At 41.4% G+C, this 99,948-nt stretch carries 98 protein-coding genes, 1 pseudogene and 1 other annotated feature; of the genes and pseudogenes, 88 read left to right on the top strand and 11 right to left on the bottom strand.

Annotated elements, in window-relative coordinates; translation table 11 throughout:
* Both HMPREF8571_RS08575 and HMPREF8571_RS08570 read left to right on the top strand, forming a co-directional pair.
* Positions 1 to 514 (top strand): Cna B-type domain-containing protein (locus tag HMPREF8571_RS08575; RefSeq protein WP_141553722.1); only part of this gene is annotated, 514 nt, incomplete at its 5' end.
* A 204-nt stretch (positions 515 to 718) separates the two neighbouring features.
* Positions 719 to 1,459, top strand: a complete 741-nt coding sequence (locus HMPREF8571_RS08570) for a class I SAM-dependent methyltransferase (RefSeq protein ID WP_000573476.1) — start codon at positions 719 to 721, stop codon at positions 1,457 to 1,459.
* An 80-nt stretch (positions 1,460 to 1,539) separates the two neighbouring features.
* On the opposite strand, the gene HMPREF8571_RS08565 is transcribed toward HMPREF8571_RS08570, so the two are convergent.
* Positions 1,540 to 1,899: a DUF3397 domain-containing protein gene (locus HMPREF8571_RS08565; RefSeq protein WP_000525391.1), complete on the bottom strand. Its 360-nt coding sequence runs from the start codon at positions 1,897 to 1,899 to the stop codon at positions 1,540 to 1,542.
* A 91-nt stretch (positions 1,900 to 1,990) separates the two neighbouring features.
* Between HMPREF8571_RS08565 and HMPREF8571_RS08560 the strand changes: the two genes are divergently transcribed.
* Genes HMPREF8571_RS08560 through HMPREF8571_RS08540 form a run of 5 tightly spaced genes read left to right on the top strand, consistent with a single transcriptional unit; the run spans position 1,991 to position 6,697 of the window.
* Positions 1,991 to 2,947, top strand: coding sequence for a TIGR01212 family radical SAM protein (locus HMPREF8571_RS08560; RefSeq protein WP_025168460.1), 957 nt, complete (start codon positions 1,991 to 1,993; stop codon positions 2,945 to 2,947).
* On the top strand, positions 2,931 to 3,488 hold the full coding sequence (locus HMPREF8571_RS08555; protein ID WP_000828418.1) for a tRNA (mnm(5)s(2)U34)-methyltransferase: 558 nt from the start codon (positions 2,931 to 2,933) through the stop codon (positions 3,486 to 3,488). The genes HMPREF8571_RS08560 and HMPREF8571_RS08555 overlap by 17 nt, the downstream gene beginning before the upstream one ends.
* A complete protein-coding gene (locus HMPREF8571_RS08550) occupies positions 3,481 to 3,735 on the top strand; it encodes a hypothetical protein (protein WP_000361099.1) in 255 nt (84 codons plus the stop codon). Before HMPREF8571_RS08555 ends, HMPREF8571_RS08550 begins: the two co-directional genes overlap by 8 nt.
* Positions 3,736 to 3,746: 11 nt before the next feature.
* Positions 3,747 to 5,801: a cation:proton antiporter gene (locus tag HMPREF8571_RS08545; RefSeq protein ID WP_000421620.1), complete on the top strand. Its 2,055-nt coding sequence runs from the start codon at positions 3,747 to 3,749 to the stop codon at positions 5,799 to 5,801.
* Positions 5,802 to 5,836: 35 nt separating this feature from the next.
* Positions 5,837 to 6,697 carry a YihY/virulence factor BrkB family protein gene (locus HMPREF8571_RS08540; protein ID WP_000759520.1) on the top strand — a complete coding sequence of 287 codons (861 nt, stop codon included), beginning with the start codon at positions 5,837 to 5,839 and terminating at the stop codon, positions 6,695 to 6,697.
* 39 nt (positions 6,698 to 6,736) lie between these two features.
* Here HMPREF8571_RS08540 and queA read toward each other — a convergent pair whose 3' ends face one another.
* Complete coding sequence (gene queA / locus HMPREF8571_RS08535; RefSeq protein ID WP_001090129.1) at positions 6,737 to 7,765, bottom strand: tRNA preQ1(34) S-adenosylmethionine ribosyltransferase-isomerase QueA; 1,029 nt, start codon at positions 7,763 to 7,765, stop codon at positions 6,737 to 6,739.
* 149 nt (positions 7,766 to 7,914) lie between these two features.
* On the opposite strand from queA, the gene HMPREF8571_RS08530 reads away from it, so the two are divergent.
* The 25 genes and pseudogenes from HMPREF8571_RS08530 (at position 7,915) to HMPREF8571_RS08415 (ending at position 33,551) form a co-directional block, all read left to right on the top strand.
* Entirely contained in the window at positions 7,915 to 8,622 is a 708-nt protein-coding gene (locus tag HMPREF8571_RS08530) for a glucosamine-6-phosphate deaminase (protein ID WP_000864597.1), read from the top strand.
* A 216-nt stretch (positions 8,623 to 8,838) separates the two neighbouring features.
* The gene (locus HMPREF8571_RS08525) at positions 8,839 to 16,542 is read left to right on the top strand and encodes a GEVED domain-containing protein (protein WP_000513888.1); all 7,704 of its coding nucleotides are present in this window, start codon (positions 8,839 to 8,841) and stop codon (positions 16,540 to 16,542) included.
* Between the two features lie 214 nt (positions 16,543 to 16,756).
* Positions 16,757 to 17,008, top strand: a pseudogene (locus HMPREF8571_RS11510) (SAM-dependent methyltransferase); the annotation flags it as partial.
* Positions 17,009 to 17,021: 13 nt separating this feature from the next.
* A complete protein-coding gene (locus HMPREF8571_RS08520; RefSeq protein WP_000811170.1) occupies positions 17,022 to 17,645 on the top strand; it encodes a Type 1 glutamine amidotransferase-like domain-containing protein in 624 nt (207 codons plus the stop codon).
* 156 nt (positions 17,646 to 17,801) lie between these two features.
* Positions 17,802 to 17,978, top strand: a complete 177-nt coding sequence (gene rpsU, locus HMPREF8571_RS08515; RefSeq protein ID WP_000048054.1) for a 30S ribosomal protein S21 — start codon at positions 17,802 to 17,804, stop codon at positions 17,976 to 17,978.
* 130 nt (positions 17,979 to 18,108) lie between these two features.
* Positions 18,109 to 19,044, top strand: coding sequence for an HPr(Ser) kinase/phosphatase (gene hprK, locus HMPREF8571_RS08510; protein WP_000115193.1), 936 nt, complete (start codon positions 18,109 to 18,111; stop codon positions 19,042 to 19,044).
* A complete protein-coding gene (lgt, locus tag HMPREF8571_RS08505; RefSeq protein WP_000609721.1) occupies positions 19,037 to 19,825 on the top strand; it encodes a prolipoprotein diacylglyceryl transferase in 789 nt (262 codons plus the stop codon). The genes hprK and lgt overlap by 8 nt, the downstream gene beginning before the upstream one ends.
* Positions 19,826 to 20,209 (top strand): DUF948 domain-containing protein, encoded by a 384-nt coding sequence (locus tag HMPREF8571_RS08500; RefSeq protein WP_000895024.1) that lies wholly within the window; start codon positions 19,826 to 19,828, stop codon positions 20,207 to 20,209.
* A gap of 15 nt (positions 20,210 to 20,224) precedes the next feature.
* Entirely contained in the window at positions 20,225 to 20,623 is a 399-nt protein-coding gene (locus tag HMPREF8571_RS08495; RefSeq protein ID WP_000517363.1) for a YtxH domain-containing protein, read from the top strand.
* Between the two features lie 72 nt (positions 20,624 to 20,695).
* Positions 20,696 to 21,826, top strand: a complete 1,131-nt coding sequence (gene hemW / locus HMPREF8571_RS08490) for a radical SAM family heme chaperone HemW (protein ID WP_001170085.1) — start codon at positions 20,696 to 20,698, stop codon at positions 21,824 to 21,826.
* A 4-nt stretch (positions 21,827 to 21,830) separates the two neighbouring features.
* Positions 21,831 to 22,568: an acyl-[acyl-carrier-protein] thioesterase gene (locus tag HMPREF8571_RS08485; RefSeq protein WP_000524800.1), complete on the top strand. Its 738-nt coding sequence runs from the start codon at positions 21,831 to 21,833 to the stop codon at positions 22,566 to 22,568.
* 10 nt (positions 22,569 to 22,578) lie between these two features.
* A complete protein-coding gene (locus tag HMPREF8571_RS08480) occupies positions 22,579 to 23,352 on the top strand; it encodes a TIGR01457 family HAD-type hydrolase (protein WP_000323541.1) in 774 nt (257 codons plus the stop codon).
* The gene (locus HMPREF8571_RS08475; protein WP_001259363.1) at positions 23,342 to 23,959 is read left to right on the top strand and encodes a TIGR01906 family membrane protein; all 618 of its coding nucleotides are present in this window, start codon (positions 23,342 to 23,344) and stop codon (positions 23,957 to 23,959) included. Before HMPREF8571_RS08480 ends, HMPREF8571_RS08475 begins: the two co-directional genes overlap by 11 nt.
* Positions 23,960 to 24,179: 220 nt before the next feature.
* On the top strand, positions 24,180 to 24,581 hold the full coding sequence (locus HMPREF8571_RS08470) for a Spx/MgsR family RNA polymerase-binding regulatory protein (RefSeq protein ID WP_000631261.1): 402 nt from the start codon (positions 24,180 to 24,182) through the stop codon (positions 24,579 to 24,581).
* Positions 24,582 to 24,860, top strand: a complete 279-nt coding sequence (locus HMPREF8571_RS08465; protein ID WP_001041964.1) for a UPF0223 family protein — start codon at positions 24,582 to 24,584, stop codon at positions 24,858 to 24,860.
* Positions 24,850 to 25,623 carry an inositol monophosphatase family protein gene (locus HMPREF8571_RS08460; protein WP_000448246.1) on the top strand — a complete coding sequence of 258 codons (774 nt, stop codon included), beginning with the start codon at positions 24,850 to 24,852 and terminating at the stop codon, positions 25,621 to 25,623. The genes HMPREF8571_RS08465 and HMPREF8571_RS08460 overlap by 11 nt, the downstream gene beginning before the upstream one ends.
* A complete protein-coding gene (locus HMPREF8571_RS08455; protein WP_001160230.1) occupies positions 25,624 to 26,928 on the top strand; it encodes an RsmF rRNA methyltransferase first C-terminal domain-containing protein in 1,305 nt (434 codons plus the stop codon).
* Between the two features lie 212 nt (positions 26,929 to 27,140).
* Positions 27,141 to 28,019: a phosphate ABC transporter substrate-binding protein PstS gene (locus HMPREF8571_RS08450; RefSeq protein WP_000746356.1), complete on the top strand. Its 879-nt coding sequence runs from the start codon at positions 27,141 to 27,143 to the stop codon at positions 28,017 to 28,019.
* Entirely contained in the window at positions 28,019 to 28,936 is a 918-nt protein-coding gene (gene pstC, locus HMPREF8571_RS08445) for a phosphate ABC transporter permease subunit PstC (protein WP_001070944.1), read from the top strand. The genes HMPREF8571_RS08450 and pstC overlap by 1 nt, the downstream gene beginning before the upstream one ends.
* A complete protein-coding gene (gene pstA / locus HMPREF8571_RS08440; RefSeq protein ID WP_000543057.1) occupies positions 28,926 to 29,810 on the top strand; it encodes a phosphate ABC transporter permease PstA in 885 nt (294 codons plus the stop codon). Before pstC ends, pstA begins: the two co-directional genes overlap by 11 nt.
* Positions 29,811 to 29,820: 10 nt before the next feature.
* Positions 29,821 to 30,624 carry a phosphate ABC transporter ATP-binding protein PstB gene (gene pstB / locus HMPREF8571_RS08435; protein WP_000049851.1) on the top strand — a complete coding sequence of 268 codons (804 nt, stop codon included), beginning with the start codon at positions 29,821 to 29,823 and terminating at the stop codon, positions 30,622 to 30,624.
* 12 nt (positions 30,625 to 30,636) lie between these two features.
* Positions 30,637 to 31,395 carry a phosphate ABC transporter ATP-binding protein PstB gene (gene pstB, locus HMPREF8571_RS08430; protein ID WP_001287325.1) on the top strand — a complete coding sequence of 253 codons (759 nt, stop codon included), beginning with the start codon at positions 30,637 to 30,639 and terminating at the stop codon, positions 31,393 to 31,395.
* 11 nt (positions 31,396 to 31,406) lie between these two features.
* The gene (phoU, locus tag HMPREF8571_RS08425; protein ID WP_000946457.1) at positions 31,407 to 32,060 is read left to right on the top strand and encodes a phosphate signaling complex protein PhoU; all 654 of its coding nucleotides are present in this window, start codon (positions 31,407 to 31,409) and stop codon (positions 32,058 to 32,060) included.
* An 89-nt stretch (positions 32,061 to 32,149) separates the two neighbouring features.
* Positions 32,150 to 32,617 carry an NUDIX hydrolase gene (locus HMPREF8571_RS08420; RefSeq protein ID WP_000384566.1) on the top strand — a complete coding sequence of 156 codons (468 nt, stop codon included), beginning with the start codon at positions 32,150 to 32,152 and terminating at the stop codon, positions 32,615 to 32,617.
* 118 nt (positions 32,618 to 32,735) lie between these two features.
* Positions 32,736 to 33,551, top strand: coding sequence for an ABC transporter substrate-binding protein (locus HMPREF8571_RS08415; protein ID WP_004240278.1), 816 nt, complete (start codon positions 32,736 to 32,738; stop codon positions 33,549 to 33,551).
* A gap of 19 nt (positions 33,552 to 33,570) precedes the next feature.
* On the opposite strand, the gene HMPREF8571_RS08410 is transcribed toward HMPREF8571_RS08415, so the two are convergent.
* A complete protein-coding gene (locus HMPREF8571_RS08410; protein WP_000712265.1) occupies positions 33,571 to 34,842 on the bottom strand; it encodes a PLP-dependent aminotransferase family protein in 1,272 nt (423 codons plus the stop codon).
* A 145-nt stretch (positions 34,843 to 34,987) separates the two neighbouring features.
* Here HMPREF8571_RS08410 and budA point away from each other — a divergent pair, with 145 nt between their 5' ends.
* The 11 genes from budA to alaS all read left to right on the top strand — a co-directional run bounded on the left by budA (position 34,988) and on the right by alaS (position 47,017).
* The gene (budA, locus tag HMPREF8571_RS08405) at positions 34,988 to 35,719 is read left to right on the top strand and encodes an acetolactate decarboxylase (RefSeq protein WP_000375399.1); all 732 of its coding nucleotides are present in this window, start codon (positions 34,988 to 34,990) and stop codon (positions 35,717 to 35,719) included.
* A gap of 9 nt (positions 35,720 to 35,728) precedes the next feature.
* Positions 35,729 to 36,484 (top strand): YhfC family intramembrane metalloprotease, encoded by a 756-nt coding sequence (locus tag HMPREF8571_RS08400; RefSeq protein WP_000172437.1) that lies wholly within the window; start codon positions 35,729 to 35,731, stop codon positions 36,482 to 36,484.
* 110 nt (positions 36,485 to 36,594) lie between these two features.
* Positions 36,595 to 37,500, top strand: a complete 906-nt coding sequence (gene murB, locus HMPREF8571_RS08395) for a UDP-N-acetylmuramate dehydrogenase (protein WP_000177103.1) — start codon at positions 36,595 to 36,597, stop codon at positions 37,498 to 37,500.
* Positions 37,501 to 37,639: 139 nt separating this feature from the next.
* Entirely contained in the window at positions 37,640 to 38,797 is a 1,158-nt protein-coding gene (locus tag HMPREF8571_RS08390; protein ID WP_000742905.1) for an ABC transporter ATP-binding protein, read from the top strand.
* A complete protein-coding gene (locus HMPREF8571_RS08385; protein ID WP_000754115.1) occupies positions 38,778 to 39,584 on the top strand; it encodes an ABC transporter permease in 807 nt (268 codons plus the stop codon). Before HMPREF8571_RS08390 ends, HMPREF8571_RS08385 begins: the two co-directional genes overlap by 20 nt.
* Positions 39,581 to 40,354, top strand: coding sequence for an ABC transporter permease (locus tag HMPREF8571_RS08380; protein ID WP_000712716.1), 774 nt, complete (start codon positions 39,581 to 39,583; stop codon positions 40,352 to 40,354). Before HMPREF8571_RS08385 ends, HMPREF8571_RS08380 begins: the two co-directional genes overlap by 4 nt.
* Positions 40,351 to 41,421, top strand: coding sequence for an ABC transporter substrate-binding protein (locus HMPREF8571_RS08375; RefSeq protein WP_000737969.1), 1,071 nt, complete (start codon positions 40,351 to 40,353; stop codon positions 41,419 to 41,421). Before HMPREF8571_RS08380 ends, HMPREF8571_RS08375 begins: the two co-directional genes overlap by 4 nt.
* Positions 41,422 to 41,536: 115 nt before the next feature.
* Complete coding sequence (locus HMPREF8571_RS08370) at positions 41,537 to 42,409, top strand: GIY-YIG nuclease family protein (RefSeq protein WP_004240275.1); 873 nt, start codon at positions 41,537 to 41,539, stop codon at positions 42,407 to 42,409.
* 8 nt (positions 42,410 to 42,417) lie between these two features.
* Positions 42,418 to 43,620 carry a PASTA domain-containing protein gene (locus HMPREF8571_RS11570; RefSeq protein WP_004240272.1) on the top strand — a complete coding sequence of 401 codons (1,203 nt, stop codon included), beginning with the start codon at positions 42,418 to 42,420 and terminating at the stop codon, positions 43,618 to 43,620.
* 272 nt (positions 43,621 to 43,892) lie between these two features.
* A complete protein-coding gene (locus HMPREF8571_RS08360; protein ID WP_000847084.1) occupies positions 43,893 to 44,378 on the top strand; it encodes an LURP-one-related/scramblase family protein in 486 nt (161 codons plus the stop codon).
* 20 nt (positions 44,379 to 44,398) lie between these two features.
* Entirely contained in the window at positions 44,399 to 47,017 is a 2,619-nt protein-coding gene (alaS, locus tag HMPREF8571_RS08355; RefSeq protein WP_000811714.1) for an alanine--tRNA ligase, read from the top strand.
* 86 nt (positions 47,018 to 47,103) lie between these two features.
* Here alaS and HMPREF8571_RS08350 read toward each other — a convergent pair whose 3' ends face one another.
* Entirely contained in the window at positions 47,104 to 48,552 is a 1,449-nt protein-coding gene (locus tag HMPREF8571_RS08350; protein WP_001181089.1) for an alpha-amylase, read from the bottom strand.
* A 272-nt stretch (positions 48,553 to 48,824) separates the two neighbouring features.
* On the opposite strand from HMPREF8571_RS08350, the gene HMPREF8571_RS08345 reads away from it, so the two are divergent.
* The 16 genes from HMPREF8571_RS08345 (at position 48,825) to HMPREF8571_RS08270 (ending at position 66,726) form a co-directional block, all read left to right on the top strand.
* Positions 48,825 to 49,988 (top strand): class I SAM-dependent rRNA methyltransferase, encoded by a 1,164-nt coding sequence (locus HMPREF8571_RS08345; protein ID WP_001079991.1) that lies wholly within the window; start codon positions 48,825 to 48,827, stop codon positions 49,986 to 49,988.
* The gene (aroD, locus tag HMPREF8571_RS08340; protein ID WP_000767781.1) at positions 49,985 to 50,662 is read left to right on the top strand and encodes a type I 3-dehydroquinate dehydratase; all 678 of its coding nucleotides are present in this window, start codon (positions 49,985 to 49,987) and stop codon (positions 50,660 to 50,662) included. Before HMPREF8571_RS08345 ends, aroD begins: the two co-directional genes overlap by 4 nt.
* The gene (locus tag HMPREF8571_RS08335; RefSeq protein ID WP_000762499.1) at positions 50,652 to 51,506 is read left to right on the top strand and encodes a shikimate dehydrogenase; all 855 of its coding nucleotides are present in this window, start codon (positions 50,652 to 50,654) and stop codon (positions 51,504 to 51,506) included. The genes aroD and HMPREF8571_RS08335 overlap by 11 nt, the downstream gene beginning before the upstream one ends.
* Positions 51,507 to 51,524: 18 nt before the next feature.
* Positions 51,525 to 52,592: a 3-dehydroquinate synthase gene (aroB, locus tag HMPREF8571_RS08330; RefSeq protein WP_000702152.1), complete on the top strand. Its 1,068-nt coding sequence runs from the start codon at positions 51,525 to 51,527 to the stop codon at positions 52,590 to 52,592.
* Between the two features lie 9 nt (positions 52,593 to 52,601).
* A complete protein-coding gene (gene aroC / locus HMPREF8571_RS08325) occupies positions 52,602 to 53,768 on the top strand; it encodes a chorismate synthase (RefSeq protein ID WP_001269856.1) in 1,167 nt (388 codons plus the stop codon).
* A 9-nt stretch (positions 53,769 to 53,777) separates the two neighbouring features.
* Entirely contained in the window at positions 53,778 to 54,881 is a 1,104-nt protein-coding gene (locus HMPREF8571_RS08320; RefSeq protein WP_001140464.1) for a prephenate dehydrogenase, read from the top strand.
* 10 nt (positions 54,882 to 54,891) lie between these two features.
* Positions 54,892 to 55,230 carry a YlbF/YmcA family competence regulator gene (locus tag HMPREF8571_RS08315; RefSeq protein ID WP_000065973.1) on the top strand — a complete coding sequence of 113 codons (339 nt, stop codon included), beginning with the start codon at positions 54,892 to 54,894 and terminating at the stop codon, positions 55,228 to 55,230.
* Positions 55,231 to 55,319: 89 nt separating this feature from the next.
* Positions 55,320 to 56,603 (top strand): 3-phosphoshikimate 1-carboxyvinyltransferase, encoded by a 1,284-nt coding sequence (gene aroA / locus HMPREF8571_RS08310; RefSeq protein WP_000769889.1) that lies wholly within the window; start codon positions 55,320 to 55,322, stop codon positions 56,601 to 56,603.
* Complete coding sequence (locus HMPREF8571_RS08305; protein ID WP_001151348.1) at positions 56,596 to 57,072, top strand: shikimate kinase; 477 nt, start codon at positions 56,596 to 56,598, stop codon at positions 57,070 to 57,072. Before aroA ends, HMPREF8571_RS08305 begins: the two co-directional genes overlap by 8 nt.
* Entirely contained in the window at positions 57,069 to 57,917 is an 849-nt protein-coding gene (gene pheA / locus HMPREF8571_RS08300) for a prephenate dehydratase (protein ID WP_000686436.1), read from the top strand. The genes HMPREF8571_RS08305 and pheA overlap by 4 nt, the downstream gene beginning before the upstream one ends.
* Positions 57,914 to 59,209, top strand: a complete 1,296-nt coding sequence (locus HMPREF8571_RS08295) for an LCP family protein (protein WP_000064208.1) — start codon at positions 57,914 to 57,916, stop codon at positions 59,207 to 59,209. The genes pheA and HMPREF8571_RS08295 overlap by 4 nt, the downstream gene beginning before the upstream one ends.
* A 143-nt stretch (positions 59,210 to 59,352) precedes the next feature.
* On the top strand, positions 59,353 to 60,189 hold the full coding sequence (locus HMPREF8571_RS08290; RefSeq protein ID WP_001281447.1) for a LicD family protein: 837 nt from the start codon (positions 59,353 to 59,355) through the stop codon (positions 60,187 to 60,189).
* A complete protein-coding gene (locus tag HMPREF8571_RS08285) occupies positions 60,186 to 61,154 on the top strand; it encodes a glycosyltransferase family 2 protein (RefSeq protein WP_000971789.1) in 969 nt (322 codons plus the stop codon). The genes HMPREF8571_RS08290 and HMPREF8571_RS08285 overlap by 4 nt, the downstream gene beginning before the upstream one ends.
* An 8-nt stretch (positions 61,155 to 61,162) precedes the next feature.
* Positions 61,163 to 63,316: a LicD family protein gene (locus HMPREF8571_RS08280; protein WP_000622806.1), complete on the top strand. Its 2,154-nt coding sequence runs from the start codon at positions 61,163 to 61,165 to the stop codon at positions 63,314 to 63,316.
* A 3-nt stretch (positions 63,317 to 63,319) separates the two neighbouring features.
* Positions 63,320 to 64,030 carry a LicD family protein gene (locus HMPREF8571_RS08275; protein WP_000942448.1) on the top strand — a complete coding sequence of 237 codons (711 nt, stop codon included), beginning with the start codon at positions 63,320 to 63,322 and terminating at the stop codon, positions 64,028 to 64,030.
* Between the two features lie 188 nt (positions 64,031 to 64,218).
* Complete coding sequence (locus tag HMPREF8571_RS08270) at positions 64,219 to 66,726, top strand: MBL fold metallo-hydrolase (protein WP_000730138.1); 2,508 nt, start codon at positions 64,219 to 64,221, stop codon at positions 66,724 to 66,726.
* A gap of 49 nt (positions 66,727 to 66,775) precedes the next feature.
* Here HMPREF8571_RS08270 and HMPREF8571_RS08265 read toward each other — a convergent pair whose 3' ends face one another.
* The gene (locus tag HMPREF8571_RS08265; protein ID WP_000789697.1) at positions 66,776 to 68,254 is read right to left on the bottom strand and encodes an oligosaccharide flippase family protein; all 1,479 of its coding nucleotides are present in this window, start codon (positions 68,252 to 68,254) and stop codon (positions 66,776 to 66,778) included.
* A gap of 122 nt (positions 68,255 to 68,376) precedes the next feature.
* On the opposite strand from HMPREF8571_RS08265, the gene mecA reads away from it, so the two are divergent.
* The 11 genes from mecA to HMPREF8571_RS08210 all read left to right on the top strand — a co-directional run bounded on the left by mecA (position 68,377) and on the right by HMPREF8571_RS08210 (position 80,282).
* A complete protein-coding gene (gene mecA / locus HMPREF8571_RS08260) occupies positions 68,377 to 69,117 on the top strand; it encodes an adaptor protein MecA (protein ID WP_000782706.1) in 741 nt (246 codons plus the stop codon).
* 150 nt (positions 69,118 to 69,267) lie between these two features.
* Positions 69,268 to 70,554, top strand: a complete 1,287-nt coding sequence (locus HMPREF8571_RS08255) for a homoserine dehydrogenase (RefSeq protein ID WP_000216366.1) — start codon at positions 69,268 to 69,270, stop codon at positions 70,552 to 70,554.
* A gap of 1 nt (position 70,555) precedes the next feature.
* Positions 70,556 to 71,425 carry a homoserine kinase gene (gene thrB, locus HMPREF8571_RS08250; RefSeq protein ID WP_000692404.1) on the top strand — a complete coding sequence of 290 codons (870 nt, stop codon included), beginning with the start codon at positions 70,556 to 70,558 and terminating at the stop codon, positions 71,423 to 71,425.
* Between the two features lie 259 nt (positions 71,426 to 71,684).
* Positions 71,685 to 72,623, top strand: a complete 939-nt coding sequence (msrB, locus tag HMPREF8571_RS08245; protein WP_000818178.1) for a peptide-methionine (R)-S-oxide reductase MsrB — start codon at positions 71,685 to 71,687, stop codon at positions 72,621 to 72,623.
* A 62-nt stretch (positions 72,624 to 72,685) separates the two neighbouring features.
* A complete protein-coding gene (locus tag HMPREF8571_RS08240) occupies positions 72,686 to 74,410 on the top strand; it encodes an ABC transporter ATP-binding protein (RefSeq protein WP_000681678.1) in 1,725 nt (574 codons plus the stop codon).
* Position 74,411: 1 nt separating this feature from the next.
* Positions 74,412 to 76,160, top strand: coding sequence for an ABC transporter ATP-binding protein (locus HMPREF8571_RS08235; RefSeq protein ID WP_001254270.1), 1,749 nt, complete (start codon positions 74,412 to 74,414; stop codon positions 76,158 to 76,160).
* Between the two features lie 104 nt (positions 76,161 to 76,264).
* Positions 76,265 to 77,539, top strand: a complete 1,275-nt coding sequence (locus HMPREF8571_RS08230) for a TRZ/ATZ family protein (protein WP_000870426.1) — start codon at positions 76,265 to 76,267, stop codon at positions 77,537 to 77,539.
* A 61-nt stretch (positions 77,540 to 77,600) separates the two neighbouring features.
* Positions 77,601 to 77,736, top strand: a sequence feature (ribosomal protein L10 leader region).
* A 38-nt stretch (positions 77,737 to 77,774) separates the two neighbouring features.
* Positions 77,775 to 78,275: a 50S ribosomal protein L10 gene (gene rplJ / locus HMPREF8571_RS08225; protein ID WP_001287274.1), complete on the top strand. Its 501-nt coding sequence runs from the start codon at positions 77,775 to 77,777 to the stop codon at positions 78,273 to 78,275.
* A gap of 74 nt (positions 78,276 to 78,349) precedes the next feature.
* The gene (gene rplL, locus HMPREF8571_RS08220) at positions 78,350 to 78,715 is read left to right on the top strand and encodes a 50S ribosomal protein L7/L12 (protein ID WP_001196967.1); all 366 of its coding nucleotides are present in this window, start codon (positions 78,350 to 78,352) and stop codon (positions 78,713 to 78,715) included.
* 233 nt (positions 78,716 to 78,948) lie between these two features.
* Positions 78,949 to 79,851, top strand: coding sequence for a DUF2268 domain-containing protein (locus tag HMPREF8571_RS08215; RefSeq protein ID WP_001166697.1), 903 nt, complete (start codon positions 78,949 to 78,951; stop codon positions 79,849 to 79,851).
* A 62-nt stretch (positions 79,852 to 79,913) separates the two neighbouring features.
* Positions 79,914 to 80,282 (top strand): EXLDI protein, encoded by a 369-nt coding sequence (locus HMPREF8571_RS08210; protein WP_000559016.1) that lies wholly within the window; start codon positions 79,914 to 79,916, stop codon positions 80,280 to 80,282.
* A gap of 160 nt (positions 80,283 to 80,442) precedes the next feature.
* Here the strand turns inward: HMPREF8571_RS08210 and HMPREF8571_RS08205 are convergent, their stop codons facing one another.
* Both HMPREF8571_RS08205 and gdhA read right to left on the bottom strand, forming a co-directional pair.
* Positions 80,443 to 80,928 (bottom strand): GNAT family N-acetyltransferase, encoded by a 486-nt coding sequence (locus HMPREF8571_RS08205; protein ID WP_001053643.1) that lies wholly within the window; start codon positions 80,926 to 80,928, stop codon positions 80,443 to 80,445.
* 31 nt (positions 80,929 to 80,959) lie between these two features.
* Complete coding sequence (gene gdhA / locus HMPREF8571_RS08200) at positions 80,960 to 82,306, bottom strand: NADP-specific glutamate dehydrogenase (protein ID WP_000199522.1); 1,347 nt, start codon at positions 82,304 to 82,306, stop codon at positions 80,960 to 80,962.
* 206 nt (positions 82,307 to 82,512) lie between these two features.
* Between gdhA and HMPREF8571_RS08195 the strand changes: the two genes are divergently transcribed.
* The 7 genes from HMPREF8571_RS08195 to HMPREF8571_RS08165 all read left to right on the top strand — a co-directional run bounded on the left by HMPREF8571_RS08195 (position 82,513) and on the right by HMPREF8571_RS08165 (position 89,014).
* Positions 82,513 to 83,448, top strand: a complete 936-nt coding sequence (locus tag HMPREF8571_RS08195; protein ID WP_000255174.1) for a dihydroorotate oxidase — start codon at positions 82,513 to 82,515, stop codon at positions 83,446 to 83,448.
* Positions 83,449 to 83,481: 33 nt separating this feature from the next.
* Positions 83,482 to 84,519 (top strand): DNA polymerase III subunit delta, encoded by a 1,038-nt coding sequence (holA, locus tag HMPREF8571_RS08190; RefSeq protein ID WP_000879665.1) that lies wholly within the window; start codon positions 83,482 to 83,484, stop codon positions 84,517 to 84,519.
* Positions 84,520 to 84,588: 69 nt separating this feature from the next.
* The gene (gene sodA / locus HMPREF8571_RS08185; RefSeq protein ID WP_000974726.1) at positions 84,589 to 85,194 is read left to right on the top strand and encodes a superoxide dismutase SodA; all 606 of its coding nucleotides are present in this window, start codon (positions 84,589 to 84,591) and stop codon (positions 85,192 to 85,194) included.
* A gap of 155 nt (positions 85,195 to 85,349) precedes the next feature.
* A complete protein-coding gene (locus HMPREF8571_RS08180) occupies positions 85,350 to 85,880 on the top strand; it encodes a YutD family protein (protein WP_001224374.1) in 531 nt (176 codons plus the stop codon).
* 20 nt (positions 85,881 to 85,900) lie between these two features.
* A complete protein-coding gene (gene rlmN / locus HMPREF8571_RS08175) occupies positions 85,901 to 86,986 on the top strand; it encodes a 23S rRNA (adenine(2503)-C(2))-methyltransferase RlmN (protein ID WP_000804753.1) in 1,086 nt (361 codons plus the stop codon).
* Between the two features lies 1 nt (position 86,987).
* Positions 86,988 to 87,476: a VanZ family protein gene (locus tag HMPREF8571_RS08170; protein WP_004240246.1), complete on the top strand. Its 489-nt coding sequence runs from the start codon at positions 86,988 to 86,990 to the stop codon at positions 87,474 to 87,476.
* Positions 87,473 to 89,014 (top strand): ABC-F family ATP-binding cassette domain-containing protein, encoded by a 1,542-nt coding sequence (locus HMPREF8571_RS08165; protein WP_000025373.1) that lies wholly within the window; start codon positions 87,473 to 87,475, stop codon positions 89,012 to 89,014. The genes HMPREF8571_RS08170 and HMPREF8571_RS08165 overlap by 4 nt, the downstream gene beginning before the upstream one ends.
* Positions 89,015 to 89,060: 46 nt before the next feature.
* Here the strand turns inward: HMPREF8571_RS08165 and HMPREF8571_RS08160 are convergent, their stop codons facing one another.
* Complete coding sequence (locus HMPREF8571_RS08160) at positions 89,061 to 89,300, bottom strand: zinc-ribbon domain-containing protein (protein WP_000600217.1); 240 nt, start codon at positions 89,298 to 89,300, stop codon at positions 89,061 to 89,063.
* A 27-nt stretch (positions 89,301 to 89,327) separates the two neighbouring features.
* Entirely contained in the window at positions 89,328 to 90,134 is an 807-nt protein-coding gene (locus tag HMPREF8571_RS08155) for a peptidylprolyl isomerase (RefSeq protein ID WP_000731932.1), read from the bottom strand.
* 216 nt (positions 90,135 to 90,350) lie between these two features.
* Here HMPREF8571_RS08155 and rpsP point away from each other — a divergent pair, with 216 nt between their 5' ends.
* The 9 genes from rpsP to HMPREF8571_RS08110 all read left to right on the top strand — a co-directional run bounded on the left by rpsP (position 90,351) and on the right by HMPREF8571_RS08110 (position 95,577).
* Positions 90,351 to 90,623: a 30S ribosomal protein S16 gene (gene rpsP / locus HMPREF8571_RS08150; protein WP_000268760.1), complete on the top strand. Its 273-nt coding sequence runs from the start codon at positions 90,351 to 90,353 to the stop codon at positions 90,621 to 90,623.
* A 19-nt stretch (positions 90,624 to 90,642) separates the two neighbouring features.
* Entirely contained in the window at positions 90,643 to 90,882 is a 240-nt protein-coding gene (gene kphA, locus HMPREF8571_RS08145; protein ID WP_000379617.1) for an RNA-binding protein KphA, read from the top strand.
* 42 nt (positions 90,883 to 90,924) lie between these two features.
* Positions 90,925 to 91,266 (top strand): MazG nucleotide pyrophosphohydrolase domain-containing protein, encoded by a 342-nt coding sequence (locus HMPREF8571_RS08140; protein WP_000654130.1) that lies wholly within the window; start codon positions 90,925 to 90,927, stop codon positions 91,264 to 91,266.
* A 67-nt stretch (positions 91,267 to 91,333) separates the two neighbouring features.
* Positions 91,334 to 91,885 carry a putative immunity protein gene (locus tag HMPREF8571_RS08135; RefSeq protein WP_000801506.1) on the top strand — a complete coding sequence of 184 codons (552 nt, stop codon included), beginning with the start codon at positions 91,334 to 91,336 and terminating at the stop codon, positions 91,883 to 91,885.
* A 129-nt stretch (positions 91,886 to 92,014) separates the two neighbouring features.
* Positions 92,015 to 92,917, top strand: coding sequence for a DMT family transporter (locus HMPREF8571_RS08130; protein WP_001003369.1), 903 nt, complete (start codon positions 92,015 to 92,017; stop codon positions 92,915 to 92,917).
* A gap of 149 nt (positions 92,918 to 93,066) precedes the next feature.
* Positions 93,067 to 93,924 carry an alpha/beta fold hydrolase gene (locus HMPREF8571_RS08125; RefSeq protein ID WP_000803903.1) on the top strand — a complete coding sequence of 286 codons (858 nt, stop codon included), beginning with the start codon at positions 93,067 to 93,069 and terminating at the stop codon, positions 93,922 to 93,924.
* Between the two features lie 75 nt (positions 93,925 to 93,999).
* Complete coding sequence (gene rimM, locus HMPREF8571_RS08120; protein WP_001105903.1) at positions 94,000 to 94,518, top strand: ribosome maturation factor RimM; 519 nt, start codon at positions 94,000 to 94,002, stop codon at positions 94,516 to 94,518.
* Positions 94,508 to 95,227 carry a tRNA (guanosine(37)-N1)-methyltransferase TrmD gene (gene trmD / locus HMPREF8571_RS08115; protein WP_000686935.1) on the top strand — a complete coding sequence of 240 codons (720 nt, stop codon included), beginning with the start codon at positions 94,508 to 94,510 and terminating at the stop codon, positions 95,225 to 95,227. The genes rimM and trmD overlap by 11 nt, the downstream gene beginning before the upstream one ends.
* Positions 95,228 to 95,238: 11 nt before the next feature.
* Complete coding sequence (locus HMPREF8571_RS08110; protein WP_001196052.1) at positions 95,239 to 95,577, top strand: ATP cone domain-containing protein; 339 nt, start codon at positions 95,239 to 95,241, stop codon at positions 95,575 to 95,577.
* A 27-nt stretch (positions 95,578 to 95,604) separates the two neighbouring features.
* Here the strand turns inward: HMPREF8571_RS08110 and HMPREF8571_RS08105 are convergent, their stop codons facing one another.
* Positions 95,605 to 95,925, bottom strand: coding sequence for a hypothetical protein (locus HMPREF8571_RS08105; RefSeq protein ID WP_001250035.1), 321 nt, complete (start codon positions 95,923 to 95,925; stop codon positions 95,605 to 95,607).
* 103 nt (positions 95,926 to 96,028) lie between these two features.
* Here HMPREF8571_RS08105 and HMPREF8571_RS08100 point away from each other — a divergent pair, with 103 nt between their 5' ends.
* Positions 96,029 to 96,247 carry a YdbC family protein gene (locus tag HMPREF8571_RS08100; protein WP_000807420.1) on the top strand — a complete coding sequence of 73 codons (219 nt, stop codon included), beginning with the start codon at positions 96,029 to 96,031 and terminating at the stop codon, positions 96,245 to 96,247.
* A 31-nt stretch (positions 96,248 to 96,278) separates the two neighbouring features.
* Here HMPREF8571_RS08100 and HMPREF8571_RS08095 read toward each other — a convergent pair whose 3' ends face one another.
* Positions 96,279 to 96,836, bottom strand: a complete 558-nt coding sequence (locus HMPREF8571_RS08095; RefSeq protein ID WP_001107633.1) for a TetR/AcrR family transcriptional regulator — start codon at positions 96,834 to 96,836, stop codon at positions 96,279 to 96,281.
* A 586-nt stretch (positions 96,837 to 97,422) separates the two neighbouring features.
* Between HMPREF8571_RS08095 and HMPREF8571_RS08090 the strand changes: the two genes are divergently transcribed.
* The coding region (locus HMPREF8571_RS08090) for a Spy0128 family protein (protein ID WP_001237374.1) at positions 97,423 to 99,948 on the top strand (2,526 nt) is incomplete at its 3' end.

Here is a 99,948-nt window from a genome sequence, read left to right as displayed (position 1 = left end):
AGCTGTGAAAGAATATACCTCAACAGTTACTACGGACAAAGATGGTAAGTACACAGTTACCAATACACATGATCCAGAGAAGATTAATCTTAAAGGTCATAAGATCTGGAAAGGTGACGAAAAACATCAAAACGTTCGTCCAGCATCTATCACAGTGAAGCTACTTGCGAATGGTAAAGAAACCGATAAAGAAGCTACAGCTTCAGAAGCAACTGGTTGGACTTATGAGTTCACAGAACTTGATCGTTATAAAGACGGTCAAGAAATCAAGTACACTGTCAAAGAAGTTAGTGTTCCAAAAGGTTACACAGCTACTGAAACTGGTATGAACGTTACAAATACATACACTCCAGAAAAACCAACACCAGGCAAACCAAATGAACCAGGAAAACCTAAAAAAGGTGGGGAATTGCCTAATACAGGAAGCGAGTCTAACCAAGCGGCTCTAGTAGCTGGATTCGCCCTTCTTGGATTGGGAACAGGATTCTTGGCAAGACGCAAAAAAGAAGATTAAGTTTTTTAAACAGTATCTTTTACTAAATTTGCAACACGTTTTAAAAGTAGAAACAAGTGTCAATAGAAATTGGCACTTGTTTTTTGTAACTGACTCTGGTTCTACTACCGGATACAAGTGGATAGTTGCCACTTACTAAAATGCTATTGTTTTTGTGACGAAATCCTCTATAATAGGTGACAAATAGAAAAGGAGATGTTGCAAATGATTGAAACAAGATTACAAGATAAATTGAAGTCAGGTTTGGAGGTAGAAAATTTTCAAAAAGATGGCGATATCTATCTGTCTCTTAATCCAGACTATCTATCTGGAGATAATGCTAAATACATGACCATGTATAACCGTTTGGCTCGCTGGTATGATATGAGTGAAAAATGGATAGGACCGCTTCTCCACGGCAAGGCAATTGACAAGTTGAGAAGGGATCTGATGGAGGAAATAGAATGGAAAGATAATTTATCTGTTCTTTATGTCTCTATCGGTACTGGTCAAGACCTCCGTTATATTCCTGAGACAATTGATCTGAAAAGTTTAGACTTTGTAGGGGTGGATATTTCTATCAGTATGCTTAAAAAATGCCAGAAATCTTGCGCTAAAAAGACCAATCTGCAACTTTTCCATGCTTGCGCGGAGGATCTACCCTTTGCGGATAATAGTTTTGACATTGTCTACCATATTGGCGGAATCAATTTTTTCAATGATAAGGCTAAAGCTATGCAGGAAATGCTACGAGTGGCGAAGCCAGGGACTAAGATTTTAATTGCAGATGAGACGGCTGACTATGTGGATCAGCAATATAAGAAAAATCATTTTAGTAAGGAATATTTTAAAGATGCTACTGTTGATTTGAGTGAAATTGAGAATGCTGTTCCAAGCGAAGTTAAGGAAAAGGAATTGAAACTTCTATGGGATGGCAAATTCTACGCCTTAACATTTATGAAATAAGAAAAGTATCTTGGTAGAGCATAGAAAACAAGGTATGAAGATAAAAATATTCCCTCGGACAGCTGTCTGAGGGAATGTTTTTATGGGAGCATCATCAATTCGACAATCATAGCTATGTAGATAATCAGAGTAAGGAGAAAACCTGCTCTCCAGAAGAATTTGATAAATTTAGGGTAGTAAAAACTTCTTTTTTTGAGGAGAAAAAAGATAACTAAGAGGATTGCTAGGAGAGAAAGGGCAACACCAAGTCGCGGTAGAAAGTTGTGGATAAAGGCTTTAGCAGTGATCAGATAGTACTCAAATACCAAAAGTGGAAAAGCTAGATCCGCGAAATTAAATCCTATTTTCCTAAGTCCGAAAAGCTTGGTGACAATAAAGCAAACTACCAAGGTTAATATCAATAATAAAATAGATGCTATTTTCATTAAAATCATACCCATATTGTATCATAAAAAAACGCTAAAGGAAATGAGAAACAAGGGAATTTGTAGGAAAGTCAGGCTTTTGAGATTGTTAGTGATTTTTGTTATAATGAAAGTTATGAAATCTTATAATACCTTGAATGATTATTATCGAAAACTTTTTGGAGAAAAGACTTTCAAAGTTCCTATTGATGCGGGATTTGACTGTCCAAATCGGGATGGAACTGTAGCCCATGGTGGTTGTACTTTTTGTACGGTTTCAGGTTCTGGAGATGCCATCGTGGCACCGGATGCCCCTATCCGTGAGCAATTTTATAAGGAAATTGACTTTATGCACCGCAAGTGGCCAGATGTTAAAAAGTATCTAGTTTATTTCCAAAACTTTACCAACACCCATGAAAAGGTGGAAGTGATTCGGGAGCGATATGAGCAGGCTATCAAGGAGCCAGGTGTAGTAGGGATCAATATCGGAACACGGCCAGACTGTTTACCCGATGAAACCATCGAATATTTGGCTGAGTTGTCGGAGCGTATGCATGTGACGGTAGAATTGGGCCTGCAGACCACTTATGAAGCAACCTCTGACCTGATTAACCGTGCCCATTCTTATGAATTGTACGTGGAAACGGTCAAGCGCTTGAGGAAATATCCCAAGATTGAGATTGTTTCCCATTTGATCAACGGGCTGCCTGGGGAAACTCATGAGATGATGGTTGAAAATGTTCGTCGCTGTGTCACAGATAATGATATTCAAGGAATTAAACTGCACTTGCTTCACCTCATGACCAATACACGGATGCAGCGAGATTACCATGAGGGACGCTTGCAACTGATGAGTCAGGACGAGTATGTCAAGGTCATTTGTGACCAGTTGGAAATCATTCCCAAGCATATCGTCATCCATCGAATCACGGGAGATGCGCCTAGAGATATGCTGATTGGCCCTATGTGGAGCCTCAATAAATGGGAAGTGCTAAATGCTATTGAAACTGAGATGCGACGTCGTGGAAGTGTGCAAGGATGCAAGGCTGTAAAACAGGAGTTTAAAAATGAAAAGACCACTTGAGATGGCACATGATTTTTTGGCTGAAGTCGTGACAAAAGAGGATATCGTAGTGGATGCGACCATGGGTAATGGTCATGACACGCTTTTTTTAGCCAAGCTAGCCAAGCAAGTCTATGCCTTTGATATCCAGGAGCAGGCTTTGGAGAAGACGCAAGAGCGTTTGGACCAGGCTGGAATGATAAATGCCCAGTTAATCTTGCAAGGCCATGAGACACTGGACCAATTTGTGACAGAAGCTAAGGCAGGGATTTTTAATCTGGGTTATCTGCCTTCTGCTGACAAATCCGTCATCACACAACCTCAGACTACCATTGAAGCACTTGAAAAGCTGTGTCATTTGCTTGTCAAGGGGGGACGGATTGCTATCATGATCTACTATGGTCATGAGGGAGGAGATACTGAGAGGGATGTTGTATTGGAGTTTGTTAGCCAGTTGAACCAACAAGAGTATACAGCTGCCATTTATCGGACTCTCAACCAAGTTAATAATCCACCGTTTTTAGTTATGATTGAAAAATTAGAAAGGTATAGACATGGATAAACAATACCTTCGTGAGAAGCTTGAGGCAATGCGCCAAAATTTTGTTGAGTCAACGCAGCATGAGCGAGCGGTAGGAGTACTCGACGAAGAGCATATGAGTAAGAAAATGCTCAAAATAAAGAAAAAGTTAGTGGCTCTTGAAATGGAACGGTGCCAGAAAAAAATTGAGCACAAAGACTGTTCCAAGATTGATCAGAAAATCCAAGAGCAGAAGGAGATATTTGAATCTTGCTGTAAAAAAGACTAAGGAGGAATTGCGTGGAATTACTCATTTACCTGATTCTATTTTTATTTGTCTTAATTGTTTCCAGTACGACTAATAAACTCTTGCCTTTTTTGCCCCTCCCCCTAGTACAAATCCTTTTGGGAATTGGCATTGGTCTTTTTTTACCAAGTACTGACTTTCATCTCAATACCGAGCTGTTTTTGGCAGTTGTTATTGGTCCCCTACTCTTTCGTGAAGCTCAAGAAGCAGATATTACATCTGTTTTAAAACACTGGCGTATCATTGTTTATTTAATTTTTCCAGTGATTTTCATCTCTACCCTGAGTTTGGGATCATTGGCTCATTTCCTTTGGATGACACTTCCTTTAGCTGCCTGCGTGGCTGTTGGGGCAGCGCTTGGTCCGACGGATTTAGTTGCTTTTGCTTCTCTGTCTGAGCGTTTTAGTTTCCCAAAGCGGGTTTCCAATATCCTCAAAGGAGAAGGACTTTTAAATGATGCTTCTGGCTTGGTAGCCTTTCGAGTGGCTCTGGCTGCCTGGACAACAGGTGCTTTTTCTCTTAGCCAGGCTGGGACTTCTTTAGCCCTGTCTATCATAGGTGGTTTTACGGTCGGTTTTGTGACGGCAATGATCAATCGTTTCCTACATACATTTTTACTGAGTGTGCGAGCGACGGATATAGCGAGTGAACTTTTGCTTGAACTGAGTTTGCCTCTTATGACCTTTTTTATCGCCGAAGAAATTCATGTTTCAGGGATTATCGCAGTTGTAGTTGCAGGGATTTTGAAGGCCAGTCGTTTCAAGAAAATTACACTCCTCGAAGCCCAAGTGGATACTGTTACTGATACTGTTTGGCATACCGTGACCTTTATGCTCAATGGATCTGTCTTTGTCATCTTGGGAATGGAATTGGAAATGATAGTAGAACCTATCCTGACCAATCCCCTTTATAACCCCTTACTCTTATTGGTATCGGTTGTTTTACTGACATTCTTACTTTTTGCCATTCGCTTTGTCATGATTTATGGCTTCTATATTTGGAGAACTCGACGGCTCAAGAAAAATCTTCGTAATTACATGAAGGATATGCTCCTTTTGACCTTCTCTGGTGTAAAAGGAACGGTCTCTATTGCAACCATTCTTCTCATACCTAGTAATCTAGAGCAGGAGTATCCCCTCTTACTTTTCCTTGTAGCAGGTGTCACGCTGTTAAGCTTTCTAACAGGTCTTTTAGTGCTTCCCCACCTTTCCGAGGAGCAAGAAGAAACCAAGGATTACCTCATGCACATTGCAATTTTAAATGAGGTCACAGGAGAGTTAGAAAAAGAACTGGAAGGGCATAAGAACAAACTACCCCTTTATGCGGCTATTGATAATTATCACGGTCGAATTGAGAACCTAATCCTTAGTCAAGAAAATAAAAGCGCCCAAGAGGACTGGGAGGCTTTAAAACTCCTCATCTTGAGTATCGAAAGCGATGGTTTAGAGCAGGCTTACGAGGAAGGAAAAATCGGTGAGCGTGGCTATCAAGTTTACCAACGCTATTTGAAAAATATGGAACAGAGCATCAATCGCAAGGTGGCTTCCCGCCTAACATATTACTTCCTTGTATCCCTCCGTATCTTGCGTTTTGTCTTGCATGAATTGCTGACCTTTGGCCAGACCTTCCGTAGTTGGAATGACAAGGAGCAACGTCGCCTTCGAGCTATTGATTATGATCAAATATCCGAACTCTATCTGGAGAATACGGAGTTGATTATCGAAAGTTTGGAAAATCTAAAAGGAATCTACAAGAGTAGTCTGATTAGCTTTATGCAGGAGTCTCGCTTGCGTGAAACAGCTATAATCGGTAGTGGGGCCTTTGTCGAACGTGTTATTACTCGTATCAAACCAAACAATATCGATGAAATGCTAAGAGGTTACTACCTAGAACGTAAGTTAATCTTTGAATACGAAGAGAAGAAATTGATTACGACCAAGTATGCCAAGAAATTACGGCAAAATGTCAACAATCTTGAAAATTATTCTCTAAAAGAAGCCGCAAATACCCTACCCTATGATATGATGGAATTAGTCAGAAGAAATTAGTTTAGAAAATCAAAGTGTATTAGGAGGATCGCAACATGAAAAAGTGGTGGAAAGAGCTGATGGACAGGCCTTTATTGAAAGCTTTTTTGCATTATTATCAAGCATCTGATAGCGAGTTGACCAGTGTTGCGGTTGCCTACTATTGGTTGATTTCAATTTTTCCTTTGCTAATGATAATGGTCAATATTTTGCCTTATTTTCAGATTCCAGTCTCAAATTTCTTACTGACAATCAAGGAATTCTTGCCTGATACGGTGTATGATGTGGTTGCCAAGATTGTACGAGAAGTTCTGACTCAACCATCAACTGGTTTGCTGAGTTTTGCCGTTTTATCTGCCCTCTGGACCTTTTCGAAATCAATGGATTTCCTCCAAAAAGCTTTTAACAAAGCCTATGGGGTGACCAAGAGTCGAGGAATTATCTCCCATCAGTTGATGAGTCTACTTGTTAGTTTTGGCCTGCAGATTCTTTTTGCCTTGGCCTTGTTTTTGAGTATGTTTGGTCGTATGTTGCTCAACCTCCTCAAAACTTACTGGCAATCAGACAGTCCGCTATTTTCCTACCTGCAAGATTTTACAGGCCCTCTGGTCTATGCCTTGATCTTTGCCATTCTAGTCATGATTTATTACTTCCTTCCAAAAGTAAAAGCACCACGAATCCGCTATGTTTTACCAGGAAGTGTCTTTGTCTTGCTAACTCTTATCTTTTTATTGAATATCTTTTCTGTCTACGTCAATAGTTATGTCAATCATCTGGTTGATGTCCGATTTTTCAGTTCCATTATCGTGGTAGTCATGATGTTCTGGTTTATTCTCATTGCAAAGATTTTGATTATCGGAGCAGTTATCAATGCCAGTGTTCAGAGCTTGAAAGATCCAAAGTTTAGTATGGAATAATTAGAAAAATCCCTATTAGGTTTCCTAATAGGGATTTTCTTAATAGATAAACATGGCATCTCCAAAACTGAAGAAGCGGTAGTGTTCTTGGATGGCATGGTGGTAAGCATCTAGGACTAAGTCCCGACCAGCAAAGGCTGAAACTAGCATAACCAGAGTTGATTTTGGAAGGTGGAAGTTTGTTGAGAAGGCGTCTACAAACTTCCACTCGTAACCAGGTTTGATAAAGATATTGGTCCAGCCAGAATCTGCTTGGATTTGTCCGTCAAACTTAGAGCCGATGGTTTCCAGTGTTCGGATCGAAGTAGTTCCTACAGCGATGACACGGCCACCATTTTCCTTGACAGATCGAAGGGTGGCTGCTGCTTCCTCAGAAAGTTGGTAGAATTCGGAGTGCATTTCATGTTCGTCCAGATTGTCAACAGAGACAGGTCTAAAGGTTCCGAGTCCGACGTGAAGAGTGAGATAGACTAGATGAACACCTTTGGCTTGGATTTCTGCTAGCAGTTCTTTGGTGAAGTGCAATCCAGCAGTCGGTGCTGCAGCAGAGCCACTTTCTTTAGCGTAGACCGTTTGATAACGTTCACGGTCATCTAGTTTTTCGTGGATGTAGGGTGGTAGTGGCATTTCTCCCAGACTTTCCAAAACTTCTAGGAAAATCCCTTGGTATTCAAAGCGGACAATGCGGCCTCCGTGGGTCAATTCTTGCGTAACGACAGCGCTGAGGCGACCATCGCCAAAGTTGACACGAGTACCGACCTTGAGGCGTTTGGCAGGTTTAGCTAGGACTTCCCACTCATCACCAGCAGTATTTTTAAGAAGGAGAAGCTCCACGTGGCCACCTGTTTCTTCCTTTTGACCATAGAGGCGGGCTGGGAGAACACGGGTGTCGTTCATGACAAGGGCATCACCTGGTTCCAACATATCAATAATAGAGTGGAAGTGTTTATCCTGAAATTCTCCCGTCTCACGATTGACGATGAGGAGTTTAGAGGCATCACGTTTTTCAAGGGGCGTTTGAGCAATCAATTCCTCAGGTAAGTGGAAATCAAAATCAGCTGTATTCATTTTTTCATCATTCTTTCTAACTTCTAATCTTATCCATTATAACACGTTTCAAGTTTGGACGCTCTTTTTTTAGAAATTAAATCGTTTTCACTTGACAAAAATTGGTCTATACCATATAATAAATATAGATTAAAATGGAGGATGAAAAGATGAAAGTTATTAAAGTTGAAAACCAAATCGAAGGTGGAAAAGTTGCTTTTAAAATTTTGAAGGAAAAGTTAGCCAATGGCGCTCAAACATTGGGACTTGCGACAGGAAGTAGTCCACTTGAGTTTTACAAGGAAATCGTTGAGAGTGACCTTGATTTTTCAAATCTTACTAGTGTCAACCTTGATGAGTATGTGGGACTTGATGGGGACAATCCACAATCTTACCGTTACTTCATGCAAGAAAACTTGTTTAACCAAAAACCATTTAAAGAAAGTTTCTTGCCTCGTGGGGTTAAGGACAATGCAGAAGCAGAAGTAGAACGCTACAATCAAATTTTGGCTGACCATCCAGTTGATTTGCAAATCTTGGGAATTGGTCGCAATGGACATATCGGCTTTAACGAGCCAGGAACTCCATTTGATAGCCAAACACATCTAGTCGAACTTGACCAGTCTACCATCGAAGCTAATGCTCGCTTCTTTGACAAGATTGAAGACGTCCCAACCCAAGCCATTTCAATGGGAATTAAAAACATCTTGGATGCCAAGTCTATCCTTCTCTTTGCTTATGGTGAGTCAAAAGCAGAAGCCATTGCTGGAACAGTGTCAGGCCCAGTAACTGAAAGTCTACCAGCAAGTAGCCTACAAAACCACCCTGATGTGACTATTATCGCTGATGCAGAAGCGCTCAGCTTACTTGAAAAATAAATTCAGAACCACTTGCTCTTTGGAGTGAGTGGTTTTGTATTAATACTGAAAATATAAATCAAAAAATCACTGCAGTTTCATTATATTAATTTAAAATAGTTTTTAATTACTAATTTTTAAAGAAATAAAGTAAATTTTTGGGATTTTTCACTAGCGGACAAATAAAAATTACTGTATAATATCATAAGTTATGTAATTTTATTTAAGGAGATTGTAATGGGAAAAGATTTATTTAATTCGCACTTTCATAAGTTTTCTATTCGAAAGCTAAATGTAGGAGTTTGTTCTGTGCTCTTGTCTACCTTGGTTCTATTGGGAGTGACGTCTCAGGTTAGCGCTGATGAGACGAGTGTGACAAACTCTTTAAACGAGGTAGCTAAAACAAACCTTGATAAAACAACGGGCACTTCTATATCACCTACAGATTCTAAAACATCAGAAAAGTCTGAAACTCCATCTGTAGTAGAATCCTCTCAACCAACTAAAGAAACAGCAACTTCAAATTCTGGAACAGAGCCTGCTGATAAAAAGAACAATGACCAATCGGTTATCTCTGAAACATCACAGTCTCCTGTTGAGAAACCAGTTACTTCTCCAGAAGATAAATCTAGAGAGAGTGCTAAACCAGAAACTGCAGCTGCTCCAATAATTGCTGAACCTACTGAGACGTCTAGTGCTACTGAACAATCTACACGTTCTCGTAGAGTTCGTCGTGATACCCAGGCAACTACAGTTGCACCAGCTAGTTATGCAGGTGCGGACGATGCGACTCCTGTACCACGTACATCTAAACCAGAATTGTCTGAATCAGAGAAGAAAGAAAGTACACAATTAGCAAAACAAATTAACTGGATTGATTTCTCTGATACAGCAAGTTTGAAAAACTTAGATCCTCAGGGAGGGTTTAAGATTGGAACTACTTATACGAAGGAAATTTCGCCTGGCTATGTAGTGACACTTACCGTTACAGAGCTCAAACCATTTCAATCAACTGAAATCTATAAAAAACGGGTTGAAGGAACTTCATCTGCTGGAACTTATGATCCAAATGCAACAAACAATTATTTAAAAAATTGGAAAGATTATGGAAAAACTCCACCTCCTGTATCAGGTCAAGCGCAAGATAAATGGAGTACTATTGGTGGACAAGGTTTTGATACAAAAGGCCATAAAACACAAATTATCGTACCAGTTGATGGTGTAAACTGGGGGGTTAAATTTAAAATAGAAGCCACTTATCGTGGTAAAAAAGTAAAACCAGCAGTTGTTATGGCTGATGGAGAAGATGCTAACCCTGGTGAATATGGTATTTTTACCACTAACGGTGAAGGTTGGGAATACGTAGGAGAATGGATGAAAGGTCCTCGTGCAAAAGGTCCTTACACTGTTACGACTGAAGAACTTGTTAAGCAGGCTGACAAGACAACAAGAGGTGGTCTACTAATCCTAAAAGATAAGACTGTCGATTGGAATAAGTTTTTGAGTCCTGATACAGTTACAGGTGGTCTAGGTAGTCAAGTATTTGGACCAATAGTTTCAGCAAGTAAAGCAGTGCCAGTTGTAATGACCCGTGGGGCTTCTGAGGTAGGTTTTTATGTTGCGACCGCAGGGCAACAGGCACTTATGATGGGATTCTTGGTAGTTGATGGTGGTGATGCGCCAGAAAGTTACGGTGAAGCTCACCATACTATCTCTACACGCGATTCGATAACAAATGTTCAAATAAATCAACCTTACTTAGGTTCTACAGAAGCAGATATCGATGTGGATTCTAAAAATAACTGGACTTCTGATGATCGTGAGGATGTTTCAGATGAAGGTTCACAGCAATTGCTAACTGCTGATCAATATAGCAATACTAACGACCTCTTGGATTTAAACAAAGCTAAGAATGGCACTTATACTCTTAAGATTAAGGCTAATCCAAATGGTAATGCTAAAGCATATGTCAAGGCATGGGTGGACTTCAATAATAACGGGAAATTTGATGATAATGAAGGCAGTGTAGTTAAAGAAATAACTGCTAATGGAGATCACACTTTAACATTTAATGCAATTCCGAGTCTTAGTGGTGGGTTAGTTGACCAACTTGGAATGCGTGTGCGTATTGCGACTAATGCAGGTGATATTGAGAAGCCTACCGGGATGGCATTTAGTGGTGAAGTAGAGGACATGTTGGTTCGTCGTACTTATCCACCTCAAGGTGAAAAGAAAGAAACAACCGGTCTTCAAGGTGAAACACAAAATGCTACAGTTCACTTCACACCTAAAGGACCAGATCGTTCAGACTTTGTAACTAATGCTAGCATGAGTAGCCAAGCGCCACAGATTTTGGATAATCAAGGGAATGTATTGACTCCAACAAACGGCAATACTTATGTGCGTCCGGAAGGGACCTATGTAGTGACTACTAATGGTGATGATATCGATGTAGCGTTCACACCAAATGCAGACTTCACAGGAACTGCTGAAGGGATTAATATTCGTCGTACAGACTCGAACGGTTCATCAACTAACTGGCAATCAACTGATGCATCAAATCCAAATAAGAATGACATTCTGAACAATATGGATGGTCGATACATCCCTACTGTTCGAAAGATACCAACATATGAATCGACTGGTGTTCAAGGTCAAGAACAAAACAAAAATCTAATCTTTAATGATGGTGATTCTGCAAAAACGCCAGTGACTCCAGATGCTTCACGCCCTGCGACCTTTGTGAATGCTAACGGCCAACCTATTACTGGTAACTCAGTTCCTGCTACATCCAATGGTCAGTCAGTTGGAACTTATGAGTTAGACCCTAACACTGGTCAAGTCACTTTCAAACCTAACAAAAATTTTGTTGGTACCCCGGATCCAGTTACTGTTCAAGTAAATGATTCTAACGGTGTTCCTTACCGAGCACATTATAATCCAACAGTGACTAAAGTGACACCTACAGGGACTAACGCAACCAGCACAGGCCCTCAGGGTGTTCCACAAACAGGAACTCCAACCTTCCAAGGTGGCGATCCACTTGTTCCAATCGATGAAACAGTAGAGCCAACCTTCGCAGATGGCAGCAAAGAGAAGTCTATTCCAGGTCAAGGAACTTACACGATTGCCCCAGATGGCACAGTGACCTTCACTCCGGACAAACAGTTTGTCGGCAAGCCAGATCCAATAACGGTTAAACGTGTGGATAAGAACGGTACCCCAGTTACTGCGACTTACAGTCCAGAGTTTACGAAAGTAACACCAACTGGTACTGGTGATAAGACAGAGGGTCTGCAAGGTCAGGTTCAAGAAGGTAAAGTGACCTTCACTCCAGGCCATGACTCAGTTCCATTCCCAGCTGATTCGACTCCACTATTTGACAATGGTACAACTGTGAAAGAATTGCCAAATGTTGGTAAGTTCGAAGTGGACGCAGACGGAAAAGTGACCTTCACTCCTGATAAGCAGTTCAAGGGTGAAACACCAGAGCTTGAATTGACTCGTGTGGATGCCAATGGAACTCCTGTTACTGTCAAGTACCAAGCAGTAGTGAAAGAAGTTGTTCCTACAGGTACTAACGCAACCAGCACAGGCCCTCAGGGTGTTCCACAAACAGGAACTCCAAGCTTCCAAGGTGGCGATCCACTTGTTCCAATCGATGAAACAGTAGAGCCAACCTTCGCAGATGGCAGCAAGGAAAAAGTGATTCCAGGACAAGGAACCTACACGATTGCCCCAGATGGAACTGTGACCTTCATTCCAGACAAGCAGTTTGTCGGCAAACCAGATCCAGTAACAGTCAAACGTGTAGATAAGAATGGCACTCCGGTTATTGCTACTTACAGTCCAGAGTTTACTAAGGTGACTCCAACTGGAACAGGTGCAACCAGCACAGGCCCTCAGGGTGTTCCACAAACAGGAACTCCAACCTTCCAAGGTGGTGATCCACTGGTTCCAATCGATGAAACAGTCGAGCCAACCTTCGCAGATGGAAGCAAGGAAAAAGTGATTCCAGGACAAGGAACCTACACGATTGCCCCAGATGGAACTGTGACCTTCATTCCAGACAAGCAGTTTGTAGGTAGTCCAGTTCCAGTCACAGTGAAACGTGTAGATAAGAATGGCACCCCAGTCACTGCAACCTACAGTCCAGAGTTTACAAAAGTGACTCCAACTGGAATAGGTGCAACCAGCACAGGTCCTCAAGGTCTTCCGCAAACTGGTACTCCAAGCTTCCAAGGTGGTGATCCACTGGTTCCAATCGATGAAACAGTCGAGCCAACCTTCGCAGATGGCAGCAAAGAGAAGTCTATTTCAGGTCAAGGAACTTACACGATTGCACCAGATGGAACTGTAACCTTCACTCCAGACAAGCAGTTTGTAGGTAGTCCAGATCCAATCACAGTGAAACGTGTGGATAAGAACGGTACCCCAGTTACTGCGACTTACAGTCCAGAGTTTACGAAAGTAACACCAACTGGTACTGGTGATAAGACAGAGGGTCTGCAAGGTCAGGTTCAAGAAGGTAAAGTGACCTTCACTCCAGGCCATGACTCAGTTCCATTCCCAGCTGATTCGACTCCACTATTTGACAATGGTACAACTGTGAAAGAAGTGCCAAATGTTGGTAAGTTCGAAGTGGACGCAGACGGCAAGGTGTCCTTTACTCCAGACAAACAGTTCAAGGGTGAAACACCAGAGCTTGAATTGACTCGTGTGGATGCCAACGGAACTCCAGTTACCGTTAAGTACCAAGCGGTGGTGAAAGAAGTAGTTCCAACTTCAACGGACGCCACTTCAAATGGTATCCAAGGTCAACCGCAAAAAGGTACCCCAACCTTCACAGAAGGTAATCCATTGGTTCCAATTGATGATACGAAACCAATGACTTTCGAAGATGGACAGTCAACGAAAATCGTTTCAGGTGTAGGTGAATACAGCATCAATCCAGATGGCTCTATTACCTTTACGCCAGAAAAACAATATGTTGGTACACCAGATCCAGTCACAGTCAAACGTGTAGATAAGAATGGCACCCCAGTCACTGCGACCTATACCCCAACAGTGACTAAGGTAACACCAACCAGCACTAACGCAACCAGCACAGGCCCTCAGGGTGTTCCACAAACGGGCACTCCAACCTTCCAAGGTGGTAATCCACTGGTTCCAATCGATGAAACAGTTGAACCAGTCTTCGAAGATGGAAGTAAAGAGAAAACTATTCCAGGTCAAGGAACTTACACGATTGCACCAGACGGAACTGTAACCTTCACTCCAGATAAACAATTTGTTGGAAACCCAGATCCAGTCACAGTCAAACGTGTAGATAAGAATGGTACTCCAGTTACTGCAACCTACAGTCCAGAGTTTACGAAAGTAACACCAACTGGAACCGGTGCAACAAGCACAGGTCCTCAAGGACTTCCACAAACTGGTACTCCAACCTTCCAAGGTGGCGACCCATTGGTTCCAATCGATGAAACAGTCGAGCCAACCTTCGAAGATGGAAGCAAAGAGAAGTCTATTCCAGGCCAAGGGACTTACACGATTGCCCCAGATGGAACTGTGACCTTCATTCCAGACAAGCAGTTTGTAGGTAGTCCAGTTCCAGTCACAGTGAAACGTGTAGATAAGAATGGCACCCCAGTCACTGCAACCTACAGTCCAGAGTTTACGAAAGTAACACCGACTGGTACAGGTGATAAGACAGAAGGCCTTCAAGGTCAGGTCCAAGAAGGTAAAGTCAGCTTCACCCCAGGCCATGACTCAGTTTCATTCCCAGCTGATTCGACTCCACTATTTGACAATGGAACAGCTGTGAAAGAAGTGCCAAATGTTGGTAAGTTCGAAGTGGACGCAGACGGCAAAGTGACCTTCACCCCAGATAAGCAGTTCAAGGGTGAAACACCAGAGCTTGAATTGACTCGTGTGGATGCCAATGGAACTCCTGTTACTGTTAAGTACCAAGCAGTAGTGAAAGAAGTCACTCCTACAGGAACTAACGCAACCAGCTCAGGCCCTCAAGGTGTCCCACAAACAGGCACTCCAAGCTTCCAAGGTGGCGATCCACTTGTTCCAATCGATGAAACAGTAGAGCCAACATTCGAAGATGGAAGCAAAGAGAAATCTATTCCAGGTCAAGGAACTTACACGATTGCACCAGACGGAACTGTAACTTTCACTCCAGACAAACAGTTTGTAGGAAAAGCAGATCCAGTCACAGTCAAACGTGTAGATAAGAATGGCACCCCAGTCACTGCGACCTATACCCCAACAGTGACTAAGGTAACACCAACCAGCACTAACGCAACCAGCACAGGCCCTCAGGGTGTTCCACAAACAGGAACTCCAACCTTCCAAGGTGGCGATCCACTTGTTCCAATCGATGAAACAGTAGAGCCAACCTTCGCAGATGGCAGCAAGGAAAAAGTGATTCCAGGACAAGGAACCTACACGATTGCCCCAGATGGAACTGTGACCTTCATTCCAGACAAGCAGTTTGTCGGCAAACCAGATCCAGTAACAGTGAAACGTGTAGATAAGAATGGCACTCCGGTTACTGCTACTTACAGTCCAGAGTTTACTAAGGTGACTCCAACTGGAACAGGTGCAACCAGCACAGGCCCTCAGGGTGTTCCACAAACAGGAACTCCAACCTTCCAAGGTGGCGATCCACTTGTTCCAATCGATGAAACAGTAGAGCCAACCTTCGCAGATGGCAGCAAGGAAAAAGTGATTCCAGGACAAGGAACCTACACGATTGCCCCAGATGGAACTGTGACCTTCATTCCAGACAAGCAGTTTGTCGGCAAACCAGATCCAGTAACAGTCAAACGTGTGGATAAGAATGGTACCCCAGTTACTGCGACTTACAGCCCAGAGTTTACAAAAGTAACACCAACTGGTAAAGATACTTCTTCAGTTAACATTAAGGGTGTTCCACAAACAGGCACCCCAACCTTCCAAGGTGGAGATCCGCTTGTTCCAATCAATGAAACAGTCGAGCCAACCTTTGAAGATGAATCAACTGAAAAAGTGATTCCAGGTGAAGGAACTTATGTAATCTCACCAGACGGCACTGTCACCTTCACTCCAGAAGCTAATTTTGTAGGAAAAGGAACAGGCGTAACGATTGTCCGCAAGGATAAGAATGGTACTCCAGTTACAGCAAGCTATCGCCCAACAGTTGTAGATCCATCTACTGGTCATGACACGACTTCTACAGGAGCAAAAGGTCGACCACAAGTCGCAACACCAACGTTTGAAGGACATATCAATCCGACTGTACCACCAACCTTTGAGGATGGTAGCACGACTATGGTTGTTCCGGGTGAAGGAAGCTATACAATTGATAAAGATGGTAAGATTACCTTTACTCCAGAGGCAGACTTTGTTGGTACAGCTAAAGGATTGGTTGTGAAACGTTTGGATATGTATGGGAATGTAGTTACTGCTCACTACACACCAACTGTCCTTGGACAAACACAAGTGAGTGATGCGACATCAGAAGGTCTTAAAGGTCAAACTCAGACTGGTAAACCAAACTTTACAGGTGATGTCGATCTGACAGTTCCGCCAACCTTTGAAGATGGAACAACTGAAAAAGTCGTTCCAGGCGAAGGAACTTATGTAATCTCACCAGATGGCACCGTCACCTTTACTCCTGAGGCAGACTTTGTAGGACAAGCAAAAGGTGTGAAAGTGATCCGTAAAGATCGCAATGGAAATATCCTTTCAGGATTCTATACTCCAACAGTAGTAGAACTTCCTGTAGTTAAAAATCCAGAACAACAAGGTATTACAGAAGAAAGAACTACTAAAACTCTTCCAAATACGGGTTCTGAGGAGACATCTCACTTGACAGCTGGTCTATTGGCTGCTTTATCAGGTATGGGATTAATTTCTCTAGCTCAAAGAAAAAAATCTGAGGAAGAATAATTAGTGGCGAAAGTCATTTAGTAAGTTGTTTTAGATACTTGATTGAAATGATTACATTCATTACTATCTAAGAAGATGTCAGTCTAACAGAAAGAGAGAACCAATTGGTTCTCTCTTTTTGGTAATTAGTTTGAAAATTGTTCAGCCATTTTGCCTCAATTGTCCACTATTCTACTAAAGTGGTATAATAGAGTTATTTAGAGAAGGCTCGAAGTTTGATTTAATCACAGCTTTTCAAACTCACTTTTATTGGCAGGATCTAGAGGCTTCTTTTATGGAACTTTGATGAATACTCAAATCAGACGGGCTGCTCTTACTGGCTTGTGAATATAACAAGTTGTCTTACTTTTTACCAGAGGTCCAAAGCGAAGAAGCATTTAGACGATTCTTGTTATCAGTAGGCTTTAAGCTCGTAACTAGTCAAAGAAAGGGATCATGGCTCCTTTATAAAATTGTTAAACATTAATGGAGGTACAATCATGAAACAATTATTTTTATGTTCATACTTTGCTGGAGTCAAAAAGCTTTTTAGCGATTATGCAAAGGAAAAGAATCTAGAAGACAAGGTTTTATTTATTCCTACCGCTGGGAACAAAGAGGACTATACTGCCTATATCGATGAGGCTCAGCAAACATTCAGGGATTTAGGATTTGAGATAGAGGTTCTAGATATTGCTTCTTGTGATCTAGAAACTGCTCAGGCAAAGATTTTTCAAAGTAAGATCCTTTATATCTCAGGCGGGAATACCTTTTATTTATTACAAGAATTAAAGAAAAAACAACTCCTATCTCTTATCAAAGAACAAATAAGAGATGGGCTGATCTATGTGGGAGAATCAGCAGGGGCTATCATTACCGCCAAGGATATTGACTACAATAAGCTCATGGACGACAAGACGGTAGCGAAAGAGTTATCGGATACAACGGGATTGGATGAAGTGGATTTTTATATCCTTCCACATTATGGCGAGGAACCTTTTACTGATAGTAGCAAGAAGACCTTTGAAACCTATAAAAATCAGCTCGACTTAATGCGAATGAACAATTTACAAGCTGTTATTGTAAATGATAAAGAAATAAAAGTTGTTTCTGAACAGGATTAAAATAATTTTTTTCGCTATTATGACATCTATTCTAATACGTTGTCCCTTTTAAAAAGAAAAGGGAAGATAATATAAGTTTATGTCAGTTTTCCCTTGACAATTATTCATTTTGCGTGTAAAATGGAATAGATCTTGAACTTGAAGGGAGTGAAAAAAATGTCTAAAACAGTAGTACGTAAGAATGAATCTCTTGACGATGCACTTCGTCGTTTCAAACGTGCGGTTACTAAAGCTGGTACTCTTCAAGAAACACGCAAACGTGAATTCTATGAAAAACCTTCTGTAAAACGTAAACGTAAATCAGAAGCAGCTCGTAAACGTAAAAAATTCTAATTTGAAATGAAAGGCTAGACTTGTCTAGTCTTTTTATTTTCAAATAAATACTGTAAATCCTGCAAAAAAAGGAAACTTCCAACTACAATTTGATATAATAGTAAGGAGAACTCGATTGAAGGAGGAAATTATGTCGGTTTTAGTAAGAGAAGTAATTGAAAAGCTCAGACTAGATATTGTATACGGCGAAGGCGAATTGCTTGAAAAAGAAATCAACACGGCGGACATTACGAGACCTGGTCTTGAAATGACGGGCTATTTTGATTACTACACTCCAGAAAGGATCCAGCTTTTGGGGATGAAGGAGTGGTCCTATTTGGTTAGTATGCCTTCTCAAAACCGTTATCAAGTTTTGAAAAAAATGTTTCTGCCAGAAACACCAGCGGTCATCGTAGCTCGTGGTTTGGTAGTTCCAGAAGAAATGTTGAAGGCTGCTAGAGAATGTAAGATTGCGATTTTGACCAGTCGGACAGCAACCAGCCGTTTGTCTGGAGAGTTATCTAGTTATCTTGATTCCCGTTTAGCTAAACGTACCAGTGTACATGGTGTTTTGATGGATATCTATGGCATGGGAGTCTTGATCCAAGGGGATAGTGGTATCGGTAAGAGTGAGACAGGTCTAGAACTCGTGAAGCGTGGCCATCGTCTAGTAGCGGATGACCGTGTCGATATTTATTCTAAGGATGAGATGACTCTTTGGGGAGAACCAGCTGAAATTTTAAGGCATCTGCTTGAGATTCGTGGAGTTGGGATTATTGATGTTATGAGTCTCTATGGAGCAAGCGCTGTAAAAGATTCTTCACAAGTTCAACTAGCTGTCTATTTGGAAAATTACGATACCCATAAGACTTTTGACCGTCTAGGAAACAATGCCGAAGAATTAGAAGTTTCTGGTGTAGCTATTCCACGTATCCGCATCCCGGTAAAAACAGGACGCAATATCTCTGTTGTTATTGAGGCGGCAGCAATGAACTATCGTGCTAAGGAAATGGGCTTTGATGCGACACGTTTATTTGAAGAACGTTTGACAAATCTGATCGCTCAAAATGAGGTGAAACATGATTAATCCAGTTGCATTTGAAATCGGACCTTTTTCCATTCGTTGGTATGCCCTATGTATTGTGGCAGGCTTGGTCTTGGCAGTCTATCTTGCCATGAAAGAAGCTCCTAAAAAGAAGATTTTGTCAGATGACATTCTAGATTTTATCTTAATTGCTTTTCCTGTTGCAATTTTAGGTGCCAGACTTTACTATGTACTCTTCCGCTTAGATTACTATCTTCAAAATCCAGGTGATGTGATTGCCATCTGGAATGGTGGTTTGGCCATTTATGGTGGTTTGATAGCAGGAGCTATTGTACTTTATATCTTTGCGGATAGAAAACTAATCAATACTTGGGACTTTCTAGATATTGCGGCTCCGAGCGTTCTGATTGCCCAAAGTTTAGGCCGCTGGGGAAATTTCTTTAACCAAGAAGCCTACGGTGCGGCAGTAGATAGTCTGGATTATTTGCCAGGCTTCATTCGTGATCAGATGTACATTGACGGTAGCTACCGTCAGCCGACCTTCTTGTATGAGTCAGTTTGGAATCTGATTGGTTTTGCTTTGATTCTGATTTTTAGAAGAAAATTAAAGGGAATCAGACGTGGTCATATCACTGCTTTCTACTTGATTTGGTATGGTTTTGGTCGTATGATCATAGAAGGAATGCGAACAGATAGTCTTATGTTCTTTGGCCTGCGAGTTTCCCAATGGTTATCAGTTGTCCTCATTGGACTAGGTGTTTACATCATACTTTATCAAAATCGAAAGAAAGCCCCTTTCTATCATACTGAGGAGGAAAACTAAATGTTAGAAGTTGCTTATATTCTTGTTGCCATTGCGTTGATCGTTTGTTTAGTCTATTTGACTATTACCATTCAAAAAGCAGGTCGAATGATTGATGAGACGGAGAAAACCATCAAAACCTTGTCTTCAGATGTAGATGTTACCTTACATCATACCAATGAATTGTTGGTAAAAGTTAATGTCTTGGTTGACGATATCAATGTTAAGGTTGCGACGATTGATCCACTCTTTACGGCTGTAGCAGACTTGTCTGAGTCAGTATCTGATCTCAACCAACATGCACGTGTTTTAGGCAAAAAAGCTTCATCTGCTGGTTCAAAGACCATTAAAACGGGTGCAGGCTTGTCAGCTCTTCGTGTCGCAAGTAAATTTTTCAAAAAATAAATAAGGAGAAATCTCATGGGAAAACTATCCTCTATCCTTTTAGGAACCGTTTCAGGTGCAGCTCTGGCCTTGTTCTTAACCAGTGACAAGGGCAAGCAAATTTGCAGTCAAGCTCAAGATTTTCTAGATGATTTGAGAGAAGATCCAGAATATGCCAAAGAGCAAGTCTGTGAGAAATTGACAGAAGTGAAGGAACAAGCAACGGACTTTGTGCTGAAAACAAAGGAACAAGTAGAATCTGGTGAAATCACTTTTGACAGTGTCCTTGATCAAGCCAAAACATGTGCACGACAAGCGACAGAAGCGTCAAAGGAAACCTTTAACAATCTCAAGGAGCAGTGGCAAGATCAGTCAACAACTCCAGATATCGTAGAAGACGAAGAAGAGATTATTATTGATATTACAGAAGAATAAAACATCACCATCTCTGGTTCTGGAGATGGTGATTTTTATCTGGAAAGCAGTCTTTGTGGTATAATAAATACTATGCAGAAAAAACCAACGTCAGCCTATGTGCATATTCCCTTTTGTACACAGATTTGTTATTATTGTGACTTTTCAAAGGTGTTTATTAAGAATCAACCAGTAGATAGTTATCTGGAACATCTACTTGAAGAGTTTCGTTCTTATGATATCCAAAAATTGCGAACCCTCTACATTGGAGGTGGGACACCAACAGCCCTGTCAGCTCCGCAACTAGAAGTGCTCTTGGATGGCTTGACTAAAAACTTGGACTTGTCGGTCTTAGAAGAGTTGACCATTGAGGCCAACCCAGGAGATCTGGACGCGGATAAGATTGCGGTTTTGAAAAACTCGCCAGTCAATCGTGTCTCTCTAGGTGTGCAGACTTTTGATGACAAAATGCTGAAAAAGATTGGGCGCAGTCATTTGGAGAAGGATATTTATGAAAATATCGACCGTCTTAAATTGGCTGGTTTTGACAATATCTCCATTGACTTGATTTATGCTCTACCCGGTCAAACTATGGCTCAGGTCAAGGACAATGTCGCGAAGGCAATTTCGCTTGACATTCCTCATATGAGCCTTTATAGCTTGATTTTGGAAAACCATACGGTCTTTATGAACCGTATGCGACGTGGGAAACTGCCTCTGCCTAAGGAGGAGCTAGAAGCTGAAATGTTTGAATACATCATTACAGAGCTTGAGCGAGCTGGTTTTGAACATTATGAGATTTCAAATTTCTCTAAGCCTGGCTTTGAAAGTCGCCACAATCTCATGTACTGGGACAATGCCGAGTATTATGGTATCGGTGCGGGTGCTTCAGGTTATGTGAACGGGGTGCGTTATAAAAATCATGGTCCTATCCGCCACTATCTCAATGCGGTAGAGGCAGGAAATGCTCGGATTACAGAAGAACACCTGAGTCAAACGGAGCAGATGGAAGAAGAAATGTTCCTAGGTCTCCGGAAAAAATCCGGGGTTTCCATGGCGCGATTTGAGGAAAAATTTGGACGATCCTTTGATGGACTTTATGGCGAAATCATTAGAGAATTGGTTCAACAAGGTCTCATGCAGATTGACGGTGATCGTGTCCGAATGACAAAGAGAGGTCTCTTCTTGGGAGACACTGTAGCAGAACGATTTATTTTGGAGTAGAACGATGGGCTTAACTTATCAGATGAAAATGAAAATTCCTTTTGATATGGCGGACATGAACGGTCATATCAAACTTCCAGATGTGATTTTGCTGTCCCTGCAAGTATCAGGTATGCAATCGATTGAGCTGGGAGTCAGTGACAAGGACGTCTTGGAACGCTACAATCTGGTCTGGATTATCACAGATTATGAGATTGACGTGGCACGTTTGCCTCGCTTTGCTGAGGAGATTACGATTGAAACGGAAGCCTTGAGCTACAATCGTCTCTTTTGCTATCGTCGCTTCACTCTCTACGATGAAGCAGGTCAAGAAATGATTCACATGTTGGCAACCTTTGTTCTCATGGACCGCAATAGTCGGAAAGTTCATGGAGTCGAGCCTGAGATTGTTGCGCCTTATCAGTCTGAGTTTGATAAAAAACTGATCCGTGGGCCAAAGTATACAAATCTAGAAGATCCTATCAGTAAAGACTACCATGTTCGTTTTTACGATTTGGATATGAATGGTCATGTCAATAATAGTAAATACCTAGATTGGATTTTTGAGGTCATGGGGGCCGATTTTCTAACCAACTATATTCCAAAGAAAATCAATCTCAAGTATGTCAAAGAAGTGCGGCCAGGTGGCATGATTGCCTCAGCTTATGAACTCAAGGGACTAGAAAGCAAGCATCAGATTACCAGTGATGGTGAGATTAATGCCCAAGCTATGATTACTTGGCAAGAAATTGAAACGAATTAGAAAGGACGATATGGCTTATAAAGGTTATTTAATTGATTTAGACGGAACCATTTATAAGGGAAAAAACCGGATTCCCGCGGGTGAGGCTTTTGTGCATGAATTGCAAAAGCGAGAAATTCCTTATCTCTTTGTAACCAACAATACAACTCGTACTCCTGAGAGTGTTCAAGAGATGTTGACTCAGAATTTTAATATCAACACGCCTCTATCAACTGTCTACACGGCAACTTTGGCAACCATCGACTATATGAATGACTTGGGACTAGAAAAGACAGTCTATGTTATCGGAGAAGCAGGACTCAAGGATGCCATTCAGGCGGCCGGTTATGTCGAAGACAAGCAAAATCCTGCCTATGTGGTAGTTGGACTGGACTGGCAAGTCGACTATGAAAAATTTGCTACGGCGACCCTAGCTATCCAAAAGGGTGCCCACTTTATCGGAACCAATCCTGACCTCAATATCCCAACAGAGCGTGGTCTCTTGCCAGGTGCTGGTTCACTGGTAACACTTCTTGAGGCAGCTACACGGGTCAAACCGGTTTATATCGGAAAACCGAATGCCATCATCATGGACAAGGCAGTTGAGCATTTGGGCTTGGATCGAGAAGACTTGCTTATGGTTGGGGACAACTACCTGACAGATATCCGAGCAGGGATTGACAATGGTATTCCAACGCTCTTGGTGACGACAGGTTTTACCAAGGCAGAAGAAGTAGCGGACCTGCCAATCGCACCAACTCATGTGGTGTCTAGCCTTGCGGAGTGGAATTTTGATGAGAACTAAACTGACTTTTTGGGGAAGTATGCTCTTTCTCCTTTCCATTTCTATTCTCTTAACCATTTATCTGGCATGGATTTTCTATCCCATGGAGATTCAGTGGCTGAACTTAGCGGATCGAGTCTATCTAAAGCCCGAAACCATTCAGTACAATTTTCATATCTTGATGAATTACCTGACCAATCCCTTTAGTCCGGTCTTAGAGATGCCGGATTTTCGTTCGTCAGCGGCTGGTTTACACCACTTTGCGGTGGTGAAGAATCTCTTCCACTTGGTTCAGCTGGTCACTTTGGTGACACTTCCAAGTTTCTATTTCTTTGTTAAAAAGATTGTCAAAAAAGGCTTTTTAGCACTATATCGTAAAAGTATCCTGACCCTAGTGCTATTGCCTCTCGCCATTGGGCTTGTAGGAGTGTTGATTGGGTTCGAGCAATTTTTTACGCTTTTCCATCAGATTCTCTTTTGGGGAGATGATACTTGGCTTTTTGATCCAGCAAAGGATCGAGTTATTCTGATTTTACCAGAGATTTTCTTCCTCCATGCCTTTGTACTTTTCTTTGTTTTGTATGAAGGAATATTCAGTTTCCTTCTTGTCAAAGCTTTAAGAAAATAGTAGATAACATTCTGTACTTTTAATAAATAATGAGAGAATCTAATCGCTTTCATTTTTATTGATAGGTTATCCTAAAGATAAATTTGTAAAGCCTTCAAATTCTATCAGAAAAAGCCTATTTTCTATGAAAAAATAGGCTTTTTTTCCCAAAATAGCTAGCCAAGCGCTTTATTTTTTTGTATAATAGAAACAGCAAAGTTTAGATAAAGAAGAGAAAAGCATGATTACACTATTTTTATCACCGAGCTGTACATCATGTCGTAAGGCAAAGGCCTGGTTAGAGACGCATAAAGTGCCCTTTCAAGAGCATAATATTATGACCAGTCCTTTAACAAGAAAAGAATTGCAACACATTCTTTCCTTGACCGAAAATGGTACTGATGACATCATTTCAACTCGTTCAAAAATTTTCCAAAAATTGGATATTGATGTAGAGAGTATTTCGGTATCGGAGTTGCTTCAGTTGATTGAGCAATATCCTAGTCTTTTGCGTCGTCCAATTATTATAGATACCAAACGCATGCAGATCGGTTTTAATGAAGATGAGATTCGTGCTTTTCTCCCTCGTAGTTACCGTAAACAAGAATTGAAAGAAGCAACATTGAGAGCTGGTATTGGATAGATGAACAAACAGTATAGTTACCCACTAGATTTGTCGTGGAGCACTGAAGAACTTGCTTCAGTGCTTTCTTTTTTTAATGATGTTGAAGCTGCCTATGAAGACAAGGTAGAAGCTAAAAAACTACTAGATTCTTACAAGAAATTTAAGTCTGTGGTTCCGAGCAAAAGCGAAGAAAAACGTTTAGGTCGCGAATTTGAGACAGCGAGCGGTTATTCCTTCTATCATGCAGTTCAATCAGCAAAAGAAAAAAGAGAAGGGAAGATTTCTCTTGGAAACTAAATTTGAATTTGCCAAACAGATTGTGCAAGAAGCTGCAGATTACATTTTGGCCCACATGCAAGAAGATTTGCAGGTCGAGCGAAAATCTTCACCTACCGACTTGGTGACGCGTTTGGATAAGGAAGTTCAGGATCTCTTGGTTGGTAGAATTTTAGTATCTTATCCAGAAGATTTGATTTGCGCGGAAGAGGGCTGTTTGCGTACGGCAGTCGGCCAGGGGAATGTTTGGGTGATTGATCCCATTGACGGTACCAATAATTTTGTTGCCCAGCAGGAAGATTTTGCCGTGATGTTGGCCTACTTTGAGAATGGGGTTGGGAAATTTGGTATCATTTATGATGTTATGAAAGGGGATTGTTACCATGGTGGTGGTGCCTTTCCTCCATGTCGTAATAATGAGGCCTTACCAACTTTTAAAAAGAAGTCTCTTCAAGAATTTTTAGTGGCTGGTAACTCAGGCATGTTTGAAATCAATGAATGGGGCTTGGCTGATTTGGGTCGAGCAGCGTTGGGAGTTCGTGTCTATGGTAGTGCAGCAATTAGTTTTGCCAAGGTTTTGTCTGGTCGACTGCTGACTTATATTACCTATTTGCAACCTTGGGATTACGCTGCTGCAAGTATCCTAGGGGAAAGTCTAGGGTATCGTCTTCTGACTGTTTCTGGTGAGCCTGTTGATTTTCAAACACGTCAGCCAGTCATGATGGTGCCAATCGAGATGCAAGAAGAGATTCAGTCTTATATCTACGAAAGGAAAGAAAACTAAATGCAATTTCCAGAAGGATTTGTTGAAAAATATGAAGCGATACTAGAAGATGAGGCAAGAGATTTTCTTGCCTCTTTTAAACAGGAAGCAGTATCGGCTTTTCGGGTTAATCCCTTAAAAGAAAGTCAGCTATCGTTTGCAGATGCCATTCCTCATACACCTTGGGGGCATTATGGTAAGGTCTCTGGAAAGTCTCCAGAGCACGCGACAGGTCTAGTCTATTCTCAAGAACCGGCGGCCCAAATGGTAGCCCAGGTGGCTCAACCAAATCCTGGCATGAAGGTATTGGATTTGGCGGCAGCACCAGGTGGAAAATCCACTCAATTGGCAGCTTATCTGGCTAATCAGGGTATCCTTGTTTCCAACGAAATTTCAAGCAAGCGTGCTAAGATTTTAGTGGAAAATATGGAGCGATTTGGAGCGACAAATGTTGTTGTGACTAATGAATCTGCTGACCGCTTGGCCAAGGTTTTTAAAGGTTACTTTGATGTGATTGTCCTTGATGCACCTTGCTCGGGTGAAGGCATGTTTCGTAAGCAGCCAGAGGCCATGGATTATTGGAGTACCGATTATCCTAGCCAATGTGCCAGTCTCCAAAGAGAAATTTTAGAAGATGCAGTGACCATGCTTGCAGAAGGTGGCCGTTTAGTTTATTCGACCTGTACTTGGGCACCAGAGGAAAATGAAGAAATCGTCCACTGGTTGCTGGATACTTATGATTTTGAACTGCTTCCAGTTGAGCATGTGAATGGTATGGTAGCAGGAATTAATCTTCCTGAAACGGCGCGGATGTATCCTCATCATTTTAAGGGAGAAGGTCAGTTTGTTGCCCATTTGCAGTTTAAGGGAGAAAATCCAGCAGCCAAATTCAAAGCCAGCAAGACTAATCTCAGTCGCGAACAGCAGAGCTTGTGGCAAGAGTTTACCCAAAAACATCTCAAAATATCACTAACTGGCCTTCTACAAACTTTTGGAGACCAACTCTATCTCTTGCCAGAGATATTACCTGATCTAGGGAAACTCAAAATTGCCCGAAATGGACTTCATTTGGGTACTTTTAAGAAGAAACGCTTCGAACCAAGCTTTGCTCTGGGATTAGCCTTGAAACCAAGTCAAGTAAAACAAAGGGTCGAAATCAAGGATGAGGACTTTGTAAAATATGTGGCTGGGGAAACAGTTCAGCTAGCTGACAGTCTACCAAATGGCTGGTATCAAGTTGTGGTCCAAGGAAACGGACTGGGCTTTGCAAAAGTTACTGGAAATGTTTTGAAAAATTATTATCCAAAAGGCCTCAGATTCAAGTGAAAAAGCTAGTCAAAGAATCTATTCTATGTTATATTGGAAGTATGGGTTTTTTCTGATAGTCTTTCATTTTTACTTATATTATGTGATGAATTGACTGGTCCTCAAGGGGCTTCCAGTCTATAAATCGTAAACCAAATCCTATCATCACTGATTGTCATGATAGGAACTGAAAGAAATCAGAACATTCATCATTATGTTCAAGGAGAAAAATAGTGAAAAAAAGAAAAAAGCTCGTCCTATCTCTAGCGACACTTTTGCTTGTAGGTTCTCTAGCGGGATGTGCAAGCTGGATTGATCGTGGAGAAACCATGACAGCTGTCGGTTCAACTGCCCTTCAGCCTCTGGTCGAAGCCGCAGCAGACGAATTTGGTTCAAGAAACATTGGAAAAACAGTCAACGTTCAAGGTGGAGGCTCAGGAACAGGACTTTCCCAAGTGCAGTCAGGAGCGGTTGATATTGGAAACTCTGACGTTTTTGCGGAGGAAAAAGATGGAATTGACGCTTCAGCGCTTGTGGACCATAAGGTTGCAGTAGCTGGTCTGGCAGTAATTGTGAACAAAGAAGTGACTGTTGAAAATCTGACAATTGAGCAACTTCGCAAAATCTTTACAGGTGAAGTGACCAACTGGAAAGAAGTTGGGGGCAAAGACTTGGCCATTTCAATCATCAACCGAGCAGCAAGTTCTGGTTCACGAGCGACGTTTGATACGGTGGTTATGAATGGTCAAGCGGCAATGCAGAGCCAAGAACAGGATTCTAATGGAATGGTCAAGTCCATTGTCTCCCAAACTCCAGGAGCCATTTCTTATCTTGCCTTTGCCTATGTGGATGACTCGGTCAAGACCATGAAGCTCAATGGCTATGAGCCAACAACTGAAAATGTAACAACCAACAACTGGCCTTTGTGGTCTTATGAACACATGTATACCCTAGGTCAGCCGAATGAGTTGGCAGCTGAATTTTTAAAATTCATCCTCTCAGACGAAGCCCAAACTGGAATTGTTAAGGGCATGGGCTATATTTCCATCAATGAAATGAAAGTCCAAAAAGATGCGTCAGGTACAGTGACAGTGACAGAAGGGAGTCAATAATGAATCAAGAAGAACTTTCAAAAAAATTGCTCTCTCCTTCAAAGAACTCTCGACTTGAGAAGTTTGGTAAAGGATTGACTTTCGCCTGTCTTTCTTTAATTGTCATCATTGTGGCGATGATTTTGATTTTTGTAGCGCAGAAAGGCTTATCGACCTTCTTTGTCAATGGGGTGAACATCTTTGATTTCCTCTTTGGACAAACTTGGAATCCTTCAGGGAAACAATTTGGTGCCCTGCCAATGATTTTGGGTTCCTTTATTGTGACGATTTTGTCAGCCCTGATTGCAACTCCCTTTGCTATTGGTGCTGCAGTTTTTATGACAGAAGTATCACCAAAAGGTGCTAAGATTTTGCAACCAGCCATTGAACTTCTCGTCGGGATTCCTTCAGTCGTCTATGGATTTATCGGTTTGCAGGTTGTGGTTCCATTTGTTCGTAGTGTCTTTGGTGGAACTGGTTTTGGGATCTTGTCAGGGATTTTCGTTCTTTTTGTCATGATCCTACCAACTGTAACCTTTATGACAACAGACAGCTTGCGTGCTGTTCCTCGGCATTACCGTGAAGCTAGTTTAGCCATGGGAGCGACTCGCTGGCAAACCATCTGGCGTGTGACCTTGAAAGCAGCGCGTTCAGGTATTTTTACAGCAGTGGTCTTTGGGATGGCACGTGCCTTTGGTGAAGCCCTTGCTATTCAGATGGTGGTCGGAAACTCAGCAGTTATCCCAACCTCGCTAACAACGCCAGCTGCGACTTTGACTTCTGTTTTGACTATGGGTATCGGAAATACCGTCATGGGTACAGTTGATAATAACGTACTCTGGTCACTGGCCTTGGTATTGCTCTTGATGAGTTTGGCCTTTAACAGTGTGATTAAATTGATTACGAAAGAAAGAGGAAAGAAAAACTATGCACGCTAAGAAATTAGATAAACTTGCAACAGCTGTCCTCTATACCATCGCGGGTATCATCGTGACCATCTTGGCATCTTTGATTCTCTATATCTTGGTGAGAGGGTTACCGCATATCTCTTGGTCCTTCTTGACTGGAAAATCTTCTTCCTATCAAGCAGGTGGAGGTATCGGGATTCAGCTTTATAATTCCTTCTTCCTTTTGGTTATTACCTTGGTTATTTCTGTTCCTTTATCCATGGGAGCGGGGATTTTCCTAGCTGAGTATGCCAAAAAAGGGCCTGTGACCAATTTTATTCGTACCTGTATCGAAATATTGTCTTCTTTACCGTCGGTCGTTGTGGGTCTCTTTGGTTACTTGATCTTTGTAGTCCAGTTTCAGTATGGATTTTCCATTATTTCAGGTGCCTTGGCTTTGACCGTCTTTAACCTGCCTCAGATGACTCGAAATGTTGAGGACAGTTTGAGACACGTTCACCATACGCAACGTGAGGCTGGTCTGGCCCTCGGAATTTCTCGTTGGGAGACAGTTGTTCATGTTGTCATTCCAGAAGCCCTTCCAGGTATTGTAACAGGTGTTGTCTTGGCATCTGGTTGTATCTTTGGTGAAGCCGCCGCTCTTATCTATACGGCGGGACAGTCTGCACCAGCCCTAGACTGGTCTAACTGGAATATCCTCAGTGTTACCAGTCCTATCTCAATCTTCCGTCAAGCAGAAACCTTGGCTGTCCACATCTGGAAAGTCAACAGTGAAGGAACCATTCCTGATGCTACTATCGTGTCAGCTGGTTCTGCTGCTGTGCTCCTCATCTTTATCTTGATTTTTAACTTTGGAGCTCGCAAACTCGGAAGCTATTTACATAAGAAATTAACCGCTGCCTAAAGGAGAAGCCATGTCAAAATATAACTGGGATGAAAAGCATATCATCACCTTTCCTGAAGAAAAAGTGGCCCTCTCTACCAAGGATTTACATGTTTACTACGGTAAAAATGAATCCATCAAGGGCATCGATATGCAATTTGAAAAAAATAAAATTACAGCCTTGATTGGTCCTTCTGGATCAGGGAAATCTACTTATCTTCGCAGTCTCAATCGGATGAATGATACTATTGATATTGCCAAGGTCACAGGTCAAATCCTCTACCGAGGGATTGACGTCAACCGTCCAGAAATCAATGTCTATGAGATGCGCAAGCATATCGGAATGGTCTTTCAACGTCCAAATCCATTTGCCAAGTCTATTTACCGTAACATCACTTTTGCCCATGAACGTGCAGGTGTTAAGGATAAGAAAGTCCTTGATGAAATTGTAGAAACTTCTCTAAGACAGGCTGCCCTTTGGGATCAGGTCAAAGATGACCTTCACAAATCAGCCTTGATGCTTTCTGGAGGTCAGCAACAACGTCTCTGTATCGCTCGCGCCATCTCTGTTAAGCCAGATATCCTCTTGATGGATGAACCGGCGTCAGCCTTGGATCCGATTGCGACAGCCCAGTTGGAAGAAACCATGTTGGAATTGAAGAAGGACTTTACCATTATCATCGTTACCCACAGTATGCAACAGGCTGCGCGTGCAAGTGACTACACAGGATTTTTCTACCTGGGTGATTTGATTGAGTATGATAAGACATCCAATATTTTCCAAAATGCTAAGTTACAGTCAACCAATGACTATGTAACGGGACACTTTGGTTAGAAAGGAAACGGTATGTCAGAAGCGATTTTACAGATTAAAGACCTGTCCGTTTATTACAATAAAAAGAAGGCCTTGAATAGTGTTTCCCTTTCTTTCCAACCCAAGGAGATAACCGCCCTCATTGGTCCGTCAGGTTCGGGGAAGTCAACTCTTCTCAAGGCCATCAACCGCATGGGAGATTTAAACCCTGAGGTGACAACAACTGGATCAGTGGTCTATAATGGTCACAATATCTACAGTCCTCGCACTGATACGGTTGAATTGCGTAAGGAAATTGGGATGGTCTTTCAACAACCCAATCCCTTCCCTATGTCTATCTACGAAAATGTTGTCTATGGTCTACGTATCAATGGGGTTAAGGACAAGCAAGTTCTTGATGAAGCAGTAGAAACGGCCTTGCAACGTGCTTCTATCTGGGATGAAGTAAAGGATCGTTTGCATGATTCGGCCATTGGTCTCTCTGGTGGACAACAACAACGTGTTTGTGTTGCTCGTGTCCTAGCAACCAGTCCGAAAATTATCCTCTTAGATGAACCAACTTCAGCTTTGGATCCTATTTCTGCAGGTAAGATTGAGGAAACCTTGTATGGTCTGAAAGATAAATACACCATGCTCTTGGTAACGCGTTCCATGCAACAAGCCTCACGTATCTCTGATAAAACAGGATTTTTCCTAGATGGAGATTTGATCGAGTTTAACGATACGAAGAAGATGTTCCTAGACCCACAAAACAAGGAAACAGAAGACTATATTACAGGAAAATTTGGATAAGGAGTTGAATGATGTTACGATCTCAATTTGAAGAAGATTTAGAGAAATTGCACAACCAGTTCTACGCAATGGGACAAGAAGTGCTTTCGCAGATCAATCGTACAGTGCGTGCCTTTGTCACTCATGACCGTGATCTAGCTAAAGAAGTTATCGACAAAGATGCGGAAGTGAATGAATATGAAATTAAGCTGGAGAAGAAATCATTTGAAATTATTGCCCTTCAGCAACCTGTTTCGCAAGACCTTCGTACCGTCTTGACCGTTCTAAAGGCAGTGTCAGACGTGGAACGCATGGGAGATCATGCAGTGTCTATCGCTGAGGCGACCATTCGTATGAAAGGAGAGCAACGTATCCCTGCCGTTGAAGAAGAAATCAAACAGATGGGTCGCGATGTGAAGAACTTCGTCGAAGCAGCTCTGGATCTCTATCTGAATGGTTCTGTGGATCAAGCCTACGAGGTGGCGGCTATGGATGAAAAAATCAACCATTACTTTGATAGCATTCGTGAACTGGCTACAGAAGAAATCAAGAAAAATCCTGAAGCCATTGTTACAGGACGCGATTACTTCCAGGTTATTTCCTTCTTGGAACGTATCGGAGACTACGCAAAAAATATCTGTGAATGGGTTGTTTACTTTGAAACAGGTAAGATTGTTGAATTATAAAGTATTCAAATGATAAAATGATTGTGAAAGCTTACTTTTTAATAGTAAGCTTTCGTTGTATTGATGGTTTCTTTTATCAGAGGTGAGTAATGGACTACATACAGAATATAAGAAAAAAAGTAGGAAAAGATAAAATAATTTTAAATTTTACCTGTGGAATATTAAGTCAATCAGGAAAAATTTTATTACAAAAACGAGCAGATAAAGGAACGTGGGGATTACCAGGTGGTGCTATTGAATTAGGTGAATCGGCTTTAGAAGCTTTAGTGCGAGAGTTTTATGAAGAAACGGGAATCGAAGTGAGAGCGGAAAAACTCTTAAATGTTTATACTAAATATTCAGATAGTTATCCGAATGGCGATGAAGCTCAAGTGCTAACGATTTTGTATTTAGTTTCATCTAAAACTTCTATCTCTACAAACTTTTTTTCAAGTGATGAAACTTTAGAATTAGGATTTTTTGATCATATAGATATACAAAACATTGAAATTGTAAACCAGCAACATCAAGATATGATAAATGATTTTTTTGAAAATAAGTTCCCAATAGATAGATAAACTAATCTCTGAATTTCTATTTTTTGTAACTATATTTTATGAAAATGCAAGAAAAACGTTGACAAGCAGTTTCAAATGAGTTATAATTATTCAGAAATAACAGAAAGGATGTTTATTTATGAAATTCAAGAAATGGATATTAGCTGTGTGTAGCATGCTAGCCAGCATGATTTTAGTAGCTTGTCAATCCAGTACGGATAGTTCCCAGTCTGCTGTGGATGCTATCAAACAAAAAGGGAAGCTAGTTGTTGCGACCAGCCCAGACTATGCGCCATTTGAATTCCAAGCCTTGGTAGATGGTAAAAACCAAGTGGTTGGGGCAGATATTGATATGGCTCAAGCGATTGCGGATGAGCTCGGGGTTAAACTTGAAATCTCTAGCATGAGTTTTGACAATGTTTTGACCAGCCTTCAAACTGGAAAGGCTGACTTAGCCATTGCAGGAATTAGTGCCACAGATGAGAGAAAGGAAGTCTTTGACTTTTCAATCCCTTACTATGAAAACAAGATGAGTTTCTTAGTTAGAAAAGCCGATTTAGACAAATACAAGGATCTTTCAAGCCTCGCAAGTGCCAATATCGCTGCTCAAAAGGGAACTGTTCCAGAAACTATGGTGAAGGAACAATTGCCAAATGCCCAGTTGACATCCTTGACCAATATGGGGGAAGCCGTCAATGAATTGCAGGCTGGAAAAGTGGATGCTGTTCATATGGATGAACCAGTTGCTCTTAGCTACGCAGGTAAAAACTCAGACATTGTCGTTGCATCTGTTAATTTGACGATGAAAGATGGCGAAGCCAATGCCGTTGCTATCAAGAAGGATCAATCAGACTTGAAAGCTGTAGTCGATAAGGTTATCCAAAAACTGAAAGATGACGGAACCTATCAAACTTATCTTGAAAAGGCAGCAAAACTAACAGAAGTTGAACAATAAGAAAAAGCAGAGTTGGACTTTAATCCAATTCTGCTTTTATGTATTCTAATAGCTCTTCTAGATTTTCAAGAGTGACTTTGGCGAACTGATAAGGACAGGCATCCAAATAAGCCTTCTCAAAAAAGTCTAGTTTGAGTGAGCTATGCTTTAAACTGGCGATTTTAGGATAGTGTCTCAAATCAAGGAGAAGGCCATCGTGTAGAGGATAGTAGGGCAAGGGACAGGTGTTTTTTTCAAGTAGCTCCTTCATCCGAGTCTGATAGTTCTCTTGAAGGGTCAGTCTGGCCAGTCGATTTTTTTCAAATAACTGACTGTCGATGTAAAGAGAGAGCGCCTTTTGCATGATGAGATTGCTGTCATAGTCCAGGATATTTTTGTAGGAAACAAAGGTCTCTTTTAGAGCATTTGGGAGAATGAGGGCGGTAATACGAAGGGCTGGAAAGAGACTGGTTGAGAAGGACTTGATATAAATGACTCGATCCTTAGTATCCAGATAGTGGAAGGTTTGACCCTTTCTAGGATCTAAGTCTCCTAGATAGTCATCCTCGACGATGTAAACACCATACTGGTTTGCTAGATCCAGTATGGCCTTTTTTTCCTGATCAGAATAGGAATGACCAAGAGGATAGTGGAAGCGAGGTATGGTATAGAAGAACTTGATTTTTCCAGATTTGAACTGTTCTTCTAGTTCGTCAAGGTCAATCCCATCGATTCGACGTTCGATGGTCCTGTAGGCCAATCCCTGAGCGACCAAGAGGCGGTTCATTCGGTGGTAGGTCGGCTGTTCGACCAAAATCTCCTCTCCCTCGCTAGGAAAGTTAATCTGAGAAAGGATAAAGAGAGCTTGCTGGGTGCCAGATGTTAGAACCAGTTGGTCGGGTTTGCAGTAGAGGGCTTGGTCAAAGAGGAGTTGATGGACAGATTGTCTGAGTTCCTCAAGGCCCTCTTGGTTGTCATAGTAGTTGAAGAGGTAGTTTTCTCGGCCTATTAGAGTTTCATTGACACAGAGTCGGAAGTCATCATAGGCACTGGCATGTTCGTCAGTGACTTCGATTTCCAAGTCTTGGTGCTGTCCTTGTTCTAGAACATAGTAGCCACTTTGGGGTTTGGCATAGAGGTATTGTTCATGGCGTAATTCCAGTAGGGCTCGTTGGATAGTGTCCTTGCTACAGTGGAAGTCTTGGCTCAGTTGACGGATGGAGGGAAGCCGGCTACCTGTTGGAAATTTTCCTGATTCGATCCCCTTTTTTAGAAAGGAAACAACTGCTTGGTATTTACTTTCTTTCTTCATTCCAGACCTCCGTTGATTTTGTTACATTGTACCTTTTTTTTGCCTGCTTGGCAATGGGAAAAGCATTTCTCCCTTTCACATCTAGGAGCAAATGTGGTATACTTAGAAAGTATGATGATTCATTGAAAAGAAGATAAGAAAGAGAATGGATAGAAAAGTGCAGGAACCGGTTAAATTATTTCAATACAATACTCTAGGTGCCCTAATGGCTGGTCTCTATGGTGGAACCATGACAGTGGGAGAATTGTTGGAACATGGTGACCTTGGTTTGGGAACCCTTGATTCGATTGATGGAGAATTAATTGTCCTTGATGGCAAGGCTTATCAAGCCAAAGGTTCAGGGGAGCAACCTGAAATTGTAGAAGTTGCACCTGATGCCCTTATCCCTTATGCGGCAGTTGTTCCCCATCAGGCAGAAGTGATTTTCCGCCAGCGCTTTGAGATGACAGATAAAGAATTGGAAAAGCGAATTGAGTCCTACTATGATGGGGAAAATCTCTTTCGTTCCATCAAGATTCATGGGGAATTTGCCCACATGCATGTACGAATGATTCCCAAATCCACACCTGATACCAAGTTTGCTGATGTAGCGACTCACCAACCTGAATATAGTCGTGAAAATGTATCAGGAACCATCGTTGGATTTTGGACACCAGAGATTTTCCATGGAGTGAGCGTGGCGGGTTACCATTTGCACTTTATCTCAGATGATTTGACCTTTGGTGGGCATGTGATGGACTTTGTTATCAAAGAAGGAATGATCGAGGTGGGAGCTGTTGATCAATTGGACCAACGTTTTCCAGTCCAAGATCGCCAGTATTTATTTGCTAAATTTAACGTTGACGAGATGAAGAAAGATATTGATAAGTCAGAATAGGAGAAAAAGATGACATTACATATTATCCTCACCATGATCGCTTTAGTTCTCATTCTAGTAGGTGGAACTTGGTATGCCAAAAAACGGTTTAAAATCTCTCTTGCAGTGATGGGCTTGGGGGCAATCGCATTTTTCGTTTCTTCTCAAGTGTTAGAGAAGATGGTTCATCTTCTGGTACTCCATCCGCAAAAAGACGGAACCATTCCGCTCATGCAGGAGCAGCCTTTCTTATACGTCCTTTATGGAATCGCTATGGCTGCCCTCTTTGAGGAAACAGCTCGTCTTGTCTTTTTTAAATGGTTGGAGAAAAAGAGAAGGCTAGAAGATCGAGATGCTTTGGCTTATGGTTTGGGACATGGGGGCTTGGAGATGCTCTATCTCGGAATGGGAAGCTTGATCAGTTTGTTGATCCTCTTTTCACTCATCCAGTCCTCAAATACTGATGTAGCCAATCTTCTTCCAAAGACGACACTCGAAACGGTCCAGTCTCTTTCTGTATGGCAGGTTTATTTACTAGGAGTTGAGCGTGTGCTTGCTCTGGTTCTGCAAATTGGTCTCTCTATCTGGGTCTATCAAAGTGTTCGTCAAAAGAAATGGATCTACCTCCTTGCTGCCTATGGTTTGCATGCCTTGTTTGACTTGGCTCCAGCCTTATCTCAGGTAGGCCGGATTGCAAATCCGCTTCTAGTTGAGTTCATTCTTTTCGTAGAACTTCTAGTCTTTGTCTGGCTAACAAAATCTACATTTTGGAAAAAATCATCATAAAAAGAGGTTCACCTCTTTTTTTATGCAATGCTTTGATACTTCCATTTTTCGGTTCGTCAAAAGCCTTTAAAAATGGTATAATGAAATGACTTTACAAAAGGATGAGAGATATGACATTAGTAACTAAAATACAAGAACAATTAGAAGGAATCGATATTCGTTTTAAGGAACCTTTGAAGACCTATACCTATACCAAGGTTGGAGGTCGAGCGGATTACCTAGTTTTGCCACGTAATCGCTATGAGATGGCCCGTGTAGTCCAATTTGCCAATCAAGAGAATATTCCCTGGATGGTGCTAGGAAATGCCAGTAATATCATTGTTCGTGAAGGTGGAATCCGTGGTTTTGTCATCTTGTGCGATAAGCTTAATAACGTTTCGGTTGATGGCTATACCATCGAAGCAGAAGCAGGAGCCAACTTGATCGAAACGACACGTATTGCCCTTCGTCATAGTTTGACTGGTTTTGAGTTTGCTTGCGGGATTCCAGGGAGCATCGGAGGCGCTGTCTTTATGAATGCAGGTGCCTACGGAGGAGAGATTGCCCATATCTTGCAGTCTTGTCAAATTTTGACCAAGGAAGGGGAAATCGAGACCTTATCTGCCAAGGATTTGGCTTTTGGTTACCGCCATTCAGCTATTCAGGATTCTGGGGCCATTGTCTTGTCAGCTAAATTTGCCCTAGCTCCAGGAAATCATCAGGTTATCAAGCAAGAGATGGACCGCTTGACGCACCTTCGCGAACTCAAACAACCTCTAGAATACCCATCTTGTGGTTCAGTCTTTAAGCGTCCAGTGGGGCATTTTGCAGGTCAGTTGATTTCAGAAGCTGGTTTGAAGGGCTACCGTATCGGTGGTGTCGAAGTCTCAGAAAAACATGCAGGTTTTATGATTAATGTAGCCGATGGGACTGCAAGAGATTATGAAGACTTAATTGAGTCTGTCATTGAAAAAGTTAAAGAACATTCAGGTGTTACCTTAGAGCGAGAAGTTCGTATCTTAGGTGAACACGAATAACATTATTTTTACATAGCATTCAAAGATTGGGATTTTATCGCTAAATGAGGTTTAGGTCAATTTATTTCCTACGCTTGTGTATAGCATTCTAACAAGGTCCCAATCTGTTAATTTACGAAGAAGAAGGAATTTAGAGGAATTGAAAAAACCAATTATTGAATTCAAAAACGTCTCTAAAGTTTTTGAAGACAGCAACACCAAGGTTCTCAAAGACATTAACTTTGAGTTGGAAGAAGGGAAGTTCTATACACTACTAGGTGCATCAGGTTCTGGGAAATCAACCATCTTAAACATCATTGCAGGTTTACTAGATGCGACGACAGGGGATATTTTACTGGATGGGGTACGGATTAACGACATCCCAACCAATAAGCGAGACGTCCATACGGTCTTCCAATCCTATGCCTTGTTTCCACATATGAATGTGTTTGAAAATGTTGCCTTTCCTCTCCGCTTGCGTAAAGTCGACAAGAAAGAAATCGAGCAGCGTGTAGCGGAAGTTCTCAAGATGGTCCAGCTGGAAGGTTACGAGAAGCGTTCCATCCGCAAACTCTCTGGAGGACAACGTCAGCGTGTAGCCATTGCCCGTGCCATTATCAACCAACCCCGTGTGGTTTTGTTGGATGAGCCTTTGTCAGCGCTGGACTTGAAATTGCGGACAGACATGCAGTACGAACTGCGTGAACTGCAACAACGATTGGGAATAACCTTTGTCTTTGTCACTCACGATCAGGAAGAAGCTCTGGCTATGAGTGACTGGATTTTCGTTATGAATGATGGCGAGATTGTCCAGTCAGGAACGCCTGTGGATATCTATGATGAGCCGATCAACCATTTTGTTGCGACCTTTATCGGTGAGTCAAATATCTTGCCAGGAACCATGATTGAAGACTACTTGGTCGAGTTTAACGGCAAACGATTTGAAGCGGTCGATGGTGGGATGAAGCCAAACGAACCTGTGGAAGTTGTTATTCGTCCAGAGGACTTGCGCATCACTCTTCCTGAAGAAGGCAAGCTCCAAGTTAAGGTGGATACTCAGCTTTTCCGTGGGGTTCACTACGAGATTATCGCCTATGACGAGCTCGGAAATGAATGGATGATCCACTCGACTCGTAAGGCCATTGTGGGTGAGGAAATCGGTCTGGACTTTGAACCAGAAGACATCCACATCATGCGTCTCAACGAAACCGAAGAAGAGTTCGATGCTCGTATCGAAGAATACGTAGAAATCGAAGAGCAAGAAGCAGGTCTGATTAACGCGATCGAGGAGGAAAGAGATGAAGAAAACAACCTCTAAACTCTTTGTAGTGCCCTACATGCTTTGGATTGCCCTCTTTGTTCTCGCACCCTTGGTCTTGATTTTCGGTCAATCCTTTTTCAACATCGAAGGGCAGTTTAGTTTAGAAAACTATAAATCCTACTTTGCGTCACAAAACTTGACCTATCTTAAAATGAGTTTCAACTCTGTGCTCTATGCTGGGATTGTAACTCTAGTGACACTTCTTATCAGCTATCCAACAGCCCTCTTTTTGACTCGTCTCAAGCACCGTCAACTCTGGCTCATGCTGATTATCTTGCCGACTTGGATTAATCTGCTCCTCAAGGCTTATGCTTTTATCGGGATTTTTGGTCAAAATGGCTCCATTAACCAATTTTTGGAATTTATTGGAATCGGTTCGCAGCAGTTGCTCTTTACCGATTTCTCCTTTATCTTTGTCGCAAGCTACATCGAGCTTCCATTTATGATTTTGCCCATCTTCAATGTCTTGGATGATATGGATAACAATCTTATCAATGCCAGTTATGACCTCGGTGCGACCAAGTGGGAAACTTTCCGCCACGTTATCTTCCCTCTATCAATGAATGGAGTGAGAAGTGGGGTTCAGTCGGTCTTTATCCCCAGCTTGAGTCTCTTCATGCTGACACGTTTGATTGGTGGGAACCGCGTTATCACACTGGGAACGGCTATTGAGCAGAACTTCCTTACAAATGACAACTATGGAATGGGTTCTACCATCGGTGTGATCCTCATCCTGACCATGTTTCTCACCATGTGGGTGACCAAGGAAAGGAGAGAACGATGAAAAAATTTGCTAATCTCTACCTAGCCTTTGTCTTCATCATCCTATATTTGCCAATCTTTTACTTGATTGGCTATGCCTTTAATGCTGGCGATGATATGAACAGCTTTACTGGTTTTAGCTTGAGCCATTTTAAAACCATGTTTGGTGATGGCCGTCTCATGTTGATCCTCACCCAAACCTTTTTCTTGGCCTTTCTATCAGCCTTGATAGCGACCATTATCGGGACTTTCGGTGCCATTTACATCTACCAGTCTCGTAAGAAATACCAAGAAGCCTTTTTATCACTCAATAATATCCTCATGGTTGCGCCTGACGTTATGATTGGTGCTAGCTTCTTGATTCTCTTTACCCAGCTTAAGTTTTCACTTGGCTTTTTGACAGTTCTATCTAGTCACGTGGCCTTCTCCATCCCAATCGTGGTCTTGATGGTCTTGCCTCGTCTCAAGGAGATGAATGATGATATGATTCACGCGGCTTATGACCTTGGTGCTAGTCAGTTCCAAATGTTCAAGGAAATTATGCTCCCTTATCTGACGCCGTCAATCATTGCGGGTTATTTCATGGCCTTCACCTATTCGCTGGATGACTTTGCCGTGACCTTCTTTGTGACGGGAAATGGCTTTTCAACCCTGTCAGTCGAGATTTACTCTCGTGCTCGTAAAGGGATTTCGCTAGAAATCAATGCCCTGTCTGCCCTCGTCTTTCTCTTTAGTATTATCCTAGTTGTAGGTTATTACTTTATCTCACGTGAGAAGGAGGAGCAAGCATGAAAAAACTCTATTCATTTTTAGTAGGAATTGTAGCGATTATCCTTGTCTTGTGGGGGATTGCTCATCATCTAGACAGTAAAATCAACAGTCGAGATAGTCAAAAACTGGTTATCTACAACTGGGGAGACTACATTGATCCCGAACTTTTGGAGAAATTCACAGAAGAAACAGGCATCCAAGTACAGTATGAGACCTTTGATTCTAACGAAGCCATGTATACCAAGATTAAGCAGGGTGGAACAACCTACGATATTGCCATCCCGAGTGAGTACATGATTAATAAGATGAAGGACGAAGACCTCTTGGTTCCTCTTGATTATTCAAAAATTGAAGGAATCGAAAATATCGGACCTGAGTTCCTCAACCAGTCTTTTGACCCGGGTAATAAATTCTCCATCCCTTATTTCTGGGGGACCTTGGGAATTGTTTACAATGAAACCATGATAGATGAGGCGCCTGAGCATTGGGATGACCTCTGGAAACCAGAATACAAGGATTCTATCATGCTCTTTGATGGGGCGCGTGAGGTGCTGGGACTCGGGCTTAACTCACTCGGTTACAGTCTCAACTCAAAGGATCCTCAGCAGTTGGAAGAAACGGTAGACAAACTCTACAAACTGACTCCAAATATCAAGGCCATTGTGGCGGATGAGATGAAGGGTTACATGATCCAGAACAATGCTGCCATCGGTGTGACCTTTTCTGGGGAAGCCAGCCAGATGTTGGAGAAAAATCCTAACCTCAAGTATGTCGTTCCGACTGAGGCCAGCAATCTCTGGTTTGATAACATGGTCATTCCAAAAACCGTGAAAAACCAAGATGCCGCCTATGCCTTTATCAACTTTATGTTGAAACCCGAAAATGCTCTGAAAAATGCCGAGTATGTGGGCTACTCAACACCAAACCTACCAGCCAAGGAAATGCTCCCAGAGGAGACAAAAGAAGACAAGGCCTTCTATCCAGACGCTGACACCATGAAACACCTAGAAGTTTATGAGAAATTTGACCATAAATGGACAGGCAAATATAGCGACCTCTTCCTCCAGTTTAAAATGTACCGGAAGTAGGAGTAAGCAGACATGAAACGAATCAGTTAAGCTGGTTCGTTTTTGTGTTGGTAACTATAATTAAAAACAACTTATAAAAGTTTGACCCTAACTATGCTTTTTTGTATAATAACATATGAGAAATACAAATTTAATTAAATATAATGAGGTGTTAAATTTTATTATGGATTTAAAGTTAAACGATATTTTGAATATAAGTGAACAAAATCAATGGAAATTCAAGGTAAAATTTAATAATTGGACGGGCGAAAATCCAATTCAGACCTATTTGAGAGACGAAGAAATAATTAATAACTACAACTTATTTTGGAGAACAAAAAAGCGATATTTCAATGTTGGAGATATTGTCATAAATTTCATTAAGATTGATAATAACAAATGGTTATTAACTACTATAAAAGAAGTGAGTAAGGAACTTTTTGTTACTGGAGGACAAAATTATGAAGGAATTGAACTAAAGGAATATTCAGCCCTTTTTGGTCGTCTAATTATTCGGTACAGAAAAGAATCTAGAGGTTCAGTTCTAAAGTATACAACTTGTAAGGAAAAACTTGTGATAGAGCAATTGTTATCAGATTCATTTGGAGGAGAAGAATTTCCAGGATATGATAATATTTCTTTATCTTACAAAGAATTAGAATTTATTTTACGTTTGAGAAAAAAAGATTGGATAACTGCTTTAGAAAATCAAAAAGCTGTTTATCTTATTACGGATAAGCAGAATGGTAAATTATATGTAGGCTCAGCAACTTCAAACTATGGTATGCTTTTACAACGTTGGCAATCCTATGTGGATAATGGACATGGTGGCAATAAAGAACTTAGGATTTTGGTTGAAAAACAAGGGTTGAATTACGTTAAAGAAAATTTTCAATACTCTGTATTGGAAAACTATAACGGTAAAATAGATGATAAGTTTGTTTTAAAACGTGAATCCTGGTGGAAAGAAGTTTTAAAATCTAGGGAACATGGTTATAATGCGAACTAGGAGGGAATATGAATAATCTGAATGATTGGGAAAAAGCTCGTCGAGAAGAAGAATTGAATCAAGAGCTAAAAAGACAGAATAACTTGTTGGAACAACAGAGATGGGAACAGCAATTTTCTAACCAAAAACAACAGGCAGCACTAGATGAACAAAATCGTCTTGCTCGAGAACAACAAGAAACATTAAAAGAGAGAAATGAACTAGAACGTCAGAGACAATGGGACGAGGAATCTCGACATCAACGAGAGTTAGAATTACGTATAGAACAACAATATAAAGATAATATATTTGATTTAAAAAAACTTTGGGCCAAAGCTGAAACTGAAGATGAGAGAGGGAGAATTCAGATACTCTTAGCAGAAGCAGAAGCTGACTGGAATGAGTATTTGTTGGAGAAAGAAAGAGAAGCAGAAAGACAACGATTAGCTACAGAGCAATTTCAATTAAAACAACAGCAAGAAATAGAACAGAATGAATTATTAGAGCGTCGTAGACAGAAAATAAGTAGAATAAAGTGGTTTTTCGGAATAGCTATAAGCTTACTTTTATTAGTGATAATTGGAACTTTTTTCATAGGTATGAGCAGGTCTAAATCATCTCATAACAGTACTAAGCAATCAACTCAATCATCTAATTCAGCAACCTCCACAAGTTCTACAAAGCAAGCTTCTCTTGGTGGAAATAAATCTAAAGATAAACAAACTTCATCTACAAGTTCTGCCTCTTCTAGTTCACAGGTATCAAAAGTATATATTGGAAACTACATTGGTCGAAAAGTCTCGGCTGCTATAGATGAATTGAAGAGTAAAAAAATTACTGAGGATCATATAAAAGTTGAAGAAGAGGAAAGTGATGAATATTCTCCTGGTACAATTTTACGTCAGAGTTTGTTAGAGGGGACTTTATATGATTTGAATGATTCATCAGATATTACTTTTACTGTTGCAAAAGAGCGAACTAGTGCTACAATGCCAAATTATGCAGGTTCAAGTTTAGAGTTTACAAAAAATAATTTAACTAACATTGTAGGTATAAAAGAAGCTAATATTGAAGTAGTAGAAGTTTCCAGTGCTCCTGAGGGTACTGCTGAAGGAACAGTAGTATCTCAAACTCCAAAAGCTGGAGAGAAAGTTGATTTGAAACGTACACGAATTAAAATTTCAATTTATAAGCCCAAAAATACTCAAACATCACAAAGTAGATCTAGATAAATTAAGAGGTTAATGCAGAAGTTTATGATTCGTTGTCATCAACCTTGACGAACTCCTCCAAAAACGATATAATACTAGAGTTGAGAATTGATTTTCTGTCGTCTTAGTCCAGAGAATTGGCGGTGCTGCGAGCCATCTAAGCTAGGAAGTCATGCTACTCAATCAGACAATTGCATAAGAATAAGAGAATGACAAGTTCATTGAATGAAGGTGGTACCGCGGTTTTTCGCCCTTCGTGATGTGAGCTTGTCTTTTGATTTTTGGAGGTGTTTATGAAGACATTTCTCGTGAAACAAAAGTTTCGTCTTGGGGGCGAACGTTTTGATATCAAGGATGACAGAGGAGTAGTGAACTATCAAGTGGAGGGATCTTTCTTCCAAATTCCTAAGACCTTTACCATCTATGACGCCTATGGTGAGCAGGTCAGTGAAATCAGTAAAGAATTTTTCACCTTGCTTCCTCGCTTTACTATTCAGCTACGAAACGGTTCCAATTTCGTCATTCGTAAGAAGTTGACCTTCTTTCGAGATAAGTATGAGTTTGATAATCTGGGGCTTCGTATCGAGGGCAATATCTGGGATTTGAATTTCAAATTGTTGGATGATCGTGACCAAGTGATTGCCGAGATTCGGAAAGAGATTTTCCATTTGACCTCAACTTACACCGTAACTGTCTATGAAGACTCTTATGCAGACCTGGTCATTTCCCTCTGTGTCGCGATTGACTATGTGGAGATGCTGGAAAGCCAATCAAATTAAACAAGTAATAAGGAGATATTATGAAACAACTATCTAGTGCTCAAGTTCGCCAAATGTGGCTAGATTTCTGGGCAAGCAAAGGTCACTCTGTAGAACCATCAGTCAGCTTGGTTCCAGTAAACGACCCAACTCTTTTGTGGATCAACTCTGGGGTAGCAACTCTTAAGAAATATTTTGACGGAACCATTATCCCTGAAAACCCACGGATTACTAATGCGCAAAAAGCTATCCGTACTAACGATATTGAAAACGTAGGGAAGACTGCGCGTCACCATACCATGTTTGAAATGTTGGGGAACTTTTCTATCGGTGATTATTTCCGTGATGAAGCCATCACTTGGGCTTATGAGCTCTTGACAAGTCCTGAATGGTTTGATTTCCCAGCTGAAAAACTTTATATGACCTACTATCCTGAAGATAAGGATTCTTACAACCGCTGGATTGAAGTAGGAGTGGACCCAAGCCACTTGATTCCAATCGAAGATAACTTCTGGGAAATTGGTGCGGGACCTTCTGGACCAGATACAGAAATCTTCTTTGACCGTGGAGAAGCCTTTGACCCAGAAAATATCGGTATTCGCCTGCTTGCAGAAGATATCGAAAACGATCGTTATATCGAAATCTGGAACATCGTCTTGTCACAATTTAACGCTGACCCTGCTGTTCCTCGTAGCGAGTACAAGGAATTGCCACACAAGAACATTGATACGGGCGCTGGTTTGGAGCGTTTGGTGGCAGTTATCCAAGGGGCTAAGACAAACTTTGAAACAGACCTCTTCATGCCGATCATTCGCGAAGTTGAGAAATTGTCTGGTAAGGTCTACGACCAAGATGGCGACAACATGAGCTTCAAGGTTATTGCAGACCACATCCGTTCACTTTCATTTGCCATTGGTGATGGTGCTCTTCCAGGAAATGAAGGTCGAGGTTATGTCCTTCGTCGTTTGCTCCGTCGTGCTTCTATGCACGGTCAAAAATTGGGAATCAACGAGCCTTTCCTTTACAAACTCGTTCCAACTGTTGGAAAAATCATGGAAAGCTACTACCCAGAAGTGCTCGAAAAACGTGACTTTATTGAAAAAATTGTGAAGAGCGAAGAAGAGTCATTTGCCCGTACCCTTCACTCAGGTCAACACTTTGCAGAAACCATTGTAGCTGATTTAAAAGCGAAAGGTCAAAACGTTATCGCGGGGCAAGATGTCTTCAAACTCTACGACACTTACGGATTCCCAGTTGAATTGACAGAAGAAATCGCTGAAGAAGCTGGTATGACAGTCGACCGTGAAGGTTTTGAAGCAGCCATGAAAGAGCAGCAAGAACGTGCGCGTGCTTCAGCTGTCAAGGGTGGCTCAATGGGTATGCAAAATGAAACCCTCCAAAACATTACAGTGGAAAGTGTCTTCAACTACAATGCTAGTCAATTGCCTTCTAAGTTGGTGGCTATCGTAGCGGATAATGCAGAAGTAGAAGCTGTTTCTGAAGGAACTGCCTCTCTCATCTTTGCGGAAACACCATTCTACGCTGAAATGGGTGGACAAGTAGCTGACCACGGTCAAATCTTGGATGCTAAAGGAAATGTCGTAGCGAATGTGACGGATGTGCAAAAAGCACCAAACGGACAAGCTCTTCATACTGTTGAAGTTCTTGCACCACTTGCTTTGAACCAAGAATACACCTTGGCTATCGATACCAACCGTCGTCATCGTGTTATGAAAAACCACACTGCGACTCACTTGCTCCATGCGGCTCTTCACAATATCCTTGGCCACCATGCGACACAAGCAGGATCTCTGAACGAAGTAGAATTTCTTCGCTTTGACTTTACTCACTTCCAAGCTGTGACTCCTGAAGAGTTGCGCGCCATTGAACAGCAAGTCAATGAGAAGATTTGGGAAGCCATCGCAGTGGAAACTGTTGAGACAGATATTGACACGGCTAAAGAAATGGGAGCTATGGCCCTCTTTGGTGAGAAATATGGTAAAGAAGTCCGCGTTGTGACCATCGGTGACTACTCTATTGAGCTTTGTGGTGGTACCCACGTTGGCAACACTTCTGAAATTGGCCTCTTCAAGATTGTCAAAGAAGAAGGGATTGGTTCAGGAACTCGTCGTATCTTGGCAGTGACTGGTAAAGAAGCCTTTGAAGCCTACCGTGAACAAGAAGACGCTCTTAAAGCTGTTGCATCAACTCTTAAAGCACCTCAACTCAAGGAAGTACCTCACAAGGTTGAAGGCCTTCAAGAGCAACTCCGTCAATTGCAAAAAGAAAATGCAGAATTGAAGGAAAAAGCAGCAGCTGCAGCGGCAGGTGATGTCTTTAAGGATGTGAAGGAAGTCAACGGACACCGTTACATTGCAAGCCAAGTTTCTGTATCAGATGCAAGTGCCCTTCGTACCTTTGCGGATAACTGGAAACAAAAAGACTACTCTGATGTGCTTGTCCTAGTTGCCGCTATTGGTTACAAGGTCAATGTCCTCGTAGCAAGCAAGACTAAAGATGTACACGCAGGAAACTTGGTTAAAGAATTGGCTCCAATCGTCGATGGACGTGGTGGTGGTAAACCAGACATGGCTATGGCAGGAGGAAGCAACCAAGCGAAAATTCAAGAACTCTTGGATGCAGTAGCAGGTAAATTGTAAGACAATAAAGATCTATCCATTTGGGTAGGTCTTTTTGCCTACTTAAAAAGCCAAATCCGCTTGGATTTGACTTGTAACTGATAGGTTTATTTTGTTGCCCAAACACTGACTGAACCCGCTGCTACTGGAAATTCTCCATAACCTTCAGCGTTGATTGTAACTTGTGCTGGATGATTTTCAAGGAGGTCAACAAAGGTTTGGTCAGCCCATTCTTGCCCGACAAACATAGATTTGCTGTTTTCTTGGTCATTTGAGATGAGGACAGCGATTGGAGATTGATGTTCAGCACCTGAACGAACCCAACCGATACAGTTGGCATCGTCAAAGTAGTCTGTTTGCTCCCCATATGCCCTGTCTTTTCGGATGGCTAGGAGACGATCAAGAACTTCTCTGAAATCTTGTTGAGCAAATTGCCCTGAAATGCCGTAATAGTCTCCGTAAAAGACACATGGAAGACCATCTTGGCGTAATAGAATGAGGGCATAGGCTGCTGGCTTGAACCATTCTTCAACAGTAGACTCAAGGGCTTGTCCTCGTTGGGTATCATGGTTGTCAACGAAAGTGACTGCTTTGTCAGGCTTGAGTTCAACCAAGCTATCTGTGAAAATGTTACGAAGGTCGTAACTTGCTCCAGCTTGACTGGCTTCAAAGAGGTTCTGGTGGAGACGAACATCGACAAGATCAAAGCGTTCTTCTGTTTTCTCGAGATAGTCTAGATTGGCTTCCTTGTCTGGATTCCAAAATTCACCAAAAACATAGAAATCTTGACCGTATTTTTCCTTCATATCACGGATGAAATTGCCCATAAAGAAGGAGTCGATGTGCTTAACGGCATCCAAGCGGAAACCAGCAACACCAGTCGTTTCCATGAACCAGTCAGCCCAGTCATAGATGTTTTGGATGACTTCAGGATGCTTAAAGTCTAGGTCAGCATACATGAGGTAGTCGTAGTTACCGTTTTCGTTATCGACCAATTCCTCATTTGCCCAGCCTTTATTGTCTCCCTGGATCAGGTAAATGCCAGACTTACGTCGCTTGGCATCGTAGTCCGTACCTGTGAAGTGGTACCAGTGCCAGTGGAAGTCATTGTAGGTATCTTGGCGACCATCGAAGGTGAAGTGAGTCCAGCCGTTGATAGTAAAGGGCTCGCTTAGTTGAACGGTACGGTCCTCAGGGTCCACTTCAATAACCTGAAAGGCTTCCATATGATCGGCAGCAGCCTTGTGATTGAGCACCACATCGGCCATAGGTTGAATTCCCTGTGCCTTTAGGGTTTGAATGGCTTGAAGATAATCTTCTTTAAACCCATACTTGGTACGGACAGTCCCTTTTTGCTGAAATTCTCCTAGGTCAAAAAGATCGTAAACACCATAGCCGACATCTTTTTCGTTGGTTGCCTTGAAGGCAGGTGGCATCCAGACATGGCTGATACCAAGGTTTGCTAGGTGCTCTGCATCATTTGTCAGTCGCGTCCAGTGTTGGCCGTCGTGAGGCAAATACCATTCAAAGTATTGCATAAGTGTCTGATTTTGCATTGTTTTTCCTCTTGCTTATCAATGTTGTGTTTTATTCTACCATAAAGTTTAGAACTAGGCAAACGTTTGCGCAAGATTCTATACTCATTTCTGTTTTTGTCTATTTTTAGCGAATAGAATCTCTCTTTCCATTATAAGGGAAAGAATGTTTTGGTGAAAAAGTAAATGGAATAAACTTATTTGAACAAAAATGACACTCAGTAAACTAAAGTACAAATGGTTAAACGGTTTCTTTTTTGAGAATTGTCACAAAATTTGCTATAATAGTAGCTATGAATAGAATTAGGGTCAGCAGACGTGTTGAAAAAAAGCTAGCTAAGGGTCTAGTTCTTTTGGAGGCAAGTGATTTAACAGATATTGAACTGACGGATCAGGCAGTAGAAGTTCTTAGTCAAGACGGGAAGTTTTTAGGGAGTGCCTATCTTTCTCAGCAGAACAAGGGCATTGGCTGGTTGGTCAGCAAGGAAAAGGTTGGTTTCAATCAAGCCTTTTTTGAAATCCTGTTTCGTAAGGCCAAGGAAGCTAGAAAGCCTTATTATCAGGATGACTTGACCACTGCTTTTCGCCTTTTTAACCAAGAGGGGGATGGTTTTGGGGGTCTGACTATTGATCTCTATGGAGATTATGCTGTTTTTTCTTGGTACAACTCCTTTGTTTACCAGATTCGTGAGCTCATAGTAAAGGCTTTTAAGGAAGTTTTTCCTGAGGTCTTGGGTGCTTATGAAAAGATTCGTTTTAAAGGTCTAGACTACGAGTCTGCCTATGTTTATGGTGAGGAAGCGCCAGATGATTTTACTGTTCTTGAGAATGGCGTGCTCTATCAAGTTTTTATGAATGATGGTTTGATGACAGGGATTTTCCTGGACCAACATGAGGTTCGTGGGAGTCTGGTTGACGGTCTAGCCATGGGCAAATCCTTGCTCAATATGTTTTCCTATACGGCGGCCTTTTCAGTTGCTGCAGCTATGGGAGGTGCGAGTGAGACAACTTCTGTCGACTTGGCCAAACGGTCTAGAGAGCTGTCAGAAGCTCATTTTCAGGCAAATGGACTCAGCACGGACAATCATCGTTTTATCGTTATGGATGTCTTTGAGTACTTCAAGTATGCCAAGCGAAAAGGCTTGACCTATGATGTGATTGTTCTTGATCCGCCAAGCTTTGCCCGCAATAAAAAACAAACATTCTCTGTAGCTAAGGACTATCACAAGTTGATTTCCCAGAGTCTAGAGATTTTAAATCCGGGAGGGATTATCATTGCCAGTACCAATGCTGCCAATGTTTCCCGCCAGAAATTTACAGAACAAATTGATAAAGGTTTTGCAGGAAGAAGGTATCAGGTCTTGAACCAATACGGACTTCCAGCAGACTTTGCCTATAATAAAAAAGATGAAAGCAGTAATTACCTCAAGGTGATTAGTATGAAGGTTAGTAGATGAAATTAATCGTTTCAGTAATGCCAAGAAGTTTAGAAGAAGCGCAAGAACTGGATGCAACTAGGTATGAAGATGCCGATATCATTGAGTGGCGTGCGGACTTTCTTACAAAGGACGCTATTTTACAGGTAGCACCCGCTATCTTTGAGAAATTTGCAGGACGCGAACTTGTCTTTACCCTTCGGACTCGCACTGAGGGAGGAGAAATCGAACTGTCTTCTGAGGAGTATGTTCAAATCATCAAGGAAGTTACTCAGCTCTATCAGCCGGATTATGTAGATTTTGAGTATTTCAGCTACAAGGATGTTTTTGAGGAAATGTTGGATTTTCCAAATCTTGTTTTGAGCTATCATAATTTCCAGGAAACACCTGAAAACATGATGGAAATTTTGTCTGAGTTGACCAGTCTCTCTCCGAAAGTGGTCAAGGTATCAGTTATGGCCCATACGGAGCAGGATGTTTTAGATCTGATGAATTACACTCGAGGATTTAAAACACTCAACCCTGAGCAAGAGTACGTGACCATTTCCATGGGGAAAATGGGCAAGGTATCCCGTATCACTTCAGATGTGACGGGTTCAAGTTGGTCATTTGCTAGTCTGGATGAAGCGAGTGCCCCAGGTCAGATTTCGCTATCAAACATGAAGAAAATCAGGGAGATTTTGGATGAAGCTTGATGGCTATACACGTTTAGCTGCAGTTGTTGCCAATCCCATCAAACACTCTATTTCACCCTTCATTCACAATAGGGCCTTTGAGGCGACAGATACCAATGGTGCCTATGTAGCTTGGGAGATTGAAGCGGGTGATTTGGCAGAAACAGTTGCTAATATTCGACGTTACCAGATGTTTGGCATCAACCTGTCTATGCCTTACAAGGAGCAGGTGATTCCTTATCTGGATGAGTTGAGTGATGAAGCTCGTTTGATTGGGGCAGTCAACACAGTTGTTAATCAAGACGGAACGTTAATTGGATATAATACAGATGGCAAGGGATTTTTTAAGAGCTTGCCTTCTTTTACAATCTCAGATAAGAAAATGACTATTCTGGGAGCAGGTGGTGCGGCCAAATCAATATTGGCACAAGCCATTTTGGATGGCGCCAGTCAAATTTCAGTCTTTGTGCGTTCAGTTTCCATGGAAAAAACAAGACCTTATCTAGACAAGTTGCAGGTGCAGACAGGATTTAAAGTGGACTTGTATGCTTTAGAAGATCTTTCTGACCTGCAATCAAGGATTGCCGAGTCGGACCTTCTCGTCAATGCGACCAGTGTAGGGATGGATGGCAAATCATCCCCAGTTCCTGAAAGCATAGTCTTACCAGAAACTCTCTTGGTGGCAGATATTATTTACCAACCCTTTGAGACGCCATTTTTGAAATGGGCTAGAAGTCAGGACAATCCAGCCGTCAATGGCCTGGGGATGTTGCTCTATCAAGCTGCTGAAGCTTTTCAACTGTGGACAGGTAAAGAAATGCCGACAGAAGAGATTTGGCAGTCCTTAATAGAAAAATATAAATAGTGAAAAGGAGACCCTACTATGAAAATCAGAATCGATATTCCGCATCATCCTTATGATATTCAGATTGAAAAAGGTTGTCTATCGCAAGCAGGTCAATGGTTGCGAGAACTCTGGCAACCTCAAAAAGTGCTTATCGTAACCGACAACCATGTAGCTTCTCTCTATGCAGAGAAGGTTAAACTCAGCCTAGAAGATGCTGGTTTTCAGGTAGTTGTTTTTGATTTCTTAGAAGGGGAAGAAAGAAAAAATTTAACCACTGTTCAGAAAGTCTATGAATTTCTAGTCAAGCAAGGTTTGACTCGTAGCGATGGGATTGTGGCCCTCGGTGGTGGTGTCGTTGGGGACTTGGCTGGCTTTGTGGCCTCTACCTATATGCGGGGGATTCACTTTGTTCAGATTCCGACTAGTTTGACAGCTCAGGTGGATTCTTCTATCGGTGGAAAGACAGGTGTCAATACTCCTTTTGCTAAAAATATGGTGGGAACTTTTGCTCAACCAGATGGGGTTCTGATTGACCCGCTGGTCCTTGAAACACTCGGGAAAAGAGATCTGATTGAGGGGATGGGTGAGGTTATCAAGTATGGCTTGATTGAGGATTCAGAACTATGGGCTCTCTTAACGGAGCTGGATGGTTCTGTTGAGAGCATTCTGGAACATGCAGAGACTTTGATTGAACATTCTTGTCAGGTAAAGCGCAAGATGGTGGTTGAGGATGAGTTGGATAACGGTGTTCGCCTTTACCTCAATTTTGGCCACACCATTGGCCATGCCATTGAAGCAACGGCCGGTTATGGCAAAGTCATGCATGGTGAGGCCGTGGCCATGGGGATGGTGCAGATTTCCAAGGTTGCTGAGGAAAAAGGTCTTATGCCAGAAGGAATAACCCAGTCCATTAGAGAGATGTGCCAGAAATTTGGACTCCCTGTTGACTATGAAAACTGGGATGTTGACAAACTTTATCAAGCTTTGACTCATGATAAAAAAGCGCGTGGAAACACCTTGAAATTGGTCTTGGTGCCAGAGCTTGGTTCGGCGAGCATTCACCCTGTTTCCTTAGAAGAGATGAAAGACTACTTGGTAAAATAAGGAGAACCTATGAGATATTTAACTGCGGGAGAATCACACGGACCCCGTCTGACAGCTATCATTGAAGGAATTCCTGCTGGACTTCCTTTGACAGCAGAGGACATCAATGAGGATTTGAAACGTCGTCAGGGCGGATACGGACGTGGTGGTCGTATGAAGATTGAGAGTGATCAGGTTGTCTTTACTTCGGGTGTCCGCCATGGGAAGACGACTGGGGCTCCTATTACCATGGATGTCGTCAATAAAGACCACCAAAAATGGCTGGATATCATGTCTGCTGAGGACATTGAAGACCGCCTTAAAAGCAAACGGAAAATCACTCATCCTCGACCAGGTCATGCCGATTTGGTTGGGGGTATCAAGTACCGTTTTGATGATTTGCGTAATTCCTTGGAGCGCTCATCCGCCCGTGAAACCACCATGCGGGTGGCAGTTGGGGCAGTGGCCAAACGTCTTTTAGCTGAGCTAGATATGGAGATTGCCAATCACGTTGTGGTCTTTGGTGGTAAGGAAATCGATGTACCTGAAAATCTGACAGTCGCTGAGATTAAGCAAAGAGCTGCCCAGTCTGAAGTTTCTATTGTCAACCAAGAAAGAGAACAGGAAATCAAGGACTATATTGACCAAATCAAACGTGACGGTGATACCATCGGTGGGGTTGTGGAGACAGTCGTCGGAGGTGTTCCAGTTGGCCTTGGATCTTATGTTCAATGGGACAGAAAATTGGATGCGCGATTGGCCCAAGCAGTGGTTTCTATTAATGCTTTTAAAGGGGTGGAATTTGGTCTTGGTTTTGAAGCAGGTTACCGGAAAGGTAGCCAAGTCATGGATGAAATTCTCTGGTCTAAAGAAGACGGATATACTCGTCGTACCAATAATCTAGGTGGGTTTGAAGGTGGCATGACCAATGGGCAACCCATTGTTGTTCGAGGTGTTATGAAACCCATTCCCACTCTCTATAAACCATTGATGAGTGTGGACATCGAGACTCACGAACCTTACAAGGCAACCGTGGAGAGAAGTGATCCGACGGCTCTTCCAGCAGCAGGTGTTGTCATGGAGGCTGTTGTGGCAACAGTTCTGGCGCAGGAAATTCTTGAAAAATTTTCATCGGACAACCTAGAGGAATTAAAAGAAGCGGTAGCCAAACACCGTGAGTATACAAAGAACTATTAAGGAGTCTCTATGGCAAAAACCATCTATATCGCAGGTCTCGGTTTGATTGGTGCCTCGATGGCGCTTGGTATCAAGCGCGATCATCCCGATTACGAAATTCTAGGTTACAATCGCAGTCAGGCTTCGAGAGATATTGCCTTGGAGCGGGGGATAATTGACCGAGCAACGGATGATTTTGCCAGTTTTGCTCCTCTGGCAGATGTCATCATTCTGACCTTGCCGATCAAGCAGACCATTGCTTTTATTCAGGAGTTGGCAGGTTTGAACTTGAAAGAAGGCGTCATTATTTCAGATGCTGGCTCGACCAAGGCTGCCATTGTGGAAGTTGCTGAGGAATACTTGGCTGGCAAGTCAATTCGTTTTGTCGGTGCCCATCCCATGGCTGGTAGCCACAAGACAGGAGCTGCCTCTGCCGATGTTAATCTCTTTGAAAATGCCTACTATATCTTTACTCCATCTAGTTTGACTAGTTCAAACACGCTTGAGGAAATGAAGGACCTATTTTCTGGTCTCCATGCTCGTTTTATCGAGATTGATGCCAAGGAGCACGATCGTGTAACTTCACAGATTAGCCATTTTCCCCATATCTTGGCATCAGGTCTCATGGAGCAAACAGCTGTTTATGCTCAAGAACATGAGATGACAAGGCGCTTTGCGGCGGGTGGTTTTCGAGATATGACCCGGATTGCAGAGAGTGAACCAGGTATGTGGACTTCCATTCTCTTGTCCAATCGCGAGACCATCCTAGAGAGGATTGAGGATTTCAAGAACCGCTTAGATGAGATTGGTCAGGCTATTAGCAAGGGGGAAGAAGAGCAGATTTGGAACTTTTTCAACCAAGCGCGTGAGCAACGTCAGGCCATGGAAATCCATAAACGTGGAGGCGTGGACAGTTCTTATGACCTCTATGTCGATGTTCCCGATGAAGAAGATGTTATCTTGCGGATTTTGGAATTGCTACGTGGGACTTCTTTGGTTAATATCCACATCAATGAGGAAAACCGTGAGGATGTTCACGGGATTCTCCAAATTTCCTTTAAAAATGCTCAGGATCTGGAACGAGCTGAGCGCTTAATTTCAGAAAATACGGACTACACAGTCGTCATCAAATAAGGAGAAAATCATGTCAAATATTTATGATAGTGCAAATGAACTCAGTCGAGGTCTACGCGAATTACCAGAATACAAGGCTGTCAAGGCAGCCAAAGATGCCATCCAAGCAGATGAACAAGCTAGCAAGATTTTTGCTGATTACCTTGCCTTCCAGCAAGAAATCCAAGTCATGGCGCAAACGGGACAAATGCCAGACGCCTCTTTCCAAGAAAAGATGCAGTCTTTCAGCAAACAAATCCAAGAGAACGCTCTTTTGTCAGATTTCTTTGCCAAACAGCAACAATTGTCCATTTACCTTTCGGACATTGAAAAAATTGTCTTTGAACCTGTTTCAGAATTGTTGAAATAGTATTTTATCTGTATAAAAGCCAGAAATTTCAGGAATTTCTGGCTTTTTTGTGATAAAATAAGAAAAGTATTGCAAGTATGAGGTCAACTATGAAACTAAAAACAAACATTCGCCACTTACATGGCAGTATCCGAGTTCCAGGTGACAAGTCTATCAGCCACCGTTCGATTATTTTTGGAAGTTTGGCTGAGGGCGAGACTAAGGTTTATGATATTCTGCGTGGCGAGGACGTGCTCTCAACCATGCAGGTCTTTCGTGATCTTGGTGTTGAAATTGAGGACAAAGATGGGGTTATTACCATTCAAGGTGTAGGCATGGATGGTTTAAAAGCTCCGCAGAACGCTTTGGATATGGGAAATTCTGGTACCTCGATTCGCCTGATTTCAGGTGTCCTTGCTGGTGCAGACTTCGAAGTAGAAATGTTTGGAGATGATAGTCTTTCTAAACGCCCTATGGACCGTGTTACGATTCCTCTGAAAAAAATGGGTGTCAGCATTTCAGGGCAAACTGAGCGAGACCTGCCCCCTCTGCACTTGAAAGGTACTAAAAACCTAAAACCAATTCACTATGAGTTGCCAATCGCCTCTGCCCAAGTCAAGTCAGCCTTGATGTTTGCAGCATTGCAGGCTCAGGGGGAGTCCGTTATTATCGAGAAAGAATGTACTCGTAACCACACCGAAGATATGCTACAGCAATTTGGTGGACAATTAAGTGTGGACGGAAAGAAAATCACAGTCCAAGGGCCGCAAAAACTGACCGGACAAAAGGTAGTTGTCCCAGGAGATATTTCCAGTGCAGCCTTTTGGCTAGTCGCTGGTTTAATTGTTCCAGATTCTCGTGTGGAACTTAAGAACGTTGGTATCAATGAAACACGCACAGGGATTCTTGATGTCATTCGCGCCATGGGTGGAAAACTAGAAATAACTGAAATCGATCCAGTCGCAAAATCTGCAACCCTAACTGTCGAGTCCTCTGAGTTGAAAGGGACAGAAATTAGTGGAGCCTTGATTCCACGTTTGATTGATGAATTGCCCATTATTGCCCTGCTTGCTACCCAAGCAGAAGGAGTGACGGTTATCAAGGATGCAGAGGAACTTAAAGTCAAAGAAACAGACCGCATTCAAGTGGTAGCGGATGCTTTAAATAGCATGGGCGCGGAAATCACACCTACAGCAGATGGAATGATTATCAAAGGGAAATCCTCCCTTCATGGTGCTAGAGTCAATACCTTTGGTGACCACCGTATCGGGATGATGACAGCCATCGCAGCCCTCTTGGTTGCTGATGGAGAGGTGGAACTTGACCGTGCAGAAGCCATCAATACCAGTTATCCTAGCTTCTTTGATGATTTGGAGAATCTGATTCATGGCTAAGGTATTACTCGGATTTATGGGGGCTGGCAAGTCGACAATCGCTAGAGGATTGGACGCAGACTACATCGATATGGATGCCTTAATCGAGGAACGTTTGGACATGTCCATTGCGGATTTCTTTGCTGAAAAAGGAGAAGCGGCATTTCGTCAAATAGAGTCAGAAGTTTTAGCGGACTTACTAAAAACAGACCGAGTTGTGTCAACTGGTGGAGGAGTAGTCGTTTCTCAGAGAAATCGTGACTTGCTCAAGACTAATCCTGATAACATTTATCTGAAAGCAGATTTTGAAACCCTTTACCAACGTATTTCAGCTGATAAGGATAATCAACGGCCACTTTTTCTAAACAAGAGCAAGGAAGAGTTGCGAGAGATTTTTCAAGAAAGACAAGCTTGGTATGAGGAAATAGCTAGTCAAATTCTGGATGTGACCAAGCTAAGCCCAGAGGAAATTATAGAGGAACTGAGATGAAAATTGCCTATCTAGGTCCCAAGGGATCATTTTCACACCACGTTGTGCAGACTGCTTTTCCTAATGAGGAATTGCAGGCTTTTGCCAATATCACAGATGTTATCAAGGCCTATGAACAAGGCTTGGTGGATTATTCTGTGGTTCCAGTTGAAAACTCTATCGAAGGCAGTGTGCATGAAAGCTTGGACTATCTTTTTCATCAGGCGGACATTCAGGCTGTTGCAGAAATAGTACAACCCATTCATCAGCAGCTGATGGCAGTTCCTGGTCATACTAAGATTGAAAAGATTTTTTCACACCCTCAAGCTTTGGCTCAAGGGAAGAAATTCATCGATAAATACTATCCAGAGGCTCAAATCGAGGTGACTGCTAGTACCGCCTACGCGGCCCGCTTTATTTCGGAACATCCAGATCAGCCTTTTGCAGCCATTGCCCCTAGAAACTCCGCTACTGAGTATGGTTTGGAATTGATAGCAGAAGATATCCAAGAAATGGAAGCCAATTTCACACGTTTTTGGGTGTTAGGGGCAGAGATACCGATGATTCCTTTTAACTCGCAAGCTGAAAAAATGAGTTTGGCCTTAACCTTACCGGACAACCTTCCCGGTGCCCTCTACAAGGCTCTGTCAACCTTCGCTTGGCGAGGGATTGACTTAACCAAGATAGAAAGTCGTCCCCTCAAAACGGCACTAGGTGAGTACTTTTTCATTATCGATGTGGATTATAGTGCCAAAGAGCTGGTTCATTTTGCCAGACAAGAACTAGAAACAATTGGAATCCAGTACAAGATACTGGGAACCTACCCTATTTTCACAATTAGGGATTTAGGAAAGGAGTGCCTATGAGCAATGAAAACCCTTTAAGTCATCATGAGCAGTTACGTTATGACTATCTCTTTAAGAATTTTCACTACCTCAATGATCGGGAGCGAAAGGAGTTTGATTACCTGCAGCAAAAGATGACAGGACCCAAGCAAGAAGTTCACCCTTCCTACCAAGAAGAAAAAGAAGAGACTTGGAGTAGCGATATTGATCTTCCGACTTATGGAAATAGAAGTCGGGCTAAGAAACGGGAGAAGGTAGCTCCTCTACCTAAAGTCAAAAAGAAAAAGAGAAGAATTCGCTTCAAACGAATACTGACTTGGTTCTTGCTGTTGATTACATGTGTGGCTGCAGGGATGATTTTCATGTTTCTTCGAGGATTCCAGTCGGCAGCCAATCCAAGCAATAAGCCAGCTGATGCCAAGGCAGCCCAAGTAGAAGTCTTTAACGGTCAGGATACCAAAGATGGTGTGAATATCCTAATCATGGGGACAGATGGCCGTATTGGTCAAAATAGTGCAGAAACCCGTACCGACACGATCATGGTACTGAATGTCAGTGGATCAGATAAGAAAATCAAACTAGTCAGCTTTATGCGTGACAACTTGGTTTATATCGACGGGTATAGTAAGATTGTAAATGGCCAGAAACAAACAGATAACAAACTTAATGTTGCCTATGAACTTGGGGAACAAGAAGGGCAAAAAGGGGCAGAAATGGTCCGCAAGGTTCTAAAAGATAATTTTGACTTGGATATCAAGTACTACGCCCTAGTTGACTTTCAGGCTTTTGCAACAGCTATTGACACCCTTTTCCCTGAAGGAGTGACTATCGATGCTCAATTTTCAACTCTGAATGGTCAACCTCTGACAGAAGCCACAGTTGGAGATGACCTTCATGCAACAGAAACAGAGTCGCCAACTCAAACCATCAAAGTTGGAAAACAGCAGATGAATGGTTCTACCTTGCTGAACTATGCTCGCTTCCGTGATGATGATGAAGGAGACTACGGACGTACCAAACGTCAGCAACAAGTCATGTCATCCGTTCTTGAACAGGTCAAAGATCCAAGCAAACTCTTTACAGGATCTGAGGCGCTTGGGAAAGTCTTTGCGATGACTTCGACCAATTTACCGTATAGCTTCTTGTTGACCAATGGTTTATCTGTCATAGAAGGCGCTCAGAATGGTATCGAAAGATTAACTGTTCCCGAACTTGGTGACTGGGTAGATGACTACGATGTTTATGGAGGGCAGGCTCTCCTTGTCGACCAAAATAAATACAAGACAAAACTCGCCCAAATGGGAATGAGATAGAATACTATAAAAAAATCAAAGTTTGAATCACCAGTGAAAAAGTGGTTTAGGCTTTGATTTTTCTTAGTATCTGATGGATTTTTAGGGCTTTTTTATGGTATAATAAAACGATATAACTCGTTATTGGACAGAAGAGGAGAGACATGAGTGATTTGAAAGCGATTCAGGCTCGTAGTCTGGAAATGGCTGAATATTTCGTCGCATTTTGTAAAGAACATGATTTGTTGTGCTATCTCTGTGGTGGAGGAGCCATTGGTGCCCTTCGTAACAAGGGCTTCATTCCTTGGGATGATGACCTAGACTTTTTCATGCCTCGCAAGGACTATGAAAAATTAGTTGAACTATGGCCTCGTTATGCAGATGAACGTTATTTTTTGTCAAAGAGTCACAAGGATTTTGTAGATCGTAACCTTTTTATTACCATTCGTGATAAGGAAACAACTTGTATCAAGCCTTATCAAAAGGATTTGGATTTGCCACACGGTTTAGCTTTGGATGTTTTACCTTTAGATTATTATCCTAAAAATCCAGCTGAACGTAAGAAACAAGTCCGTTGGGCCTTGATCTATTCACTCTTTTGCGCCCAAACTGTCCCAGAAAAGCATGGTGCAGTTATGAAATGGGGCAGTCGTATCTTACTCGGCCTGACTCCAAAATCTCTACGTTATCGCATTTGGAAAAAAGCTGAGAAAGAAATGACCAAGTACACTTTATCAGAGAGTGATGGAATCACGGAATTATGCTCAGGACCTGGCTACATGAGAAACAAGTATCCAATCGCATCCTTTGAAGATAATCTCTTCTTGCCATTTGAAGGAACTGAGATGCCTATCCCAGTCGGCTATGATGCCTATCTCAGCACTGCTTTTGGGGATTATATGACACCCCCACCAACAGACAAGCAAGTACCGCATCATGATGCCATTATAGCAGACATGGACAAGAGTTACACAGAGTACAAGGGAGAATACGGAGCATGATGGGAGAAAAAATAAGCGTTATCGTTCCAGTCTACAATGTAGAAGCCTATCTGGAGAAGTGTGTCGAATCCATTTTAAAACAGACCTATACCAACTTGGAAATTCTTCTTGTCAATGACGGCTCAACGGATACTAGTGGAGAACTGTGTGATCAATTAGCTCAAAGAGATCAACGGATTCGTGTCATTCACAAGGAAAACGGGGGCTTGTCTGATGCTCGAAATAGAGGGATTGAAGAGGCAAGTTCTGATTTGATTGGATTTATCGATAGTGATGACTACATCGATGAAGATATGTATGAGACCCTTTACCGTCAAATGTTAGAATCCAATGCTGATCTTTCTATGTGTGGACATTATGATGTCTACCACCAAATTCCAGAAAAGCAAGTTGCAGCGATTCAGACTTGGGAATTAACTCCCCAAGAAGCCATTAAAATGGTTATGGAAGCTAAAATCCTCTCGGTCACAGCAGTCAACAAACTTTATAAAAAAGAACTCTTTGAACACCTACGATTTGAAATTGGCAAAATAGCAGAAGATGCCTTCATCATGATTGCCTTGATTCATCACTGTCGCAAGGTTGTCGCAACAAATGAGAAGAAATACTACTATGTTCACCGTGAAAATAGTATCACGACTCAAAAATTCTCCTTGAAATTCTTAAACGTTATTGAGGCTTATGAGCAAAACGCGACTATTATAAGAGAGAATTATCCTGAACTGGCAGATGTTGCAACCATGCGTTTAAACTGGGCTTACTTCTATGTATTGGATAGGCTCTTGGTTGATGCAGATTTCAAGGATAGGGTCTTAGAAGACCGTTTGATTGCCTATCTAAAGAAAAACACAAAGAACATTCTTTTAGATAGTCGTTTTACAAGAGCAAGAAAAGTGAGCTTTTTAGCTTTGTACCTGAGTCGAAAATTGTATACGAAAATCTTGCTTGCACAAACTAAGAGTTAGGAGAAACAATGATTTCATTTATTGAAAAAAACTATTTTAAAATCAATCTGCTGTTTTTATCAGTTATATCTTTTTACTGTATGGCAGGCTTGATTGTCCCACTTCAGGCCATTTCGGCCAATAAATTTGTCACTCTTGGCATGACCCTCATGGGTGTTTTGTTGGGACTTTATAATTTCTTTATCAAAAAAGCCTATCTGACTGTCAGAAAAATTGAGTATTTGATTCTCTTTTTTATAATGAATATCCTGACCGCGGTCTTAGTTGTAAAGTATGGATTTTCAACAAACATTAAGAACTTAGTCGTCTTTTTCATCTATTTCTTTGCACTCTATCCAGTCTTTCAGTCTTTCACAGTGAAAAAAGCGCGTGCCCTCTTTGATGTCTTCTTTTCAGTCATCACTGTCGCAAATACCCTAGGTGTTCTTGTCTCAATTTGGCAATTCTTCATGTTGCAAGGTTACCGCGTATTTGATTACAAGGGCTTATTGATCCGCCAAGGATTTGTAGAATCTCGTCTATTTGGGATCCTAGCTAGTCCCAACTATCTCTCTATTATTTCTTTGATGGTGATTATTTATTTGTGGATGCGCTTGTCACTCTACAATACCGTCCTTAAAACTCTGGCTATCTCATCCATTCTGCTAAATTTTGCTTATATTGTACTGTCAGGTTCAAGGACAACCTATATCTGTTTGGTAGTCGTTGCTTTCTTATATGCTTTAATGACGGCTAACTGGACTAAAAAAACTAAGTCACTTCTTACTGTTCTAGTGACAGTAGGATTGGTATTTGTCGGCTATAATGGTATCAAATATAGTAGCGATATTTACTTGAAAGCTCACTCAGCTCAAATCCAAAAAAACCAAGAAAATGGACAAAATGGGGACAACAATCTTTCCCTTGAGAGAACAGACACCAGCGAAGAAAATATCTCTAATAACCGTTTTGCTATTTGGCAGTCAACAGCTTCCTTTATCCCTAAACGTCCCTTATTTGGATATTCAGGTGGAAACTGGTATGAGTTAGGTAAAGAATATGATGCTTCAGCCTATATCATCAAACAACATTATCTTACTCACAACGGCTACCTTGAGTTGTTATTCTATGATGGTCTGACAGGTTTTATCCCGCTGGCTATCTTTATGCTTGCCTTCATCATTTCAAGTCTCAAGAAATATAAGAAAGACCTTCAAGAGGGGCGCCACAATCATGAATTGATCACCATTCTGTTGATGACTGTTGTTATTCTCATTTCTAACTTGTTCTTGAGTTCAACCTTCTATGGAATTTCACTACAGGGTTGTATCTTGTTTGTGATTTCAGGTTACTATTTCTCTGTTCTCTATAAAAAAAGAGATGGCTACAGAAAGCTAGACGAAGCAGAAATCAAAGAAGTTGAACTAGGTGTCATGGATTATATCCACAATCTCTGTCAAAAAGAGAACATCAACTATTCACTGGCTTATGGAACCTTGCTGGGAGCAGTAAGACACAAGGGCTACATTCCTTGGGATGACGATATTGATATCTCATTGAAACGCGATGAATACGATAAATTGTATCAAGCAATTTTGCAAGACAATGACCCAGTCTACAAAGTGGTTTCTTGGGAAAATGACGCTCGATACCCTTACCCATTTTACCGAGTTTATGACGCGCGAACAGTCTATGATAACAACTATATCGAAAATGATATTGATTTAGGAATTTGTGTGGATGTTTTCCCATTTGACTATTATGCTGATGTTAACAAAGACATGGTAAAACTCGATACTTACCGTCGTTTATCAGTCTATACTCTTTATGGCATCCATAATAAGAATGCAAAACTCAAGAATATCGTCCGATATCTACTTGTCCTTGTATTCCGTTTGACTCGGGTCAAAACTTGGAATAGAAAGATGAACATCCTATCTATGCAAGGAAAAGATGGAGACTTCATTGACTACCTCATGGAGAACAAAAGAGTTTCTACGAAGTTTGACAAGTCCTTCTTGGATACAACGATTGACAGTCCATTTGAAGATAGAGTTTACAAAATTCCTGCGGCCTATCAGCAAATCCTTTCTGCCATCTACGGGGATGATTTTATGGAAATTCCTCCTCTAGAAAAACGAGTGAAGCACGATGACTTCCTGGCATACATAAAGGAGGGATAGGACGTGTTACAATGGTTAAAAAGAAGTTTAGCCAGTCTCTTAGGAGATAAGAAAGACTTGGTTAAAAACCTACCTATTATCAAAAGTTTAAATAAAAAAGCCAATATCGACTTGGACTCAAAGAGAAGCAATTTGCTCAAAGAAAACTTTGAAGATATTCTGAAGGCAATCTATCAATCGAATCTGAAATCCTATGATATCTGGTTAGACTTTGGGACTTTACTTGGTTTCTACAGAGAAAATGATTTGATTCCGCATGATTTAGATATGGACTTTGGGATTATTATCCCAGACTACGAACCCTTTTTAAGGGACGAGAAAATTCTTTTGGAGAAAGGCTTTGTCAGAACCAAAGAGTTCTATTACAATGATAAGCTTGTAGAATTATCCTATAGTTACAAGGGCCTCAATGTGGATTTTATTGTCTATGATAAAAAGGAGAATGCCATCTCCTCAGATACTATTTTCTATATGACAAATGCCTTGGGAAATCCTACAAGATATGAAGTCTACCACTATGAATTGCCTTTTACAGCACTAAGTGAATGCAGTTTTAAAGAAATTCTAGTAAAAGTTCCAGAAAATACAAGAGAATACATTAGTCACTTGTATGGGGAGGATTTTGAAATTCCTAACACTCATTACAACTGGAAAGAAAATCCAATTTACAAACAAAGAGATGCTAAATTGGCTAAAGTACTTTTGAAAAAGTAAACTTGGAAATACAAGAAAAGAGGGGATGGTGAAGTTCTTCCTTGTTAACTCTAGTCCCTATTCTAGTGTGACAATCAGGCTTCTCCTTCCCTCTTTTTGTTTTATTATGACGGAAAGGAGCTTGAAAAGTTGCTACCAGGATGAATCTTCCATCCTAGCTTCCGCTATCAAAGAAAGAAGTGGTTTATATGAAAAAGAAACAGATAAAAGAAACCCTTGTATTTATTTCCCTAGTCTTGATGCTCGTCTCTGGACTCTTGATACCCGCAGTTCAGGCAGATACTTCAAGCAACCGAATCCATTTTATCAATACCAAAGGGGTATCAGGAAGTGATGCCATTATTCTAGAAAGTAATGGTCACTATGCCTTGATTGATATGGGTGAAGACTATGATTTTCCAGATGGAAGTAATCCACGTTATCCAAGTCGTGTAGGAATTAGTACAAACAATGAGTATGTATTAGAGGACAGACTGTTCAGACATATGCAACAGCTCGGTATTAAGAAACTTGACTTTATTTTAGGAACCCATGTCCATAGTGACCATATTGGATCTGCGGATGAAGTTCTGAAACGTTATCCTGTAGACAGATTTTATCTAAAGAGATACTCAGATGAGCGCATCACATCAAAATGGCGATTGTGGGACAATCTTTTTAATTATGACAATGCTGTCAAGACAGCTCTAGAGCGTGGCGTAACTCTTGTGCAAGACATCACTGAGAAGGAAAGTCACTTCACTTTAGGTGACATGGATATTCAGCTATATAACTATAAAAACGAATATGACAGTGATGGTAAACTCAAGAGAGTTTATGATGATAATTCCAATTCGATTGTAGCAGTGGTTACTGTAGCGGGGAAAAAGATTTATCTCGGTGGTGACTTGGATAATGCTGAAGGGGCAGAGGATAAGTTAGGTCCTGAGATTGGAAAAGTCGATATGATGAAATGGAACCATCATTATGATGCCCACATTTCAAATACGATTCCTTTCTTAGACTCTTTATCTCCTAGTATGGTGGTACACACATCCGCAGCAGAAGCCAATCTTGCTACAACTAGAGACTATCTTAAGAAACATGGGATTGAGGTAGTTCATGCTTCTAGCCAGACCAAGGATGCTACAGTCTTTACAATTAGCAGAAATGGTTTTACAAATGTGTCCGATTCACTACCTAATATTCCTACTGTTAGTGAAAGATGGTATAAAGAAGATGGTTACTGGAAGTATCGCTTGTCTGATGATCAGATGGCAATCGGTTGGCGCAAAATAAATGGTATTTACTATTTCTTTAATGGGCAAGGACAAATGCAGGCAGGTAGATGGCTTCATTTGAACGACTCTCGTGAAAAACCTGATGGTAACTGGTATTATTTGAACAACAATGGACAAATGCAAGATACTGGCTGGTTTAAACACGATGGTACTTGGTATTATATTGCTTCAAGTGGAGCAAGGAGCTATAGTCAGTTAGTTGAAATTGAAGGGCAAAAATATCTATTTGACAAAGATGGAAAGATGCTGACTGGCCTTCAGGTCTATAATGGTAAGAAGATGGTCTTTGCTAGTAGTGGTGCCCTGCAGTCGGAGGGCAAAGCATCATCTTGGCAAAAGATTGCCTCAAATTGGTACTATTATGATGAAGACGGCATTTTGACAGTTGGTAAGAAAGACATCAAGGGAACAACTTACTACTTTGACAAAGAAGGTATCATGCAAACTGGCTGGGCCTTGGTAGATGGTAAATGGTACTACTTTGCGAATTCAGGCGCCATGCAAACTGGTTGGGTCAAGGACAAAGACATTTGGTTCTACCTTGATAAAGACGGCAATATGCTAACTGGAAATCAAGAAATCAATGGCTCTCGTTACTATTTCAAGGCAAGTGGTGCCATGCAAACTGGTTGGCAATGGCAGGACAAGGGTTGGCAGTATTATACTAGCTCTGGTGCCATGAAGACGGACTGGTTAAAATCGGGCGAATCCTGGTATTATCTGGATCCAGAAACTGGTATCATGGCAGTCGGATCGCAAGAAATTAATGGAAAGAACTATTTCTTCAAGTCTTCAGGAATCATGCAAGTTGGTTGGCAGTGGGTAAATGATAGTTGGCATTATTATACCTCTACAGGTGCTCTGCAAACAGGCTGGCTTAAAGATGGGGGCACTTGGTATTATCTGGATGCTAAGGAAGGAACCATGTTGGTCGGTCTGCATGCAGTAAATGGTGAACAGTACTACTTTAGCACTTCCGGTGCTATGCAGACAGGTTGGAAGTGGATTGATGGTCAGTATCGATACTTCCAAGCAAGTGGCGCCATGAAGACTGGCTGGATTAAAGATCAAGGCAAGTGGTATTATCTTGAAAAAGAAACAGGTATCATGTTGGTCGGTCTTCATAAGGTGAATGGTCAAACCTACTATTTTGGTCCGAACGGAGCTATACAAACGGGTTGGAAACAGCTTGATGGCAATTGGTACTATTTCCAAACAGACGGAGCTTTACTGAAAAATGCCACCACACCTGATGGTTACAAGGTAAACGAAGAAGGTATCTGGAAACAGGCTGTTGCTGCTGTAAATAGCGAGGCAGTCAAGCCAGAACAGAAACAAGAAGCAAATTCTAATCTTGTTGAACAAGAAAAACAAGATTCAAAGGTAGAAGCCAATGCTTCTGATAAGAAAGAATAAATAAGAAAACACCCTGCTGATAGACATTATCTATCAGTAGGGTGTTCTTTTAATTTCTTTTAAGCTTAGCAAGTACTAAGTCTAGAGCATAGTGGAGTGTTTTATCTTTGGCGATAAAGAGTGTCAAGAGATAATAGATACCACAAGCCGCAACAGTCGAGAGAACCATGAGAATCATGTTGAAGTTTACTGTATAAGAGTTGACTTGGAAAAGGAATTTAAAGGCAAAATAAATCGGTATGAATCCAAGGGATACAATAGTATAGCGTGTTAGAGTAGCAAAGATTTCTTTCAAATCAATCAGTTGGTGTTTCTGGATAAAGCGAATTTCCAAGAGAACGACGATAGTCTCCGCAAGAATGGTCGTAGCGATATAGTACTCTGGTGCGAAAATATTATTGAAATACAAGAGGCAGTTGAAGAGGATATTGGCTCCGCCACCAAGGAAGTAAAAGGCAGTCAAGCGATTTTCGTGGTCATTGATAAAGATAATTTGTTTACCAAGGATCAACTCGATAGCCCAGATGATGGTACGAAAGGCGAAGACACTAGTCACGATACCCGCTTCGAGGTATTTTTCAGAAGAGTAGATAACTGCCGCGTAGTTCCCTAATACCATAATCCCAATACTGGTTGGAACGATGAGGAAGTAAAAGAGGGCAGCCCCTTGATTCAGAAGACTCTTATAAGAGGTGTAGTCTTTCTTACCGAGATAGTAGCCGAGACGTGGGATACTCACATTGAGAGCCCCACTTAAGACACTGGCTATCAGCATGACAATGCTGGAAGCAATGGTGTAGTAAGAAATGTAGTTTTCATCAGGTCCCTTGGTGATAAACATTCTATCAAGTAAGGTATAGAGCATGTTGGCATTCGCTAGGAGAAGCATAGTCAAGAGCGGTTTAGATGCTTTGATTAATTCCACAAGACCAATTTTGACAAAGGAAACTTCTCTCTTGATCCAAAGAAAACTGAGCAGGTAGTTTAGGATAGTGGTTGCACTCATGACGATGGCATAAGGAACGATATCATCTGCAGTTTTAACAAAGGTAAAGATAGCAACCAGCATGGCAATCCGAATAATCAATGTCTTGTAGAGGATGAAGGCATAGTTTTCATAAGCCTCGTTCATCCATTCGATATTGAGGAATTGGAAGAGTGCCTGAGCTCCTAGGATGTAGTAAAGGACTTTCAGGTTCAAAATGCTGGTGTCGAAGAAGATAAAGAGGAAGTAGATACCAGTCGTAATTAGAGAAGTGAAAACCGAAATATAAAACAACTTAGAAAAGACATAGTTGATTTTATTCTTGTCGTCCTTAACCTTACTGATAGCACGAATTCCGTAGTTGTATATTCCAAAGGCTGCTAGTGGAATGACAAAGCTGGCCCAGGTATTTGCCGTATTGAAATAACCGTAGTTGGATTTGCTGAGAATCCGCGTCAGATAAGGATTGGTTATCAGAGGAAAAACGATATTGAGAATATTGACCAGCAAGCTGGCCAATGCATTGACTTTTATATTTTTCATTGAACTTTCTTTCTTAAATCTAAAATCATATCTAGTATTATATCACATTCTCGCTTCATTCTTTTGATAAAATCGTAAAAATCTAGTATAATAGATAGACTGAAAGTATGAGGTTACTAGATATGAAGATGAAACAAATTAGTGATACAACACTAAAAATCACGATGACTTTAGATGATTTGATGGATCGGGGAATGGAGATTGCAGACTTTCTCGTTCCTCAGGAAAAAACAGAAGAGTTTTTCTATGCTATTTTAGATGAATTAGAGATGCCAGACAATTTCTTGGACAGTGGCATGCTGAGTTTTCGTGTAACACCAAAACCAGATAAGGTCGATGTCTTTGTGACCAAGTCCAAGATTGACCAAAACCTTGATTTTGAAGATTTGGCGGATCTACCAGACATGGAAGAATTAGCCCAAATGTCGCCAGATGAATTTCTCAAAACCTTGGAAAAGAGCATTGCAGATAAGACCAAGGACGATATTGAGGCCATCCAATCTCTAGAGCAGGTCGAAGCAAAGGAAGAAGAGCAAGAGCAGGCAGACAAGGAGACGGAGAGCAAGAAAGAACCTTATATCTACTATATCTTGCGTTTTACAAGTCTTGCTGACTTAGTTGCTTTTGCAAAGACGGTTAACTACCAGATGGAAACATCTGAACTCTATAAGATGAATGGGCACTACTATTTGACAATCTTAGTCGATGTAGAAAATCATCCTAGTCCGTATCCAGCCTGGCTCTTGGCTCGTATGCGTGAGTTTGCAGACGACAGTGACATCAGTCGTTCCGTTTTGCAAGAGTATGGACAAATCTTGATCAATCACGATGCAGTTCTCGGTCTGCAAAAGATTCGTTCATAATTTTTAAAATCAATAATTTTCATTTATCAAGAAAGACGAATCATGGGATTCGTTTTTTCTTTACTAGACTGAAATAGTGATTTACTATAATAGGAATTTTCACAAAATTCTGTTATAATGGCTATATCAGAAAATTTCTAGGAGACAAACATGACAGTTAAAATTGCTTTACTTGGATTTGGTACTGTTGCAAGTGGCGTGCCATTCCTCCTAAAGGAAAATGGAGAAAAAATCGTTCAGTCAGCTCATTCAGAGATTGAAGTGGCCAAGGTATTGGTCAAGGATGAAGATGAAAAGAACCGCTTGCTTGCAGCAGGAAATGACTTTAATTTTGTGACCAATGTAGATGATATTTTGTCAGACAAGGACATTACGATTGTAGTGGAATTGATGGGGCGTATCGAACCAGCTAAGACCTTTATCACTCGTGCCTTAGAAGCTGGGAAACACGTTGTTACTGCCAACAAGGACCTTTTGGCTGTCCATGGCGCAGAATTGTTAGAAATTGCTAAAGAGCATAACGTAGCACTTTACTACGAAGCAGCAGTAGCTGGTGGGATTCCAATTCTTCGTACTTTGGCAAATTCATTGGCTTCTGATAAAATCACGCGCGTTCTTGGTGTCGTAAACGGAACTTCTAACTTTATGATGACCAAAATGGTCGAAGAAGGCTGGTCTTATGATGATGCTCTGGCTGAAGCACAAAGACTTGGATTTGCTGAAAGTGATCCTACAAATGATGTTGATGGGATTGATGCTGCCTACAAGATGGTTATTTTAAGCCAGTTTGCCTTTGGGATGAAGGTTGCCTTTGACGATGTAGCCCACAAGGGAATCCGTAACATCACACCAGAAGATGTAGCTGTGGCTCAAGAGCTTGGTTATGTTGTGAAATTGGTTGGTTCTATCGAGGAAACTCCTTCAGGTATTGCGGCAGAAGTGACTCCAACCTTCCTTCCTAAAGCACATCCACTTGCTAGTGTTAATGGTGTAATGAACGCAGTCTTTGTGGAGTCTATTGGCATCGGTGAATCTATGTACTACGGACCAGGTGCTGGTCAAAAACCAACTGCAACAAGTGTTGTAGCAGATATTGTTCGTATCGTTCGTCGCTTGAATGATGGTACCATTGGTAAAGACTTCAACGAATATAGCCGTGACTTGATCTTGGCAAATCCAGAAGATGTCAAAGCAAACTACTATTTCTCAATCTTGGCACCAGATTCAAAAGGTCAGGTCTTGAAACTTGCTGAAATCTTCAATGCTCAAGATATTTCCTTCAAGCAAATCCTTCAAGATGGCAAAGAGGGTGACAAGGCTCGTGTAGTGATTATCACTCATAAGATTAATAAAGCACAACTTGAGAATGTTTCAGCAGAGTTGGCCAAAGCTTCAGAATTTGACCTCTTGAATACCTTCAAGGTGTTAGGAGAATAGGATGAAGATTATTGTACCTGCAACCAGTGCCAATATCGGGCCAGGTTTTGATTCGGTCGGTGTAGCTGTAACCAAGTATCTTCAAATTGAGGTCTGTGAAGAACGAGATGAGTGGTTGATTGAACACCAGATTGGCAAATGGATTCCACATGACGAGCGTAATCTCTTGCTCAAGATTGCCTTGCAAATTGCGCCTGACTTGCAACCGAGACGTTTGAAAATGACCAGCGATGTTCCCTTGGCGCGTGGTTTGGGTTCTTCTAGCTCTGTTATAGTTGCTGGGATTGAACTAGCTAATGAACTGGGCAAGCTCAACTTATCTGACCATGAGAAGTTGCAGTTGGCAACCAAGATTGAAGGGCATCCTGACAATGTAGCTCCAGCCATTTATGGTAATCTCGTTATTGCAAGTTCCATTGAAGGTCAAGTCTCTGCTATCGTAGCAGACTTCCCAGAGTGTGATTTTCTAGCTTATATTCCTAACTATGAATTGCGCACTCGCGACAGCCGCGGTGTCCTTCCTAAGAAATTGTCCTACAAGGAAGCTGTTGCAGCTAGTTCTATCGCCAATGTGGCGGTTGCAGCCTTGTTAGCAGGAGACATGGTGACAGCTGGACAAGCAATCGAGGGGGACCTCTTCCACGAGCGCTATCGTCAAAGTCTGGTCCGTGAATTTGCGACGATTAAGCAAGTAGGCAAAGAGAATGGTGCCTATGCGACCTATCTCTCTGGAGCCGGACCGACAGTGATGGTCTTGGCTTCTCACGACAAGATGCCAGCGATTAAGGCAGAATTGCAAAAGCAATCTTTCAAAGGCAAACTTCATGATTTGAAGGTGGATACCCAAGGTGTTCGTGTCGAAATAAAGTAAAGAAATAGAAGATAGGATGGGGAAATTCTCGACCAGAGGGCTTCCTATCCTTTTTTTGAAAAGAAGTTTATACTCAATGAAAATCAAAGAGCAAACTAGGAAGCTAGCCGCAGGTTGCTCAAAACATGGTTTTGAGGTTGTAGATGAAACTGACGAAGTTAGCTCAAAATACTGTTTTGAGGTTGCAGATGTAAGCTGACGTGCTTTGAAGAGATTTTCGAAGAGTATTAGTTAAAAACTTGATAAAGGAGAAATAAAGATGGCAGAAATTTATCTAGCAGGTGGTTGTTTTTGGGGCCTAGAGGAGTATTTTTCACGAATTTCAGGCGTATTAGCAACCAGTGTTGGCTACGCTAATGGGCAAATCGAAACAACCAATTACCAGCTGCTCAAGGAAACAGACCATGCAGAGACTGTTCAAGTGATTTATGATGAGAAAGTAGTGTCACTCAGAGAGATTTTGCTTTATTATTTTCGTGTTATTGATCCCTTGTCTATTAACCAGCAAGGGAATGACCGTGGTCGCCAATATCGAACGGGGATCTATTATCAGGATGAAGCAGATTTGCCATCTATCTACACTGTGGTGCAGGAGCAGGAGCGTATGCTGGGGCGAAAAATTGCAGTGGAAGTGGAGAAACTTCGCCACTATATTCTGGCGGAAGACTACCACCAAGACTATCTTAAGAAGAATCCTTCAGGTTACTGTCATATCGATGTGACCGATGCTGATAAGCCATTGATTGATGCTTCTCATTATGAAAAACCAAGTCAGGCATTTTTACGGGAAAATCTCTCGGATGAATCCTACCGCGTCACCCAAGAAGCTGCTACAGAGGCTCCATTTAGTAATGCCTATGACCGAACCTTCGAAGAAGGGATTTATGTAGACATCACGACGGGTGAGCCACTCTTTTTTGCCAAGGATAAGTTTGCTTCAGGTTGTGGTTGGCCAAGTTTTAGTCGTCCAATTTCCAAGGAATTGATTCACTACTACAAGGACTTGAGCCATGGGATGGAGCGAATCGAGGTTCGTTCTCGTTCAGGCAATGCTCATTTGGGTCATGTTTTCACAGATGGACCTCGTGAGTTAGGTGGCCTCCGTTACTGTATCAATTCGGCTTCCTTGCGTTTTGTAGCCAAGGATGAGATGGAAGAGGCAGGATATGGCTATTTATTGCCTTATTTAAACAAATAAAACAGAGAGAGGGTGGGCGCTTCCCATTTTCTTCATTTCCAGAATAAGAATAGAAAGGATCTATGAAACACTTACTATCTTACTTCAAACCCTATATCAAAGAATCCATTTTAGCTCCCTTATTCAAGTTACTAGAAGCTGTTTTTGAGCTCTTGGTTCCCATGGTGATTGCTGGGATTGTTGACCAATCTTTGCCTCAGGCAGATCAAGCGCACCTCTGGATGCAGATTGGCCTACTCCTTATCTTTGCAGTGATTGGCGTTTTAGTAGCCTTGATTGCTCAATTCTATTCAGCCAAGGCAGCGGTAGGTTTTTCCAAGGAATTGACAAACGACCTCTATCGTCATATTCTTTCCTTGCCCAAGGACAGTAGAGAGCGTTTGACAACTTCTAGCTTGGTGACCCGTTTGACCTCGGACACCTACCAGATTCAGACTGGTATTAATCAGTTTCTGCGTCTCTTTTTGAGAGCGCCTATTATCGTTTTTGGGGCAATCTTTATGGCCTATCGCATCTCAGCTGAGCTGACTTTCTGGTTTTTGGTCATGGTTGTGATTTTGACAATCGTTATTGTTGGGCTCTCTCGTCTGGTCAATCCTCTCTACAGTGGTCTCAGAAAGAAAACGGACCAACTGGTTCAGGAAACGCGCCAGCAATTACAAGGGATGCGGGTGATTCGTGCTTTTGGGCAAGAAAAACGAGAGTTACAGATTTTTCAAACCCTTAACCAAGTTTATGCCAGTTTGCAAGAAAAGACGGGTTTCTGGTCTAGTTTACTAACACCTCTGACCTATCTGATTGTTAATGGAACTCTCCTCGTCATCATCTGGCAGGGATATATTTCGATTCAAGGAGGTTTACTCAGCCAGGGTGCTCTCATTGCCCTTATCAACTACCTCTTGCAGATTTTGGTGGAATTGGTCAAACTAGCTATGCTGATCAATTCTCTCAACCAGTCCTATATCTCAGCTAAGCGAATCGAGGAAGTCTTTGCTGAAGCTCCAGAAGACATCTATTCGGAGTTAGAACAAAAGCAAGCTACCAGTAATCAGGTTTTACAAGTCCAAGAATTGACCTTTACCTATCCTGATGCGGCCCAGCCTTCTCTGAGAGGCATTTCCTTTGATATGACTCAAGGACAAATCCTTGGTATCATTGGAGGAACAGGTTCCGGTAAGTCAAGCTTGGTGCAAGTCTTACTTGGTCTTTATCCAGCAGATAAGGGAAGCATTGACCTTTATCGAGATGGACGTAGTCCTCTTAATTTGGAGCAGTGGCGGTCTTGGATTGCCTATGTGCCTCAAAAAGTCGAGCTCTTTAAAGGAACTATTCGTTCCAACTTGACGCTGGGTTTCAATCAAGAAGTAACTGACCAAGAACTCTGGCAGGCCTTGGAAATTGCGCAAGCAAAGGATTTTGTCAATGATAAGGAAGGACTCTTAGACGCCATAGTTGAGGCCGGAGGACGAAATTTCTCAGGAGGACAAAAACAAAGGTTGTCTATCGCCCGAGCAGTCTTGCGCCAAGCTCCGTTTCTCATCCTAGATGATGCAACCTCGGCCCTCGATACCATTACCGAGTCCAAGCTCTTGAGAGCTATCCGAAAAAATCTGCCAAATACAAGTTTAATCTTGATCTCTCAACGAACTTCGACTTTACAGATGGCAGACCAGATTCTCCTCTTGGAAAAAGGCGAGCTCCTAGCTATCGGCAAGCACGAGGACTTGATGAAGTCCAGTCAAGTCTATCGTGAAATCAATGCTTCCCAACATGGAAAGGAGGACTAGCATGAGACGACAATCTGCAAACCAGACGCTCACACGTTTGGCTAAAGACCTTGCAAGTCACCCTTTCCTCCTTTTCCTAGCCTTCCTAGGAACTATTGCCCAAGTTGGCTTATCAATCTATCTACCTATTCTGATTGGGCAGGTCATTGACCAAGTTCTGGTGGCTGGTTCTTCACCAGTTTTTTGGCAGATTTTTCTCCAGATGATCTTGGTAGTCATAGGAAATACACTGGTACAATGGGTTAATCCTCTTCTTTATAATCGTCTAATTTTCTCTTATACCAGAGACTTGCGAGAGCGAATCATCCATAAACTCCATCGTTTACCGATTTCCTTTGTAGATAGACAAGGTAGTGGGGAAATGGTTAGTCGTGTAACCACGGATATCGAACAGTTGGCAGCTGGCTTGACCATGATTTTTAACCAATTTTTCATTGGTGTCTTGATGATTTTGGTTAGTATTCTAGCCATGCTCCAAATTCATCTCCTCATGACCCTCTTGGTCTTGCTGTTGACACCCCTGTCCATGGTGATTTCACGTTTTATTGCTAAACGGTCCTATCATCTTTTCCAGAAGCAAACAGAGACGAGGGGAATTCAGACTCAGTTGATTGAAGAATCGCTTAGCCAGCAGACCATTATCCAGTCCTTTAATGCTCAGACAGAGTTTATCCAAAGACTGCATGGGGCTAATGCCAACTACGCAGGCTATTCTCAGTCAGCTATCTTTTATTCTTCAACGGTCAATCCTTCGACTCGATTTGTAAATTCGCTCATTTACGCCCTTCTAGCTGGAGTAGGTGCTTATCGTATCATGATGGGATCGACCTTGACCATTGGGCGTTTAGTGACTTTTTTAAATTATGTCCAACAGTACACCAAGCCTTTTAACGATATTTCTTCAGTTCTAGCCGAATTGCAAAGTGCTCTCGCTTGCGCAGAGCGTGTTTATACTGTCTTAGAGAGTCCTGAGGTTGCTGAAACAGGTAAGGAAGTCTTGACCAGTGACCAAGTGAAGGGAGCCATTTCCTTTAAGTATGTTTCTTTTGGATACAATCCTGAAAGGATCTTGATTAAGGATTTATCGATTGACATTCCAGCTGGTAGCAAGGTTGCTATTGTTGGTCCTACGGGTGCTGGAAAATCAACCCTCATCAATCTCCTCATGCGTTTTTATCCCATTGAATCGGGAGATATCTTGCTAGATGGTCGTTCCATTTATGACTATACCCGAGCATCATTGAGACAGCAGTTTGGAATGGTGCTACAGGAAACTTGGCTCATGCAAGGGACCATTCATGACAATATTGCCTTTGGGAATCCTGATGCTAGTCGGGAGCAGGTGATTGCTGCTGCAAAGGCAGCCAATGCAGACTTTTTCATCCAACAACTGCCGCAGGGATACGATACTAAGTTGGAAAATGCAGGAGAATCTCTCTCTGTTGGTCAAGCCCAGCTTTTGACCATCGCCCGAGTCTTTCTGGCTATTCCCAAGATTCTTATCTTAGACGAGGCGACTTCTTCCATCGATACGCGGACAGAGGTGCTGGTACAGGATGCCTTTGCCAAACTCATGAAAGAGCGAACAAGCTTTATCATCGCCCACCGCCTGTCAACCATTCAGGATGCGGATCTGATTCTAGTCTTGGTGGATGGTGACATCGTGGAGCATGGAAACCATCAGGATCTCATGGCTAGAAAGGGCAAGTATTACCAAATGCAAAAGGCTGCGACTTTTAGCTCAGAGTAAGCCACTCCTATCCATTTTAAAATCTTAATGATACTAAAGGTTGCCTTCGGGTGACTTTTTTGTTACAATAGCTAGAAAAATCAGGGTCTTAGAAGGAGAAAACAATGAAAGTCTATCAGCATGTAAATATCGTGACTTGTGACCAAGATTTCCATGTCTATCTGGATGGTATCTTGGCTGTTAAGGATTCTCAAATCATCTATGTCGGTCAAGAGAAGCAAGAGATTTTAGATCAAGCTGAGCAGATTATAGACTATCAAGGGGCTTGGATTATGCCTGGTTTGATCAATTGCCATACCCACTCTGCTATGACAGGCTTGCGAGGAATCCGGGATGACAGCAATCTCCATGAATGGCTCAATGACTATATCTGGCCAGCAGAAGCAGAATTTACTCCCGACATGACTACCAAGGCGGTCAAAGAGGCTCTGACAGAGATGCTCCAGTCGGGGACAACAAGCTTCAACGATATGTATAATCCCAATGGTGTGGATATTGAGAGAATTTATCAGGCAGTCAAGGCATCTAAGATGCGTTGTTATTTCTCACCGACCCTCTTTTCTTCAGAGACAGAAACAACTACTGAGACTATAAGCAGAACTCGATCCATCATAGAGGAAATTTTAGGATATGAAAATCCAAATTTCAAGGTTATGGTAGCCCCACATTCTCCCTACAGCTGTAGTAAAGATTTGCTGGAAGAGAGCTTAGATATGGCAAAAGAGCTGAATATTCCTATCCATATCCATGTGGCGGAGACCAAGGAGGAATCAGGAATTATCCTGAAACGTTACGGCAAACGCCCCTTCGCCTTTCTAGAAGAACTAGGTTACTTAGATCATCCATCTGTTTTTGCTCATGGGGTCGAACTAAACGAGAGAGAAATTGAACGCTTGGCGACTTCTCAAGTGGCTATCGCCCACAATCCTATTAGTAACCTCAAACTGGCCTCAGGAATCGCTCCAATCATCCAACTGCAAAAAGCAGGAGTAGCAGTGGGGATTGCGACTGACTCGGTTGCTTCCAATAATAATCTAGATATGTTCGAGGAAGGACGAATAGCAGCTCTTCTTCAGAAAATGAAGAGTGGAGATGCCAACCAATTCCCTATCGAGACAGCCCTTAAGGCACTGACAATCGAAGGGGCTAAGGTTCTAGGAATGGAAAATCAGATAGGAAGCCTAGAAGTTGGCAAGCAGGCAGATTTTCTGGTCATTCAACCACAAGGAAAAATCCATCTTCAACCTCAGGAAAATATGCTCTCTCACCTGGTTTATGCAGTCAAATCCAGTGATGTCGATGATGTTTATATCGCTGGAGAACAGGTGGTTAAGCAAGGCAAAGTTTTGACAGTAGAGCTTGAAACAGAATTTCTATAAAAAAATCAAAAAAAAGTCTGCAAAAATCTTGCATTCTTTTTTTGTCTATGCTATACTTATATACGGTTTGAAAAAACTGCCTAAGACAGTAGGGGAGCTCGACTCATAAGTATCCTACCGAGGACAAAACGTATCATGTAAAAAGAAGCGTATTGTACTTTCGTGTCTAGGTTTGGGCGCGTTTTTCTTTTGGAAAAATTCCCCAAGCAAAATAATTACGGAGGTGAACACACTAATGAGTGAAGCAATTATTGCTAAAAAAGCGGAACTAGTTGACGTAGTAGCTGAAAAAATGAAAGCTGCTGCATCTATCGTCGTTGTAGACGCTCGTGGTTTGACAGTTGAGCAAGATACAGTTCTTCGTCGTGAGCTTCGTGGAAGCGAAGTTGAGTATAAAGTCATTAAAAACTCAATCTTGCGTCGTGCAGCTGAAAAAGCTGGTCTTGAAGATCTTGCATCAGTATTTGTTGGACCATCTGCTGTAGCATTTTCTAACGAAGATGTTATCGCACCAGCGAAAATCTTGAACGATTTTGCTAAAAACGCTGAAGCACTTGAAATCAAAGGTGGTGCAATCGAAGGCGCTGTCGCATCTAAAGAAGAAATCGTTGCTCTTGCAACTCTTCCAAACCGCGAAGGACTTCTTTCTATGCTCCTTTCTGTACTTCAAGCGCCAGTGCGCAACGTTGCTCTTGCAGTCAAAGCGGTTGCAGACAACAAAGAAGACGCAGCTTAATCTTAAGCTACGCAGCGTAGCCTAGCTACGAAAAAACTATTATAAAATTTAAAACTTATTTGGAGGAAATAACAATGGCATTGAACATTGAAAACATTATTGCTGAAATTAAAGAAGCTTCAATCCTTGAATTGAACGACCTTGTAAAAGCTATCGAAGAAGAATTTGGTGTAACTGCAGCTGCTCCTGTAGCTGTTGCTGCTGCTGGTGGTGCTGAAGAAGCTGCTAAAGATTCATTTGACGTTGAATTGACAGCTGCAGGCGACAAGAAAGTCGGCGTTATCAAAGTTGTACGTGAAATCACTGGTCTTGGACTTAAAGAAGCTAAAGAACTTGTTGATGGTGCACCAGCTCTTGTTAAAGAAGGTGTTGCAGCAGCAGAAGCTGAAGAAATCAAAGCTAAATTGGAAGAAGCTGGAGCTTCAGTTACTCTTAAATAATAGAGCAACTACATTAGTAGCTTAAAAAACATATAAAACCGCTATTCTCAGGAGTAGCGGTTTTTTCTGTTACGATTTAAAATGGGTAAACCTACTTGAAATTATGGTCTGATACGAAAGTTCTAGTTTTTTTACTAACAATTACTAGAATCTTGATATAATTTCAATTTTCTTCTTGACTCTGACCTTAGGTAAGGGATTATACTAATAGTAGATAAGAAAGGAGATTTATTATGCAAATCAATATGATTCGTTCAGATAAAATTTACCAAGAGATGCTCGAGCTTCCTTTGGAAAAGAGAGAGGGCTGTTTTCGAGCTAAAATATTAGCACCTTTTGCTACGAAATACCAAACTCAACATATTCCTCTGAAAGCCAAGTATCCCGGAGGATTTGATGCTTTGTTCCTACTTGGTTTTATGAATCAGCTACCCGGAACTCTGTCAGAGAAGGATAGACCAGCTATCGACGCTCTGAGCTCTGATCAACTCTGGCAAGACTGCCAGAATACCATCAAGAGGAGTATTGGTCTTTTTGAGCAGGCTGGCTATGACTTAGAGGTTGAGGATTACCATTTTACTATTTTATTGGGCAACCCTGAAAAGCCCATGTTACAGCTCAATAAGGGTTATAGTGGAGATGGTGGAATTCCAGGCTACCTCATGCTTAGTCTGCTACCAAATGACTATACTTTGCCACGTGTGCAGGCAGCTCTGGCCCACGAGTGCAACCATAACGTTCGTTTCCAATTTATCAAATGGAACCAGCAGACGACATTAGCAGACTGGGTAGTTAGTGAGGGGTTGGCAGAGTCTTTTGCTGCTGAGCTCTATGGTAAAGAACTCATTGGGCCTTGGGTCACTTCAACTAGTTCCGAGCAGCTAGAAGAGATTAAGCATGTTATCTCAAGTCAGCTTCAGCTAACAGGAATGGCGGAAATGGCTCCTTATCTCTACGGTGATGAAATCGCTGAGATTCAAGGTCAACTACCGGTTGGAATGCCTTATGCTGCGGGCTATGCTTATGGCTATCATCTGATACAAGCTTATCTGAAAAAGACTGGCAAGAGCATTATTGAAGCGACAGTAACATCCACAGAAGAGATTTTAGAGGCGACTAAAGACTTTTGGAAATGACACTTTTGCTTGAAAATCTACCAGAACCTGATATAATGTAAGTAATTTTTGGAGGTGATAGTATGCATTATAAAAGAATTGAGTTAAAAGTCACAAATCAAGGTATCCATGAGCGCAAGATTTTTCAAGGGGTTAAGATTTTCAGCCACAGCAAGTTATCCAAAGATCAGAAAAGCATTTTGACACAGAAGATTTACCTGACACCGAAGCAAAACATTGTTTACTATCAACGGACAGATGTCAACTATGACCAGAACTGGCATTATAAGAAGGATTATTATGAACTAGCTTATGGTCAGTTGGACAGAGAGACTGTTTTTAAGGTTTGCCAAGATTTTGACGAACTAAGTCCTTTCCTGGAGAATAAGCTGTTAGAGAAGCTAAAAGAAAAGCAGGTAGCAGGCAATTTTTTTGAAAAATTAGATATATAAAAATCCGACTGCTTATAAAAGCAGTCGGATTTCTTCTAGTTTGATAGTGCTTAAACAATACCTTGACAATCATAGTCTTGGCTACATTTTAAAAAATTGTTTTAGCTGTCTTGAGAATCTTGATACTGATGCCCTCAACTCGACCAGAGTATATGGATATCTATTCATCTGATAAGAGAGATTTTATCATCCAGATATTCATAGCTGGGTGGCCGGCGGCGTTAGAAAGTGGTTCTTGCAGTGATGTGAAACCGTAGTGTTGATAGATGGCCACGGCCGTAGCCAGTTCAGTAGAGGTTTCTAGATAAAGCTGTTCATAACCAGCTAGACGGGCTTCCTGGAATATCCGCTTTATCAATCTGCTGGAATAACCTTTGCCACGACAATTTTTAGTGACATACAGTTTTTGTAATTCAGCAATCTTATCAGACACAGGTGCAAAGCCACCGCAGCCAACCAGCTGATCTTCATCTTCCAGAACAAAGTAAGCTGCTCTCTCTTGCTGTTGATAATAGTCGGCCAAATGATCTAGATGAGAATCAAAGTAGACAGTTCCTGGTTTGTCAAGCCCGAATTCTTCAAGGCTAGCTCTAATGAGTTGTGCTACAGCTGGATTGTCTCTCACTTCCATTGACCGTAAGTTCATCATTTGTCCTCCGATAGGATGTATCGACTAATTAAACAATACCTTGCGCAATCATAGCATTGGCTACGTTTTCGAAGGCAGCGATATTTGCTCCTGCAAGGTAGTCAGTTCCAAGACCGTATGTTTCAGCAGTTGTTTTAGCTGTGTTGAAGATGTTTGTCATGATGTCTTTGAGGCGTCCATCAACTTCTTCACGGGTCCATGAAAGGCGAAGGCTGTTTTGACTCATTTCAAGCGCTGATACAGCTACACCACCAGCGTTGGCAGCTTTGGCAGGTCCGTAAAGGATTCCGTTTTCTTTGTAGACTTTAATCGCATCAAGGTCACTAGGCATGTTGGCACCTTCTGATACGCAGATAACTCCTTGAGCAACCAAACGTTTAGCTGCGTCACCATTGATTTCGTTTTGAGTCGCACATGGAAGAGCGATGTCGTAGTTCCCAGCGTAAGTCCAGACAGAACCTTCATGGTAAGTAGCAGAAGCTTTTTCAGCTGCATACTCAGTCAAACGAGCACGGCGTTTTTCTTTAACATCAACCAAAAGATCAAAGTCGATACCGTTTTCATCGATGACATAACCGTTTGAGTCAGATACAGAGATAACAGTTGCACCGAGTTCAGTCGCTTTTTGAAGAGCGTATTGAGCTACGTTACCAGAACCTGAAACGACCACTTTCTTACCAGCAAAACTGTTACCATTAGCTTTAAGCATTTCTTCAGTATAGTAAACCAAACCATAACCAGTTGCTTCTGGACGAATCAAGCTACCACCAAATCCAAGAGGTTTACCAGTCAAGACACCCGCATCAAATTGATTAAGACGTTTGTATTGTCCGTAAAGGTAACCAATTTCACGTCCACCAACACCGATATCTCCAGCAGGCACGTCAAGTGATGGACCGATGTATTTTTGCAATTCAGTCATAAAGCTTTGGCAGAAGCGCATCACTTCAGCATCAGTCTTCCCTTTAGGATCGAAGTCTGATCCCCCTTTACCTCCACCAATTGGAAGTCCAGTTAAGACGTTTTTAAAGATTTGTTCGAAGCCAAGGAATTTCAAGATCCCTTGGTTTACAGTGGGATGGAAACGAAGTCCGCCTTTATATGGTCCAACAGCTGAGTTGAATTGAACACGGTAACCACGGTTGACTTGGACTTTACCTTCACGGTCAACCCAAGGAACACGGAAAGAGATCACGCGCTCAGGTTCAGTGATACGAGCCAAGATATTTTCTTCGATATACTCAGGGTGCTTTTCAAAGACAGGCTCCAAGGTGCTGAAGAATTCTTCAACCGCCTGGAGAAATTCAGCCTCGTGCCCATTACGAGCTGTTACAGTTTCAAACACGCTTTGGATATAGTCTTTAGCAGATGTCATATCGTTCTCCTTTATTCTTGTCCTATTTTATTACGTGAGACATTATAGCAGAATTTTTTTTGAGTGTAAAGAAAAAAACGGAAATTTTCTAAAAATTCTCTCAATTTACAAAACCGAACGTTTTATATTGAAATTAGTTTCTCAAAGAGAAAATCTGAAAGTATGGTATAATATTAGAAATAAAAGGAATCTGGAGGATTAGAATCATGGTATCAACGAAAACACAAATAGCTGGCTTTGAGTTTGACAATTGCTTGATGAATGCGGCGGGTGTTGCTTGTATGACGATAGAAGAGCTTGAAGGGGTTAAAAACTCAGCAGCAGGTACTTTTGTCACGAAGACAGCGACCTTGGACTTTCGTCAGGGCAATCCTGAACCTCGTTATCAAGATGTTCCACTTGGTTCCATCAACTCTATGGGCTTGCCAAATAATGGTTTAGACTATTATCTGGACTATCTTTTGGACCTGCAGGAAAAAGAACCAAACCGTACTTTCTTCCTTTCCCTAGTCGGTATGTCTCCAGAGGAAACGCATACCATCTTGAAAAAAGTCCAAGAGAGTGAGTTTAAAGGATTGACTGAGCTCAATCTCTCTTGTCCAAATGTTCCAGGGAAGCCTCAGATTGCTTATGATTTCGAGACAACAGATCGTATCTTGTCTGAAGTATTTGCCTACTTTACCAAACCTCTTGGAATCAAGCTCCCACCTTATTTTGATATTGTGCACTTTGACCAAGCAGCAGCTATTTTCAACAAGTATCCACTCAAGTTTGTCAACTGTGTCAACTCTATCGGAAATGGCCTTTATATTGAAGAAGAGTCGGTCGTGATTCGTCCTAAAAATGGTTTCGGTGGAATTGGTGGAGAATATATCAAACCAACCGCTCTTGCTAATGTGCACGCCTTCTACCAACGTCTCAATCCTCAAATCCAAATCATCGGAACAGGTGGCGTTCTGAACGGTCGTGATGCCTTTGAACACATCCTCTGTGGAGCCAGTATGGTACAGGTGGGAACCACCCTTCACAAGGAAGGCGTTGGTGCTTTTGAGCGCATTACCAATGAACTAAAAGCAATCATGACGGAAAAAGGGTACGAAAACCTAGAAGATTTCCGCGGGAAATTGCGCTATATTGACTAAATGAAATCGAAAAATCAGAAGAAAAGAGAGAAAATGCTAGCCATAGAAGAGAGTCAAAACTTGTCTCTATCAAACTTATCTAGTCTGACCTTATTTACAGGTTCGGACCAAGGTCAGTTTGGAGTTATGAAGGATCAGGTGCTGAAACAGATCGGCTATGATCCAGCTGACCTCAATTTTGCTTATTTTGATATGAAAGAAGTAGCTTATAAAGACTTAGAGTTGGAGTTGGTCAGTCTCCCTTTCTTTGCGGATGAGAAAATCGTGATATTAGACCATTTTGTCGATATCACAACAGCCAAGAAACGTTTTTTAACAGATGATGAGCTCAAGTCGTTTGAAGAATACCTTGACAACCCTTCGCCAACGACTAAACTCTTGATTTTTGCGGAAGGAAAGTTGGATAGCAAAAGACGGTTGGTCAAATTGCTCAAACGAGATGCGACTGTCTTTGATGCTATTGAACCCAAGGAACAAGAACTCCGCCAGTATTTCCAAAAATGTAGTCAGACACAAGGTCTTCAGTTTGTGGGGCAATCCTTTGAAAATCTACTCATCAAGTCTGGTTTTCAATTTAGTGAAATCCAGAAAAATCTCTTTTTTTTGCAGTCTTATAAGTCCGACGACGTGATTGAGGAGAAGGATATTGTCGAGGCTATTCCAAAGACTCTGCAGGACAATATTTTTGATTTGACTCAGCTTATTTTAGCTAAGAAGATTGACCTGGCCCGTGACCTGGTTAGAGACTTGACCTTGCAAGGGGAGGATGAGATCAAGCTCATAGCTGTCATGTTAGGACAGTTCCGAACCTTTACCCAGGTGAAAATCTTATCAGATGCTGGTCAGACGGAATCGCAGATTGTAAGCAGTCTGGGGACTTATTTGGGACGCAATCCTAATCCTTATCAAATCAAGTTTGCATTAAGAGATTCGAGAGGGATTTCCTTGACTTTTCTCAAGCGAGCGATTTCTTATTTGATTGAAACAGACTACCAGATTAAGACAGGTGTCTATGAAAAAGGCTACCTGTTTGAAAAGGCACTCTTGCAGATTGCGACAGAGGCAAATTGAGCAAAAAACTTGAAAAAAGAGGATGATTGCGTTATCATTTTCTTATAGAAAGAAAAAGAGGTATTACAGATGGCTATTATCTTACCAGACCTTCCATACGCGTATGACGCATTGGAACCATACATCGATGCTGAAACAATGCACTTGCACCATGACAAGCATCATCAAGCCTACGTTAACAATGCGAATGCTGCTCTTGAAAAACACCCTGAAATCGGTGAAGACCTTGAAGCTTTGCTTGCTGATGTAGAATCTATCCCAGCTGATATCCGCCAAGCGCTTATCAACAACGGTGGTGGACACTTGAACCACGCTCTTTTCTGGGAATTGATGACTCCTGAAAAGACTGCTCCTTCAGCAGAACTTGCAGCAGCAATCGATGCAACATTTGGTTCATTTGAAGAGTTCCAAGCAGCATTTACTGCGGCAGCAACAACACGTTTCGGTTCTGGATGGGCATGGTTGGTTGTTAACAAAGAAGGGAAACTTGAAGTGACTTCAACAGCAAACCAAGATACACCAATCTCAGAAGGTAAAAAACCAATCTTGGGCTTGGACGTTTGGGAACATGCTTACTACGTGAAATACCGCAACGTGCGTCCTGACTACATCAAAGCTTTCTTCTCAGTGATTAACTGGAACAAGGTAGACGAGCTTTACGCAGCAACTAAATAATAAAATATGGAGGGAAGAATTGTTCTTCTCTTTTTACGGTTATAAAGCAGAAGTCTGACAGAATCGTCAGACTTTTTTCATTTTCAGGATATTCGTGCCAACTTGTAGAAAATATGGTAAAATAGAGTGTTAAGTAATCGTGGAAAAGGAAGACTATGCGTAAAGAAATTGCACCTGAATTATACAATTATAACAAGTTTCCTGGCCCAGAATTTCAGGTAAATGGGGATAAGGTTGAGACTGAAGGGATCGCTTTTACCTTGGTTGAAAATATCAAGGATGCTTTCGATGTGACCGTCTTTAATCAGCGCTTCTCAGAAGTGTTGACCAAGTTTGATTATGTCGTAGGGGACTGGAGCAATGAACAGCTTCGCCTACGCGGTTTTTACAAAGACGATCGAACAGAGGAAAAAATTGAAAAAATCAGTCGCTTACAAGATTATCTTTTGGAGTACTGTAGTTATGGTTGTGCTTATTTTGTCCTAGAAAACCAAGCACCTAAGCGTGCGTCATTTGACAAGAAAATGCGTAAAAAGGAAGAGGAAAACCTTCCTAGAAGAGGAAAGAAACCTTCGCAAAACAAGAGAAAGCCACATGCGGATAAGAGAAATAGACGTCGTCATAAGGACCAAAAGTCTCAGAAAGAGGACAAGGGACAGCGCCATTTTGTCATTCGTCAGAAATAGATAGAGAATAAGGAGAAGAGATGAAACCGTCTATTTATAGTTTAACACGTCAAGCCATGCAAGAATGGGTATTAGAACAAGGAGAAAAGAAATTCCGAGCAGATCAGATCTGGGAATGGCTCTACCGTAAACGTGTCCAGTCATTTGAAGAAATGACTAACCTTTCCAAGGGTTTGATTGCCAAGCTCAATGAGCAGTTTGTCGTAAATCCTTTGAAACAACGAATTGTACAAGAGTCAGCTGACGGTACTGTTAAGTATCTTTTCGAGTTGCCAGATGGTATGTTGATTGAGACTGTGTTGATGCGTCAACACTACGGTTTGTCGGTCTGTGTGACCACTCAGGTTGGCTGTAATATTGGTTGTACCTTCTGTGCGTCAGGTTTGATTAAGAAGCAACGTGACCTTAATAACGGGGAAATTGTAGCGCAGATCATGCTGGTTCAGAAATATTTTGATGAGCGTGGTCAGGACGAGCGTGTCAGCCATATCGTTGTCATGGGAATTGGTGAACCATTTGATAACTACAACAATGTGTTGAATTTCGTCCGTACTATCAATGATGATAAGGGAATGGCAATCGGTGCTCGTCACATCACTGTTTCTACGTCAGGTTTGGCCCATAAAATTCGTGACTTTGCTAATGAAGGAGTACAGGTTAATCTGGCTGTTTCCCTTCACGCACCAAACAATGATCTTCGTTCAAGTATCATGAAAATTAACCGTGCCTTTCCGATTGAAAAGCTCTTCGCAGCGATTGAGTACTACATCGAAACAACCAACCGTCGTGTGACCTTTGAGTATATCATGCTCAATGAAGTCAACGACGGTGTAGAACAAGCCTTGGAGTTGGCTGAGTTGCTCAAGAACATCAAGAAATTGTCTTATGTTAACTTGATTCCCTATAACCCAGTTAGTGAACATGACCAATATAGCCGTAGTCCTAAAGAGCGCGTGATGGCCTTCTACGATAGCCTCAAGAAAAAAGGGGTCAACTGTGTTGTCCGTCAAGAGCACGGTACAGATATTGATGCAGCTTGTGGACAATTGCGTTCCAATACAATGAAACGTGACCGCCAGAAGGCAGTCGCAGCGGTAAATCCATAAAATGACTAGAAAAAGAGAATTAATCTTAAGGTTGGGAGTGGCTATTTACAGTCTTTGCATTGTCTGTTTTTGTTTTACTCCCCAGCCTCAACTTCCTACAGGAGTGGAAACTCCAGGTATTCAAACTTTTGGACGCCTGGTTTTTCTTTTAACTCCCTTAAACTCCCTGTGGAATCTGGGTGAAGTGACTAGTTTAGGACAAGTCATTTGGATCTTTTTGCAGAATATTTTAAATGTCTTCTTGCTTTTCCCTATGGTCTTTCAACTGCTCTACCTCTATCCAAACTTACGAAAAACGAAAAAAATCATCCTTCTCAGCTTTCTACTGAGTCTAGGAATTGAGTGTACGCAGCTGGTCTTAGACTTTTTCTTTGATTTTAATCGGGTCTTTGAGATTGATGATTTGTGGACCAATACCCTGGGAGGCTATCTGGCTTGGGTTCTCTACAGAAAATTAAATGTAACTAAACTTACAAAGGAATTAAAATGAGTATTTTAGAAGTTAAAAATTTAAGTCACGGTTTTGGTGACCGTGCAATTTTTGAAGATGTTTCCTTCCGTCTGCTCAAGGGAGAACACATCGGTTTAGTCGGTGCCAACGGTGAAGGAAAATCAACCTTTATGAGTATCGTGACTGGTAAGATGTTACCAGATGAAGGAAAGGTGGAGTGGTCTAAGTATGTGACTGCTGGCTATCTAGACCAGCACGCTGTGCTAAAAGAAGGTCAAACTGTGCGCGATGTTTTGCGGACAGCCTTTGATGAGCTTTTTAAAGCAGAAGTTCGTATCAATGAACTCTATATGGAGATGGCAGAAGAGGGCGCAGATATCGATGCGCTGATGGAAGAAGTTGGCGAACTCCAAGACCGTTTGGAGAGTCGTGATTTTTATACTTTAGATGCTAAGATTGATGAAGTAGCGCGTGCTCTTGGTGTCATGGATTATGGTATGGATACGGATGTAACCTCTTTGTCAGGTGGACAAAGAACCAAGGTGCTTTTGGCTAAACTCCTCCTTGAAAAACCAGATATTTTGTTGCTTGACGAGCCAACCAACTACTTGGATGCTGAACACATTGACTGGCTTAAGCGTTATCTCCAAAACTATGAGAATGCCTTTGTCCTTATTTCGCACGATATTCCTTTCCTCAACGACGTAATCAATATCGTTTACCATGTGGAAAATCAACAGTTGACGCGTTACTCTGGTGACTATTACCAGTTCCAAGAAGTCTATGCTATGAAGAAATCTCAGTTAGAAGCGGCCTATGAACGTCAACAGAAAGAGATTGCAGACCTCAAGGATTTCGTCGCTCGCAATAAAGCCCGTGTTGCAACACGAAACATGGCCATGTCCCGTCAAAAGAAACTTGATAAGATGGATATCATTGAACTCCAAAGCGAGAAACCAAAGCCGTCCTTTGATTTCAAACCAGCTCGCACCCCTGGGCGCTTTATCTTCCAAGCCAAAGACTTGCAGATTGGTTATGACCGTCCCCTTACCAAGCCTTTAAACCTCACCTTTGAACGCAATCAAAAGGTTGCTATTATTGGCGCAAATGGTATCGGGAAAACAACTCTCCTGAAGTCTCTCTTGGGAATTATTCCACCAATTGCTGGAGAAGTTGAACGCGGTGATTACCTAGAACTTGGTTACTTTGAACAAGAAGTAGAAGGTGGAAATCGTCAAACACCATTAGAGGCTGTCTGGAATGCCTTTCCTGCCCTTAATCAAGCAGAAGTCCGTGCAGCCCTTGCTCGTTGTGGCTTGACAACCAAACATATCGAAAGTCAGATTCAGGTTTTGTCAGGTGGGGAACAGGCCAAGGTGCGTTTCTGTCTCTTGATGAACCGTGAAAACAACGTTTTAGTGCTGGACGAGCCGACCAACCACTTGGATGTAGATGCCAAGGAAGAACTCAAACGGGCGCTTAAAGAATACAAAGGAAGCATTCTTATGGTTTGCCACGAGCCAGACTTCTATGAAGGCTGGATGGACCAAATCTGGGACTTTAACAAGCTAACTTAAAAGCGTTGCTAAAAAGGCCAAGTCGAAATGACTTGGCCTTTTTTAACTAGTAATTTAAAAAGCTTTCAACTTCAGATTTCTCAATTTCTTTACCGTAGTGGCAAATAGGACAAGAAACGAAATAAGTTTTCCCGTAAGGAAAAAGTGGAATCCAGTAAAGGGTGAACTTGCGCCCTGTTTCAACAATTTCCCATGTGTCGACATTGTTACAGTGACCACATTCGATCGCAGTTTGCGTATGTCCCAAATCTTTTTGATAACCTTTAGAACCCCAAAATAGAATCATGTCATCGTCTCCTTATCTGTTGATGGCTTAGTTTTTGCTGAAGTCGTAGTCTTTCACCACTTCGATACTGTCAATGGTGACAGCGGTAGTTGGTTTATCTTTTTCATCTTTTTCAGCCTTGGCAATCTTGTCAACAACATCCATGCCATCGATGACTTGACCAAAGACAGGGTGTTTGCCGTCTAGACTAGGATTTCCGCCCTCTTTATAGGCTTCGATGATTTTCTTTGGATACTTGCTTGTAGGGAGTTTAGCTGAAATATCTGTTGAGTTTTGGTTGATGAAGAACTGGCTACCGTTGGTGTTTGGTTGACCAGTGTTAGCCATAGCAAGGGCTCCTCGGATATTGTATAGGTAAGGAGAGATTTCATTTTTGAAACCAGTTCCCTTGTCCTTTGTTTTATCCTTATCATGCCAGATAGATTGGCCACCTGTACCATCTCCCTTAGGATCTCCAGTTTGGACCATAAAGCCATCGATGACACGGTGGAAGGTGATGCCGTTATAGTAGCCTTCCTTAGCGTGAGTAAGGAAGTTTTCAACTGCAAGAGGTGCTAGTTTTGGAAAGAGTTTGATGCGGATATCGCCTTGATTTGTGTGTAAAATGACCTCAGCTTCATCTTCAGCAACTTCCTTAGAAAGTTGAGGGAAGTTGGCATTTTCATTGGTCAAAGCGTCATTCAAATCTTTGGCAGCCTGAGCGGCTGCTTTTGAGCTTTCTTCAGCTGAGATGCTAGAGTCAACATAGTCATCGCCACGGAGACCACGTTGGATACTAGTACACCCAGCAAGGGCAACAGTTGATAGTAAAAGAAGGGTTGCTAGTTTTTTCATTGTTTTCCTCTCAAAAATTCATTTCTACCATTGTACCCTAAAAGGGAGGTGATTTCAAATGTTAATGATTTTACTAAAAATTCCAAGTAGTTTAAAAAATTAAAACTCTGTCAAGTTTTTTTCTTGACACCTGTTAAAAATCTGCTATAATAGAACATGTGCTAAATAGCTCAGCTATTTCACCGAAATAAAAAATAAGAAAAGAGACATTAAAAAATGGCAGTTAAAATCCGTTTGACTCGTATGGGTTCTAAGAAAAAACCTTTCTACCGTATCAACGTAGCAGACTCACGTTCACCACGTGACGGACGTTTCATCGAAACAGTTGGTACTTACAACCCACTTGTTGCTGAAAACCAAGTGACTTTGAAAGAAGACCGCGTTCTTGCATGGTTGGCTGATGGAGCTCAACCTTCAGATACAGTTCGCAACATCCTTTCAAAAGAAGGCGTATTGAAAAAATTCCACGATTCTAAATTCTCAAAATAAGTTTAAAGTAGGTTGACAGATGGATACGATTGAAAATCTCATTATTGCGATTGTGAAACCTTTGATTTCACAACCTGATGCCTTAACTATCAAGATTGAAGACACACCAGAGTTTTTGGAGTATCACTTGGATCTTGACCAAAGCGATGTCGGTCGTGTTATCGGTCGTAAGGGTCGCACTATCTCAGCGATAAGAACGATTGTCTACTCTGTCCCAACTGAAGACAAAAAAGTAAGAATCGTTATCGATGAAAAATAAAAAAGCGGGACAGATGTCTCGCTTTTTTGTGAGGAGAAAAAGATGAAGGATTTAACGATAAGACAATTACAAGCCTACTTACTCGAACATTACCAGCAGTCTCGAACTGAGGAAGGCCTCTTTATCAAGCTAGTGGAGGAAGTCGGAGAGGTAGCAGAGGTCTTGAATGGGCGCTCTGGTCGAAAAGAGGGCGTCCAGGACTCAAACGAGGAACTTGCCAAAGAATTGGCTGATATTATTCACTACACTGTCGCAATTGCGGCTATCAACGACATTGACCTAACCAAAACCATTTTTGACAAAGATAAAAAAGCAGCCATTAAGTATCAGCACAAACAAGATTTGGAAGGATTTTTGGATAACTTCCAAGAGAACCAGGAGTAATATCTTTTCACTAATATGAAAGGTGTCTCCTAGCTTACGCTAGCTAGTAAGAAAGAATGAGAAAGCAATGAAACCAGAGGATTATGCATGGAACGAGTTTGAACGAACTGCCTATAAGACTAAAATGAATCACCTACCCAGTCCTTACAAAGTTGCCATTTGGGACGACTCTGAGAAAAGATTGGAACTAGAACAAATACTGGATAGACTTCCTCAGAAAGAACTAGCTCGATGGGCATTAGAGAACTCGCGAGATTTCTTATCTTTAATTGATATCGGTGATGAAGGTGAGAAAAATAAAATAATTCGGCAAGCTTATGAGGCTTTTGATGCACGATTGAGAAATGAGTTCTCACCTCATGAGTTGAGAAAAGCAGGTTTCGCAGCAAATCTCCTCTCTAAAAATGCCCAAAACCAAATCGCTAAGTACGCTGCCAGAGTCTTTGTACAAGCTATTTCAACAGCCCATATGAGAGGACACGCCATCGTTTCCGCGGATTATGCTATCAAAGTAAGGAATCTCCAAGATGCAGACAAGTTAGAACTTGTGAGACAAGAACGAGAAAAGCAGATCAGACTGGCTGAATCCTTTTTAGCTAATGTAATAGATAAACGGTGAAAGAAGGCATATAATACCAATCCTAGAAATAGCATCTAGGATTTTACTATGCTACAATGGATAGACAGTCTCAAAGAATTCTAGTCAATCAATCTTGAGAATAGCTATTTTTAAAGGGAGTAACAGTCTATGAACGAGAAAACAAAAGCTTACCTAGCAGCCTTATCCTTTTCAGCAATCATTGGATTTTCTTTTTTATTTACTAAGATTGCTTTAGGCTATGCTAGTCCTCTAACGAACTTAGCCCATCGCTATACAATCGCAGCTTTGGTATTGGTCGTCCTTCATCAAACCAAACTTATCAAAGTGAGTTTAAGTAGAAAAGATATTCTTTCTATTCTTCCTATGAGTCTTTTCTATCCACTTCTCTTTTTTATTTTTCAATCCTTTGCTTTACAGTATATATCGTCTTCTGAAGCGGGAATTTTACAGGCTCTTGTGCCAATTTTTACGCTCCTTTTAGCATCAGTCTTTCTCAAGGAAAAGACAAGTTTGCTTCAAAAGTTCTTTTTACTTTTATCCGTAGCAGGAGTAGTTTTCATTTTCCTTAGCAAAGGAGCAAACTTTAGCACTGAAACTGCTAGCTTGGGCTTTCTCTTGATGTTGGGATCTGTTTTCTCAAATGCCATTAATAATATCCTTAGCAAGTACAAGGGAGGCCAGTACAAGGTTATGGACCTGACTGTAGTTGTGATTCTAGTCGGCTTTATTGTTTTTAATTGCTTAAGTCTCTTTTCTTACATCGCAAGTAGCAATCTAATGGGCTATTTTGAACCCCTTGGTCATGTTGGCTATATCTTTTCTATCCTCTATTTGGGAATTCTAGCTTCTATCGTGACTGGTAGTCTCTCTATCTATGCTATTGTTCGCCTCGGGGCATCAACCGTCAGTGTCTTTGGCAATCTTGGAACAGTTTTGACCATTCTAGCCGGGGCTCTTATCCTCCACGAACCGATTTATAGCTACCATGTCATCGGGGCAACTTTGATTATTGCTGGAATTTTAGGCATGAATCTGAGGAAAAAAAAGTAAAGATTGCTCAGCAGTCTTTTTCTTTATCCAAATGATGCAGAAAATTCAAAATTTTTAATGAAATGAAGTTTAGAAAACCATGATTTTAATATAGCATGATAAAATAGATAAAAAGAATGATATTAGGATAAAGAGGAGAGAGTGTAGAAATGAAGCCAAATGATATTGCTGAAGCTATTGCTTTTTATAACAGAGAACACGAGATGTTGAAACGTCACCTTATAGCAGTCGTAGATTGTGATTTGGTTGTTTATCATCGTCCTGGAAGCTCAAGTAAAGGACACATTATTTTTTATCATGGAGCTTGTGGCCGTAGTCAGATGTGGGCCCATCAGTATGATGTTTTTGATGGATTTGACCTTTACTTTGTCAATGTTCGAGGGCAGGGTGAATCACCTATGAAAGTTGGCCTACCCGACCTGGAAGGCGCTGTTCAAGATGTAGATGCTATTTTGTCCTATTTCCAGTTGGATAAGGTGATATTGGTTGGTCATTCTTGGGGAGGAAATCCACTTCAAGAGTACACCTATCGCCATCCAGAAAGAGTCCTAGCCTTGGTCATGGTAGATAGTTGGGGACAGCATCGTTACCTATCAGATAAAGAAAGAGGTCGAATCAAATATAGTTCTCTTATGTACAAAACGATTCCTTGGAAGGTGATTGCTGATAAAAACTCAAAAATGTGTACTGATAACCCTATCACAAGAGAATTGGTCAAGACGGCCATCATAGAAACTGGGCGAGATGTTTTCTTGAACCTTGGAATCACAGGTTTCTTGGCAGTCCATGAGATAGAAGGATATCAAGGAAATCCTCCCATGCTATTAGTAAGAGGTGAAAACGATTTTCCCAAACACCTAAAAATGATCTACGATGGTATCATTGCCTTAAATCCCAATGCACGTCAAGTAACGATTTCAGATAGCAAACACCAACCGATGAATGATCATCCTCAAGAGTTTAATCAGCTTATAGGTGATTTTTTTGAAGAGGTAGTAGACTTGTAAGATAGGACCTATCCAACTTGTGAAAATCCCTGGAACGTGATAAAATAAAGGATAGAAATAGATACAGGAGACAAGATGAACTACTTTAATGTTGGGAAAATCGTCAATACGCAGGGTCTGCAGGGTGAGATGCGAGTCTTGTCTGTGACGGATTTTGCTGAAGAACGCTTTAAAAAAGGGGCAGAGCTGGCTTTATTTGATGAAAAAGACCAGTTTGTTCAAACAGTGACCATCGCTAGCCACCGTAAGTATAAGAATTTTGACATTATCAAATTCAAAGACATGTACCATATCAATGCGATTGAAAAATACAAGGGGTACAGTCTCAAGGTTGCTGAGGAAGATTTGAACGATTTAGATGATGGTGAATTCTACTATCACGAGATTATTGGTTTGGAAGTTTACGAGGGAGACAACTTGATAGGAACTATCAAGGAAATCCTACAACCAGGTGCCAATGATGTCTGGGTAGTCAAACGAAAAGGAAAACGAGACCTACTCTTACCTTATATCCCGCCAGTAGTTCTCCATGTTGATATTCCAAACAAACGGGTCGAAGTGGAAATCTTAGAAGGGTTAGACGATGAAGATTGATATTTTAACCCTCTTTCCAGAGATGTTTTCTCCGCTGGAGCACTCGATAGTTGGAAAGGCTCGAGAAAAAGGGCTCTTGGATATCCAGTACCATAATTTCAGAGAATACGCTGAAAAAGCCCGTCATGTTGACGATGAGCCCTACGGAGGCGGTCAAGGAATGTTGCTCCGTGCTCAACCTATTTTCGACGCCTTTGACGCCATTGAAAAGAAAAATCCCCGTGTCATTCTTCTTGATCCTGCTGGGAAACAGTTCGATCAAGCTTACGCTGAGGATTTGGCTCAGGAAGAGGAACTGATCTTTATCTGTGGTCACTATGAAGGGTATGACGAGCGTATCAAGACCTTGGTAACCGATGAAATTTCCCTAGGAGACTATGTTTTGACTGGAGGAGAATTGGCGGCCATGACCATGATTGATGCGACCGTGCGCTTGATACCAGAAGTGATTGGTAAGGAGTCTAGCCACCAAGATGATAGTTTTTCTTCAGGACTTCTCGAATACCCTCAGTACACACGTCCTTATGACTATCGTGGCATGGTGGTTCCAGATGTGCTCATGAGTGGGCACCATGAAAAGATTCGCCAGTGGCGGCTTTATGAAAGTCTAAAGAAAACCTACCAGCGCAGACCTGATTTGCTAGAAAACTATCAACTAACAGCAGAAGAAGAAAAAATGCTGGCAGAAATCAAAGAAAACAAAGAATAAAGGAGAACCTTATGCAAGTAATCAAACGTAACGGAGAAGTTGCCGACTTTGATCCAGATAAAATTTACCAAGCTGTCCTCAAAGCAGCTCAGACAGTTTATGTTTTGACAGATGATCTACGTCAAAACCTAGCTCAAGTTACTAAAAAAGTAGTCTTGGACTTGGACGAAGCAAAAGTAGAACGTGCGACTATTAGTATGATCCAATCAATGGTTGAAAATCGTCTGTTAGGAGCAGGCTACATTACTATTGCGGAGCACTATATCTCTTATCGCTTGCAACGTGATTTGGAGAGAAGTGGTTATGGTGATCATATCGCAGTTCACCTTCATTTTGAACAAATTCGTTAAGAAAAAGAGTGGGATGCAATGAACATCTCACTCTTTCTTAAATAGACTTTTCTGTGCTTTTTCTACCGTAGAAGGAACAAAACGGATTCTCTTGATGTCACCAATCCGAATGATACGTGTCACATTTCTAGTGAAATTTTTGACAATAATCTGCTGACGACTGACATCATATTTGACAATGTCACCCGTAAAACTTGTCTCAGCTAGTATGACATGAACAGCAGATTTTTTCTGGATAGCCTGCTTGATTGTAGCTGTTAGGGAGTTGTCTTCGGTTTGATGAGGTTCGGCATTTCCATTGAGAAAACCCTGTAGTTTATCTAGTACAAGTTTAAATGTTTGTCTCATAAGATCCTCCCTTCTTATCTATCCATATTATATAAAAATTTCCTAAAAACCACAAGATTTTTACGAATAGACTAGTGAAAGCATATCACATAAAGGAGTTAAAATGGCAGAATTTACATTTGAAATCGAAGAACACTTACTGACCTTGTCCGAAAATGACAAAGGCTGGACAAAAGAACTAAATCGCGTTAGCTTTAATGGTGCTCCAGCAAAGTTTGATATTCGAACTTGGAGCCCCGACCATACCAAAATGGGAAAAGGAATCACTCTTTCCAATGAAGAATTTCAGGTAATGGTTGATGCCTTTAAAGGGGGACAATAAAAGATCTTGAGTTCATCTCAAGATCCTTTTTTTATGACACGATATAATCACACAGAGAAGTTTTAGATAACTGGATGAAAGTTTCCCTGAATTCCTTAGGCGGTATTGGATTTTCTTTGCGAATCCAGACTTCGATGAAAGAGATTGCCATGGTTGTAATGATATAGGCGATGTCTTCTTTACTAAAATTATATTTCAGTTGGTAATTAACATTTTTTAGTACCCATCCTGAGTATATCTCACGCAGAAACTCCTTCCAACATGGGTCGACTTGTGTGGTATACAAGGTGTTAATAATTTCTTTTTTTTCGTATATGAGCGGAAGTATATAGTCTGCTAAAAAAGAAATAGGATCTCCATCATTGTTAGGGCTGTACTTATTAAAGACGTTAAAAATATGCTGATTGGTCTCTTCGTGAATGTATTCAATAATATCTTCAAAGTTATTAAAGTGTTTTTGATAAATTGCTTGGCGGGAAATACCAGCCTCAGCTGCGATTTCAGTCATGGTAAAAGAAGAGCGCTGAGGGTTCTTCTTAGCTAGTGTGATGAGAGCTCTAATGATTAGCTCACGAGTATTCTTTGCCATAGAATTACCTTTCTGTTAAATATTAATATGAATGGTAGGAATATGAATCTTTGTGTCATACAATAAAAAAAAGAATTCAATTTATCCAATATTAAATAATTTAAAATTTTTAGTACTTCTTGATAAGGCTATTATACCACAAATTTATTATAAAAAATAGACTATTCTGTGAAAAGTTGTTTTCTGAAAAATCTTGTCATATCTGTATTTTTAGACAATTCTCGCGAGAGTGACTTATTATTTGAGGTATAGAAATAATATATCGCAAAATTGACACTGTGCAAATAAATAACCTGATAAATTAAAGGATTTTCATAAAAATACTTAATTATATATAGTATAATAGGTTAGGATATATTTTGCTATATTTCCTCTCTGACCTAAGAGTAGTGATGCTCCTGCTAAAGATTGAATTTAGTAATTGTTTTTGAATAATACAAACCACGTGGCCATTTCCCCAAGCAAATGTTACAGGTATTTTATCATGTAGCAAATTATGCGATTGAAAGGGGTGTTGCCTATTGGAGAGAGATGACACGTTGTTCAATCAATTTCAATTAATTTCAGTCATATAGAAAGGAAAGTCATGAGATTAAAAAAATTGTGGCTCTATATTTTAACGCCACTCTTAGTTCTATTTGGTTCTGCAGCTTTGACAAATACTGTTCAAGCGCAAGAACTTAAAAATGTCATCACCAAAGTTGGTATTTGGGAGACTGATAACGGTAAATTTGTAACTCCAGATGCAAAAGGAGTTTACAATCTAGCACCTCAAAATCAATCTTACGAAAACTATAAGTTTGCTACTGATTTTGATTTAAGCGCTTACGATGGTAAGTTGAATGATGGTGATACCTTTACATTCACTATTCCAGCTCCATTGTCTGTTCGTGCTGAAACCTTTGAACTCAAAGATAAAGAGACTGATACTGCTGTAGGTGATGCAACAGTTGTTTCTAATGGTGACAACCAAGGTGGTAAAGCTACCATTAGTTTGAAAAACCTTGCTGAGTACCTTAAGAAAAAAGGTGGTACAGAAGTTCGTGGTGTTTCAGGTACCTTCTACGTAGCTTTCAGCTCTAAGAAAGAAACAGAAGAAGAATCAATTCAACTTGATAAGACTGAAACAAAAGACGATGTCAACTTCAAGATGAAGTTCAAAAAAGGTGGAGAACCAGACTATTCTGAAGGTATTGGTAAAACAAACATTAGTAAAGTTAATGGTACTATCAATAAAGAAAAATGGGAATCAGCCCTCCTTGAAAAATCAGGAGATTACATCCACAAGTGGAATCTTCGTGTAAACCCTAAACAAGCTGAGTACAACAAGATTGTAGTTCGCGACTGGGTTGACAAGGACTACTCACCAATGCAAATCATCCCTGAATCAATCGTGGTTACTGCTGGTTACTACAACAAAGTCTATGCTTTAGTTGATGACGTAACTCTTGAAGCAGGAAAAGACTATGAAATCAAGTGGAATGATTCTTACACTGAGTTTACTATTACCTTTAACAATGCTAAAGCAATCCGTGCTACAAATGGTAAAGCAGCAGCATTCCGTATCTTATATAACACAACAGCGCCAGCTGATGGAACAAAAGTTCAAAATAATGCTGAAATTACAGCTGATGACCAAGTTCTTCCAGTGAGCGACGATCGTACTGAAACTGTTACAAAAGTTATCGGTAATTCAACAGTTACATCAGGTGGTACTATCCAGCTGAAAACTGGTTACCGTATCACGTTGTATAAAGTAGATGAAAAATCACTTGACCGTCTTGCAGGAGCTAAATTTAAAATTACTCCTCCAGAAGGTGCAACTACAGCGCAAGAAGAAACAGTAACAACAGACGCTAGTGGTGTTGCCCAGTCTGCAATCTATACTGATGAGGATGTTAAGAAGGGTGAATTCACCATTACTGAGATTGAAGCTCCTAAAGGTTACCAATTGGATTCTACTCCAATCAAAGTAACTGTTGGTCAAGAAGGTGTTATCAAAACAATCTCAAACAAACGCAACAGCACAAAAGCTCAGATTCAAGCAATTAAAAAATTGACTGGTCGAGCTATGAAAGCTGGAGAGTTTGAATTCGATTTGTTCAATGATAAGACAAACAAAGTTGTTGAAACAGTAACAAATGATGCGGAAGGAAATATCAACTTTGCTGAATTGACATTTGACAAAGCTGGTACATACAACTACCACATCGTTGAGAAAAAAGCGAACACAACTGAAAAAGGTGTTACTTACGATGCCAACCCTGTTGGCGTTACAGTTACTGTAACAGCAGATGCTGAGGGCAAATTGTCTGCAGCTGTCGCTTACGAAAACGATGATAAGACTTTTGAAAATACATACGCTGCTGAGAGAACTCCAGCTACTCTTGAAGTAACAAAAGTTCTTACCGGTCGTACCTTGAAAGCTGATGAGTTTGAGTTTGTATTGAAGAACGACGCAGATGGTTCAGAAGTTCAAAAAGTGAAGAACACTGCCGACGGTAAGGTTAAATTCTCTCCAATCGAATACACTGCAGCAGGTACTTACAAGTACACTATCGTTGAAACTAACGCTGGACAAACTATTGACGGTGTAACATACGATAGTCTCGAAGTTAAAGTCACAGTAGAAGTTACAGACGATGGTGAAGGAAATCTTACTGCCAACGTAACTTATCCAGCTGACAAAGAATTCAATAACAGCTATGGAGCTTCAAAAACTCCAGCTACGCTTGCAGTTAAGAAAACACTTACTGGTCGTGAGTTGAAAGCTGATGAGTTTGAATTTACTTTGACAGACCAATATGGTAACGTGAAAGAAACAGTCAAGAATGACAAAGATGGAAACGTTAAGTTCTCAGCTTTGTCATTCGATAAAGTTGGAACTTTCACTTACAAGATTGCTGAAAAAGCTGGTACTGCTACAGGCATCAAGTATGACACGAAAACAATCACTGCTACAGTTACTGTAGTGGACAATGGTAAAGGTGTCCTTGAAGCAACTGTTGCTTACGACGATGAAAAAGCATTTGAGAACACTTACACTCCAGCAGGAGCTACAAGTGTAACTCTTGGAGCTAAGAAAGTTCTTGAAGGTAAAGACCTTGAAGCT

The sequence above is a fragment of the Streptococcus mitis ATCC 6249 genome (assembly GCF_000146585.1).
GTDB lineage: Bacteria > Bacillota > Bacilli > Lactobacillales > Streptococcaceae > Streptococcus > Streptococcus mitis_AZ.
This window is presented reverse-complemented; position numbering and strand designations above follow the sequence as displayed.

Excerpts from the sequence above, each read along its gene's own strand:
- HMPREF8571_RS08570 (WP_000573476.1), top strand. The coding sequence starts at position 719 with ATGATTGAAACAAGATTACAAGATAAATTGAAGTCAGGTTTGGAGGTA.
- HMPREF8571_RS08565 (WP_000525391.1), bottom strand. The coding sequence starts at position 1,899 with ATGGGTATGATTTTAATGAAAATAGCATCTATTTTATTATTGATATTA.
- HMPREF8571_RS08560 (WP_025168460.1), top strand. The coding sequence starts at position 1,991 with ATGAAAGTTATGAAATCTTATAATACCTTGAATGATTATTATCGAAAA.
- HMPREF8571_RS08555 (WP_000828418.1), top strand. The coding sequence starts at position 2,931 with ATGAAAAGACCACTTGAGATGGCACATGATTTTTTGGCTGAAGTCGTG.
- HMPREF8571_RS08550 (WP_000361099.1), top strand. The coding sequence starts at position 3,481 with ATGGATAAACAATACCTTCGTGAGAAGCTTGAGGCAATGCGCCAAAAT.
- HMPREF8571_RS08540 (WP_000759520.1), top strand. The coding sequence starts at position 5,837 with ATGAAAAAGTGGTGGAAAGAGCTGATGGACAGGCCTTTATTGAAAGCT.
- queA (WP_001090129.1), bottom strand. The coding sequence starts at position 7,765 with ATGAATACAGCTGATTTTGATTTCCACTTACCTGAGGAATTGATTGCT.
- HMPREF8571_RS08530 (WP_000864597.1), top strand. The coding sequence starts at position 7,915 with ATGAAAGTTATTAAAGTTGAAAACCAAATCGAAGGTGGAAAAGTTGCT.
- HMPREF8571_RS08525 (WP_000513888.1), top strand. The coding sequence starts at position 8,839 with ATGGGAAAAGATTTATTTAATTCGCACTTTCATAAGTTTTCTATTCGA.
- HMPREF8571_RS08520 (WP_000811170.1), top strand. The coding sequence starts at position 17,022 with ATGAAACAATTATTTTTATGTTCATACTTTGCTGGAGTCAAAAAGCTT.
- rpsU (WP_000048054.1), top strand. The coding sequence starts at position 17,802 with ATGTCTAAAACAGTAGTACGTAAGAATGAATCTCTTGACGATGCACTT.
- hprK (WP_000115193.1), top strand. The coding sequence starts at position 18,109 with ATGTCGGTTTTAGTAAGAGAAGTAATTGAAAAGCTCAGACTAGATATT.
- lgt (WP_000609721.1), top strand. The coding sequence starts at position 19,037 with ATGATTAATCCAGTTGCATTTGAAATCGGACCTTTTTCCATTCGTTGG.
- HMPREF8571_RS08500 (WP_000895024.1), top strand. The coding sequence starts at position 19,826 with ATGTTAGAAGTTGCTTATATTCTTGTTGCCATTGCGTTGATCGTTTGT.
- HMPREF8571_RS08495 (WP_000517363.1), top strand. The coding sequence starts at position 20,225 with ATGGGAAAACTATCCTCTATCCTTTTAGGAACCGTTTCAGGTGCAGCT.
- hemW (WP_001170085.1), top strand. The coding sequence starts at position 20,696 with ATGCAGAAAAAACCAACGTCAGCCTATGTGCATATTCCCTTTTGTACA.
- HMPREF8571_RS08485 (WP_000524800.1), top strand. The coding sequence starts at position 21,831 with ATGGGCTTAACTTATCAGATGAAAATGAAAATTCCTTTTGATATGGCG.
- HMPREF8571_RS08480 (WP_000323541.1), top strand. The coding sequence starts at position 22,579 with ATGGCTTATAAAGGTTATTTAATTGATTTAGACGGAACCATTTATAAG.
- HMPREF8571_RS08475 (WP_001259363.1), top strand. The coding sequence starts at position 23,342 with ATGAGAACTAAACTGACTTTTTGGGGAAGTATGCTCTTTCTCCTTTCC.
- HMPREF8571_RS08470 (WP_000631261.1), top strand. The coding sequence starts at position 24,180 with ATGATTACACTATTTTTATCACCGAGCTGTACATCATGTCGTAAGGCA.
- HMPREF8571_RS08465 (WP_001041964.1), top strand. The coding sequence starts at position 24,582 with ATGAACAAACAGTATAGTTACCCACTAGATTTGTCGTGGAGCACTGAA.
- HMPREF8571_RS08455 (WP_001160230.1), top strand. The coding sequence starts at position 25,624 with ATGCAATTTCCAGAAGGATTTGTTGAAAAATATGAAGCGATACTAGAA.
- pstC (WP_001070944.1), top strand. The coding sequence starts at position 28,019 with ATGAATCAAGAAGAACTTTCAAAAAAATTGCTCTCTCCTTCAAAGAAC.
- pstA (WP_000543057.1), top strand. The coding sequence starts at position 28,926 with ATGCACGCTAAGAAATTAGATAAACTTGCAACAGCTGTCCTCTATACC.
- pstB (WP_000049851.1), top strand. The coding sequence starts at position 29,821 with ATGTCAAAATATAACTGGGATGAAAAGCATATCATCACCTTTCCTGAA.
- pstB (WP_001287325.1), top strand. The coding sequence starts at position 30,637 with ATGTCAGAAGCGATTTTACAGATTAAAGACCTGTCCGTTTATTACAAT.
- phoU (WP_000946457.1), top strand. The coding sequence starts at position 31,407 with ATGTTACGATCTCAATTTGAAGAAGATTTAGAGAAATTGCACAACCAG.
- HMPREF8571_RS08420 (WP_000384566.1), top strand. The coding sequence starts at position 32,150 with ATGGACTACATACAGAATATAAGAAAAAAAGTAGGAAAAGATAAAATA.
- HMPREF8571_RS08415 (WP_004240278.1), top strand. The coding sequence starts at position 32,736 with ATGAAATTCAAGAAATGGATATTAGCTGTGTGTAGCATGCTAGCCAGC.
- HMPREF8571_RS08410 (WP_000712265.1), bottom strand. The coding sequence starts at position 34,842 with ATGAAGAAAGAAAGTAAATACCAAGCAGTTGTTTCCTTTCTAAAAAAG.
- budA (WP_000375399.1), top strand. The coding sequence starts at position 34,988 with ATGGATAGAAAAGTGCAGGAACCGGTTAAATTATTTCAATACAATACT.
- HMPREF8571_RS08400 (WP_000172437.1), top strand. The coding sequence starts at position 35,729 with ATGACATTACATATTATCCTCACCATGATCGCTTTAGTTCTCATTCTA.
- murB (WP_000177103.1), top strand. The coding sequence starts at position 36,595 with ATGACATTAGTAACTAAAATACAAGAACAATTAGAAGGAATCGATATT.
- HMPREF8571_RS08385 (WP_000754115.1), top strand. The coding sequence starts at position 38,778 with ATGAAGAAAACAACCTCTAAACTCTTTGTAGTGCCCTACATGCTTTGG.
- HMPREF8571_RS08380 (WP_000712716.1), top strand. The coding sequence starts at position 39,581 with ATGAAAAAATTTGCTAATCTCTACCTAGCCTTTGTCTTCATCATCCTA.
- HMPREF8571_RS08375 (WP_000737969.1), top strand. The coding sequence starts at position 40,351 with ATGAAAAAACTCTATTCATTTTTAGTAGGAATTGTAGCGATTATCCTT.
- HMPREF8571_RS08370 (WP_004240275.1), top strand. The coding sequence starts at position 41,537 with ATGAGAAATACAAATTTAATTAAATATAATGAGGTGTTAAATTTTATT.
- HMPREF8571_RS11570 (WP_004240272.1), top strand. The coding sequence starts at position 42,418 with ATGAATAATCTGAATGATTGGGAAAAAGCTCGTCGAGAAGAAGAATTG.
- HMPREF8571_RS08360 (WP_000847084.1), top strand. The coding sequence starts at position 43,893 with ATGAAGACATTTCTCGTGAAACAAAAGTTTCGTCTTGGGGGCGAACGT.
- alaS (WP_000811714.1), top strand. The coding sequence starts at position 44,399 with ATGAAACAACTATCTAGTGCTCAAGTTCGCCAAATGTGGCTAGATTTC.
- HMPREF8571_RS08350 (WP_001181089.1), bottom strand. The coding sequence starts at position 48,552 with ATGCAAAATCAGACACTTATGCAATACTTTGAATGGTATTTGCCTCAC.
- HMPREF8571_RS08345 (WP_001079991.1), top strand. The coding sequence starts at position 48,825 with ATGAATAGAATTAGGGTCAGCAGACGTGTTGAAAAAAAGCTAGCTAAG.
- aroD (WP_000767781.1), top strand. The coding sequence starts at position 49,985 with ATGAAATTAATCGTTTCAGTAATGCCAAGAAGTTTAGAAGAAGCGCAA.
- HMPREF8571_RS08335 (WP_000762499.1), top strand. The coding sequence starts at position 50,652 with ATGAAGCTTGATGGCTATACACGTTTAGCTGCAGTTGTTGCCAATCCC.
- aroB (WP_000702152.1), top strand. The coding sequence starts at position 51,525 with ATGAAAATCAGAATCGATATTCCGCATCATCCTTATGATATTCAGATT.
- aroC (WP_001269856.1), top strand. The coding sequence starts at position 52,602 with ATGAGATATTTAACTGCGGGAGAATCACACGGACCCCGTCTGACAGCT.
- HMPREF8571_RS08320 (WP_001140464.1), top strand. The coding sequence starts at position 53,778 with ATGGCAAAAACCATCTATATCGCAGGTCTCGGTTTGATTGGTGCCTCG.
- HMPREF8571_RS08315 (WP_000065973.1), top strand. The coding sequence starts at position 54,892 with ATGTCAAATATTTATGATAGTGCAAATGAACTCAGTCGAGGTCTACGC.
- aroA (WP_000769889.1), top strand. The coding sequence starts at position 55,320 with ATGAAACTAAAAACAAACATTCGCCACTTACATGGCAGTATCCGAGTT.
- HMPREF8571_RS08305 (WP_001151348.1), top strand. The coding sequence starts at position 56,596 with ATGGCTAAGGTATTACTCGGATTTATGGGGGCTGGCAAGTCGACAATC.
- pheA (WP_000686436.1), top strand. The coding sequence starts at position 57,069 with ATGAAAATTGCCTATCTAGGTCCCAAGGGATCATTTTCACACCACGTT.
- HMPREF8571_RS08295 (WP_000064208.1), top strand. The coding sequence starts at position 57,914 with ATGAGCAATGAAAACCCTTTAAGTCATCATGAGCAGTTACGTTATGAC.
- HMPREF8571_RS08290 (WP_001281447.1), top strand. The coding sequence starts at position 59,353 with ATGAGTGATTTGAAAGCGATTCAGGCTCGTAGTCTGGAAATGGCTGAA.
- HMPREF8571_RS08285 (WP_000971789.1), top strand. The coding sequence starts at position 60,186 with ATGATGGGAGAAAAAATAAGCGTTATCGTTCCAGTCTACAATGTAGAA.
- HMPREF8571_RS08280 (WP_000622806.1), top strand. The coding sequence starts at position 61,163 with ATGATTTCATTTATTGAAAAAAACTATTTTAAAATCAATCTGCTGTTT.
- HMPREF8571_RS08270 (WP_000730138.1), top strand. The coding sequence starts at position 64,219 with ATGAAAAAGAAACAGATAAAAGAAACCCTTGTATTTATTTCCCTAGTC.
- HMPREF8571_RS08265 (WP_000789697.1), bottom strand. The coding sequence starts at position 68,254 with ATGAAAAATATAAAAGTCAATGCATTGGCCAGCTTGCTGGTCAATATT.
- mecA (WP_000782706.1), top strand. The coding sequence starts at position 68,377 with ATGAAGATGAAACAAATTAGTGATACAACACTAAAAATCACGATGACT.
- HMPREF8571_RS08255 (WP_000216366.1), top strand. The coding sequence starts at position 69,268 with ATGACAGTTAAAATTGCTTTACTTGGATTTGGTACTGTTGCAAGTGGC.
- thrB (WP_000692404.1), top strand. The coding sequence starts at position 70,556 with ATGAAGATTATTGTACCTGCAACCAGTGCCAATATCGGGCCAGGTTTT.
- msrB (WP_000818178.1), top strand. The coding sequence starts at position 71,685 with ATGGCAGAAATTTATCTAGCAGGTGGTTGTTTTTGGGGCCTAGAGGAG.
- HMPREF8571_RS08240 (WP_000681678.1), top strand. The coding sequence starts at position 72,686 with ATGAAACACTTACTATCTTACTTCAAACCCTATATCAAAGAATCCATT.
- HMPREF8571_RS08235 (WP_001254270.1), top strand. The coding sequence starts at position 74,412 with ATGAGACGACAATCTGCAAACCAGACGCTCACACGTTTGGCTAAAGAC.
- HMPREF8571_RS08230 (WP_000870426.1), top strand. The coding sequence starts at position 76,265 with ATGAAAGTCTATCAGCATGTAAATATCGTGACTTGTGACCAAGATTTC.
- rplJ (WP_001287274.1), top strand. The coding sequence starts at position 77,775 with ATGAGTGAAGCAATTATTGCTAAAAAAGCGGAACTAGTTGACGTAGTA.
- rplL (WP_001196967.1), top strand. The coding sequence starts at position 78,350 with ATGGCATTGAACATTGAAAACATTATTGCTGAAATTAAAGAAGCTTCA.
- HMPREF8571_RS08215 (WP_001166697.1), top strand. The coding sequence starts at position 78,949 with ATGCAAATCAATATGATTCGTTCAGATAAAATTTACCAAGAGATGCTC.
- HMPREF8571_RS08210 (WP_000559016.1), top strand. The coding sequence starts at position 79,914 with ATGCATTATAAAAGAATTGAGTTAAAAGTCACAAATCAAGGTATCCAT.
- HMPREF8571_RS08205 (WP_001053643.1), bottom strand. The coding sequence starts at position 80,928 with ATGAACTTACGGTCAATGGAAGTGAGAGACAATCCAGCTGTAGCACAA.
- gdhA (WP_000199522.1), bottom strand. The coding sequence starts at position 82,306 with ATGACATCTGCTAAAGACTATATCCAAAGCGTGTTTGAAACTGTAACA.
- HMPREF8571_RS08195 (WP_000255174.1), top strand. The coding sequence starts at position 82,513 with ATGGTATCAACGAAAACACAAATAGCTGGCTTTGAGTTTGACAATTGC.
- holA (WP_000879665.1), top strand. The coding sequence starts at position 83,482 with ATGCTAGCCATAGAAGAGAGTCAAAACTTGTCTCTATCAAACTTATCT.
- sodA (WP_000974726.1), top strand. The coding sequence starts at position 84,589 with ATGGCTATTATCTTACCAGACCTTCCATACGCGTATGACGCATTGGAA.
- HMPREF8571_RS08180 (WP_001224374.1), top strand. The coding sequence starts at position 85,350 with ATGCGTAAAGAAATTGCACCTGAATTATACAATTATAACAAGTTTCCT.
- rlmN (WP_000804753.1), top strand. The coding sequence starts at position 85,901 with ATGAAACCGTCTATTTATAGTTTAACACGTCAAGCCATGCAAGAATGG.
- HMPREF8571_RS08170 (WP_004240246.1), top strand. The coding sequence starts at position 86,988 with ATGACTAGAAAAAGAGAATTAATCTTAAGGTTGGGAGTGGCTATTTAC.
- HMPREF8571_RS08165 (WP_000025373.1), top strand. The coding sequence starts at position 87,473 with ATGAGTATTTTAGAAGTTAAAAATTTAAGTCACGGTTTTGGTGACCGT.
- HMPREF8571_RS08160 (WP_000600217.1), bottom strand. The coding sequence starts at position 89,300 with ATGATTCTATTTTGGGGTTCTAAAGGTTATCAAAAAGATTTGGGACAT.
- HMPREF8571_RS08155 (WP_000731932.1), bottom strand. The coding sequence starts at position 90,134 with ATGAAAAAACTAGCAACCCTTCTTTTACTATCAACTGTTGCCCTTGCT.
- rpsP (WP_000268760.1), top strand. The coding sequence starts at position 90,351 with ATGGCAGTTAAAATCCGTTTGACTCGTATGGGTTCTAAGAAAAAACCT.
- kphA (WP_000379617.1), top strand. The coding sequence starts at position 90,643 with ATGGATACGATTGAAAATCTCATTATTGCGATTGTGAAACCTTTGATT.
- HMPREF8571_RS08140 (WP_000654130.1), top strand. The coding sequence starts at position 90,925 with ATGAAGGATTTAACGATAAGACAATTACAAGCCTACTTACTCGAACAT.
- HMPREF8571_RS08135 (WP_000801506.1), top strand. The coding sequence starts at position 91,334 with ATGAAACCAGAGGATTATGCATGGAACGAGTTTGAACGAACTGCCTAT.
- HMPREF8571_RS08130 (WP_001003369.1), top strand. The coding sequence starts at position 92,015 with ATGAACGAGAAAACAAAAGCTTACCTAGCAGCCTTATCCTTTTCAGCA.
- HMPREF8571_RS08125 (WP_000803903.1), top strand. The coding sequence starts at position 93,067 with ATGAAGCCAAATGATATTGCTGAAGCTATTGCTTTTTATAACAGAGAA.
- rimM (WP_001105903.1), top strand. The coding sequence starts at position 94,000 with ATGAACTACTTTAATGTTGGGAAAATCGTCAATACGCAGGGTCTGCAG.
- trmD (WP_000686935.1), top strand. The coding sequence starts at position 94,508 with ATGAAGATTGATATTTTAACCCTCTTTCCAGAGATGTTTTCTCCGCTG.
- HMPREF8571_RS08110 (WP_001196052.1), top strand. The coding sequence starts at position 95,239 with ATGCAAGTAATCAAACGTAACGGAGAAGTTGCCGACTTTGATCCAGAT.
- HMPREF8571_RS08105 (WP_001250035.1), bottom strand. The coding sequence starts at position 95,925 with ATGAGACAAACATTTAAACTTGTACTAGATAAACTACAGGGTTTTCTC.
- HMPREF8571_RS08100 (WP_000807420.1), top strand. The coding sequence starts at position 96,029 with ATGGCAGAATTTACATTTGAAATCGAAGAACACTTACTGACCTTGTCC.
- HMPREF8571_RS08095 (WP_001107633.1), bottom strand. The coding sequence starts at position 96,836 with ATGGCAAAGAATACTCGTGAGCTAATCATTAGAGCTCTCATCACACTA.